Genomic DNA, 115343 nt, shown 5'->3' on the forward strand with positions numbered 1-115343 from the left:
GATCTCAAATTGAGGATTTTTAAATTGCTCTAGCACGTCAAAACCGCTCATGCCAGGCATGGCGATGTCTATAAAAACGAGTTGTGGTTGCAACTCGTTAATGATGTCAAATGCCTGTGCCGGTTTTTCTATAGTCGCTATGATGTCTAGTTCTGGACAGAAGCGTTCAATCTTACTTTTAAGAATTGCGATAGCCTTAGGCTCATCATCTATAAGAATGGTTTTTATGCTCATAAGTCCGTTAAATTTTGAATGCTTAGTTCCACGATTGTTCCTGTACCATCATTAAGTTCTGATCGGTCTTGAATAGAGTAGGAGATGTTCCAGTCACCGCTATCGTTTAAAATTTCTAATCGTTCTGCAATTACAGCACTGGAATGAGCCTTTGCAGTACCCATAGTTTGCTTATTGTGTTTTTTAGTCTTGTTAAGTCCTATACCATCATCTTTAATAATAATGATATATTGATTTGTTAACGTTGTAGTCTTAAAGTCCACTTCTATAATACCTGATGAGGTTTTATGAAAAATACCATGATTGACAGCGTTTTCTAGCATAGGCTGTATCATCATTGTAGGTATGCTTAAGTCTGTGATGTCTAGTGTTTTATCTATGTTAATATGGTATGATATTTTATCTTCAAACCTTAATTTTTCAATGTCTAGATATTTTTAATAAAAGCAATTTCTTCTTTAAGGGTAATAGTTTTGGTCCTAGAATAATCAAAAAAAAGGCGCATTAATTTTGAAAATTTTGTGAGGTAATCTTCACTTATTTCTACTTCATTGCGCTGTATATAATACTGGATAGCGTTTAAGCTATTATGCACAAAATGCGGATTCAACTGGCTGCGCAGTGCGTTAAGTTCGCTTTCATATTGTTTCTTTTGAGCCGCTAGTTGATCTTCTAGTTGTTGTTGAAGTAGTTGGTTTTTACGATTGTTGAATGTGATGAAAAGAAAAACCATTCCTATCACAATGACTAGTATTAAGATAAATAGAAATAGGTATGTTATCGCTAGATTATCCATTTAATTTTCTGAGTTTAATTCCATAAATCATGCTACCGTATAAAACTAAACTTGATATAGTAATTATTGAGTAAAAGATATTTTTATGAATCGTAATTAATTCTTGTATCAAGAAGAAAATGACAACTAAGTTTAATTGATAAATGATTACTGCTATTGATACCCAAAATGCTGGTATTCTTTTAAAATTTATGACTTCACTATTATTCAATAGTTGTTGTAAGTAGACAAATACGTTGATCAAAATAATTATTGAAATAATAAAATTGGAATAGTAAAAATTTCAAAAAGAAAATTTTGGTACAACATATTTATTAAAAACGATAATAAACCTATAGATATACTAGTAATTAATAATTTGTTGTTTTTGATGTTTTCATAAAACCAAATGAACAAAACTATATTAGTTAGAATTATAACTAAATTACTAAAAATCAATAAACTAGATTCTTCAACTCTTTTGAAGTAGTTTGCAAATATTTCAATTACAACCGTTATGGAAAGGAAAACTACTAACCATTTTTCAGGTGTATTTTTTAAAATATGCCAGTTGATAATTGCATAAATGAATGCAATTATCATACTGCCATATAAAAAGTATTGAGTGATTGATATAAAATCCACTTCTTATGGATTAGTTATTTGGTTTCCAGACGGTGGCATTCCTGCAGTACCATGATTAAGAACATTTCCTCCTGGAATATTAGGAATATCATTACTTCTACTGCCCGTAGTTGTTCCTGCTGGTACAAAAATGATTGTGCTTGTTAGAGTGCCGTTTTGGTCATTACTTGCAGCTAAGTATGCTCTAATTCCTAAGTTATCATAGTTTCCATTAAAACTTTCTACATGTTCAATAAAACATTTCATATCCTCAAGCTTAAAAAAGACTTCAGTAGAATGGTTGAAATTAACAATAGTGTTAGTAGTATCTCGATATACGATTGTAGGGTCACTAACAGTTGAATTTCTAATAGCTTCATATTGTCTTACCATACCTACAGCTACATCTCGATTAATTTGTCCGTTGTCTCCAGAACAATCAAGTGTTATATCGTCATCTGAAGATGATGTAGGCCAGTTGCAAGCAGTAACTAGTACAACAATACAAGCTATTAATACATAAGTAATTTGTTTAGTTTTCATAAGGTTGGGTTTTAAGTAAGTTTTAAAGGTATATGTTTTTTATTATCGTTAGAATCGCTTTTTTATAAGCGAATTATCATAATAGAACCAGCGCAGCAAGATTGCTCCATACTACGCTGTCCCCTTGAAATGTTACCTTAATTAGGACAAGAATAAAAAGTAATTAACTCGATACTATTGTTTGCTAAGGACACGGTTTCAGTAGTTACAGTTTGTGTCCATCCGGTTTGATTTATGATTCTTATGGTATAGTTTCCATCTGCAAGACCTGAAAAGAAGTAATTACCATTAATATCAGTAGTGCCTATTCTTATAACATTATTGTTACTATCCAGTACTTCAAAAGTCCAGTTGTCTCCTATAGCATCACTAGCATCATTAAACGCTCTATCACATGAATTTATTCCTTCTAGAATATTTAAAATACTGATGGTATTATTTTCACAACAATTTCCTTCATTATCACTATTATTATTAGATATGGCCATATCACCATTAGTAGTAACCATATTACCTAAAAACGAGAATCCTAAGATTACAGAACCTGTATTTAATAAGTAACCTCTTATACTATAAGTATCTGCAGGAAGTGCAAGAGCAGTAGCAGACCATGTTTGAATACCTGTGTTAGGTGACCAATCATATACAGGACTAGTGCTTAGGACGTTATTATTACTGTCTAACAATTCAAAAAATATTTCATCATCTCCTTCAAATGTAAAGCTGAAATCCACTGCAGTATCTTCCAATACACAAAACGCTCGTTCAAATACAAAAGGAACGGCTTGCCCAGCTGAATTCTGAGCATTATTACAGTTGAAACTACCATTAGGTCCTAGGTCAAAAGGTGCCAGAGTGGCTGCGCCAGGTTGATTCACCCATCCGGTGTCAGGTTGACCTGTGAGATTCATAGAAAAAACATCTCCATTAAAAGGAGCTACAGCAGGACTATTACAAGGATTTGCTGGATTATTTCCATTAATTAAAGGTGGTCTGTTCAATACTTTCCAAAACGGGTCTACAGCACCAAAAGCTGCCGGAATCATCATACCTGTATTGTCAATACCACTAGTAAGGTTTAATTCACTAGAAAGGTCACAAGCGGTAGGTATTAAATTAGAATCGCCTATACATTCACAAAACTCATTGATTGTGCCGTCTAGCATACCATTTCCGTTACTATCACATGCATCACCTATGTTAGCTTGTAAATTAGGACAATCAGGATCATCATCTCCGGTGTATCCACAAACTTCATTGCCATCGCAAGAGAAAACAAACATGGCTAGCATGCTCAATCCTATTAATTTAAAATTATTGATATAGTTTTTCATGATTTCTATTTTAAGCCTCAGCCTTATAACAGGCTGAGGAGTTGATTGTTAATTGTTATTCTGGACAGATGACTTTCATCTCTGTTCTACGATTGATTTGATGCTCTGCCTCACTACATTCTGTACCATCTGCACAACGATTCAATAATCTAGTTTCACCATAACCTATTCCTACTACTCGATCTGCATCAATTCCTTGAGAAGCGATGTAATCTCTAGCAGCACTCGCACGATTTTGAGAAAGAGTTTTGTTATAGGCATTAGAACCTCTAGAATCTGTGTGTGAAGAGATTTCAATACGTACACTAGGATTATCTTTCATGAATTGTACTAGTCTGTTTAATTCCGGTTTTGCATCAGCTCTTATGAAGTATTTATCTAGATCATATAAGATGTTTTTAAGAGCTATGGCTCTACCACAGTCAGCTTCTTCTAGACATACTTCCAGTTTTACAAATAGAGTAGTACTACGATCATAATTCTCTGTAGAAATAGTTTCTGTTTGAGAGAAATAATTTGCCTTTTTACCTCTTAGAGAGTAAGTGGCTTTTTGCTTAACATTAAAGATAAACTGACCTTTATCATCAGTCATCGTGTTCTTTTGTTCTGCTTGTGATAAATTGTTCAATATCACAGATACGCCATCAAGAGCCGTATTAGTGTTACATACTACGGCATTACCTTTTAAGATAAAGTTCAGGTCGCTGTAAACGATTTCTTTTTGTAAAGTTTCATTAGGTTTAAATTCACTTTTAACAGCAGCGGTACTTTCTAATTCTACATCATATAGTTTTCCTTCTATGGTGTAGTCATCCTTATTAATATCATTAAACACTACTACACCATAGGCGTTTGATCTTCCAGACTGTATCACATTACCTTCAGCATCTTTAAGGACGATATCAGTGTCTGGTAATAATTCTTTAGTGAACTTATCTCTTGCTGTAACGGCTAGATTGTACTTTTCGCAAACCTGACAATTTTCTTTATCGTGTTTGCTTAATTTAAAACTTACACCAGCAAAAATTCCAACTGAAGATATATCGCAATCACAAGGTTCCTCGCGCTGTCTGTAATCGCGTTGAGAAAGTATGTTCTGCCCTTGATCAGAATTAAAAGTATGGTATCCTGTAGAAATTCCACTTTCTGTTGATTCTGTAACATTAATATGTCTCATGTAATAAGCACCAGCGTGAATTCCCCATTTTTCATTGAAGAAATAGTTGAATCTTGTTTGTAGCTTAAAACTTAAGGCACTGCTCACATCATATCCCGCATGGAAGTTTACAGGTACACTTGTTCCACCGGCTGCCGCAACTTCGTGAGTTACGCGTCCACCTTTTATAGAAGCTAGACCTACACGAGTGTTCAATTCTGCACTAAAGTTGCGACTTGCATTACGATATTGAAAATCAGGTCCTATACCGTAAAATATTCTAGTGATTCCATCTTCAGTAATAGTAGATGAAGTAAATGCTGTACCGTCAAAATCCAGTAACCCATCAGTAGGATAAGTACTTTCTGGACTGTTTTTAATGTAGTCTACATCTAGACCTATACCTATCCAGTTCCAGTAGTAATCAAAGCTTATTCCAGCTTCCAGGCCACCGTTATAATCTATATAAGGTGTGTTGTTAAGGTATGCAGGGAAATCATAACCTATTCTAGGAGAGATTTGGAAATAGTTATCGGTGGTATGATCTATTTGCGCCCAGCCCGATAAACTAATTAAGAGCGTTAAAAACGCCATGGAGAGTTTTAAAAGTTTCATAATTAAAGATTTAGTTTATGTTATAAAGTGAAAGAGCTTGATTCTTCACAATTGGCTAATTCAAATCACAGCTCTGTCACCTTGAATAACAGGACAAATATGTGGTTAACAGTAGGTTTAATCAACGGTCATTTGATTATCGGTAGGTTTCAAACCATCATCGGTTGTTATCATATTCTGATGATTTTACAGTTGTGCTGTCAGCTTGTCATTTATTGATGAAATGGTATTGCATTTGACTAGTAGAAGGAGATTGATAATCACGCTTTCGCGAAAGCGTATACAATATAAACTTTAAGAATATTACATATTATGTCACAACAAGGAACCATTAACGTAGCGGTGGAGAATATTTTCCCGCTGATTAAGAAGTTTTTATACAGTGATCACGAGATTTTTCTACGTGAGCTGATCTCCAACGCTACAGATGCAACTCTTAAGTTACAGCACCTGGCGAGAATAGGTGAAGCAAAAGTGGAACTGGGAGATCAAAAAATAGAAGTAAAGATTAATAAAGATGCAAAAACGCTTCACATCATAGATCAAGGTCTAGGGATGAGTGAAGAAGAAGTGCAGAAATATATTAACGAGGTTGCTTTTTCTGGTGCAGAGGAATTTTTAGAAAAATATAAGGATACTGCCAAGGATAGTGGAATCATAGGACATTTTGGTCTAGGGTTTTATAGTGCCTTTATGGTAGCAGATAAGGTAGATATTATTACTAAGTCATTTAAGGATGAACCTGCGGTGCACTGGTCATGTGATGGTTCACCTAACTACACGATTGAACCAGCAGATAAGAAAGACTTTGGGACAGAAATTGTGTTGCACATTTCTGATGATGAATTAGAGTTTCTAGAAGAATCTCGTATAACAGAACTGTTAAATAAGTATAATAAATTTATGCCTGTCCCAATTAAATTTGGGATGAAGACAGAGACGTTGCCTAAGCCAGAAGATGCCAAAGATGAAGATCCAGCACCTACTCAAGAGGTAGATAACATTATTAATAATCCTAATCCGGCTTGGACTAAACAACCGGCAGATTTAGAAGATCAGGATTACAAGAATTTTTATAGAGAGTTGTATCCTATGCAATTTGAGGAACCTCTTTTTAATATACACCTTAATGTAGATTATCCTTTTAATCTTACCGGTATACTGTATTTCCCTAAAATGACTCAAGATTTGAATGTACAAAAGGATCGTATCCAGTTGTATCAAAATCAAGTGTATGTTACGGATAATGTAGAAGGTATTGTACCAGAGTTTTTAACGATGTTACGTGGTGTTATTGATTCTCCAGATATACCTTTAAATGTGTCTAGATCATATTTACAAGCTGATGGAGCAGTAAAGAAAATATCTAGTTACATTACCCGTAAAGTTGCAGATAAGCTTAAGTCTTTATTCAATGAAGATCGTGCCGCATTTGAAGAAAAGTGGAACGATATAAAAATTGTCATTGAGTATGGAATGTTGAGTGAGGAAAAGTTTTTTGAAAAAGCAGATAAGTTTGCTTTATATCCTACTGTAAATGGTTCTTATTATACATGGGATGAATTAATAGAGAAAATTAAACCTTCTCAAACAAATAAAGATGATAAAACAGTTGTGTTATATACTTCAAATAAAGAAGCTCAACACAGCTATGTGAATGCAGCTACTGATAAAGGGTATGAAGTACTATTGTTAGACTCACCTATCGTATCTCACTTAATGCAAAAACTTGAAACTTCTAAGGAGAACATATCTTTTGTAAGAGTAGATGCAGACCACATTGATAATTTAATTAAAAAGGATGAAGATCAAATTTCTAAATTATCAGATGAGGAAAAAGAATCATTGCAAAAAACAATAACTGACACAATTAGTGATGCGAGTTATACTGTACAAGTAGAAGCTATGAGTAGTGATGCCGCACCATTTATAATTACACAGCCAGAGTTTATGCGTCGTATGAAGGAAATGCAGGCAACAGGTGGTGGTGGAATGATGGGCTTTGGTAATATGCCAGATATGTACAATTTAGTTGTTAATGCAAATCATGACCTAGTCCAAGAGATTTTTAATTCAAAATCTGATGAAAAGAAAGCAAGTTTGATAAAACAATCGGTAGATCTAGCAAAACTTTCTCAAGGTCTTTTAAAAGGAGAAGCCTTAACAGATTTTGTTAAAAGAAGTTATGATTTGATTAAATAAGTATAATTATAAACACTGAATTAAAGCATTCAATATTTAAATATTGAATGCTTTTTTTATGCTTAAAAACTATCCATTTTATGATTTTATTAATAATCCAATTTAATTAGAAATTATCATATTTTGATCATTAATCACATCTTTTGCTGTCTTTTTTGTAGGAGAAATATGTATTAAAACACGTGATTGTTTATGTATTTTAGTTGAATATTAAACGAAATCGTTTTCGATTTTAAGTCATATGTAGTATTTACTTACAAATAGAACTATTAACATAAAATTAACATACTGCCTAAGTGATTGATTTTACTAAGAAAATTTAGTTTTTTTTTATGATTTCTTATTTTTTGAGATTTAACACTTGCACAAGTTTAAAAATCGCTGTTATATTTGGCATGTAATTAAGTGACCGCTCAAGTTTCTTAAGAACAAATTGGCAGATATCCCTATCTCCTGTCATAATTAACCCCTTAGAATAATGAACCTTGGTTCGCAAATGATTATAGCACGTAAGGCTATCATCGTCGCTCGCAAATGTGTTTATATTAATTCTAAATATTTAATTATGAAAAGAGTAATCATGAGTGCCGCGGCACTTGCAATAGGAGGATTTGTCTTTGCACAGACTCCGCAGACAATCACACCAATAGTACAGCAGTCATCTCCGACAGCTGCAGCCACAGTAGGTGGAAACTATTCAGACATCGACCAAAAAGGAATAGGTAGTGATGCAAAGGTTCAACAACAAGGAACAGCAAACGCTTCATTTATCGAGCAAACTGGTACTGATGTAGCAAATCGCAACTCAGTAGATGTGCTACAATGGGGTAATGTACAACCTAGTATAAGTGGACACCTTAACTATTCTGATATCAAGCAAGATGGTGCAGGTAATAATTTCATGGCAACACAACAAGGTGATGAAAATGAAATCTTAGGTTTACAAAATGGATTAGACAATGCTGCACTTGTACAACAAGGAGCAAATACTCCACAACAAGCTCAAAACAATTTAGCTAAAGTAGATCAAGATGGTAAAGATAACTATGCTGAAGTTCAACAACGTTATGATGATAATGAAGCAAGCATCCTTCAAAGAAATGATGCTGCAGCTGGTGTAGGTAACCGTTCTTATCAAGATCAAAGATCAAACCCAAATCAAACTGCAGGACAAGTTGCTATAGGTGAGCAATGGGGTGATAATAACGAGGCTGTACAAATTCAAGATAGTGGTTCTCCTGCATTAGGTGGTGGAAATCATGCTGAAATTCAGCAAGGTGATGCAACGAAAGACGCATCTGATGCATTTGCACAACAAGTTCAGTCTGGTGCAACTAACGAAGCTTATGCTACACAATTCTTATCTGGAGACACTTCTTTCCAAGAACAATTAGGTACAGACAACAAAGCGGTTGTAAATCAAAATACTGCTGGATCTTTAAATGGTGGTGATAACCTGGTTGAGCAATTCCAAGATGGTGATCGTAACGAAGCACGTTCTACTCAAAACGGTAACAACAACATGGTTAACCAAGAGCAGTATGGAATGGATAACTATTCTCGTGTAAGTCAAGGAAATGGACAAGCGGTCGGTAATATGGCTACTTCTATTCAAGATGGTGCTGACCACCATTCTGTGATTAACCAACGTGCAAATGGTAACATGTCGATGGTAGATCAAACGGGTAATGGACAAACAAGTTTAATCAACCAAAATGCGCCATTAGCAGGACAACCAGCATTAACTTCTGGTCAAAACAATGCAACAGTTATTCAAAGAAATGCAAATGTTGCTTTAACTCCTCAAGCTAGAAGAGCGGCAGCAACAAAAAGACACACATTTTAATATTATTTAATAAACCAGTAGGGACGGTTTAATGTGATTTTAAAGTAGGCTAAGGTATTTGAGAGCCTTAGCCGACTTTTAAAATAAGAGTTCTAATATCTCAAACCAATTTAAATCTAAATATCAATAATTATGAAAAGAGTAATTTTAAGTGCTGCGGCACTAGCAATCGGTGGATTTGCATTTGCGCAAACTCCTCAAACAATCACACCAATCGTGCAGCAAACGTCTCCGACAGCAGCAGCTACAGTAGGTGGTAACTATTCTAATATCGACCAAAAAGGAATAGGTAGTGATGCAAAAGTTCAACAACAAGGAACAGCAAACGCTTCATTTATCGAGCAAACAGGAACTGATGTAGCAAATCGCAACTCAGTAGATGTACTACAATGGGGTAATGTACAACCTAGTATAAGTGGACACCTTAACTATTCTGATATCAAGCAAGATGGTGCAGGTAATAATTTTATGGCAACACAACAAGGTGATGAAAATGAAATCTTAGGTTTACAAAATGGATTAGACAATGCTGCACTTGTACAACAAGGAGCAAATACTCCACAACAAGCTCAAAACAATTTAGCTAAAGTAGATCAAGATGGTAAAGATAACTATGCTGAAGTTCAACAACGTTATGATGATAACGAAGCTAGCATCCTTCAAAGAAATGATGCTGTAGCTGGTGTAGGTAACCGTTCTTATCAAGATCAAAGATCAAACCCAAATCAATCTGCAGGACAAGTTGCTATAGGTGAGCAATGGGGTGATAACAATGAGGCTGTACAAATTCAAGATAGTGGTTCTCCTGCATTAGGTGGTGGAAACCATGCTGAAATTCAGCAAGGTGATGCAACTACTGAAGCTACCGGTGCATTTGCACAACAAGTTCAGTCTGGAGCAACTAACGAAGCATATGCTACACAATATCTTTCTAGTGATGAGTCTTACCAAGAGCAATTAGGAACAGACAACAAAGCTGTAGTTGATCAAAACACTGGTGGAATTTCTTCTGGAGGAAACAACTTAGTTGAGCAATTCCAAGATGGAGATCGTAACGAGGCTCGATCTGATCAAAATGGTAACGGTAACACTGTTAACCAAGAGCAATATGGTCAAGATAACTTTTCTAGCGTGAAGCAACGTTATGGACAAGATGCTGGTAACATGGCTACATCTATCCAAGATGGTTCTTTAAACAACTCTGTAATCAACCAACAATCTCATGGAAACATGTCTATGGTAGATCAAACAGGTGATGGACAAACAAGTTTAATCAACCAAAATAACCCAACGACTGGTGCAGCTGCAGCAGCAGGTGGTTATAACAATGCTACAGTTATTCAGAGAAATGCTAACGTGGCATTAACTCCACAAACTAGAAGAATCGCTGCGTCTAAAAGACACACATTTTAATTATTAAACCAGTAGGGACGGTTTAATTTAAATAAGTACTTAAGGATGGTAGTAGTGTCACACCATTACCATCCTTTTATTAATATTTCTAAATATTTATTATGAAAAGCTCAATAATATGCGGTTTATCACTGCTCATTAGTGGTATCGCAATCGCTCAAACATCACAGACACGACAAACAATTGTTGCGCCTGTACAACAAATTTCGCCAACTGCTGGATCAACAGTAGGTGGTAATTATTCAAATATCGATCAAAAAGGAATCGGTAGTGACGCACTAGTTCAACAACAAGGAACTGCTAATGCCTCTTTTATAGAACAAACCGGTACGGATGCCGGTAATCGTAATTCAGTTGATGTCCTTCAATGGGGAAATGTGTCAGCCTTAAGCGGTGAAGAAAATTATTCTGAAATCAAACAAGATGGTGCAGGTAATAACTTCTCAGTATTCCAACAAGGAGACAAGAATGAAGTATTTGGTACTCAAACAGGTATTGATAACACTGCTATTGTTCAACAAGGTGCTAATCTAGCTCAACAAGCTCAAGATAATCTTGCTTTAGTCAATCAAAATGGTAAAGGCAACTTTGCTGAGGTACAACAAAGATTTGATAATAATGAATCTTCAATTACTCAAGATAATGATGCTGTAAATGGAGTAGGAAATAGGTCTTATCAAAGTCAAATCTCTGATGGAAATCAAACACCAGGTCATAAAGCAATAGGTACTCAATATGGAGATGATAATGAAATCGTTCAAAGTCAGGATAGTGATTATCAGCCTTTTGGAGGTGATAACTATGCTGAGGCTAATCAAGGAGATGCTGTATTAACTGCTGAAAGAGCCTTCTCGCAACAAACTCAAAATGGAGGTTATAATAATGTATTTTCTACGCAATATGGTTCAGACAACACTTCTTTTCAAGAACAAAACGGTTTATTAAATACTGCTGAAGTACATCAAAACACGTTATCTACAGGTGGAGATAATTATGCAGAACAGTACCAAATAGGAGGTTTTAACGAGGCTTATATTGAACAAGATGGACAGAATCATTCTGCAAATCAAGAACAATATGGGGTGTTTAATGAATCAGTTGTTATACAAAATGGTGGACAGCTTACAGGAAATCAAGCGCTTACTATTCAAAGTGGAATTAGCAACAATTCTTACGTAAATCAAATGGCTAATGGAAATATTGCAGATGTTGATCAGCTAGGAATGAATCATGTGTCTGTTATTAATCAAAATAGTCTAGGAACTTCGGCTGGTACAGGCGGTAGTAATTCAGCTACTGTTACTCAAAGAAATGCAAACGTTTCTTTAAATCGTCAAACTCAACGTGCTGCTGCTACCAAGTCTCACACATTTTAATATTGCTTAATTACTTGAACTGAGAAGCCCTTATGGGCTTTTCGGTTAATTAAAAACTATCATTATGAAAAATATACTTTTCTTACTCATTTTCTCTGCATTTACAACGTTTGGTCAGACTTATGTAGATGATAGTCAAGTAATCAATACAGCAAATTTACAAACTGTAAATGCACAGCTCAATTTAGCTTCTGACCAAAATTCATCTGCAACTACGACAACTCAATTTGTTAACCAAAATAGTGTGTTTATTGAACAAGTAGGTACAAGTAATAACGCTACCGTAAGCGTTTCATCAGATGATAGTCAGATTAATGTTTATCAAAATGGAACTCTTAATAGCACTGTTTTAAATCACACTGCAGATCGCATTAGGCAAAATATTGTACAAATAGGAAATGCTAATGTAGTATACGACTATAGTACTATTAGTGCTGCAAACCATTCATTAGACATTATTCAGAATGGAAATTTTAATACATCCATTACAGCAGGTTCCAATGCTATATCTGAAAATATGAGAATTAATCAGACAGGAAATGGTAGGTCTGTGTTTGTAATTAACTTTTAAGATATAATGAAGGTTCTCTTAAACATAATATTTTTCTTAACCTGTTGTTTTTTGCACGCTCAAGCGCAAGAGCAAAAATCATATTATAATCAAGAGATAAGTGGAGAGTTATTCTTAGAACAGAAAGGAGATTATGTTTCCATTCAAGGAGTGGCTTCAAATCTTACAGATGTTTCTGCCAGTATACGATATGAACTTACCGTGTTTAAAAAGGACAGTCTAAACAATACCTCTAAAAACAAGCAAGAAGGGCGCGGTGTTTTAAACGCAAAGACTAAAGCGATTCTATCCACTACAACCGTTAATATTAACAACCCATCAAAAATTACCATCATGTTGCTTATATATGATCTAAATAATAAGCTAGTAGGTAAAGCGGTACAAGTGTTAAAGGAGAATTCTCTTCAACTTGAAAAAAAAGAAATAGTTTCTAATGATGGCGTTGAAATAAGAGGAATTGTTATTGAAAAAACAAGGACTAAACCTGCTAGAGACTTCTATGATTATTTCTATGGAGAATATCACAAATACAAAATTAATGGTAATCGCATTGTTACCGTAGAGGAGGAATTTGGTCAAGGGAGAAATTCATTGATTAAAGTTACCGTAGGTAGAGAAGTTGTTTATCAATTTTTTGTAACACCTAAAAAGAAGTACATGAAACAGATGGCAGATAATGCCATACGCTCTGTTTTTCAAAAGTTTTTACAACTTAATAAAGAAGAAACTAATTAAATAAATATATCATGCTCACAAAATCTACAACATTGCTCTCGTTGTTATTTTTAGTTCTTGCTTACACGGCTTGCAACGCACAACAATTTACTTATAAACCTATTAATCCAGCTTTTGGAGGAGATACGTTTAACTATCAATGGTTGATACAAAGTGCTGAAGCACAAAACAAATTTACAGATCCAGCAGAATCTGCAATAGATGATACGTCGGAACTAGATGCCTTTACAGAAGGCTTAAATCGACAACTGCTTAGTGGATTTTCACGTCAAATTTTAAATCTACAATTAGGAGACGAAGAATTAAGACCAGGTGTTTTCACTATAGGTTCTTATGAAGTTGAAGTTTTAGAATCTTTGGAAGGTCTAGTGGTCAATCTTTTAGATACTAATACAGGAGATCAAACCCAAATTATTATACCTAATAATTAGGTTTAAAGAACTCTACTATGAAATCTTATAAAAACATCATGATTCTCATGATGCTTACCATGCTATTAACGGCTTGTGGAGCATATATGAATCAGCCTATGGGAACTCAACCAGCCCGTATAGGTGAAGCGACAGAAGTCTCTAAGAGATTAATCGCTCTACCAGAGCCTAGTGCACCAGCAGTTGTCGGTGTCTATGAATTTGAAGATCAAACTGGTCAATTCAAACAATCAGAAAATGGAAGCACCTTCAGTAACGCTGTTACCCAAGGTGGAACAACCATATTAGTAAAAGCGCTAGAGGACTCAAAATGGTTTACACCTATTGAAAGAGAGAATCTAGGGAACTTACTTCAAGAACGTAATATTATACTCAATACCAGAAAAGATTATGCAGCGCGCAGTAATACACAAGTTAAAGAATTAGATCCATTACTATATGCAGGCGTGCTTATAGAAGGAGGAATTGTTTCTTATGACACTAACGTGTTAACGGGTGGTGCCGGTGCGAGATATTTTGGCGCTGGTGGTTCTACAAAGTATAGACAAGATCGTGTGACCGTTTATTTAAGAGCCGTTTCTACAAAAACGGGTAAAATTATGAAAACCGTTTATGTGTCAAAAACAATCTATTCTCAAGCAGTAGATGCAAGTCTATTTAGATACGTTAGTTTTAAAAGATTATTAGAAGCTGAAACTGGATTTACTAGAAATGAACCTGGACAGCTAGCCGTTAAAGAGGCTATTGAAAAAGCAGTCGAGGCTCTTATAATTGAAGGTATTGATGCACAATTATGGTATCCTAAAGGAGGAAAACCCGTAGCTGATCAAATGATAGCAGCTTATAAAGAAGAAAAATCTGTTGCAGAAAATACTGATGTGTATCAACGCAATATGCTTGATAGACGCAGCAAGTGGCGAGTTGACGCCGGTGCAGGTGGTACATTAATTAATGGTGATTACCCTAATTCTTATTATGAATATGCTGCCACACTAGGTGTACAGTACAATTTTTCACCTTATGTAGGTATTCATGCGTCAGTGCATAAATTCAGATTGAAAAACACAGATCTATTTAATCGAGAATTTGCTGCGTCAGAACTTAATGTGCATTTAACCATGCTACCTTATGATAAATTCACTCCTTATATATATGGAGGTGCAGGTTTAAATCATGCTAACTTTTTTGAACAAAACGATGTAAAGGCGCAAGCAGGATTAGGTCTTGAATATACAATTTCACCATCCTTAGGTATAAAATTATATGCAGACTATAATGCTGTGTTATCAGATGATTTAGACTATGTCGTGGCAGGACAGCGAGATGATCATTACCTCAAATTTGGCCTTGGTGTGAATATCTATTTAGGTGGTAATGAAGCAAAGGATAATGATGAAAAACGTAAAATGAGAAAATACCGTCGTACACAACGACGTATAGAAAAAATGAAACTAAGAGTTCAGGCAGAGCAAGAAGTTGCTGGAGACACGCTTTCGCGAAAGCGTAATAACTCAAACTTCCCTAACCCATAATTAAAAGATAGAAAAAATGAAATTACTGCAATATATAGCTGGAATTACCATCCTACTTTTAGTGTCGGGATGTAGCGAGGATAAATTACAAATTAACGGTAAAGGAACTTTAAAAGGTCGGGTAGTAGCTGCCGAGACATTTTTACCACAAGAAAATGTGAAAATATCAACTAATCCCAATACAAACACTGTTTTTACTGATGCTGATGGATTATTTGAATTTGAACTAGATAATGGTCAGTATTCTGTGCAGGCAGAGAAAGATGGCTTTTTAACAGACTTTGAGAGTGCTACAGTTGAGGTGGATGAAACAGTTGAAATTGTTTTTGAGTTACAAGTTGAGACTGCAAATAATAGAGCGCCAGATACTCCTGTACTAGTATCACCAGCAGATAACGAGGTCGACGTATCGTCTAATGTAACACTAGAATGGCTAGCAACTGATCCTGAAGATGATGAATTAACCTTTACAGTAGAACTGAGAAACACTTCAGATAATACAGTCGAAATATTTGAGGATATCACAGAGCCTATGCTGGACGTTACTCTGGATTTTGGTACTACATATTTATGGCAAGTAAGAGCAGACGATGGCATTAACCAGACCATTAATAGTGCTTTATTTTCTTTTAGTACTTCAGATTTCCCGACCAATAGATTTCTATATGTACGTAAGGTGAACGGTAATAATGTTATTTACAGTAGTGATGAGAATGGAACAGAAGTAGCGCTTACCACTACAACTACTAATAGCTGGCGACCTAGAGTGAATCGACAAGCTAATAAAATTGCTTTTTTAAGAAGTGTAGGTGCACAGGTGCATGTGTTTACTATGAATTTAGATGGGTCACAGGTGCAGCAAGTAACATCTACTGTTGCCGTTGCAGGTTTTAACCTAGATGAGGTCGATATATCATGGGCGACTAATGGATCATTAATTTATTATCCATCGTTAGATAAATTATATGCCATACAACCTAGTGGTGCTGGTCTAACTCAATTTTATCAAACTACTAATGGTAATATCATTACCGATGTAGATGTTAATGAGCCTAGAATAGCGGTGAAAACTAATGATTTTGCAGGTTACAACGTTGAAATTTTGATACTAGATATGCAGGCTGCTGTAGTGCAAACCGTTTTAAGTGGTATGCCTGGTGCTGCTGGTAGTATAGATTTAAGTGCAGACAACTCTACCATATTATATTCTAGAGATGTTACTGGTTTTGAAAACATTGCTTATAGACAGCTAGACTCTAGGCTCTTTGTTTACAATTTAAATACGTTACAAGAAATAGAGGTTTCATATAATAAACCTGCAGGGACAAATGATCTTGATGCTCGATTCTCTCCTACAGAAGGCTTAGTGATATGTAAAAACCAAGATAATGATGGAAACTCTGCTCCTATAATACAAACTCTAGAATTAACTATAGCAGACACTAGAGAAGATTTATTTACGAATGCTATAATGCCAGATTGGGAATAGGCGCTCTTTATCCTTATGTAGTAAATGCGTTATCTACATAGTGGACTTGAGTCCCTGAGCAAGATTCAAATATGTCTAGGGTAACTAACTATGATACTTACGCAATTATCAATAGTTCTGTGCCTATTCCGTTTTGGTATTTATTTTAAAAGGTAATGCCCAGTAAGAATGTAGGGATTCTTAACTGGGCATTTATCATTTCTAAATATCTTGAAAAGAAATATATTCTTGTTTAAGATGAGACAAACATATACTTTAATCTGTTGTCTCACAACATTTTTAAGACATTTTGACGTTTAAAGGTCGTATTTAACAGATTTTTGGTAGTAAATGCCCTTTTAGTCGATGTTTTAGTCGATGGATTATCCAGCACTAAGATCTATAGATTCATAAGCACCTGCATCAGGTGCAGTACTTCTAGAATTACCTAAGATATCATTACTGGTTGCAGTAACAGGATTTGCAATTCCGTTGGCACCACTGGAATTATCTATTTGTAGACCGTTGTTATCCTCGTCTCTAAATACTGGGTCTACGTTTAAAACATTTTGATTAAACAAGTTAGTATTTGAAAAATCATAATTAGGGAATCCTACAAAATCATCAAATCGATCATTAAATTTTAATAAGGAATGGTCAAAACTAAAATTGAATTGAGACACACCATCATCAGCTAGAATAAATTCTATATCGCGATCTCCATAGATGATACAATTTGAGAATTGAGCGTTTACTAAATCTTCAGTTAAGTCCGTATTAGGAATTATGTTTGAAATAAATAGGGTGGGATCTTGTCTAAAGCTATTATTCCAATAATTTGCAATCGTACAGTTGTTAAAGGTATAATCTCCACCTAATCGCAGCACAACTGATGACTGACCCGAATTGTTAACTACCATATTATTAGCTTCAATATGACCAGTAGTTCCTATTAAACCAGAGTTTGAACTGTTATAAATTTGTGTGTTATTAATCTTAAGTGTAGCACCGTTTGAGGCAGCATTACTATTATCCATTATGATTCCTACGCTAGCGTTTTTTATAGTAGCGTTATTTATAATATTATCCTTGCTACCATCAGTAAGCCATATTGCACCCCATTGACCAGCTACATCTGCATATACAGGTTCTAAACGATCACCTTCAAAAATGACTTCGTTCTCTAACTCATCTGTTGTAGAAGGTAAGCCGTTAACTTGCAGACTACCTTCATTAGCGACAATAATACCACTTTCATTATGAAAATGTAGTCTTGCTCCAGCTTCAATCATTAATGTCTTATTGGGCGGTACACCAGCATATCCATAAATCACATAGGGCTTTGCTGCTGTTAATGTTAATTCAGTATCATCTAGAAAGAAACCGCTTATTCTTATTTCCTCACCGTCATCTGTGGTACCTAGTAAAAGAGTCTCTTCTATACCTTGTGCATCTCTTTCGGGAAATAGAAATATGGCATCTTGGACCAGCGTTACTAGTTCAACTACTTGCTGGTTAGGTCCATTATCAAATTCTATGGTGTCGGTATATAAAAATTCATCTCCTGAAGAGAAGTCATTAATATCAATTGTGGTCTCTACAAATACAAAAAGAGAATCTTTGGCAAGTAATTCTACATCTTCAAAGATGCGGCCTGGTACACCATCTACAGCGAGTCTATATTTTGAGTTTTCGCCTTGAGCGAGAGCAACACGAGGAATAACAATGTCATTACTACTGTTATTATAAACTTTAAATGTACGAGTACTCGATCCTATATTAGTAAATACAGTATCTAAGAAAACGGTGTCTTGAGAAAAGCCTAAATCTCCAGTACTGTTTGAAAAAGCAAAATCATCTCTACAAGAAGCAAAGATGATACACAGGATAAGAGACGGAATGATTATAAAGTATTTCTTCATGTAAGTGTTTCAAAAAGGTCTCTTAACTCTTGAGATATTTTTACCGGTTTCCCTTTTTTATTTATCGCACACCATACAGATTTAGTTTTAACTAACAACTGTTCTGTAGTGGCATTATATATTTCTATAAAACGCTCGTATTTTACGTTTGTTGCCTGACCTACTTGAGTTTTTATCAAGATAGTATCGCCTAAAAACGCTGCAGCTTTATATTCTAGGTTATGTTTAATCATTACCCAGTCAAATTGTTTTTTTAAAGCCTCTGTACCTACTGTTAACCAGTGTTCTATGGCAATTTCATTAGCCCATTGATTATACACCACATTATTAACATGGTTAAGATCATCAATTTCTGCATCTGTAACCTTTCTAGTTACTGTATATGTTGGTAAATCTGCGCTAATCACTATTTCTTAATTTTAATTTCAAACATCTTATCCCATCTCTTACCAGTTACAAAAATAGTACCGCTCTTAGGGTTGAAAGCAATTCCATTAAGTACGTTATCATCCTTATTTGCATTGGGAATTTGAGCAGTTAATGATTTTAAATCTACAATACCTTCTACGACACCAGTTTTTGGGTTGATAATTGTTATACCATTGGTTTGATACACATTTGCATATATTTTACCATCAATCCACTCTAGTTCATTAATTTTTGTAATACTATTTTTAGTAGATACGACTTGTACATAACTTAACTCTTCAAAAGTTATTGGGTCGATCTTCCATATTTTATCAGTACCATCACTCTTGTATAAATATTTACCATCATTACAAAGTCCCCAACCTTCTTTACTGCGACCATATTTAAACTCATCGATACGATTAAGAGATAGATCATAGACATATCCATATCCAGCTTGCCACGATAATTGATAAATTTTATCATTAAGAATCGTCATACCTTCTGCAAATATGTGGTCTGGTAATTCAAACTTCTTTAAAGCCTCTCCTGTATTTACATCTGTAATTCTTAGGTCACTTTCTTTAAACTGTCCGGTACTCTCATAAAGTGAGTCGCCATAAAACTCAAGCCCTTGCGTATACGATTCTGTTTTATGAGGATAAGTAGCAATTTCTTCTATTTGATAAACTTTTACATTATTAGGAGCTAATCTTGTGATGTGTGCAGACTTTGTTACCATCTTTCCATCTTTATATATGGACGCTTCAAATGTAAGTTTACCATAAGGTTGTGTACTCAGCTTTCGCGAAAGCGTAATACTATTTTCACCTTCAACTTTACCAGCATTTATATGCCAAATGATGCTATCATTTCCTATTTCTGAGGCATCGATAACTGATAAATTGATCGAATCTGAGTTGGTGTAAGAATTTTTAGGATTAGTTATCTCTAAACTATAATTGTCTTTAAAGGTATCGATATCATTCTTACAGGCTGTTAACGAGATGGTTGCTAGTAAGATTATAGCGGCATTTTTCCAGTTCATATATGGTTTTTAAGAGGTCGAAATATAACGATAAAATTGCTTGCTTAAAATCTTTGCAAAGTATAAACTAGGTATTATATTTGCACCTGGCAAGTCCTACACAACTAGCTCCTGTTGAACTCCTCCAGGGCGGGAACGCAGCAAAGGTAAGCGGTCGTAGCAGTGTGATGTAGGTAGCTTGCCTTTTTTTGTGTCCAATACTCAAATCTAATCATCTCAATAATAGGTTGTTATGAATAAAGTTGTTCTTGTAACCGGCGGTTCTAGCGGTATAGGAAAGTCTATTTCTATTTATCTTAAAAGTAAAGGTTATACTGTTTATGGAACGAGTAGAAATCCTAATCGGTATCCAGACAGTCCTATAAATCTAGTTGCTATGGATGTTAAAGATCCTATCTCTATTAAGGAGGCTGTTGTTGAGATTATTGATAAAGAAAGTAAAATAGATATCCTTATTAATAACGCTGGAGTAGGTATTACCGGTCCCGTAGAGGAAACGCCTATTGAAGAAATACATGGCGCGATGGATACAAATTTCTATGGTCCATTGCGTGTGCTGCAAGCTGTATTACCATATATGAGGAAACAACAGTCTGGTAGAGTTATTAATATTACCAGTATCGCTGGTTATATGGGATTACCTTATCGAGGAATTTACAGCGCTAGTAAAGGAGCTTTAGAAATCGTTACCGAGGCGTATCGTATGGAGTGTGCTCATTTAAATATACATTTTAGCAATGTAGCGCCGGGAGATTTTGCTACTAATATTGCAGCAGGTCGTTTTCATGCGCCAGTTATAGAAGGTAGTGATTATGCTATTGGATATTCTAAAACTTTAAAGCTTATTGATGAGCATGTCGATGATGGTAGTGACCCTATGGAAGTCGCCTATAAGATTTATGATATCCTACAAGAAAAAAATCCTGGAATACACTATAAGGTAGGTAGTTTTTTACAGAAATTTTCAATTGTTCTCAAAAAAATATTGCCTGAAAAGCGTTATGAAAAAATGCTCAAGAAACATTACAAGCTTTAAAAGTCTTTAGTCAACTCTTCTAGAGCGTCAAGTTGTATAATTTTGATGTTTTTTCCTTGTGTTGTAATGTAACCTTTCTTTTTAAAGTCAGATAATAGCCTAATGCATGATTCTGTTGCAGTGCCTATAGCTGCGGCGAGATCTTCTCTAGATAATACCAAGGTTAAATCACCTGTAGCTGGATCCTCACCAAATTGTTTTTTAAGATATAATAATGATTGAGCCAGACGTTGTTTTACAGTTTTCTCAGATAAATTTACAATCATATCGTCTGCAATCTTTAATTCTGTAGCCATGGTGATAAGTAATTCTTTTACAAAAAGAGGATTATTAGCGATTCGATTTTTAATAGCAGACTTAGGTATATAACACACTTCCATATCGTTAAGTGCCGTTGCGCTTAAATTTGCATTCTCATCACATACTATAGATCGTTGTCCTAGAATCTCTCCTTTGGAGGCGATTTTTACAATTTGATCACGGCCAGATGCTGTTATCTTAGATAGCTTTGTAGCCCCATTACGTAAACAATATATACCACTTAAACGTTGTCCTTCTTTAAAGATCATTTCACCTTTTGAAATAGATTGAAGTTCTTTAATGGTATTAATTTCAGCAAGATCTTCTGCGTTTAATACTCTTAGAGCATTGTATTGTCTTATGACACAGTTTTCACATTTTGTACTCATCGTATTATTAGATTGGGCTAATACAAAATTAAAGTATGTAGAAAATTAAAGTCTATTTCTTAATGTGATAATTGTCATGTTTTAAAACTGTTTTTAAAATGAAATTTGCACTAGGTATAATGAGCAAATAAATAAATTATGGATAATTGTTTCCATTGTGGAGATCCATGCATTGAACAAACTATCGCACATGATGAGAAGAAGTTTTGTTGTAATGGATGCAAACTGGTTTATGAAATACTAAGTGATAATGATTTAGGTAATTATTATAATATTGAGAATAATCCAGGTACATCTCCTTCTTTTTCAAAAGATAAATTCAACTTTCTTGAAAATGAAGAAATAGTTCAAAAATTACTGGAGTTCAATGAGCAAGATGTTCAAGTGGTTCAATTATCTATACCGTCAATACATTGTAGTTCTTGTATATGGGTATTAGAAAATTTACAACGTATTCATCATGGAGTTAAGTCTTCTCAAGTAGATTTTCCTAAAAAAACTGTAAGAGTTACCTTTAATTCAAATGAATTAGAACTTAAAGCACTAGCGATATTACTTGCTTCAATTGGTTATGAGCCTTATATATCATTAGATGATTATGAAGAAAAAGATAAAAAAGTTGATCGCTCTTTAATCTATAAATTAGGTGTAGCAGGATTTGCTTTTGGGAACGTGATGTTTTTATCATTCCCAGAGTATTTTGAGGTTCAAGAGTTTTGGTTAGATCAGTTTAAGGGGCTTTTCCGCTGGATGATGTTTGCTTTTTCTTTACCAGTAGTTTTCTATGCAGGTATAGATTATCTTAAATCTGCTTATAAAGGGATTAAGTCTGGTGTTTTAAATATCGATATTCCTATCGCTTTAGGGATTGTAGTGTTATTTGTACGTAGTACGATTGAGATCGTTTTTGATTTAGGTACTGGTTTTTTAGATAGTCTTACTGGTTTAGTATTCTTTCTATTATTAGGCCGTTTTTTCCAGCAACGTACCTATGCATACCTCTCTTTTGATAGAGATTTCAAATCTTATTTTCCTATTGCAGTAACTAGATTACTTAAAAAAGATGGTCTTGTAGATGAAGATCAAGTACCTATTTATAAAATCGAAAAAGGAGATAGACTACTGATAAGATCTGGTGAGATTTTACCAGTAGATGCTGTTTTATTAAGCGATAAAGCCTCGATGGATTATAGTTTTGTAACGGGTGAATCTGATCATATCACTAAATATTTAGGAGAGGTACTATACGCTGGTGGTAGGCAGCAATCAGGGCTAATAGAGGTAGAAGCTATAAAAAATGTAGAGCAAAGTTATTTAACCAGTCTGTGGAGTAATGATGTTTTTAAGAAAAAACGCCACTCTAGTTTTCAAACACTAGTCGATCGTATCTCAAAAAAATTTACAGTTACCATTATTACTATAGCGGTAATAGGAGCTTTCATATGGTTATTTATTAATCCACTCATTGCTATTAATGTGTTCACAGCGGTTTTAATTGTTGCTTGTCCTTGTGCTATTGCTTTATCTACTCCATTTACAATGGGTAATATGTTGCGCATTTATGGTCATATGGGATTGTATCTTAAAGAGTCTGTTATCATTGAGCGCATGTCACAAATTGATACCATAGTATTTGATAAAACAGGTACTATTACAACGAGCTCTAGCTCGCAAATAGAATATCAAGGTGATCCTTTAAATGAATTTGAAGAAAAAAATCTAGCAAGTACTTTGCGCGGTTCTAACCATCCATTGAGTAGAGCGCTGTACAACGAGCTTAAAAAAAATGATATCCTGCCTGCTTTAGATGATTTTAAAGAAGTGGCTGGAAAAGGACTGATATCTAGAATAGATAAAGAGGTAATTAAGGTAGGTTCGCCATCGTTTACTGCATCTCAAATAGCTCAAAACGAGCATGTAGAAACGGCAGTTCATATCAATTTTAATCAACAATACAAGGGGAAATATACTTTTAAGAATAAGTATAGAACTGGTGTAGATACCCTATTTAAACGATTGTCAAAACACTATAAATTACATGTTGTATCTGGTGATAATGCAGGAGAAAAAAAACATCTCAAGGAACTATTACCATCTGATGTGATACTTAAATTTAATCAACAACCAGAACAAAAGCTTAATTATATCAAAGATCTACAATCGCAGGGCGCTAGAGTAATGATGGTAGGTGATGGATTAAACGATGCTGGCGCACTTGCACAGTCAGATGTAGGTATTTCAATAGCCGAAAACGTAAACGTTTTCACACCAGCCTGTGATGCTATTATGGATGCAAGTATCATAGACCGTATGGATGATGTGATCACGCTTTCGCGAAAAGCGGTAAACATCATCAATTGGTGTTTTATCCTGTCATTATTCTATAATCTTATAGGTATTTCAATCGCTTTAAGCGGCAATTTAACACCTGTAATGGCAGCTGTTTTAATGCCGTTAAGTTCATTGAGTGTTGTTGTATTTACTACAGTTATGACTAATTATTTAGGTAGAAAAATATCTAATAAAACTTCTCAAAACTGATAATTGTCATGTTTTAAGGAAGGCGGTAGAAATATTTTTGTAACGATAATTCAAAGAGGTATGAGTATCATATATATGTTATTAGCAGTGAGTGTGGTCGTAGCACTACTATTTTTTGTTCTATTTATAGTGTCTGTAAAGGATGGACAATATGATGATACGTACACGCCTAGTGTGCGCATGCTATTTGATGACGAAGTCGTTAAAACTAAAGAAGAAAACAACCAAATTAATTCAAAATAATTATGCAATTAGAACAATTCCATTACGATAATAAAATCGTTAAGAATTTCCTTTATGCGACCATACTTTGGGGTGTCGTAGGGATGACAGTCGGTTTATTACTGGCGTTTATGTTTCTTTTTCCTAACTTGACAGATGGCATTTCATGGCTTAGTTTCGGTAGGTTGAGACCACTTCATACTAACGCGGTGATATTTGCCTTTGTTGGTAACGCTATTTTTGCAGGTGTATATTATTCTACCCAGCGTTTACTTAAAGCACGTATGTGGAGTGACTTTTTATCTAAGGTCAACTTTTGGGGATGGCAATTAATTATTGTAGCTGCTGCCATTACTTTACCATTAGGTATGACGTCTTCAAAAGAATATGCAGAGCTTGAATGGCCTATTGATATTGCGATTGCATTAATTTGGGTTGCTTTTGGTGTTAACCTTATCGGTACACTTATAAAAAGACGACAACGTCACTTATATGTTGCGATCTGGTTTTATATAGCCACTTTTGTCACTGTAGCAGTATTGCATATTTTCAATAGTATGGCCTTGCCAGTAAATATGTTTAAGAGTTATTCTGCATATGCTGGTGTGCAAGATGCGCTAGTACAATGGTGGTATGGTCATAATGCGGTAGCATTTTTCTTAACAACACCATTTTTAGGATTGATGTATTACTTTGTACCTAAAGCTGCAAATAGACCAGTTTATTCTTATAGATTATCTATTATTCACTTTTGGTCTTTGATATTTATCTATATCTGGGCAGGTCCTCACCATTTATTATATAGTGCCTTACCAGACTGGGCGCAAAATCTAGGTGTAGCGTTTTCTGTAATGTTAATTGCGCCATCATGGGGTGGAATGATTAATGGATTACTAACACTGCGAGGTGCATGGGATAAAGTGCGTACCAGTCCAGTATTAAAATTTATGGTTGTAGCTATTACAGGTTATGGGATGGCAACTTTTGAAGGACCTATGTTATCTCTTAAAAATGTAAATGCGATAGCTCACTTCTCTGACTGGATTATTGCCCACGTTCACGTCGGTGCATTAGCATGGAATGGATTTATGACTTTTGGTATTATTTATTATTTAGTGCCTATTCTTTTTAAAACAAAATTAGCATCTACTAAACTAGCAAACTTTCACTTTTGGATAGGTACTTTAGGTATCATTCTCTATGCATTACCTATGTATGTAGCTGGATTTGTACAAGCGTTTATGTGGAAACAATTTAATCCAGATGGTACACTTGCTTATGGTAATTTCTTAGAAACGGTAAATGAAATTATGCCTATGTATTGGATGCGTGCTATAGGAGGTACATTATATATTGCTGGTATGCTTGTATTAGTATACAATGTAATTATGACGGTTAGACAAGGTAGTAAAGTTACAGATGAACTAGTAGAGGCTGCACCATTAACTCGCGTTTCTAAAAAGAGAACAGCTAGTGAAGGATGGCACACCTGGTTAGAAAGAAAGCCTTTGAAAATGACATTGTACTCAACTATTGCCATATTAATAGGTGGGCTGGTACAAATTGTACCTTCATTAATGGTAGATGATTATATACCAGTTATCTCTAGTGTTAAGCCATATACCCCATTAGAATTAGAAGGTAGAGATATTTACATTAGGGAAGGTTGTGTGGGATGTCACTCGCAAATGATTAGACCTTTCCGTAGTGAGGTAGAACGATATGGAGAATATTCCAAAGCTGGAGAATATGTATACGATCATCCTTTCTTATTTGGCTCTAAAAGAACTGGACCAGATTTAATGAGAGTAGGTGGGAAGTATAACGATAACTGGCACTTAAATCACTTTTATGATCCGCAAACGACTAGTTCTGGTTCTATTATGCCATCATATAAATGGTTAATAGAAAACGAGCATGATCGCAGTCAGACTCAAGAAAAAATGGAGGTAATGGTAAGTCTAGGCGTGCCTTACTCACCAGCAGATATTGAGAACGCACCAGAGACAATGGCGGCTCAAGCTTTAAAGATTGAAATGAGCTTAATGAATGATCCAGACTTTGCAAAAATCTATAATGCAGATAAAAAATATGCCGAAGAAAATGGAGAAGAATTTGTTGAAATGAGAGATAGAGAAGTAGTTTCTATTATTGCTTATTTACAACGATTAGGAACAGACATTAAGGTGAAAAATGCTGAGGCTTTAAGTGTTAATCAAAACGACTAAACCATGCTCAAATTTATAAAAGGAAATCTAGAAGCGATAGAAGGTGTGTCTATCTATCCCATCATATCACTACTTATCTTTTTTACTTTTTTCACTTTACTTTTTCTATACGTGTTTACAGCAAAAAAGGATCATATCAACACTCTTAGTGAGATGCCATTAAACGAACCAACTAAAAACCAAGAAGATGAATAAATCAGCACTTTTTAGAATAATCATTTTTATGATTCTAGCTTTAGTTCTATTTGAACTAGTCGCAGGTAAAGAAGGTACTTGGGCTGTGCAAGAATATCCTTTAATATGGCTCATCTTAGGCGTATTGTTTCTATGTGCATACCTATTAGAAACTAGTGTCAAGACTCTAGAGAGAGTTCTTTATAATACATTAAGCGATGAGGCAAAAGAAAGATATGATGCCGCGACTATAGCCCGTAAAGAGCAAGAATTTGCCGGTATTAAAAAGACTTATGCAAAAATGCTGGGTAGTAAGCCTATTGAAGATGAAGGAGAGATTGAACTAGATCATAATTATGACGGTATACGTGAATTGGATAATAATTTACCGCCATGGTGGGTTTATTTATTCTATGCAACCATTCTTTTTGGAGTTGTATATCTAACTAAATATCACGTTTTTGATATCGCACCTGATCAGGCTGAAGAATATCTACAAGAAGTTGCTATTGCTGAAAAGGAAATAGAAGAATACAAGAAAACAGCAAAAAATCTTATAGATGTCAATACAGTGACTTTACTTACTGATGCGTCAGACCTTAAAGCTGGACAAGGTATTTTTCAAGACAATTGTATCGCATGTCATAAGGCAGATGGTGGTGGTGGTATAGGGCCTAATCTTACAGATCGATACTGGATTCTAGGTGGTGGAATTAAAAATGTATTTAATACAATAAGTGAAGGTGGACGTGATGGTAAAGGTATGGTGTCCTGGAAAGCAGATTTATCTCCTAGTGAAATGGCGCAAGTCGCTAGTTATGTTATGACTTTTCAAGGTACTACTCCTGCAGAACCTAAAGAACCAGAAGGAGAAATATGGGAAGATCCAGACGCTCCTAAAGAAATAGAGCAACCAGCAGCACCAGAAACTCAAGTGGATTCTACAGCGGTAACTTTTAATAATTAAGTTTAAAGCATAATAAAATGGAGACGCCAGAAAATGAGGTTTTTAGAGACAGTATAGGAACCATTAATGAAGATGGTAAACGCAACTGGTTATACCCTAAAAAGCCGTCAGGTAAATTTTATGACTACCGTAAATGGGTAAGTTATGGATTGCTGGCATTTTTACTAGCGGCTCCATTTATTAAAGTAAACGGTAACCAGTTCATTATGATAAATGTACTGGAAAGGCGTTTTAATATTTTCGGATTCCCATTCTGGCCACAAGATTTTCACCTTTTTGTTATCATGATGATAATAGGTGTTGTGTTTGTGATTTTTTTCACGGTAGCTTTTGGAAGAATATTTTGTGGATGGATGTGCCCGCAGACTATTTTTATGGAAATGGTTTTCCGTAGAATTGAATATTGGATAGAAGGTGATCGTGGAAAACAAATAAGACTAGATAAGCAAAAATGGGATGCAGAAAAAATACGCAAGAAAGGAACTAAGTGGCTCTTATTTGCCATCATATCATTCATTATCGCAAATGTTTTTCTAGCTTATCTTATAGGTAGTGATCAGCTCTTCAAATATATCAAGGACGGTCCACTAGCCCACATAAGCACTTTAATCTCGCTCATCATATTTACAGGAGTGTTTTACTTTGTTTTTGCATGGTTTAGAGAACAGGTTTGTATAATTGCCTGTCCTTATGGTAGGTTGCAAGGTGTATTATTAGATGATAAATCTATTATAGTTGCATATGATCACAAAAGAGGTGAGAAAGAGGAAGGTCGTGCCTTATTTAAAAAGAATGAAGATCGTGCAGCAACTGGTAAAGGTGACTGTATTGATTGTGGTCAGTGTGTCCAGGTTTGTCCTACTGGTATAGATATTAGAAATGGTACACAACTAGAATGTGTCAATTGTACAGCTTGTATAGATGCTTGTGATCACATGATGGAAAAAGTAGATCTTCCTAAAGGTTTGATCCGTTATGCAAGTGAAGATAATATCACTAAAGGCAATAAGTTTGAATGGACACCTAGATTAAAAGGTTACATCGCTGTACTAGCCATTTTATTAGGTATTTTCTCTGGTATGATGTTACTGCGCAATGATGTTGAAGCACGCGTTTTAAGGTTGCCAGGTTCCTTATATGAACATAAAGGAGAGCATATAATAAGTAATGTTTACACATATAAATTAGTAAACAAAACAATAGTACCTATAGAAGATATAAACTTTAAATTATTGTCCCATAAAGGCACTATTCATTTAGTAAAAAACCAAGGATTCAGTATCGCTAAAGAAGGCCTTGCAGAAGGAACCTTATTTATTGAACTCAATACCGGCGCTATTAAAAGTGATAAAGAACGTATAGAAATAGGGATATATAGCGGCGATGATTTGATTGAAACGACCACGACATCATTTCTAGGCCCTAGAAGTTATAAATAGAGAATAATTGAATTAAAATATGCTTTCGCGAAAGCGTATTAACAATAAACATTATCATCATGAAATTAAATTGGGGAACCAGCATAGCGATTGCGATTACATTATTTATAGGTTTTATAATGGTAATGGTGGTAACGATGCTTACAGATAAAGGTTTTGATCACGACATGGTCACTACCGACTATTACAAAAAAGAATTGCTATTTCAACAAGAAATTGATGCAGAACAGAATGCAAAAAACCTAGGTGAGATAAAAGGTTTGAAAACAACGACCGGATGGGCAATTGAATTTCCAGAAAGTGTCGCAGAGAAAGAATTTAAAGGAAAAGTGTCCTTATACAGACCGTCAGATAAGCAGCTAGATTTTGAACTGCCTATAGTTTTATCTGGTAACTATTTGCTCATACCTGACAATCGCTTAACCGACGGTCGATGGGACATTCTTATAACGGCTACTCTAGATGGTCAACCGTTTAAATATAAAAATTCAATCATCTATTAATATGTTGTGGTCTGGATTCTTATTAGGTCTATTGGGTAGTTTCCATTGTATGGGAATGTGCGGTCCTATAGCTTTTTTATTACCAGTGAACCACAAAAAGCCAACTCAAAAAGCCGTACAGGTCAGTGTTTATCATGCTGGTAGACTGTTTGCTTATGGTTTAATAGGTTTTTTATTAGGCTTATTAGGTAAAAGTTTTGACCTTTTTGGGTGGCAACAGCAATTGAGCATTGTAGTAGGGATAGCGATGATTGTAATGGTAATAACTACCTATTTCATAGGTATGAATTTTACAGTGACTAAACCGTTATATAGACTAGTAGGTAAATTAAAAAGTGCGATGGGTAAGGAGCTCAAAAAGAAAACCTATGACGCATTTTTTACTATGGGTTTTTTAAATGGTCTACTACCATGTGGATTAGTATATATGGCTGTTATAGGAGCCGTAGGATCTGGAAATGCACTGGAAGGTACGGTATATATGATGTTTTTTGGATTAGGTACTGTACCGTTAATGACGGCTGCAGTTTATTTAGGTAATGTGATATCGTTAAAAGTAAAAACTTTTATGAGAAAAGCAGTTCCTGTTTTTATAATCCTTATCGGTTTACTTTTTATCGTTAGAGGTCTAGGTTTAGGGATACCATATCTATCTCCTAAAAATATGAAAAATCAACAGTCTGCACAGCAGTCCTGTCATACAACTATAGTTTTAAATACAAATCAAAAATAAAAATTATGAATATGTTACCTCTAGTAGACTGGACCATGGGAGCAGTTTTAATAGGTGTGTTTGCACTAGTATGTGTCGCACTGGTCGCGATTGTTATGAATATGATGAAAACAGATAAAAAAAGGATGAAAGTACTAGGGCTGAATAAGTCTGTAGTGAGAATGTTTCAAGGCGAGCTGTAAGGCCCGTCATGATTTATTTTGGTTAATTGGTTGAAAGAGGTATTCTGTATAGAGTACCTCTTTCTTTGTAGTGAACTTAAATTTTTTAACAAAAAACTATCGACTTTAAAGCAAAAAAAAATCTCCTTGTTAAAGGAGATTTGTTCAAATCATTAAGATTATTTACCATATTAAATCGTCATTGAAAATAATTGCGTGTTAGGTTTTTTTCGTTTTAGCCTCAAATCAAAGGCCATACAAATATTGCGTACAAATGGTCTACCTTTTTCAGTAACACTTATACCATTAGATTCTAGAATAAGCAATCCGTCTTCTTCCATCTCTTTAAGACTAATCAATATATCTGGAATCTCTTCAAAATAGAGTTCTCCATTCTTTTCCCATTGAGTTTCAAAATGACACATTAAATTCAGGATGTGTTTTCTGATGATTAAATCTTCATTATTTAATAAATGTCCTCTGTAAACTGGAATTTGATCTTGATCCAGTAACTTTTTATATTCTGTAATACTTTTTACATTTTGAGAAAACCCGTACCAGCTATCACTGATAGAAGAAACTCCTAGGCCTATCATAGCTTGTGTACTACTAGAACTATATCCCATAAAATTGCGATGTAACTTTTTAGTTTCCATAGCTATATTCAACTCATCACTAACCAGTGCAAAGTGATCCATTCCTATCTCAATATAACCAGCGTCTTCTAACATTTTTTTTCCGATCTCATATTGAGCTCTTTTTTCATCTGGACTAGGTAGGTTATCTTGACTAAAACCACGTTGCCCGTTACCTTTTATCCATGGCACAAATGCATAACTATAAAAGGCTATACGATCTGGTTTAAGTGCTATCGTTTGTTTAATAGTATGTATAACATGTTCTTTTTTTTGAAAAGGAAGGCCGTAAATTAAATCATGTCCGACAGAGGTGTAACCTGTTTCTCTGGCGTTAAGTGTAGCATTTAGAACATTCTCAAATGGTTGTACTCTGTGAATAGCCTTTTGGACCTCTAGGTTATAATCTTGTACACCATAGCTCACGCGATTAAAACCTAATTCAAATAAAGTCTTTAGGTGTTCTTTTGTTGTGTTATTAGGATGCCCTTCAAAACTGAGAGTCGCATTTTTTGCTTTATGAGCATTTTTAAAAATTTCATCAATAAGAATTTGTAAATTTTCTGGAGAGAAAAATGTCGGAGTTCCTCCACCTAGGTGTAATTCACTGATGATAGGAGTTTCATCTAAAAGTGCTAAATAAAGAGACCACTCTTTAAGCACATTTGTGATATAAGGAAGCTCTACATTATGATTTACGGTTATTCTTTTATTGCATCCACAAAATGTACACATCGCTTCACAAAATGGTAAATGAATGTATAAGCTGATTCCTTCTTTTTGATTAGATTCTTTAAAACTTTTTATGACAGAACTTTCCCAGTTTGATTTAGTAAAAGAATTTTCTTCCCAGTAAGGTACAGTAGGATAACTAGTGTAACGTGGTCCAGCAACATTGTATTTTTGAACGAGTGAAGACATACCTGATTTTTCATAAAACACACTTCAATAATGAGACCTATGTGTTCTTAATTTAAAGACCAAAACTAGAGGTATGCTCATTTTTAAAAAATGATATTTATCAGTTCTTAAGTTCTTACAAAAGATTCTTATTGCGTTGTTATTTCTTGATATTGATTTAATATTTTTACAGTCATATTTAAATCATAACTATTGGAAGATTATTATCTATATTTCAAGGCTTTACATCTTATTTTTATTGTGACATGGTTTGCAGGCTTGTTTTACATTCCGCGATTATTTGTATATCAAATTGAGGCTCATCAAGAACAAGAACCGGTAAAATCTATATTGCTTAAACAATTACAATTGATGACACGCAGGTTATGGTATATCATTTCATGGCCTAGTGCAGTGCTTGCTACATCATTTGCCTTATGTTTAATATTTATTAATCCTGCAATTATTGAAGCACAATGGATGCAGGTTAAGTTGGGTTTTGTGGTGTTACTTTTTATATATCACATTAAAACCCATTATATTTTTAAAGAATTAGAGAATGATATTATAAAGTGGACCTCAAATGGCATGAGATTGTATAATGAAGGTGCAACACTTATCTTATTTGCTGTTATCTTTTTAGTTATACTTAAAAGCGCTATCAATTGGATTTATGGTGTCGTAGGAATCTTTTTACTAGCGGCTGTTTTAATGATTTTATTTAAAATTTATAAAAGATATCGAGATCAAAAAGCATAATGTGTTAATATCTGTTTTTTAGCATGTTACATAGATTAAATAATCAATTTCGGTATCTGGTGTTGTTAAACGTCAATTTAGTGTTCTTTAACGAAAACCGATTTTTTTTATCAAAAGTTAATATATCAACCTATCTTAACGAGATACTTTTGCGGTGTTAAAAAAATAACTCCCCAAATGAAAAACGTATTATTCGTTTTGTTAATTCTATTCTGTAGTCAATCTATCGGTCAGGTTGGAATCAATACAGATACACCTGCTCCAGACGCTGCTTTAGATATAGAAGGAACTGATAAAGGTGTATTGATACCACGATTAGATCTGTCAGATTTATCTACCATAGCACCTGTTACTGGTGGTTCTACAGAAAGTTTACTAGTCTATAATACAAACACGACTACTGGTAAAGGTTTCTATTTTTGGTCTGGAATCGAATGGGTTCCAGTAGGTAAAGGTTTGTACTGGGAAAAGGACGGTAATACAGGAACAACACCTGGCACATCAGCTGGTGAGAATTATTTAGGAACTAAAGACGCTCAAGATTTAGTTATAGCTACTAATAGTACAGAGGTGATGCGAGTAACTAGTACTGGACAGGTGTTAGCATCTAATGCAGGTTCTGCAGCAGCACCTACTTTCTCTTTTCATTCAGACAGTGATACAGGTATCTATTCTGAGGGAACAGATAAGTTAAACGTGAGCGCGGCAGGTAATAACATGGTAGAATTTGATGGAGGATCTAGTCCTCAAACTATTTTGAATCCTACAAATGCAAACGTTGATACACGCATTGCAACACAAGGAGAATCACATATGCTTTTTGTAGACGCTGATACAGACCGTATAGGTATTGCAAACAGCAATCCACAAGCAACGCTTCATGTCGGTGGTACTACTAGTACTATTAGAATAGATGCTCTTAATTCTACTAATAATGTTAATAATAAAGGATCTGTTTCTACACCAGTATTTGTAGATGCAAATGGTGAGTTAAGTATTCAAGGTTCAAACGTTATTACTCAATTAGTAGAAGATAATACAGCGTTTTTATCTACACCTGTAATTGTAGACAATACGTCTAGTGGTAGAACAATTACTGAGCTTTATGCTACAACGGTTACTTTAACTAGAGACGCACTTATTGAAGTGGTATATCAGGCAGGTGTAACGATAACAGATACATCAAATGCTTTTATATATGATGGAAGACCTAGAATCTATAGAATATTTGTAGAAATAGATGGTAGAAAGGTAGCCTATAAAGGAGATGCCTATACCAGTAGAAGTACGACAGGTACGACTATAGTAAATGGACCATTTTATCTTAATGGTAATGGTTATGTTCAATTACCTGGATCTACTACGGGAATTACTCATGAAATAAAAGTATTTGCAGAGGTTTATGGAAACACTGCCTCTACTAGGTGTTCTTATGGTGGTAATGGAGATGACACTTTTCAAGTTCTAGTAAGATATTAATATTATGAGCTTGAAAAATATATATACCATCTTATTGTTTTCAATGAGCTTTCTATGTGCTACAGCTCAAATAGGATTTGGTACCAGTGGTCCTCAACCAGAAACTTTGATGGATGTATACGCTATTGATAAAGGTTTGTTGCTACCACGTATCTCAATCAGTGATTTTGATAGTTTTAATTTGCCTGTAGGTTCTCAAACAGAATCTCTATTACTTTATAATACTAATGCTACTTTAGGTAAAGGTTTTACTTATTGGAATGGTAGCTCTTGGAATCATGTTAATAATAACTTTTTTTGGAGTACTTATGGCGACGATAACTTGTCTAGTTCTAATTTTTTAGGCACAGCAGATAATAATTCTTTCATTATAGGTACAGCAGGTTTGCCTCGCCTACACTTTACAACTGCACAACGTTTAGTGACTCACAATAACGGTTCTAAATCTAATCCATCATGGTCTATGATTAATGCCGGAATAGGTGCATATAGTTTAGGTAATGATTTAAGAATAAGTCTTGTAGGTAAAGATTACATTTCTGTAGCGCCTACAAATGGAGTAATTATCAATCCTTCACAAGAAAATATTGATTTATCTATAAATAGTACTACAACAACCGCTTTACAAATAGATGCTAGTGCAGATGGAATAGGGATAGCATCTACGACACCTATTGATGCTTCTTTACATCTCCAAGGAGCAACTAGCAATGTAAGATTCAATAATCTGTCATCTTCCCATATGAATAATAATGGAGTTGATAAATCCTTATTATATGTAGATCATAATGGTGAATTGACACTAGAATCTACGCCGCATGTTACTCAATTACCACAATTTGAATTTGAATCTGCATATCTATCTTCTACTGTAAACGTACGCAGTACAACGTTAGGAGCACAGACGGTTGTATTGCATAGTACATCAGAAGAGCTTTTTGAAGATGGGTTATTAGAAGTTGTATATCAGACATCCGTTTCGGTAAGAAACAACTCAGGTGGAGCCATAACAGATGGTAGACCTAGAAAATATGGGATAAGAGTGAAAGTCAACGGTCGTGTTATAGGTCAGACCTCAAAAATGTACACAGCAGACGGTACAGGAGGTGCTATAGCTTCAGGATTTATGTATTTGAATGGTAAAGGATATATACCACTTTCTGGTAGCCCTTCAGGTAGTTCATATGTTATTGACGTAGAGCTTTTTGTTGACGGTGGTGGCGGCAGTACTTGGTATAGTATTGGTTCTTCTTCAAATGACTTTTTTGAAGTTATTGTCCATTATTAGGACGCTTTCGCGAAAGCGTAATTAAAATCAATTTACTTTTTAAAAGGTTCAACAAGTTGTTTCCCAAAACTATCTGGATAGTGTTCATCGCCATGAAATCCTAACTCTAGATGAGCATCGTGATAAGGTACATGAGCAGTACCAAATAGGTAATCCCAAATACTTAAAGATAATCCATAATTAACACCGTATTTATGGTCAGCAGGTAAATCTCTTGCGTGATGCCAAAGGTGCATTTTAGGATTGTTGATAATGTATTTCAAAGGACCATAATCCCAATTCAAATTTGCATGGTTTAAATGTCCTATAAAGACGCTGAACATATGAACGATAAAAAATTGTTCAATACCAAAGCCTAACATGGCTAATGGTATGTATTGAAGACTTTTATAAATTATAGTTTCCATAAAATGAAAACGGAATTGCGCAGCAAATCCCATCTCCTTAATACTATGGTGTACCTTATGGAATTCCCATAACATAGGTACACGATGTAGTAAACGATGGATGTTCCATTGTATAAAATCTGCAATGATAAACATGATAAGCAACTGGCTCCACACTGGAAGGCTTCCCAATTCGATGGCAACTAGATTTTCAATTCCTATACTTTTAAGACCATCATTGAATGCCGCAACAGCAACATTTGATATAGAATTGTAACCTACTAGTGAGAACAAAAAGAAATTGAAAAACAAGTAAAATAAATCCAACCAAAAATCGCGACGTAATACTTTCTGATCCTTGCGCCACGGCTTTATAATTTCTAAGGTAAATACTAATAATGAAAGTCCCACTAGCCAATAAAAATAGTTGGTCCATGATGGCGTGGTGATTTCTTTAACGAGATAATTCCAGTAATCAGAAAAGGAATTAATAAATAGATCGATATAATCTTGCATATATGTAATGTCGCTTAATAAATCATAAAATTACTACTTGTTACACTTACTACAACGTTATCTCAATATTAGAAATCTATTCTAGTATAAAGTACTGTGTATCCTTTATTTTTGAGCAAGTAAAATAAAATTCATGAAAAACTCCATTCTCTTTCTATTTTTAATAATAGTACTTTATTCCTGTAAGACTGAGGTTGAAAGTCAAAGGTTATCATTAGAAAAGGAGCAGGCTCATTTTGACTGGAGTGCTGCAAACGTTTATTTTCTATTGACAGATCGATTTCATAATGGTGATGCATCAAACGATACCATCATCAACAGAAACAAGGAAACAGGTAAATTACGTGGATTTGAAGGTGGAGATTTTGCCGGTATCATTGAAAAAATAGACGATGATTACTTTACAGATTTAGGAGTTAATGCCATTTGGTTAACACCCATTTGGGAGCAAATTCATGAAGGTATAGATGAAGGAACAGGATACTCTTATGCTTTTCATGGATACTGGGCAAAAGACTGGACCGCAGTAGAACCTAGTTATGGTACACAGGCAGAATTTGAATCATTAGTTCAAAAGGCGCATGATAAAAATATAAGGATTTTACTAGATGTTGTTATAAATCATACAGGACCTGTGACAGAAATGGATCCAGTATGGCCAGCAGATTGGGTTCGTACAGGACCTGCTTGTACCTATCAGGATCAAGAAACCGCAGTGAGTTGTACTTTAACTAATAACCTACCAGATATAAGAACGGATAGTAAAGAAGAAGTAGAATTGCCAGCGCATTTGGTTCAAAAATGGAAACAAGAAGGCCGCCTTGAAGCAGAACTTAAAGAGCTGGATGATTTTTTTAATCGTACAGGATTACCACGCACACCGGTTAATTATATTATTAAATGGGTTACTGATTATGCTCGTGAAACAGGTGTCGATGGATTTAGAATTGATACGGTGAAGCATGTAGAAGAAGAGGTTTGGAAAGTCTTTAATGAACAAGCCATAATAGCTTATGAAGACTGGAAGAAAGCAAATCCCGAAAAGAAAATACATGACGATGCCTTCTTTATTCTAGGAGAGTTATACGGTTATGAGGCGAGTGGTGGTAGAAGATATTATTTTAATGATAATCCAGTAGACTATTTTGATTATGGCTATGACGCGATGATTAATTTTGGTTTCAAGAGACATGCTATAGCGCCATATAAAGAGCTATTTAAACGATATGATGGCTTTAGAGATAGCTTACTTCTAGAAGACCCTAATGATCCTGCTTATTTTATGAATTATATAAGCAGTCATGATGATGGTCAACCTTTTGATGCAGCTAGAGAGCGTACTTTTGAGAGTGTTACTAAGTTATTACTCACGCCTGGAATGGCACAAATCTATTATGGTGATGAGGTAGCAAGACCTCTTATCATAGAAGGTACTCAAGGTGACGCCACATTAAGATCCAATATGGACTGGGATAATATTGATGCAAATTTATTGAGCCACTGGCAAAAATTAGGTCAGTTCCGTCGCAATCATCCTGCGGTAGGAGCAGGTAGCCATCATTCCCTAGAACATGATGGAACGGGAACCATTTTTGCTAGATGGTATGATAAAAACGGTTTTCAAGATCAAATAATCGCTGGAGCAGGCTTAAAAGATGAAAATGTGACTATAGATATTACTCGTGTTTTTAAAGATGTTACTCAATTACGTAATGCTTATACGGGAACTATTTTAGATGTAGTAGATGGTACAGTCACCGTTCAAACTCAACGTGGTATCGTGCTGCTAGAATCTATATAGAAATGTTTAATTATTGATACCTTCTTGAATTAATGGCAATTTGTTAACGCATTGTCTCATTATTGATTCAGAATTTTGCAATAACAATAGATGTAGCTATTATGAACAAGCTTAAAATTTGGAAAAATCAATACACTAAGTTTAAATTAAAATTAAGTCCGCAGCAAAATCTCTTTTATGGCTTCTTTACCTATGTCATAGCTGGGTTTGTCTTACTGTCTCTTCCATGGTTGCAAAAAACTGACATCGCTTTTATAGATAACTTATTTACAGCTACTAGTGCAGTGTCTACTACAGGTCTAGTAACAGTAAGTATATATGATTCTTATAATTTTGTAGGTCAACTGGTGATCATGTCATTATTTCAATTAGGTGGTATAGGATATTTAACCTTTACAACTTTTATGTTATTATCCACAACCAGACGTATCACTCACTGGCATAAAAAGTTGTTGAATTGTGAGTTTACCTTACCTGTAACTATTAAAATTAAAGACTTTTTAAAATCTGTAATCCTTTTTACAGTTGTTATGGAAACGATAGGAGCTATTCTATTTTTTATAGCATTTTATAATAAAGGTATGCCTGTAGGCGAGGCAATTTGGAACTCTATTTTTCATAGTATTAGTGCATTTTGTACGGCAGGTTTTAGCCTTTTCAATAGTGGATTTACAGAATATGTAGATGATGGCTTTGTAAACTTTATTATCGCTTTTTTAGCAATAGCAGGCTCGTTAGGCTTTATAGTTGTGACGGATTTAGTGCTGTGGATTAAAGATCGTACCCATCAATTAAGTTTTACGTCACTCATCATATTTATAGGCTTTGCATTTTTGTTGAGTTTTGGATTTATATTTATGTACTTCTTTGAGCCTACTATAACGGCATTGGATGGAAGTGCCCGATTATATGCTGCATTTTTTCAAACTATGTCTGCAATGACCACCGTAGGATTTAATACGGTCGATTATGGATCCTATTCTATACCTATTATATTGGTAACCATTTTTTTAATGTATGTAGGTGCCTCGCCATCTGGAACTGCTGGAGGAATAAAAATAACAACACTATCTGCCGTATTTGCTATCATGAAAAGTAGGCTTAGAGGCTCAAAAGAAATTACTTTTCTAGGTCGTAAGATTCCTTTTGAAAGATTATATATCGCTACATCGTCTTTTATATTTTATACGAGCTTAATTTTCATTTTCACTCTAGCACTTACGTTTACTGATGACTTCGGTCTAGAAAAATCCCTATTTGAGGTCAGCTCTGCATTAGGTACAGTAGGATTAAGTATGGGAATAACGGGCGATTTATCTAGCATAGGTAAAATGTTAATCATTATAATTATGTTCATAGGTAGGCTAGGAGTATTGACCTTTGGCCTTGCGATTTGGTCTAAGTCTATACAAACTGAGGAATCTGTTTTTATAGAAGATGATATCGCTGTGTAGAGATTGATGTTTTGAGAGACGCTTTCGCGAAAGCGTAATTATTATAATCCATCAAGGATGCTTTATCTTTAGAATCTTAACTAAGATATAAAGATGAAGCATTTTTTTTATACACTACTATTAATCAGTTTAATAGCCTGTAAAGATGAAGGTGGAGAACAACAAGTAGTAATCATCGATAAGATTGCAACACCGCAACTTCTTCTAGATCAGGCTAACAATCTCGCGGAACTACCTTTACATTGTATTGAGACTGAGTATCCTAATAAAATGGGGCATGTTACCGCAGCACCAGAAGACCAAAAACGACCAACAGAACAGCATCCTGTTTTCTACGGCTGTTTTGACTGGCATAGTGCAGTACACGGCTACTGGAGTGCTGTAACTTTAATAAAGCAGTTTCCAGAACTTGAGGCTAGAGAAGAATTGCTAGCAAAAATAAAACGCAATCTTACCACAGAGAATATCGCGGTCGAAATAGCGTACTTAAATACGGAGAATAATAAAACATTTGAACGCACTTATGGATGGGCATGGTTGCTCAAACTACAACAAGAACTAGACACTTGGGAAAATCCTCAAGGACAAGAACTAGCTCAAATTCTTCAACCATTAAGTGATGTCGTTATAGAGCGATATACAGACTACTTACCTAAACTTAATTATGCTATAAGAGTAGGTGAGCATTCTAACACAGCATTTGGGATGGTATTTGCCTGGGATTATGCAACACATGCCGGTGAACTAGAATTGAAAGCAGCCATAGAGTCTAAGGCCAAAGAATTTTATATGAATGATACCGATTGTCCATTATCGTGGGAACCTAGCGGCTATGATTTCTTATCACCATGTCTTGAAGAAATAGATATTATGAGGCGCATTTTACCAGCCGCAGATTTCCATCAATGGGTTGCTGCGTTTATACCTCATATTCAAAATGGAAAATTAGATATAGAAATAGGTCGTGTTTCAGACCGTAGTGATGGTAAACTAGTACATATCGATGGACTTAACCTCAGTCGTGCATGGGTACTTTATGGATTGATAAGTCAGTATCCACAGCAATATGCTGCATTACAAGAAACTGCAGATGCACATTTGACCAATACGATACCTAATCTGGTAGCAGACGACTATGCCGGTGGACATTGGTTGGGTAGCTTTGCTATTTATGCTTTACAAAATGCATCGCATGTTCCAGAAGATCTTTAAAAATATAGGTCCTGGAACTTTAGTAGCTGCGGCTTTTATAGGTCCTGGAACAGTTACTGTTTGTACTCTTGCAGGCGCAAACTATGGTTATAGCCTGCTTTGGGCGATGCTGCTTTCTATTTTTGCGACGATTGTATTGCAAGAGATGGCTGCCCGATTAGGGTTGATTACTGGTAAAGGATTACCGGAAATATTGCACAGTACAATAAGCAATAAAATAATTAGAATGGCAATAGTTATTCTAGTACTAGCAGCCATTGCGGTTGGTAATGCGGCTTATGAAGCAGGTAATATTTCTGGTGGTGTGCTGGGTTTAAATATCATATTCGGTACACATTGGTATTTTCCATTATTACTAGGATTGATTGCTTTTTGTCTACTCATTTATGGAAATTATAAAGTATTAGAACGTGTATTAATCACGCTAGTAGTTATCATGGGAATTTCATTTATAGCAACCGCAATAGCGATAGGACCAGACTTTAGTTTGATTTTAAAAGGTCTATTTATTCCATCCATTAATGAAGGTAATCTCTTAACTATAGTAGGCTTAATAGGTACCACAGTGGTGCCTTATAATCTTTTTTTACATGCGTCATTAGTAAGTGAGAAGTGGAATGACACAATGGATTTAAATGCCGTTAGAAAAGACACTATTATAAGTGTCATTTTAGGAGGATTAGTCTCTATGTCGATCATTGTTGCAGCAACAGCGTTACAATCCACTAGAGTCTCTACAGGAGCAGATGTAGCAAAAGCTCTTGAACCGATCTTTGGCGTGGCGTCAACTTACGTATTTTCTATCGGTATTTTAGCCGCCGGAATTACCAGTGCGATTACTGCGCCTCTTGCTGCTGCATATGTCGTTAAAGGTTGTCTAGGATGGCATGGTAATATGAAAAGTTGGTCTTTTAGAGCGGTATGGATGATTATACTAGCGCTAGGAGTGCTATTTTCTAGTATAGGTTTAAAGCCACTAGACATTATCACATTTGCTCAAATTGCAAATGGATTGTTATTACCCATTATCGCTATTCTATTATTATGGCTGGTGAATCAAAAGTTTCTAGGTGCTTATCAAAATCGCAGTTGGCAAAACATTATGGCTCTTATCGTTATCGCAATAGCCATTATATTAGGTGCAAAAACACTTTTAAAGGTATTTGAAATTATCTGATATGGTTACGATTGATGTTAATATGGACCTAGGTGAAGGAATGAATGTTGAAGGACAGGTTATGCCATATATAAGTTCTTGTAATATTGCATGCGGTGGCCATTATGGAAATTATGATTCTATAAAAGAGACCTTGCTTTTAGCTCAAAAATATGGTGTCAAAACAGGTGCGCATCCTTCTTTTGAAGATCGAGAGAATTTTGGTCGAATTCATTTAGATTGGAATGAAGCACGCTTTCGCGAAAGCGTATCTAAACAAATCCAGCAATTCCATGATGTAGCATTAGAGCTAGGAATGACTATGCATCACATCAAAATGCACGGTGCTTTATATCATGCAACAGCACACTTACCTGAATATGTTGATTGGACAATTAAGTTGGTGAGAGACCAATATCCAGATGTTAAGTTATATGTACCATCTGACAGCTTAATAGAACAAGAATTAAAGAATCATAGATTGTCTTATTTACAAGAGGCATTTGCTGACCGACGTTATGATGGTGATGGGAAATTAGTTCCTCGCAGTAAACCTAATGCGGTAATTGAAGATGTATCAAAGCTTGTTAATCAACTATCAATGATGGTTCATGAACATAAGGTGATTTGTATAGATGAGCAGGAAATCCCCTTAAATGCACAAACCTATTGTGTGCATGGAGATAATCTATCGATAGTTCACAATTTTAATGAGGTAATTACTGCATTGAATTTAAATCGAATTAAAATTGGATAGCTTCATTGTATATCATCGATATAGTGAGAATAGTTTACTGGTTACTATTGATATAGACACCGATGTGCAAGAATACCGTTCATACATTACGAGATTAATTAATGATCAATATGGACATAGGGTTGTATTGAATCAAGGATTTAATTCTGTTCTCATTTTATGGCGTGAAGAGTCTGTAAATCAAACTTTGATAAATGAGGTAAAATTGTTATTAAAAGGCATAACTCCATCTCCAATGCGTGTTATCAATAAATGGAAATTACCGGTTTATTATGATTGTCTTTCCGCAGATATAAGAGCAGTATCAAAATATACAAATTTGGAAGTTGACGAAATAATACGTCTACATCAACAAATAGTTTATTCGGTTCATTTTATGGGATTTTTGCCAGGATTTCCCTATCTAAAAGGGTTGTCTAAAGAACTAACTATTCCTCGTAAGGCAATACCATCGCAAGCCGTAGAAATGGGATCTGTGGCTATTGCGGCAGGAATCTGTGGTATTTATCCACAAAACAGTCCTGGTGGCTGGTACGTACTAGGGAACTGTCCTGTACCACTTTTTAATAGAGAACGAGAACAACCTTTTTTATTATCTATCCATGATCAAGTTGAATTTTATGCAATAGATAAGTCAACTTTTAAATATCTAAAACAACATTCAAGTCATCTAGACATTAATCAATTTATACATGGCTAGACTAACTGTTCTTAATCCAGGTTTTCAATCAACTGTACAAGATACGGGCAGATTTGCATATAGAGAATATGGTGTGCCACATAGTGGCGCCATGGATCTAGTTAGCTCGCGTCTAGCAAATCGATTATTAAATAATAAGGATGATGATGCAGTAATCGAAATGACATTGTCCGGTGCCGAAATGATTTTTTCAGAGCCTACACAAATTGCAATCACTGGAGCACATTGTAAAATACAGGTACAACACAAGGTTTATAAAAGTCCTAGTGTGATAAGACTTAAAACAGGAGATGTAGTTAAAATAGGTCCTGCTATAGATGGTAATTTTATTTATTTAGGGATTAAGAACGGTTTTCAAACAGAATCATCTCTAGGTAGTCGATCTTACTATCCACATATTTTAGACAACGCATTACTTAAAAAAGGCGATCACCTTTCATACCATCGAGCAGAAAAAAGTATAGAACTAATTGATGAAATCCCATCAAATTTAAACGCTAGTTTAAAAGCATATGCAGGTCCAGAATTTCATTTGCTCAATAGAAAGCAGCAAGAACAGTTACTAGCGACCACTTTTACAGTATCAAATGAGTGGGATCGTATGGCTTATCAATTAAATGAAGTCATAGCTAACCATCTAGCAGCCATAAAAAGTAGTCCTGTATTACCAGGGACCATACAATTAACACCACAAGGTAGGTTAATTGTATTAATGAGAGATGCACAAACGACAGGTGGTTATCCTAGAGTATTACAACTTACTGAAAAAGCGGTGAGTGCGATTAGTCAAAAAAGAGTTGGAGTATCTGTAGATTTTATAATTAAGAATTAATAGATTTTTAAGTTAAACTATATCTAATGCTATTGGAATACTTAAGATTACTTCTTTAATTCGTAGTAACATGCTTAAAAGAAACAATGTCTCTGCAAAAATTTAAATGGCTTCATTTGCCGTCCATTTTATGGGAAAGTGCAAAAAAATGGAATGATGATGATGTGTGGCAATTAAGTGCTAGCGTTGCTTATTATACCATACTTGCCTTACCAGGATTGCTAGTCATTATGATTAACATCGTAGGAGCGGTATGGGATACTGAAATTGCCACAGGTAGATTAACCTCTAGCCTTACATCATTAATAGGGTATGATAGTGCCGAAAGTATCAATGGAATTTTACAAGCCGCAAGTCGCGATTCAGACAGTTGGTTTGCAAAAATTGTTGGGATATCGACATTAGTTTTTGCGGCTACCGGTGTCTTTTACCAGTTGCAGCTATCTCTAAATAAAATATGGAAGCTTAAAATTAACCCCAAAACACCGTGGTGGAAAATCATTACGGATCGCGTAAAGAGTTTTGGATTTATTCTCGTTCTAGGGTTTTTAATACTTATTAGTTTTATACTATCTGCAGTTATAGGGATTTTACAAGACTGGATACAAATTCACATTGCAGATTATTTAGGACAACTAGCTCTAGTGGTCAATTACATCGTTTCCTTGGCAATTATTTCATTTCTGTTTGGGTTGATGTTTAGATACTTACCAGATGCACGTCTTAAATGGGATATGGTCTGGCCAGGCGCTTTACTAACCGGTATTTTATTTGAAACAGGTAAATTTTTATTAGAAATTTATTTCACACAGTCCTCTCCAGCTAGTGCTTATGGTGCAGCAGGTCTTATCGTACTTTTGCTTTTATGGGTTTCTTACTCGTCCTTAATACTTTTTTATGGGGCCGAGTTTATTAAAGTATATGCATCACGTTATGGTCATGGAATATCTCCTAGTTCAAAATCCTTAAAATATAGAGAGGAACTAATCATTACCGATAAAGGAGAAGATGTTACTGAGATGGAAATTGAAGAATTGATCAACTCAGATGACAACCCTATTGTAGATCGTTAGTACGCTTTCGCGAAAGCGTTACTAAATAAATCAAACCAGCCAAAACTGCTCAATGTAACAGTACCTATTATATGGTGGATATACTTTTCATACCAGATACTTTAGGTAGCTGACTACATAACAGATGTGTTTAAACAACTGTTTTAATGTGAAAATACTTGTTGAAACTTCTAAAAAGTGAGTTAATTCTTAATATATTAAGAAAGTTACTGATGATAGATCTGTATATTGAAAATAAAAAATGAGTACAGAAAACCTTTACCAAAAAGAAGCCTTAGAGAAATATCTAGAATTATCTAGATCAATTGAGACCAGCATGATGCTTACTAATTTAGGGTCAAAGCCAGTGGACAGTATACCGATGACTCCTAAAAGGATAAATGATAACGGCTCCATACTATTCTTCAGTAAAAGCACGAGTGATCATAATAAAAACATTGAAAATGATCCAGATACTCAATTAATTTTTAGTAATGTGAAGTCTAAAGAGTTTTTAAGTGTTTATGGAACCACTACTATTAGTAAAGACCCAATATTAATTGAAGAGCTGTATGGAAACCTGGATAACAATTGGTTTAAAGGAAAAGATGACCCAACAATAACAGTGTTGACCTTCACACCACAGCAGGCGCAATATTGGGATACTAAGACGAATTCAATTGTAACCCTTGCAAAATTAGCGTACACAGCTATCACCGGTGATGAGACAGAAATAGGAACTAGTGGAAGTTTAAAATTATAATGACAACGGATATGAATATTTTTGAAGCCCTTAGAAAAGATCACGAGATACAAAGAGAACTTTGTGATCAACTAGTCCATACATCTGGAGACACCGCATTAAGAAAAAACATGTTTGAAAAATTAAAACACGAGTTGGCTATACATGCAGACGCTGAGGAAAGACATTTTTATGTACCATTGATTGAGTCTGATCTCACACAAGAAAAAGCTAGACATAGCATTGCTGAGCATCACGAGATGGATGAGTTAGTTGAAAAACTAGAAGAAACAGACATGGATAGCAGTGCCTGGCTTAAATACATGAAGGAGCTGGCGCATCAAGTAGAACATCATCTTGATGAAGAAGAGCAAGAAGTCTTTCAACTTGCTGGTAAAGCTTTAAAGGAAAAAGAGAAAACCAGCTTAGCAAAAGATTATCTCAAATTTATGGAACAAAATAGATAGCAACTATTCTAATTCTTAATAAAAAAAATCCGATCATTTGATCGGATTTTTTTATAAATAGCTTTCAAAGCGTGAAGATGATGGAGTGTTATTCACGTCGTCTTCATAATCCTCATGATCATCGATAGTCTTACGCTTGTAATCGCTGTAGCCGTTTGGTGAAAATGTGTGATTCATCTTTTTTTTTATAAAATTAAAAGATATCTATATTTCAAATTTTTAATAATTTCTTAATTGATATGGAATTAACATAAATAAGGAAATAGCTTAACATCTAATCATAATTCAACAGCATTCTCTTCATAAATCACATTTTGCTCGCCATATTTTTTAAGGTAAGCTCTTATAATTTGATTGGTATGAAAGTTTGCCACTTTGCGTTCTATGAAATCTTCACAGTCAGATAAAGAATTGATGGTCGCATAGCGATCAATATATCCATATCCTTGATATTCACCACCTTTTATAAGTATAAAACAAGATTCTTCATGAGTTCTACCAGGCTGTTTGATGATATAATTAGGATTTTGATTATGTAATGATTCTATCGCCTGTTGTGCACGCAAGTTGTATAAAGAAACAAGCTCTTCTTTCTTACATACACCTTTGCAGTTCTTTAATTTATAATGTGATGTACAATCTTCTTGAGTTTTAAAACTACAATATCGAGGACATAGATTATGATTTGCACATAATTGTTCTAGTTGTTCTACCGCATGAGCGCGATTATAATGCGTCACGACAGAATAATCATAGGACTTAACTAATCCTACCGCAAATTGAATAATCCCTAGCTGATTTTTATAATGAAGGATTTGATAGGCTGGTTTAGGCTTTTTTTGAACCACATTAAAACGTGGATAGTGCTTTTTAATTAAATCAGATTCCTGCAGCAATGCAACCAGTTCATTACCCGTCACAATATGGTCAATGTAAAAAATCTCTTGACACATCAAGTAAGACTTAGACGTCTTAGAATAGAAATGAGATAATACTCTTTTACGTATGTTGATGGCCTTACCTATATAAATGATTTTATGACCTTTATCTTTAAAAATATAAACACCAGCGGTTTCGGGTAGTTCGTCAAACTGTGATCTTTCTAAATGTGGTGGAAAGGTACCTTCTTTAAAAGTTCCTTTCACAAATTTGTCAAACACAGCACCATCCTTATCCATGGTAAGTAATTTTTGAAAAAGGATAACGGTCGCATCGGTATCACCTTCAGCACGATGTCTATTGATCAATGGAATGTCTATTGCATCACATAATTTACCGAGGCTATAAGAATTTATACCAGGTATTAATTCTCTAGATAATCTTACCGTGCATAATTTTTTACGTTTAAAATCGTGGTCTATTCTTTTAAACTCGTTGCGCAATACATTGTAGTCAAAGTTGACATTATGAGCTACAAAAATGCAATCTTTTGTAAAATTCAAGATGTCCTCAGCCACATCTGCAAATACTGGCGCACTGGCTACCATAGCATTATCAATACCAGTTAAAGTCGTAATGTAATCTGGGATTAAAACTTCTGGATCTATTAAAGAGCTGTATTTATCCAGAATGGTATCGCCGCGCATGCGTACTATGCAAATCTCGGTCATACGATTACCGCTCATACGGTTACCAGTAGTCTCTATGTCAACGACACAATATAAATTTTCAAGATGATTCAAATGCTGTTATTTGGAAATGTTCCAAAATTATGGAATAATTCCAGCTAATATAGCTTCAATTGAATTTTTAACATATAGCTAAAATCCAGCACGAACTACGAGAATCATCCTTGCTCAAGAATTTAATACTTAGTAATCGTTATTTGAGCGATATAGGTAGCATCTATAGGTAGTATGCTAAATAGCTCTCTACTTCCTGCGCCTTCAACTACTGCAGCCTTAAGACCTAGATGAACCTGATCGCCTAGATCATAGTAACGTATGTCTGTGGCATAAAAAGGAACACTTACTGGTGAATTTACAGAACCTCTAGGGATACCACCAAAAATTCTAAAACTATCCGTTTCAGTAGTACCAGAAAGTTTTAAATTATTAAGATAAAGATTGATGAAAAAAGTACTCGATCCAGAAATAGCTACTGTAGAATTAACCTCAAATCTATAAAAACCTGCCTTTTTAATTTCAAAATACTCGTCACCCAAAACTGTTGTTCCCGTTGGGTCTACTAATTCAATTAAAGATGTATTATTAATATTAATTTGTGGTAGTTCTAAATGGAATCTTCTTTCTTGTCCACTAGCACATGGAACACAATCGCTAAAAAAGACATTACCACCAGAACCAAATTTTGCATTAAACGCCAGTTGAGGTATTCCCACATTTTCTACGGCCTGATCAATAGTTACATTCACTATATCGCCGTTGGAATCTCTTGCTAGTAATCTGTTTTGAGCATCATAGTTGGTACCGTTAGGTGCGTCATCGATACGTATACCGCCTGCAACATGTAAATCATTTTGGGGACTAACGGTTCCTACACCTACCTGTGCTTGTACGGTAAAGGACAGAAACAAAATAATAATGTAATAAGACTTCATGAAGGTTGGGTTTAAGTAATAGAGTATTTCAATAATACTGTTCTTCACCTTAATACCATGCTCATTACTAGATTAATCGATTAACAGAAAACTTTTAGTGACATCACGCAATTACTGAAAGGATTCTTGAACAGAAGAAATTTCTATAACAAAAGAAACAATCCATAAGCTCAACTGTAAAAATGAGGCTTTTATAATGCTTTTGATTTTGTTTACTCTTAACTACTACAGCTCAACATACTACATCCTACTTTGGTACGAGCCCAGTCTGGTCGCAGATCATACCATTTATCAAATTCTGGTTGCTCGTCATATGGTCGTTGCAACATTCTATAGACCTCATTTAATAAGGTATAATCACCTTTATCAGCCTCGTCAATTACTAATTGTGCGATATAATTTCTAAACACATATTTTGGGTTAATAGCGTTCATTTGTTGTTGTTTCGCTTTCGCGAAAGCGATACCATCCATACCTAACGCGTCTTGCTCTAACTGCAGTCTTTTTAAATATGTTTCTAACCATTCTAGCCAGCTCCACTGATGTGGCTCGCTGATGTTTTCAAGATCATAGAAAGCCATTGAAATAGTTATGAAGGCTTTATCAGCATCCATATGTGGTTCAATCAAAGATAATTCCCTGAAAAACAAAGTCATGTCTGTCTCGTGCAGCTGTAGATGATGTTCTAAAGTAGCGACTAGCTTTTGATCATTTTCTTGAGTGGTTTGAAGTCCCAATTTGCTTTTCATCATCATCAAGTACTGGGACTGATAGTTTGATTTATATTCATTTAAAATAGCTTCTAGTGCCGGACCATCATTAATTAATTCATATAATGCATTTGCTAGTTGCAATAGGTTCCATAAACCTATCTCTGGTTGTGCACCATAGCGGTAACGTTTATTCTGGCTGTCTGTGGTGTTAGGTGTCCATCCATGTTCATAAGGCTCTAACCAGCCATAGGGTCCGTAATCTATAGTAAGTCCTAGAATAGACATATTATCTGTGTTCATCACTCCATGTACAAAGCCTACACGCTGCCAGTGAATAATCATTTCTAGCGTGCGATGAGTCACCTCTTGAAAGAATTGTAAATAGGCTTCTTTACCTGTCGCGGTAATATGACTATAAAATGTTTTTATGGTATAATCAGTAAGCTGCTTCAAATACTCTGGATTGCCTTGCGCTGCAGCCCATTCAAAATTTCCAAAGCGTATAAAACTAGGCGCTACACGACATACAATAGCACCTTTTTCATGTGCAGCATTACCATCATATAACATATCACGCAGTACCTGGTCGCCACTTAATGAAAGTGATAAGGACCGCGTGGTAGGAACACCTAGATAATGCATCGCCTCGCTACATAAATGCTCGCGTATACTGCTGCGCAGCACGGCAAGTCCATCACCACGTCGAGAATATGGAGTAGGACCAGCACCTTTTAACTGCCATGCCCATCGCTGGTCATGATGCAGCATCTCAAATAAATTGATAGCACGTCCATCACCTAACTGTCCAGCCCAATTGCCAAATTGATGTCCGGCATATGCCATTGCATAAGGTGCAACGTTATCTGGTAATTCTTGTCCAGTGACTAACTTTTTAAAGGAAAGTGACTGCACATCTTCATTTGTAAAACCCAGCTCTTGTGCTAGCTTAGATACATGAATGACTTGTGCGTTTTTAAAGACTAATGGTTGCGCTAGGGAATAAGCCGCACCAGTAACTTGTCTAGTGTAATTTTCTGTTATTGGGTCCTGTGGTAACGCGTCTGTAAAGCTGTTATTAATATGGATGTTGTGCATGATACAAAGGTAGCAGAATTGAAGGGAAACTAGATTTAATGATATGCCAAACCATATATAAAGGAATCTCAAAAATCCCCCATAATGGGAATGGTTTACTATTCTATAACAATGTAATTTTCATCATTAATCAATAATTATAAATTATGAAAAATGTAATCATCAGTATAGTATTCTGTTTATTCATAAATATAACGATGGCACAGTTCCCCAGTTTTAGAGCTAGTGAAAAGTCTTATTCACCTTTAACTGTTAACGACGCTGATTTAGTAAAATTTGGTGATAGTGTTTCTGCAAATAGAGTAGTGATTACTATATACAAAGAAGATCTAAACATATTCCTTAAAGAGAAAATAGACCCAAGTCTAGATTTTGATCTTTTGCAAAAAACAGACCTGAGTACTTTTCAAAAAAAAATGGCTGTAAATAGAAAAAGGTTAGATACAGCACAAATAGCTTTATATGATGTGATTAAGGAAAATATAGAGGATAAGGATGGTCTTATTTTAAACCTTAAATCTATAGATTATGATAATGCTACACTAGATGATTTTATCAATATGCATTTTATCGCAGAATCAGTACCTGCTTCTCAAGATCGCTTTCCACTTTTTAAAGTCAAGTATCATCAAGCGTTAAAACAGTTAGATGCGGTCAGAAAAAAGAAGCGCGCCTTACTAGATAATCAAGAATTTATCGAGGCAGAGAGATTAACGATAATAGAGAAGAAGTTTCAAATAAGTGCTGATACTTTAAAAACACTGTTTCACGATGCCCGAGATTCTACAAATATCAAGTACAATATTTTTAAAGAGAATCAGATAGATCCAGTGCAACATATATATGCTCGAGATCATGGTAAGTTGTATTTTGTCAATGAATCAGCCCTACAATTCAATACCGATGCAGCAGTTGTAAATACTGAATTTGCAGCGACATTTTTTGGACCGTTGCGAGTCAATTTTGGAACGGTTTTAAGTACTGGATCTAATGATGAGGTTGCGGTAATAGATCCTACCACTCCTATTGTGGAAGAGGTAAAAGTAAGCGAAGAAAGCAAACAACGTTTAATTACTGGTGGAGGAAACACTTATCTAGGATTAGAGCTTCCGTTCTTGTATTATAGTTCACATCGATTTACGTTTTTTGGTTATATGCGTGGTAGAATGTCTTTAGAACTCGATGATTTTTCAGATGATGTAGACACAAGTTCAGTTGTATTCAGTAGTACTGGCCATGTAGTACTGGCTATTAATAGTGATGATCGTGCCTTTAATTTTTATGTGCAAGCCAGTTATGGCTCATATACTGGAGCAAGCGCTTTTAGAGAACGATTAGGTGTTGAGGAAAAGGTTTTTGATTTTGGATTCATAACAGCAGGCGTGACAATTAAAGACTCTATGAGGATATCAGTAAATTTTAAACCCATCAGTTCACAAAACCAGTTAAGAGATGGAAAGTTCACGTTAGGAATTCAATTTTTACCTAATCTATTTAAAACTTAAAAGAATTTGTATTATTGAAGAACAATCATTAAAACATAGCACATGAAAATTTTAAAAGCTTTAAGTCTTACCGCAGTTTTATTTATGTTTTTAACCTCTTTTACAGCGCTAGTGGGCGATAGTCCTCATGTAGGTCGTTGGAAGGGTGAAGATAAAGGCGATATGGGATTTCTAGAATTGACCAGTGATGGATATGCTACCTTTGAATTCGAAGGACAAAAAATGGGCGGCCAATCCTATGTTAGTGATGGAGTAGAACTCGCAATGACTTATAAAATTGATAAAAAGCAATCACCAGCACATATCGATTTTATTATGATCGATAAAAGCACTGATGCTGAACGAGGACGCCTTAAAGGAATTATAGAGATGAAATCTCATGATCAAATGCATCTTGCCATAGGCTTCGGTGGAGGATCACGTCCTACAGATTTTACGGTAGACGCGCTACTTTTCAGTAGGGTGAAATAATGAAAAAGTATCGATCAATACTCTTATCAATGATTAATTTTGTCATCAAAAAATAATCCATTGCACTGTCCTTGTGATACCCAGCGACTCTATAAAAACTGTTGTGCAATCGCGCATCATCAAATTAATGATGTCGCTACAGCACAGCAATTGATGCGATCGCGTTATAGCGCTTTTGTTATAGGTGACATCGATTTTCTACAACGCAGTCATCACAGCTCTATGAGACCTAGTAAAAAAGAAGCTCGTGAGATCAAACAATGGACTCAATCTGTAGATTGGATTAAATTAGAAGTTTTACAAACTAATAAAGGACTGAAAAACGATTTAACAGGTACGGTAGAGTTCAAAGCTTATTTTATGGAAAATGGTCGGGTAGACGTCATTCACGAGCATTCTAGATTCTGTAAAGAGAATGGACATTGGGTTTATCTAGACGCGATGGTATAAGAGGCAAATGGATTGTGGAATTCCGCTTTCGCGAAAGCGAACTATAAAAAAGCCTACTGCTCTTTACTGTTTTGAGCAGCTTTAATAATCGCTTTTAACCTTAGGGCACGAGCCTCTTTCTCCTCTCGCAATTTATTCTTCTTGCGATTCATAAGCTTTGTGTGCTTACTCTTGTTTTTGGTGTTTTTTTCTTTTCCAGCTTTGGCCATGAGCATATCATCTACTGGCAAAGGTAGTGATATAGTAGATTTGAAGATAGCACTTACCTTTACAAATAAAAATAACGATGACCGTAAAAGATCTGGTAGGTACTTATAAAGTTAAAGGACATAATCAAGATCGAGCACATAGCAGCTATAGTGGTGTTCTTACCTTATCACTGGATCAACACGATAGAGTGGTTGCACGATGGCAAATAGGTAATGATCAAGTGCAACAAGGAATAGGCTTTTATAAAGATCATATTCTAGTCATTAACTTTAACTATACATCTGATACCGGTGCGATATTTAAAGGTGTGGTAGTGTATAAATGCTTAACTAAGGATATTCTAGATGGTTTCTGGTCAGAAGAATTAGGTGATCCAGACCATCTAGGTGCAGAACAGGCTTATCGAATTACAGAAAGAAGCGAGTTACTGAATTAAATCCATAAGATTGCTTTAGTTAGGTTGTTATAGCTAAGTTTTAGTGGTTTGGTAAGTAGTTAAGAATTTTCTTATATTTAATTTAGTTTAAAACTGTATGAAACTTAGTTTTGTGATTTTCAGAACACTTTCATTATATACGAATCTGGTTAACTGCAATGAATCAATATTTTTTTATAGGCTTACTAATTTTTATGATCATCATCATTATATGGATCTACCAGTCTATAGAAGTGATTAAAAAAAAGCGAGCTGCCGGTCACAAGAACTATAGAAATAAAAGTTATTATAAATACTTTCTCAAGTATGTAATGAAGGACATTCCAGATTAAAGCTTAAAGTTCTTAATATACCCTTTAACGGGTATGTTGATATTCAAATCATACTCATATATTTGATTACTAACCGTTTTATTATGAAAAAGACTTGGGGAATTATCATTGTCGTATTGTTAATCATTATTGTGACTGCAGGTCGATTGTATAAAAAATACGATCGTGACCAGCGATTGCAAGAAGAGAATGCGGTATCGCAAGAACAAGCGCAACAATTAATTCAAAATCAACGCCAGGCAGAAATCGATGCCCAACTCGCAGAACAAACCCGATTAAGAGACTCTGCTTACCAAGTTGAAAAAGCCGCAAGAGAACAACAAATGGCAGATCTTAAAGCTTTAAGAGAACAACTAGAAGCAGAAACAACAGCAGAATAACATCGATAAAAGGCAAAAAAGATAATTGGGTTAATGGCTTGTTTTTTAAGTGTTTATTGATTAATTTTATAAATATAAAATCGAAAACGTTTTCGATATTTACATCACTTTTGTAGATCAAATAATTGTATTATAATTGTCCCGAGATGTTTAGAATATCTCTATAAAATAGATTTGAAAGTTAAACACCAAATCATTTTTATTAATAATAATCTCTCCCCTAAAAATTTAATAATTATGAGTAAAATCAAATATTATGAAATTTTTAATTTTTGTGGCAATTCTGTCATGCACGCCTTTTTTAGCTTATGGTCAAGTAGGTATTAATACCCAATTACCGCAAGCCTTACTAGATATTGAAGTGTCTGATCCAGCTGCGCCAGATAGTACAGATGGTATATTAATACCACGTGTTAGTGCTTTTCCTGCGGTTGCTCCAGACGTGAGTCAAGATGGAATGTTAGTATATCTTACTACAACCACAGGTAATAGTACACCAGGTTTTTACTATTGGAATGGAACCATTACCCAATGGTGTAAGTTAATGACTGAGAATGCTATGATGATGTGCTCGATATCTGGTGTAGGTTAAGGTATTTCTGGTACGGTTTTCAATTTTGACAACTTGAGATTCTCCAGTATTCAAGGAGCAAGTTTTGTAGGTAATGAATTAATGTTGCCGCCTGGAGTTTATGAAATAGAATCAGACTTAAGGCTCAATCCTAATGTAGCTATAGAATGGAACATGCGTGTGGGCGGCACTATATATGCAGGCTCCATTCCAGGATCGTCAGTATCTGCTGTAGCTCTACTTCATACCAGTACTGCTCCACAACGAGCTATAGTCACTATTACTAGCAGTTCTGGTGGGATAGATTTTATCATTACTAATGGTGTAGGCGCAAATCTTGTGTCAGACTGTAGCTATCTAAAGATTACAAAGTTGCAGTAGTAGGCAGTCCTTAGATCATAGCAATCATTTGTGGACGTATTGTTAAGGCCAGCAATTATAGGATAATATACCGGTTACCTATATCATACAAAGATTTAGATGTCAAATATTGGTGATACTATTTACTCACAAACAAGCAAGTACAAATATTTTAATAAGCTTGCCATTTTTAAATAATTGATTTTCATTTAAATAAGTGGCTCTAGAGTATGGAGCTACTCATTTATTTTTTCCTTTTCTCTTTAATTCTCTTATCTTCACATTCCCCTAAAACACAAAATTTCCTACATCATTGGATCAGTGCGTTTTAGGGTTTTTTGATTTAAATTACGCTTTCGCGAAAGCGGAATTACAACACACAAACAGTATCCTAAATGTCAGAAGAAGAAAAACAACAAATACTCAAACAAACACTCTGGAATATTGCAAACGACCTGCGTGGTAATATGGATGTCGCTATTTTAAGTTTATAAAGTTGTTGTAGTAGCAGTTATTGGAACTTCATATATACAGGCAAATGATCAGATAGCATTCTCATATCATATAATTGATCGCAAGACTGCACAAAATCAATACTTCCACAATCGATTAATTTAGTTTTTATCGAGTCATAAATAATATTATCTACGGCATGATTCAGATATGTATGGTTGTCACATGATTGCTTTAAGGTTGTTTTATCACCGTTGAGACAAGCTTTAAAATTATTTTCTTTGAATGTATTAAATACACGATGACTAATTGGTAAATTAAAATCTCCAGCGAGAATAATATTCTCATCTTTATGGTTAAGCATATAATCACTTAGGCAATTTATTTCAATCTCAGGTTGCTCACTATACTTTCTAGAATGGTAGTTAAGAACAGTAAAGATCTTCCCGTTTGCTTCAAATCTCATTCTATAAGGTTCTCGATACACACAAGAATCTAATTCTGTTACTAAGACTCCTTTTTCAACAACTTTTAACTTACTCGTTTTCCATAAAAAGGCATATTTTTCTGTTTTATATTTAGGACTTTTAGTCGCATAGCTTATAGAGTAATCCCATTTACTTCCTTTTCTATTAAGCTCATCGGCCAGTCTTGCAACCGCTTGTGAACCACCATATCCTGCTACCACTTCTTGAATGGCGATGATGTCATAATCCCTCAAAATTTCGGCAATATTTTCGATTTCGTCAGCAGACTTTGTCTTACCGAAGTCTCTAATGTTCCACGTTACTAATGATGTTTCTTGTGCATGAGTTGACAATGGTATGCTTAGAGTTAAGATGACTATGAATAGTAAATGTTTTATGCTCATAAAAAGTGATATAATATGGGATGATTTTTTATCCATTTCGCTTTCGCGAAAGCCTTGAAACTTCCTTATTGATCTAATTATTATTCTAGAATATTAATTGTTTAACAAATGTATTTATAACCAATTGGTATAGACTTACGGGAAACCGTAAAGTTTTTTTAAAGAAGTGATATACGTTTGTTACTCTAACTGAAAAATATCTAACCTTATGATAACCAATGAACTCAAAGGACATTTTTTGCGTCTTTATCAAATCGCATTTGCAGATGATAGTTTTGATAAACTAGAACTTGAAATGCTTTATCAATTTGCAAATGATAGAGGTCTTACTAAAGAACAACTTGATGGAATATTACTCAATCCATCAACAGATATTTCCATACCAGACTCCATAGAAACACGTGTAGAATATTTGTATGATTTAGCTATAATGATTTGGGCAGATGATAAGGTTGATGAAGATGAATATATAGCTCTTAAAAAATACTGTAAGAAATTTGGATTTTTAGATGAAAATATTGAAGCCTTGGCAGACTATTTATTAGAGTCAGCAAATAATGGTGTTAGTAAGGAAGAGATCATTAATAGTATAAATTCTTAGTGTCATGAGTGCGATAAAAAATTTATTCAAAGTAAAGAATGAGATTAAAACTCCGGAAGAAAATGAGGTAGATACTAAAGAGGCTAGAGAGCAAGTAAGGATGACCTATTATCAATCAGGTTATGGAGCCTCTAAAAAAGCAGAAGGTAATCCACCAACTTTAGAAATTGCCCTTCATAATTTATATAACAGTTTTGAAGATTTATGTAGAAAGCAAATCAATGAACAACAAATATTAAAGCAACCATATAAACAAACTCAAGAGCAAGAGAGAACTCAATTACGGAAACTAGATACCGCTTTATCCATATATGAAGGACAAGTAAAATCTAAAACTGAAGATATCGATCGTCATAAGTCTGAAATTATCGAGGTTAAACAGAATCCCGATAAATTTGGTATTGATGTAGATAAAAGGCCTAAGGCGCAGTTCTATATCGGTTTAGCTCTATTAGTTCCTATCACAATTTACTTGTTTGTGTTTTACATATCTGCATCTTATTCTTCCTTTTTTAAAGATTTTGAAGACGGAAGTTTAACAGCTGCAATTTTTGATGCAGAGGCCTTTAGTAAAGCTCTAAATGATGGAGTTTTAGAAGCTATTTTCGTTGGTACGATACCATTTGTATTTATGGGTTTAGGATATTTAGTGCATATGTTTCAAAAGGAAAAAGGATGGAAAAGTGTGATGAAATTGATAGTGCTTTTTGTTTTAACTTTTTCTTTGATGTGATCTTAGCTTATTTAATTGAGAAAAAAATATTTGATTTCAATGCATTACCTGGACAATCATTTACCGCAAATGACGCTCTTCAAAGTGTCAATTTCTGGGGAATTATATTCGCTGGTTTTGTTGTTTATGTTATTTGGGGATTAGTCTTTGACTTTGTCATGAAAGAACATGAAAATGTAGATAAAATAAGAGGTTTTATCCGTTCCAAAAAAGAGGCTATTAGAAATGATTTAGATAAAAAAGAAGAATTATTAAAAAAGATAGATACTTTAAAAAATGATATCACCGCTGTTGAAGGTAAAATAGCAGAGCTACAATCTAAAATTGACGGTTTTATTTTTCCTGTTAAGGAGTACTTACATTATCACTACCAGTATGTAGAAGGCTGGTATCAAGCCATTAATTCTGAGTTGCCATGGCCTATAAAACAATTGGATGAAAGAAGAGCCGAGTGCGAATTAGTAGCAAAAGCACATTTGACTAGACTTAATTTATCTGAAGCAGATCATCAAAAAATAGTTTATTCTTAATCTTATAGCAACTATGAAATATTTTAGCCTTATTAACAAAAACCTTCTTTTCTTATTATTTATTTTATTAACTGGTTGTAAAAATGACTCAAATATTGAGGACTTAGACTCCTTAGAGACAAATATTGTTGAAACTGTAGAAAAAACAAATACAGGTAACCAAGACATAAATGTAAGTTTTCTCTTAGACCTATCAGATAGAATAAATCCTAAAAAATATCCTAATCCGACAATGGATTTTTATGAGCGTGATGCCGCATACATTCGATCTGTATCCACAGCTTTTTATTCACACTTAAGAGGAAAAAAAGTGCGATTAATGAATGATAAAATTCAAGTCTTTTTTGATCCTGAGCCTTTAAACCAAAGAATAAATAAAATATCGAGTAATCTAAAATTTTCTTTTACTAGAAAAACAACCACAATAGAGAAAATTAGAGATGTTCGAAAGGTTTATGATTCTATGCCAGTTGAAATATATAAACTAGCAATAGCAGATGATAAATATATAGGTTCTGATACATGGAAATTCTTTAAAACTAAAGTTAAAGATTATTGTATAGAAAAAGATCACCGTAACATATTAGTCGTGTTAACTGATGGCTATATCTATCATAAGGATACCAAGTTTAAAGAAGAAAATAAAAGCACTTATTTAACACCTCAAACGATTAGAGCAGCTGGTTTGAATTCCAGTAAATGGGAAGAGAAGTTCAATGACCATGGTTATGGTTTTATCCCTGCAATAGAAGGTCTCGATAATTTAGAAGTTTTAGTTTTAGGAATTAATCCTGATAATAAAAATCCGTATGAAGAAGATGTTATTAGGAAATACTGGAGTGAATGGTTTGATGCTATGGGAATAAAGAAATATGAGATTAAAACGGCAGGTCTTCCTGCTAACATGGATAAAGTTATCAAAGACTTTATACTTAAATAAAACGCAATGAAACACATATTTACGACTATTACATTCTTGTTTTTATCAAGCATGGTATTCTCACAATCCTGTGAAGAGCAAATTGAATATTTAGAAGATAACTACTACGGCTCTACCTACAGTAGCCCTACTAGTACAGCGATATCAAAAGTTACGTTTTATCAAGCTACGATAGATTACCGTACGGTTTATTTTGCGGTAGTGTGTTTTAAAAGCAAATACTCTTACGGCTGTAGTGAGTATTTATATCAAGTAGGGTCCAATACAAAGTACAACTACTCTATGAACTATCTGGATAGCGCCGGAAAAGCTTTCTGGAGTTATATAGAACCCTATGGAGATAATTCACCTTGTGCGCCAGATTTAGATTAATGCAGTATGGGTTTTTCTATTAAAATAAACTGCCTTTTTATAGATCATTTATTATATTCACAATCCCCTAAAACATAACTTTTCCTACATCATTGGATAAGTGTGGTTTAGGGTTTTTTTATTAAATAATTCGAATTGTATGAAAACTAAACTAACCTTATTTTTTTATTCTTACTTCATACATTTTGGTGTACAGCACAAGAAGAAATAGCTGTAGAAACACTAGATCACAATATTGAGTTTGTGGAGATGATTAGCACAGTAAGTCCTGTGGCTGTTAATCCATATCTTGCAGTTTTTGGTACGGCACTGCTTTCTAAAATGGGATTTCATAATGACTATATTCATAACCATCCTTTTTATGACAATTGGTTTATCGTTATTCTATTTGGTTTTCTATTCGCATTTACAGCTATTATTGGAACTTTTGTAAAAACAAATCAAGTAACAGGTGTCATAGGGAATGCCGAAGATTTTCTAGAAACCAAAGCCTCTGTTTTAATTAACCTTATAGTGGTGCTTTTGCCCACGTTTTTAAACCAAGATCCTGTAATGGAACAGACTGTGGTGCAGGCTGGTTTTATAACACTTAGTTTAAAGGTCGCTTTATTACTTGTCATCACGACATATTTTGTAATCGTCATTTCTACTGTGCGTTATTTTATAGACTTGCTGGTATTTCTCTCTCCATTTCCATTAGTAGATAGCATTCTTAATTTGGTAAAAATTGGTTTTACTTTTGGTTTAGTCTTACTTAGTGTTTTTTATCCTTTGGCTGGTTTTGTTGTCACCATTATTATCTTTTTAATCTCTTTACTCTTATATAGACGTGCACGTCGCACCATACAGCGATTTAAATATTTGGTCCTCTATCCAGTTTATAATATGCGGAGGAATAAAGAGCAGATTTTAACAAACGGCGAGCAGCTCTCTATTTTAGTTTATAATAAAACCAAATATCATAAAATGAAAGCAGGTCGCATTGTGAGATTAGAAAAAGAAGGCGAGCGTCTATTTATATCCAGGCGCAAGTATTTTTTCTTTCCACATACGGTAGAACTAGATCTTAGTGGTGCATTTATAAAAAAAGGAATTCTATTTTCTTCTATTACAAATGCAGACCAGTCTGTGAGTTTGTTACTCAATCGCAGCTATAAGAAACACTATGCAGAGATTGCTGCACAACTGAGTATAGATTATAATGAACCTGAAAATGTAGAAGCAGTAAATACCATATCCTTTTGGAAACGTCTCAAGACATTTTTTAATAAAAAAACTTTAAAAGAATTAAAAACTGCATAAGAAATCATACGTGATTTCTGTATAAAGAATAGTAGTTTTAGAATTCTATTAATCAATAAAAATAACGCTTTCGCGAAAGCGTAAACTAACATAATCCCCTAAATGGCAAAAAAGAAACAAGTAAAAGAAAAATCAATTGAGGAATCCCTATGGCAAAGCGCTAACAAATTGCGTGGTAGTGTAGAAAGTGCCGAATATAAACACGTCGTACTAGGACTGATATTCCTCAAATTTGCAAGTGATAAATTTGAAGTGCGCCGCGCCCAATTGATTGAAGAAGGAAAAGAAAAATACCTAGAAATGGCGGCTTTCTATAACGAGAAGAATGTCTTTTTTCTAGAACCTAGTTCAAGGTGGAGCTATATCATCGATAATGCAAAGCAAGACGATATTGCCATTAAGATCGATACGGCTTTGCACCAGATTGAAAAAGCAAACCCTAGTCTTAAAGGTGCGCTGCCCGATAATTATTTTTCCAGATTGCAACTCGATAAAAGTAAACTGGGCGCATTGCTGGACACTATTAATAAAATAGACACGCAAAAGGATGAAGCGACTGATATTGTAGGACGCGTCTATGAATATTTCTTAAGCAAGTTTGCACTGGCCGAGGGAAAAGGTAAAGGAGAATTCTACACACCTAAGAGTATTGTAAATCTTATTGCAGAGATGATAGAACCCTATGAAGGGATTATCTATGATCCTGCTTGTGGCTCTGGTGGTATGTTTGTGCAATCCATTAAATTTATAGAAAACCACAACGGTAATAAGAAGAACATCTCTATTTACGGTCAGGAATATACAAATACGACCTATAAACTTGCCAAAATGAACCTCGCCATACGTGGTATCGCTGGAAATCTAGGCGCTGTAGCGGCCGACACTTTTGCACGCGACCAGCATCCAGATCTTAAAGCCGACTATATCATGGCAAATCCACCCTTTAATCAAAAGGACTGGCGTGCCGAAAATGAACTTACCGATGATCCCAGATGGCAAGGCTATGAAACGCCACCTAAGTCTAATGCCAACTATGCGTGGATTCTCAACATGGTCGCAAAACTATCTGATCAAGGCGTTGCTGGTTTTATACTCGCAAACGGTGCGTTAAGCGGTGGCGGCGAGGAATATAAAATACGTAAGAAACTCATTGAGAATAACCTAGTAGAAGCTATTGTGATTTTGCCTAGAGCAATGTTTTATACCACAGATATTAGTGTGACGCTTTGGATCATTAATAAAAATAAAAAAGCACATACGCGTAAAATAGGTGATGTAGAAAGGCAATACCGCTTTCGCGAAAACGAAGTCTTATTCATGGACCTGAGACAACGAGGCATACCGTTTGAGAAAAAGTTTATCCAGTTTAGTGACGAGAATATTACTGAAATTACTGATACGTATCACAACTGGCAACAAGTCGATGGCAATTATAAAGATGTGCCAGAATTTTGCGCCAGTGTCACTAATAAAGAGATTGAGAAAAAAGACTTCTCCCTAGTACCAAGTAAATACATTGAATTTGTCAACCGTGATGAGCAAGTGGACTACCACGATAAAATGGCAGAGCTTCAAACCACCGTTAAGTCATTGATGCAAGAAAAAGCGCAAAACGATACCGCACTGGCAGCAGTCTTTAAAAAGATGGGTTATGAAATCTAATTATAGACTTTTGGGTGACTATATAAGAAAGGTCAATAATCGGAATAATCCTATCATTTCAGAAGATTTGAGAGGATTGAGTATGAATAAAGAATTCAGGAAATCCACTTCAAATATCGTAGGGACTGATTTGTCCAAGTATAAGCTTGTTCATAAAAATCAATTTGCATGTGATTTTATGTCAGTCATACGAGTGCATAAATTACCTGTTGTATTACATACTGAAGTAGAACCGGTTATTGTTTCTCCTGCATACATAACATTTGAGGTTATCGATCAGAAACAATTATTACCAGAATATTTAATGATGTGGTTCAGAAGATCAGAATTTGATAGGTACGCAGATTTTAGATGTGATAGTGCCATAAGAGGTGGATTTAAGTGGGATGAGCTTTGCGAGGTAGAATTACCAGTTCCATCTCTAGAAAAACAACAAGAAATTGTAGATGATTATAATACAGTACAAGACCGTATACGTATTAACGGAGAGCTTAATACCGCACTAGAAGAAACTGCGCAGGCGTTGTATAAACATTGGTTTGTGGACTTCGAGTTTCCTATTTCCCTTTGTCACACTGAGCCTGTCGAAGTGCGACTCGAAGACGATGTTAATGTCGAAAATATAGACCACTCAAAAGGCTACAAATCCAGCGGTGGCGCTATGGTTTATAATGAGGAATTGGATCAGGAGATTCCTGTGGGATGGGAAGTGGTAAGTTTTTTAGATGAACTAAATATAAACGGTGGTGGAACTCCTAAAACAACAAATCCTAATTTTTGGGACGGTGCAATACCGTTTTTCACACCTAAAGATGTTAGCAAATCTTTCTTTACCGTAAATGTAGAAAAATATTTGACTCAAGAAGGATTAGATAACTGTAGCAGCAAATTATATAAGAAAAATACCATTTTCATAACAGCGAGAGGAACAGTTGGAGCTATTTCAATGTCTGGAAGAGACATGGCCATGAATCAAAGCTGTTATGCTTTTATTGACAAGGATAATTTACAATTTTATGGTCATCAATTAGCAAAATTTGCAATTGATAATTTGAAAAGACAAGCCGTAGGTGCGGTTTTTAGTGCTTTGGTTACAAAAGATTTTGAAAGTACAATGATTTTAAAACCATCACTAACTGTAAAACTGAAGTTTAATGACTTATTGGAACCTATTTATTCAAATATTTTAAATGCGCAAATAGAGAATATTAAACATCGTGAATTAAGTGATTTACTCCTTTCAAAAATGGCAACGGTATTAGATCACAAAGAGTTGTGAATTAGATAAGAATGTGAAATGAATACGGAAATTAAGAATAAAGAGATTAGTAGAAAGCAGCAGTTTAAAAACTGGTTGAATAAAAAGCTTATTCTGTTTTCTACGAGATTTCTACTTGAAAAACAAGAACCAATTCTTAACAACGAAAAAGAAAGATCTTTTAATTCTTTATCTCCTGTTTCTGATGTCATACAGCATAAACAATATTGTGATGCTTTGAATTGGGCTTTGCAAAATCGTAAGAAAGAAGATATTAAAAATATAGCGTTAACAGGTACTTATGGATCTGGAAAGAGTAGTATTCTAAAAACGCTTCAGGAAACCAATGAAGATAATTCATTACACTTTTTGAATATCTCGTTAGCTAGTTTCAAGGATGAACCTTATTTGAATGAAGAAGGTGAACAGATAAAACTACTTGATAATGCTAAAATAGCTGCAAGAAAAGATCAATTAAGACTCATTGAACTCAGTATTCTTCAGCAAATATTTTATCATGAGGAACAAAAAAATATTCCAGATTCGAGATTTAAAAAAGTAAGATCTTTTACTAATCAAAATTTAAAAAAGGCTTCGTTTTTGGTTCTATTGTTTATAGGTTGTGTAGTTTACCTTTTATATCTTCCAAAAATTCAGGATAGTATTGGTATCGATTATTTAAAATCTTACCGTTGGGTAAATATTATTTTCAAGGTGCTTTCCTTGCTAACAATAATATTTCTTTCTTATTATTTGGTTAAAAGGCTTATTCAATTCTTTCAGAAATTTACTGTCAATAAACTAAATTTCAATAGTCTTGAAATTGAAGTTTCTGAAAAAGTAGATAAGTCTATTTTGAATCATCACATTGATGAGATTCTTTACTTCTTTGAAGCCAGTGATTACAATGTTGTTATCGTCGAAGATCTAGATCGCTTTAAGCAGACTGAGATATTTACTAAACTTAGAGAGGTTAACTTATTAATCAATAATTCTAAACCTATCAATAAACACGTAGTTTTTATTTACGCTGTTCGAGACGAGATGTTTCAAGGTTCAGAAAGGACTAAGTTTTTTGATTTTATAGTTCCAGTTATACCAGTTATTAATTATTCTAACTCTAAGGAGAAGCTTTTAAGTTCTCTCAAGGCTCATAATTATGAGGTGCATTTACCTTTGATTAATGAGATAGCATTCTTTATAGATGATATGCGCTTGCTATATAATATTGCGAATGAATTTGCTATTTACAAGCAAAAACTTCAGTCGAGCAAACATAATCAACAGAAACTTTTGGCATTAATTGTCTATAAGAATTTACATCCTTCAGACTTTGTGGATTTATTAAATCAAGAAGGAGTGCTTTATCAAATACTTCATATATCAAAGGCGGTTTTGTTAGTTCCAAAGACTGAAGCCTTAGAATTAAAGGTCTCTTCTCTAGAGAAAGAGATAGACAAGTTGAAACAAATTCGAATTACTGACGAAATTGAATTACGTAAAAAATACGTTTTAGAAATTTTAATTTCATCTCCCGATAATAAAAGTGCAAATTATATTAGAATGAACAATCAGAATTATAGGCCAAAAGTTCTGATTGAGGATTCTGAAATGTTTGAATTGTTAACTAAACAAAATTATCAGGGCTATGACAATAGAAATGGTCAATTCTCTTTCAATTTAAGATTCTCTGATCTTGAACAAAAAATACATCCTGGTTATACATATAGAGGCTATATGTCACAAATAAATAAAATAAATATAGGAAAGATTTCTAATTTGAAAAATGAAATTGACACTCTGAAAGAACAATTAAACAAAGTTCATAGATTGCCTATCAAAGATTTAATTGTAGATAAAAAAATAGACAAAGCTAATGCCAAACAATCAAATTTGATTTATTCTTTAGTTTCATTAGGTTTTATAGCTGAAGACTACTTAGATTATATCAGTTATTTCTATGAAGGTGATTTGTCACGAGCTGATTTTGCTTTTATCATGGATAATAGAAATAATAAACGAAATGATTTTGATTTTGTACTTGATAATGTCCAAAGTGTTTTCAATAAAATGTCTGTCATTCATTTTGAAAGAAGTAGTTGTTTAAATTTTCAATTGATAGATTACGTAGTAGGTAATTTGTTATTAGATGAGAAATCATATAAAATTTTAGCACAATTCAACAATGAGGAAGCCATCTACAGAAGTTTTGTTTTTGACTTTATAGATAGAAATATAAAGGTCACTCAATTCATATCTCGTGTGTTTAGTGATTCCAAAAAATTGTGGAAAAACATTTTGATTCACGAACCTATAGAAAGTGTTAGATTAATAAAATTGGTTGAAATTATGGTTTCTTCTTTATCCGTAGATTCGATTAATGAATTAGAAGATAATGATTCATTAATTGATTTCATTAATAAAAATCCACTTGTCCTTAATAAAATCGATAAAAATAGAAAAGATGATTTGTTTTTTATTCTTGATATAAAAGTTGAAAACCTATCTGAAGTACCATTCGAATCGGAACTTTTTGAAAACTTAGAGTCATTCCAGAATTATGAGATGAATATTGAAAACATTCGATCTGTATTAAAAAATCATGATGTATATGATGAAAAATTATTTTTAAACTCAAATTACACCGCAATTATTGAATCTGGAATTGATAGTTTAATTGATTACGTCGAAGTTGAAATTAGTGATTATGTACGAAAAGTTTTTTGCCAAATAAAAGAAAACAATCAAGAGTCTACTGATTCACTAATGAAACTTTTGAATAATGTTTCACTTGACGTAAATTGGAAAGAAAACGTCCTTGTTAAATCAGATAATAAAATTGTCCGAGCTCAAGACTTCGATTTTTATAATGAAATGAGAAATTTTCTTATGACAAATACCGGTCTCGAACCTAATTGGAATAATGTTATATATGATTACAGTTTTAACGAAAATACTATTACCGAAAAGCTTTTGGTCTTTTTAAATAATAAAAAAAACGCCATTGCTTTAAGTCAAAATTCTAATGGTTTAAATGGCAAAGAAAATTTAAACTTTAGAGAGACATTTATTTTAAATGATCATATCGATAATTTATTATATGAAATGTATTTAAATGTGTTTCCTCAAGCTTGGGATGGTTTGAATATTCAAGGACTTTCAATACCTAAAATTGAATTGTTGATTAAAAATAAAAGGTATGATTTTTCAGAACCCAATTATATAAGAATTGAGAATTATTATCCCAAATTATTACCTCTTTATTTAGGTGTTTACTTGAAAGAATTTAACAAGTATCTAATTGAAAAAAAGATCGATGAATCTATAATGGCTGACATTTTGAAGAGTTTAAGTTTAACAGCTGAGGAGAAAATATCACTAATTGAGATCTACGATAAAAATCATTCCATATCAAGCGTTAAATTACTAGAACAAGTATTAAGCGTCTTCTTAAGAGAAAATTCATTGAATTTACGTAATGAAACAAAATTTGAAATACTAGATCTAGAAAATTTGAAAAGAGAACATCGAATCAAATTGATTACTTCTATAAATAAAAATTTGTTAGATTCTGAGTATTTAAGAAAAGAACTTATAAAAATGGGTGGTGATTATGAGAAGTTAACAGAATATGGTCCAATGCCAAGTTTTACAAATACGTTATCTAATCAGTTGTTTTTTGATTTGCTTTTAGAAAACGATATGGTATCTAAGGTTATACCAAAAGGAAATAAAATTAAAGTAACCACATTTAAGTAAACGATACAAATAATGGCAAAATACTCCGTACATCAACAACCTGTAGATACCTTACTAAGCTGGATCAAGTCTGGTGAGATTGCTATACCAGAGATTCAACGTCCCTTTGTCTGGAAACCTAAAAAGGTACGTGATCTTATAGATTCTTTATACCAAGGTTATCCAGTAGGTTATATCATCACCTGGCGCAATCCAGATGTGAAATTGAAAAACGGCGAGCTTTCTGCTGGTAAAAAAGTATTAATTGATGGACAGCAGCGCATTACCGCATTAACCGCGGCGATAGTAGGGCAACGTGTCTTAAATAAAAACTATAAGGAAATATCTATACGCATTGCTTTTAATCCGTTGTCAGAGCGTTTTGAGGTATTGAATAAGGCTTATGAAAAAAGTCCTGAATGGATTAATAATATCAATCCCATCGTTAATGATGAGATTTCTATCACAAAGGCGATTAGAAAATACTTAGAGTTAAATCCTGAGGCAAATGAAGATCTCGTAGAAGATCGTATAGAGAATTTAAAACGTATTAAAAATAAACAAGTTGGTATTATAGAATTAGACAGCACGCTAGACATTGATACCGTTACAGAAATTTTTATACGCATCAATCAAAAAGGTGTGGTACTAAGCAATGCAGACTTTGTAATGTCTAAAATAGCATCAGATGGACATTATGGCGGTAATAAGTTGCGTAAGCTAGTAGATTATTTCTGTCGTTTGATAGTAGATAAAGACTTTCATAAACACATACTTGATAACGACAAAGATTTTGTAAGTACAGATTACTACAAAGCCTTATCATGGATGGCACAAGGTCATGATGATTTGTATGTGCCTAATTATATGGACGTATTGCGTGTGGCATTTACCAATAGATTCAGTCGTGGTAAGTTCAGTGATTTGGTAGCGCTACTTTCAGGAAGGAATTTTGAACTACGTACCTATGAAAGCGAAATCGCAGAGCACAGCTATAAAAAACTAAGCGATGGTCTATTAGATGTAGTTAATAAAAACTATTACCAGCGCTTTTTAATGATAGTGAAGTCGGCTGGATTTATAAGTAACAAACTCATTGCCTCTAAAAATGCCTTGAACTTTTCTTATGCCTTGTATTTAAAACTGCGTAATGAAGGAATGGGAGAAAATGAAACTCAGTTTTATGTAAAGAAATGGTTAGTGATGTCCTTACTCATAGGAAGATATTCTGGCTCTTCAGAATCTACCATAGATGAAGATATCAAGCAAATAAACGAGAAAGGAATTCAAGAATACCTCACTCAAATGGAACGTACACATTTAGGAGATGGTTTCTGGGATTTTGGAATCATCTCAGATTTAGAGAGTACCAGTGTCAATAATAACGCTTATAACGTGTATCTCGCAGCACAGTGTAATGCACAAAGTGTTGCTTTTCTTTCTAAAAGTATGAAGATTAGTAGTTTGATAGAACAACGTGGAGACTTACATCACATTTTCCCTAAGAAATATTTATCTGATAATGGATTCATATTACGTCAGTACAATCAAGTAGCTAACTATGTCTACACAGAACAAGCCACTAATATCAAAGTAGGTAAGATGCCACCTAATGTGTATCTGGATCTTGTCAAAAAAGAAATTGATAACCAGGAGATTAAGATCTCAACTATAGATAGCTATGAAATCCTTAAAGAAAATCTGGTAGCAAATGATATTCCGCAAGAATTGATGAATTATACACATGAGAATTTCAAAGATTTCCTTGTAGAACGTAGGAGGATGATGGCTTTTAAGATACGTAGGTATTATGAGAGTTTATAGTCAAAAAATATAAAGCATTGAAAAATCTCCAAGAACTCCAAAATTTCCTCGATCAACACGAGATCCCAAAATCTAAAAAGCGTCCCAAGACTTTTTTAGGAATAGCAAAGCAGCCGCATTATGAAAATGTGTTGAGTAATATGTATGCTTTTTTCTTTAGAGTAAAAGAAATACATGGGTATCGAGATCTATTCATAAAAAGTCTTCTAGAACTTATCAAAGAATCTCTAATTGGAGACGAGAAAGAGTCAGTACAAAATATTGAAAACTTCAAGGTTACTACAGAGTATCTTACAGCAGGTGGTGGACGCATCGATATGTTATTACAAAGCGATTATCACGCGATTATTATTGAAAATAAGGTGCATCATCATATCAAAGAAAATGACCTTGATGATTACTGGGATAGTGTTATTATAGATGGATCTAGTAAATGTAAAATAGGCGTTGTGCTTTCCTTGTTGCCAGTTCCAACTAGTGAGTATAACCATAATAAAATGGCAAGTCATTATATTAATATTACTCATTTACAACTGGTGACGCGCATACAGAGATATATCGGGATTTATACGCTTGATGCGCAACCTAAATATCATATCTTCCTAATTGACTTTATTCAAAATATCATTAACATGAGTACACCTATGGCGACATTTAAAGAAGTAGATTTTTATTTTAAAAATCAAGAGCATATCAACGACCTTATCTCTTTTAAATATAGAATGCGACAACACATCATTGCCGAGGTTGAAAAAGCAAACACCATGTTGGGTGACTTTGAATTTTATGCGCCACGAGCAAATTCTACAAACGATAAGAGAGCGCGATATTTTGTTTCTCCTAGAAATAAAGATTTAATGTTTGTAGTAGTGTTTGCAAACTTGCTAGATGAAAAAAAAGATAAATCTATGCACATTGCCGTAGAACTTGTTGGTAGTGCTTTAAAAGATAGAGAGCAGTATAGAAACATTGCATTTTCTAAAGAAGAGAATGAGTTAGCTTATTGCGACAATTTTAGAACTACCAACTATAGTTGGGCACATTTTGCCGTAAAACATTACCATCCTACTAAAGAGCAACTTACCAACCTAGCGCAGTACATTTCGGAACGTATAAAAGAAGATCATTTATTATCTATATTTCATAAGCTAGATAATTATTTAACTTCTAAAAAGTAGTTGATAGTTAAGCTTTCGCGAAAGCGAAACTAAAATAAGAGTATGCAAAAATTTACAGAAGCACAGCTAGAAGATACATTTACAGAGTTACTTGTTCAGGAAGGTTATCCTCATTACTATGGTGATAGCCTGAATAGATCTCAAGAGGATGTGTTGATAGAAGATGATTTAAAAACTATCTAGCGCGTAAATATGCAGACAAAGGAATAACAGAAGCAGAAATTAAAGTCATTATACAAGACTTAAAGAAATTACCAGCATCTGATCTTTATGAAACAAATAAAAAAATCATGCAGCGATTGCGTGATGGTTTTATACTAGAACGTGAAGATTATAAACACAAAGATTTTCATGCTTATCTAATAGATTATTCTGGTCTCGAAGAACAGGTAAACAGTGCAAGCGTAGATCATGTTGTTGCAGAGCCAGAACCTGATACAAGCTATACCAACAAAGACAAAAACATCTATCGTTTTGTTACTCAAATGAAAATAGTAGAGAACCATCCAGAAGGTCGCATACCTGATGGGATTCTTTATGTGAATGGATTACCGCTTGTGGTTTTTGAATTTAAGACAGCGATAAAAGAAGATTGCACCACTCATGATGCTTATAAACAAATCACGACGAGATATGGTCGCGATATTCCTTCTCTTTTTAAATACAACGCTTTTTGTGTGATAAGTGATGGAGTAAATAATAAAGCAGGTTCTTTTTATGCTTCTTATGATTTTTATTATTCCTGGCGTCGTGTATCTGGTCTCGCTGCAGATGTGGATGGAATAGATAGCATGTTTACTCTAGTACAAGGAATGTTGCATAAGAATAGACTGCGCGATATAGTGCGCAATTTTATCTACATGCCAGACAGTAGTAAGAATGATATGAAGATAGTATGTCGCTATCCACAATATTATGCTGCAAGAGCTTTGTATAATCAGGTTAAAGTAGCACAACGACCAGATGGTAATGGCAAAGGAGGAACTTACTTTGGTGCCACAGGATGCGGTAAGAGTTTTACCATGCTGTATCTAGCCAGATTATTAATGAAGAGTGTTTACTTTAATAATCCTACAATCATTCTTATCACAGATCGCACAGATCTAGATGACCAATTATCAGAAAGTTTTACGAATGCAAAAGTATTTTTAGGAGACGAGAATATCATAAGTGTAACAAGCCGTAAAGATTTAAGAAAGCGACTACAAGGCATAGAAAGTGGTGGTGTTTATTTAACGACCATTCATAAGTTTACAGAAGATACAAAAGTGCTTACTGATAGAAATAATGTGATTTGTATCAGTGATGAGGCACATAGAAGCCAGACCAATCTAGATCAAAAAGTAAAAGTCACAGAAAAAGGTGTGAAGAAAAGCTTTGGCTTTGCGTATTATTTACATCAGTCCTTACCACAAGCAACTTATGTAGGTTTTACAGGAACACCTATTGATGCAACACTAGATGTTTTTGGTAAAGTAGTAGATATTTATACCATGACAGAATCTGTACGAGATGAAATCACGGTACGATTAGTATATGAAGGTAGAGCTGCATTAGTAAATCTCAAGAATAGCAAGCTTAAAGAAATAGAGCAATATTATAATGAGGTAGAAGAAGCTGGAGCAAACAGCTATCAAGTGGAGCGCAGTAAGGAGCAAAGTGCTAGCATGAATGCTATTCTAGGCGATCCAGACCGTTTAAAGGCTATTGCTGAGGATTTTGTAAAGCATTATGAAACTAGAGTGAATGAAGGTGCTACGGTAAAAGGTAAAGCGATGTTTGTGAGTAGTAGTCGTGAAATAGCGTACGAACTTTATAAACAGTTGATTTTACTACGCCCAGAATGGGCAGAAGTAAAAGTTGCTGAAGAAGGAGTAGAACTTTCTGAAAAAGAAATGAAGGTAATCAAACCTATGCAACGTGTGAAGCTAATCATGACCAGAAATAAGGACGACGATAAGAAGCTTTATAATATGCTAGGCACAAAGGACTATCGTAAAGAACTGGACAGGCAATTTAAAAATGGTAAGTCTAATTTTAAAATAGCCATTGTTGTAGATATGTGGTTAACAGGTTTTGATGTGCCATTTTTAGATACTATTTATATAGACAAGCCATTACAAGAACACAATTTAATACAGACCATTTCTCGAGTTAACAGAAAATTTGCTGGCAAGAAAAAGGGATTAATCGTCGATTATATAGGTATTAAAAAGCGCATGAATATCGCCTTAAAAAAATATGGTGAAGGCGAAGAGGAGAATATGGAAGAGGTAGAGAAGTCAGTAGGAGTGATGCGTGATATGCTGGACTTACTAAATCGCATGTTTCATAAATTTGATAGTACGCCATATTTTACGGGAATCGCAATGCAGCAGTTGCTCAATCTAAAGAAGGCGTCTGAATTTGTTATGCAGGCAGAACAACAAGAAAAGCGCTTTATGGACATGGTAAAACGTTTAAAAGCGTCTTATGACATCTGTTCTGGAAGTGAAAAAATCAAACAGGTAGAAAGAGATCAAGTGCATTATTATCTAGCTATAAGAAGTATAGTTTTTAAAATTACTAAAGGAGATGCTCCTGATACCGCACAAATGAATGCAAAGGTGCGTGACATGATTAAAGAAGCGTTAGAAAGCGATGGAGTTACCGAGATTTTTAAAATAGGAGAAGAAGATACCGTAGAATATGATCTTTTTGATGAAGATTATATGGCCAAGATTGATAAAATAAAACTGCCTAATACCAAGATCAAATTATTACAGCAGCTTCTTAAAAAGGCCATAGGTGAGTTGAAGAAAAATAACAAAGTAGCTGGTGTAGATTTCAGTAAAAAGATGGAAGCTCTAGTGAAAAGATACAATGAGCGTGAAGCTGACAAATGGGAAGCAGAAACCTATAAAGAGTTTAGTCAAGAGGTAACCGATTTGATTTGGAAAGTAAAAGAAGAATTTGATTCTGGCGATGACCTGGGAATCAGTTTTCAAGAAAAAGCTTTCTATGATATTCTTAAATCGCTTTGCTCAAAGTACGATTTCAGTTATCCAGAAGATCAACTTATTCAACTAGCTAAAAAAGTAAAAAATCTTGTAGATAAAGAAACCAACTTTCCGGACTGGAAAAATAATACAGCCATACAAGCTTCACTTTTTGCAGGAATTATAATCCTCTTAGATGAGAACGGATATCCGCCAATAGAACGTAATGAAGTTTACAAAGAGATCTTAGAACAAGCAGAGAATTTTAAAAGGAATAGGGAATAAGATAAAGTTATAATAGCGCCTATTGATAAGAAACATGCGCTATTATATAATTTTAGAGTATAATTTAAGTTATTAAAGTCGAGACAAAATCTCGTTCTTTTTGCTGTCAAACTCGTCTTGACTTATAAGAGAATTATCAAATAATGTTTTCAGTTTTTGAAGGCTAGCCATAGGATCATCAACTATTGCTGTTGATGTTTGAGGTTTTGTCTGATCATTAGTGTTTACAGTAATGCTGCCACCAGCGTTAGCACGTGCATTTTCTAATTCACGCTGTCTTCTATATTCAGACATTTCTTCTTCACGCTCTTGTGCAAATCTGTAAAGCATTCTTGCCTGACTCTTTGGTAAATAGTTTAAACTGACCACTTGATTTCTTACTGTTTTCATAAAAAAAGTAGCTCCCATAATACCTTCTTTCATGTGACAATCACATACATCTTTCCATTGAAAGTCTTGAAAATCCATTGAGAATCCAAAGGTTTTAGGATGACAAAATATAATACGTTTGTTAGTTAATGAGATACAATCGGGAGACAAGTTTAATGCAGGTTTTTTTTGAACTGCTATATATTCTATTACTTCATTTGTAGTGAGCAAATCACTAACTTTTTCTAGAATTTTTTGTACTGCTGCTGGATCTTGCTGTTCGTTAAGATATTTCTTTAAATGTTCCATTTTTGCTTTGATTTATAATCAAATCTATTAAGTCTTTATAGAAAATGTTTACGGTAAACCTCATTCATACAAAAAGCGCATACCTATCAAGTATGCGCTCTTATCCCCTAAAAATGAGCAATTCACCCATTTGATGGTAAAAGTAAATAGGTAAGTTGCTTTTAGTTTACGGTTTCCCGTAAAGGCTAAAAAAAATTAAATAAGTCCCAAATCTTTTACGATACTGATAAGATGTGTGGCATTATTTGCTCTAAATTGTAAGAGAAGTTTTGCTTGTTTTTTTTCAATAGAGCTCAGGCTGCTAGGTGTGATGCCTTGATCTTTAAATTGTTTACTAATGGCTTCTTTAGATTGTCCTGAGGCTAGTAATGATAATAACTCTATATCATAATCATTGATCTCTAGATTGTTTCTAGGATTTAAAGCTTGTTCTACAGGCGCAGAGAGAAACATTTGATCTTGATCAACCGCTTGTATAGCACTTGATAAATCTTTTAAGCCATCTCTACCTTTACAAACAAAGGCATTGACTCGCAAGCTATTGATTAAATACCTTACTTTTTGCAATCGATCTTCTACTGAATATACGATCATCTTTAAATCTGGATACTCATTGCGCAATTGTGCCGCAAGTTCTTCTCCTGAGGTATATTTTTGCTGGCGATGATCTGTTTTAAAGTTTAAATCTGTGATGAATAAATCATAAGGTTCTTTATTAAGAATCGCGCTTTTAATTTCTAGATAAGCGTCATCGCAATATTGCACTTGTTTCACCTTTGCAATACCTAATTGATCTAATATAGCAAGCACACCTTGATTAATGCTGCTATAATCGTCTGAAATTAATACCTTTTTAAACATCTTTTAAATCATAATTACGGCTTTGAAGCCTTTTCCTAATTCTGATTCAAATGTAATTGATCCGTTTATGGAATGGATACGGTTTTCCGTATTTTGAAGGCCGTTTCCTTTTATTATGGCCGTTCCTTTACCGTTATCTTTATAGTTTATAATTAATGATTTTCCAGATTTTTCAAAACTTAAAATAACAATGCTGGCATGGCTATGTTTTTTCATATTCGTTAATAGCTCTTGTAACACTCTATAAATCGTTGTTTTTTGGACATCTTTTAATTGTTCCCAGTTGATTGAAGGAAGCCCTTTTGTTATAACGTTAACCTGATCATCTTTATAACTTAAAAATAGATCCTGTAAAAGATCTACATATGGCGTTGTAAGGTTGATAGTGCTATTTTGTCTAGAGATGTCTCTGGTTCTATTGTATATATTTTCTAGATCGTCTAAGAGTTCCTTGTTATCATGTGCACTAGTTTGTAATTGGGTCATGACATGGTAAACATCATTTGCAACTTCGTCATGTATTTTTCTAGAAATACGAGTTTCTGTATTATAAATTTCTTGTAGTTTTTCTTTTCGGTGTTTGTATTTTAAAACGAAATATATAGATAGAGATGCTAATGCAATAAAAAGGATGAGATAAAGAAGTCGTTCATTAAATAGTTGACTTTTCTGCAAGTCTTTTTCTTTTTTATCATACTGGTACACATAGTAATTAAAATTATTACGTTGCTCTTCTTCAATTTTAGTTAGGCTGTCGTTGATTTTTAAATATTCACTAGCATATTTAGGTTCGCCAGTGACTATCTTTAATTTAAGGGCACTTTGTAACAGTTCTGCGATATTGTTTTTGCGAGCTAGTTGTATAAAATCATCACTATATTTTTTTGTAGAAATGGTATCCTTAAGTTGAAAAAAATGCTTTGCTAGATGTTCATAGCTAGAGCCTAATTCATAAGTGTACGGATTAGAAAGTCTTAACTCTAGCGCTTTTAGTAAGCCTTGTCTTGCGCCTGGTAAATCTAGTTTTGATTTTATAAAGCTTAGATTACTCAAGGTTCTTGCAATTTCTCTGGTGTGATTTGCTTCTACTGCTTTTGTATAAGCTTGATCATAATATTTATATGCTATGTCAAGTTCTTCAAGATGCTCATATACATAACCTATATTATTTAAGAGAACAGCCTGATTTTTCAATGTTGTCGCGCTGGTTAATGCTTCTTGATAAAGCTTTAGTGCTTGTGTATAGTCCTCTCTTTCTCTATAAATAATACCTAATTCGTTAATAACTCTTAAATAGCTTATGTCAGTCCATTCTGTTTTGGGTTGAATGCGTTCTAAAATTTTTAAACTTTCTAGATTTAATAATTCATTTTCTGAAGAATAGCCTAGCTTCTTTTGAATTTCAGCTAGATATTGCGTGGCATAGAGCTCATTTGCGAGTTTTTTAGGGCTCGTCGCATTCTTTGCTTTTTCTTTTGTAAAAAAGGTATAGGCTTTAGCAAGATCCTCTGGTTTAGTAGGGTTGTCTACAATACCAGAATAGTATGTTAAACTGTCTGTAACCTGTGCGTTAGATAAGTATGCGGTTAGTATGGTAATACAAAAAAAGAGGAATGAAGTTATGGTCGATTTCATTCCTCTAATGTAATAAGTAAATAGAAAATAGAGTATTAATCTCCGGTAATATCTTCTGGCGGCGGTGGCGGTGGTGGCGGTAATTCTATAGTGCCTTCATTACCACAACAAGCTTTAATATCTTTAGCTTCATCTATAATACTCTCTGGTGTACATGATATAAATGTAGAAATGAGGATTCCCGTAAACACTATTAATGTTATTTTTTTCATATTTGAATGGTTTAATATTGGACAATAGTGTTGCTGTCCGAGATTGTCTCAGAAAATTTTAGTTAGCAACACTGGCTATAACTTGAAGAGCTTTCTCTTCTATGGGAAGTATGGAGGTGCAAGAGTAAATGAGATAATTACTTCCCAAATAGTTGTCTCAATTCACAATGCTACTCCATGGTAGAATTAATTTTCGCAAGCCCTATTGCGAGTAAGGCGGTAATGAATTCTGATACAAATAAAGGAGTACTGATCAAGTAAGATTGGTAATATTGTGGAATTGATTAGGAAACTTTCTGGAATTGAATTTCCGATTTTTTTCCGTTTTTAAATAATTGATTATCAGTATTATGAATAAAGAATTAATATTACGCGCTTTTGTTAAGGCTAGTCAAGAATTGTATAATAATGGTGTAACTAATCCATCACTGACTCAAATGTCCACCAAATTATCTCATTATTTAGAAGAGAATTGGAATGTTGTATTAGGAGAAAGAAGTTTAAGAATATACCGAGGAGATGCGCAGAAATTAGATGGCAAGGATGAGGATATAAGTATTAAACAAATTGAAGTTATAAATGGTCTATGTCAATATTTAGGTTACGAGAATTACAATGATTTTCAGAAAGCAATTGATTCAACAAATAATGATTTAAATGTGACTGAATTTAATAGAAATGTAATACAGTCATTACCATTTAAATATATTCTTCCGGGAATAGGGATGGTGTTAATTGTATTATTGATTTATAATTATTCTAATAAACAACGCTGGATGGTATGGCAGACTGATCATTATGTTGAAGTAGATTTTGATGCCACTAAGTATAATGTTAAACAGCTCAAATTATATCGTGAAGAAAAAATTAAATCTTTCAAAAAAGTAGAAGTTAATTGTTATACCGACTTTTTTAATGAAGATAATAGTGTACGTATATGGTATGGGAAGAATTCTAAAAAGCAATTAGAATATTTTACGAATCTAGGATTACACCCAGAAACAGGAATAACATTAAAACCAATTACTAGTTACATGATTAATAAATATGTTTGTTTTGATTAAATGAAAGAACAACACTCTTTATAAGAAAAAGTGTTGTTCTTATTGATGCGTGATTTTTAATTAATAATTATTCAGTTAAAATCACAACTGTTTCTATAATTTTATTTTCTTCATCTATATTTATTGTGGTGATGTTACCGTTTTCTAAATGATTGATAAAAGCAGTTTTCTCTGTTTTTTCCAGTGTTACCTTAACATATTTAGTATCTACTCGTTTTAGTGAGCCTGTAATTGCATCAACTCCCCAACCTATTAAACTAAATCCGTTAATTATACTTACTAGATTAAATTTACTATCCATGATAACGACACGTTCGCGATAATTATCAAGTCTAAAATCAATTCGGTCATCTGCTCTTACTTTGATTTGAACTGGTGTCGTTCCTTTTTCAAATCCATTTACAAAAACCTTTGCTCCTGATGGATCTGATTCAAAGAGAACATTTCTTTTTGATCCCGTAATAATACTTGCGCAACTTGTGGTCATTAAGAAAATTGCTGTCATTGCTACGATTGTAATTTTTTTAGTCATTTAATAAAGTGTTTAGTTATTACCTACTCCTGGTTAAAGTCGTTTTTCAGTATATTCCGACTGAGCGACAAACATAATTTTACAATGAAATATTTTCTTACGGTTTCCCGTAAACCAGATTAATTATTCTATGAAAATAATTAGAGCGCAAGCGGTTAAATTTATAATCGGTTGTATCTAATAGAGAGCATCATCAATTCTATAATCTTGGTGCTTACATTCTTATAATGTGTTATATCAGGCTTTACAGTTACCTCTACATTTTATGACTTTGAAGTGTTTTATTCTAACTTTTCAATACTAATATTGCATTTAAGAATTGAACGGCGAGGCGTCTATGAGCAAACTGGAAATCCCTATAACTGAGATTGAGAATTTTATTTACTGTCTAGAGGTAGTGCCGGATGCAAATTCTACTGAAACGACTGAGGTGCTTACCATACTAGAAGATATGGCGCTACAACAACAAATCACCAGTATTTATAAGGCCTGTGATACCATTGAAGATCTAGAAGATAGTATCAATCATTTACTGTATGATGACCATCACTTTCAAGATTATGAAATGATTTACTTGGTCTTACCTGGCGAGGCTAACAATATATTAATCAATGGTTACTACTACAGCATCGAGGAAATCGCAGAGCTTTTTGAAGGAAAAATGGATGGTAAAGTCATACATTTTGCAAACAAAAAATTACTAGACCTCACTGATGATGAATCGCAATATTTTCTAGATGTCACTGGTGCTAGAGCCATTTCTGGTTATGGAGTTTCATCCGCTCACATGACCAGTGCGTTTACGCTAGATCGTCTGTTTTTCAGTTTGTTCTATGAGAATGATGACTTAAAAGAAGTTGTGGAGCGTTTGTTTTACAAGCAGTATAAACTTTGTCAGTTGCTAGACTTTAGGTTGTATTATTAGTTTGTTGTGGAGACGCTTTCGCGAAAGCGTATCAATCCATCTAATTCAAAAACAACGTATAATTGATATCCACAATGTCAATAATTTCCATGGATTGAGGCGTGTCTAAATGAAGTAAAGAGCGCAGCAGTTGCAGCTCGTGTTTATTAAAAATCATCACGAGATTATCTTGAGCAGATGGAACTGGTATTTTTCTTTCCTTAACGACACGTTCATATCTCAATTCCCAGTATTCCGTTTCTAACTGGTCGATATATTTCTTAAACCTTTTTAATTGTTGAGGACTGAAATCCAATTGTAGGTTGTTAAAAATCAATCGATAAACCTTACAATCTGTGCAATAGGAGAGTTGACCTTGTTTATTTTTGGCAATGGTTTTTACGTTATGGCACATTGTTTAAAGATTTAGTAACAGTCGATATGGATCTGTCCTCGGGATTCATAATAGGTGAGAGCTGTGTGATTTTCTTGAATTGAAATTTTTTCTAGAACCTCAATGACATCGTCTTTCATAGCCATAGAACCACAAATCATGATGTGACAGCCGTTATGTAAACGGGCTGCGATTAGTTTGCGTTGATCCCAGATCTCGTGTTGTACATATTTTTGTTGTGGTGCACGCGAGTAGGTGAGATGCACGCTAGAAGATGGATCACCTGCTGTAAATGGAAGGTATGGTTGATATAGTTTAACACTTTCTTTAAACCGTCCACCCCAGAAAAACTGGAATTGCTGACCGTTGTCTATCAAATTAGGAATCATTCCTAGAAAAGGAGCTATACCAGTACCATTAGAGATAAAAATTATAGACTCTGGATTTAAGGGTAAATGAAAATGTGCATTTTCTTCTATATAGGCATGTACGGTGTCGTCTATTTGCAGATCACTCAAGTATGAGGAACAAATACCGTGCTCATGTTTTTTGATACTGAGTACTATATCATCTTCTATTCTTGCGATAGAATACGCTCTGGGCTTATCGGTTTTAGGAGCTTTTATATGTATAATATCTCCTGATTGACAAGTTTGATTATGATCAAGTCTTAATTTTAATAGAAAGGTTTGATCTAGATTGAGAGCGGTACGTTCTATCACTTTAAATTCTGCAAATGTGATGTCTTTCTTTTTAGACTGATAAGATTTATGATGAACTCCTATAGCGGCAGACCATTTTTCTAGCCAGGTATTAAGCTGTTTTTCTGATTGCTCATTTATCTTTTCTAAAGGAATAAGAGGTGTAAAACTTTGATGATCTTGCAGACTCGCGTCTACCTTTATGGCAAATTTGCAATAATGTTTATAATCCATGGAACCAAAACCTAAAACAGCAAATTGAATAGGATGAGGTTGATGTATGGTAGGTAATAGAGATAGAAAGTGTCTAGCATTAGTAGGTGCGTCACCATCACCATAAGTAGCGGTTAACACTAGTAAATGGGTTGCTTTTTTATAGCTGGTATATTCATTCAAACTGCTTACAAAGACGCTTTTACCTTGCTGTATTAACTCTTGTGTGATGTGGCGCGCAAAAGCATATGTTTGACCACTTTCTGAACCTACTAGAATGATAATGTCACTCACATCTTTATCACTTACTATGGTAATCTTATCAGAAAAGCGACGTCGTTTTATAAACAGCATTAATCCAGAAAATATAAAGAACAATATACTGGCACTGGCAACCAGTAAAATTAACGACCATAGTATGCTGCCTGATCCCGTATGTAGGTTAAAGCTCCACCGAGAAAGTAACAAACTAAATGGTTGTTCTATCTCACTAATAATCTCGCCGCTATACTGATGGACTAATAGATCACGTGTTTTTAAATTAAATTCATAATAATCCAGCTCATCTTCAGAAAAGGGAAAGGTAATTTGCCTGACCTCATTTAATTTCAATTCTTTGAAGAAGGCTAACTCGCTCAATCCTTGATAATGTACAGGCAGGACTGGTTCTTTATTCCAGTCCAGTTCTGCTTGATGAACTGGTATTAAATCAAATTTTTCTAATGATAAGTAAACACCTGTACTGGCAATAATGATTAGAGGAATCAAAAGCCATCGACCTAAAATAACATGATAACGCTGGTTGAAGTCTCGTTCTTTAACCTTGCTATATAATTTTAATAAACCGCCCTGACGCTGTATTAATACTAATAAACCTGTTACAGCGATAAGACATAGTAATAACGAGATGATACCAACAAAAATGCGACCTAGGCTTTTTAAAAATAGAGAACGATGCAAATTTGTGGTCCATATAAATACTGGATGTCGTTCTTTTACCTTACCTAATCGCTGTCCATTAGTAGGGTTCACATAGATTTCCTCACTTATACCATCTACCGTAATGACTGATGCTATTACTTCATCATTAGAAGTAACTTGTAATGAGAGTACTTCATCATATTCTTTTTGTAGTGCTATAATAGCCTTCGCAGTAGATACAGTTTCTAAATCGACAACTTTATACGATTGAGATCGATCTGCGATGGGCTCGCAAGCTAGTATGACACCAGTAACTGATGCGATAATTAAAAACAAAGCAGATGTACCTGCAAGAAGCAAGTGACTATATCTCCAAAAAGAAATGGTCATAGGAACTCTAATTTACTGAGGCAACAATCTAACGTAGCGTATGAAACCGCTTCCTTCTTTTTTACCTTTAAGATTCTCGCTGGTTAACTCAAATTGTAGATCTTTTACATAGTATTCTTGATCTTCTACCGCGGTTTCAAACCTGATAAAATAGCCTTGATCAATTTTATCTTTAGGAATTTGAATAAGATTTATGACACGCTCGCCACCGCTTATTGTGGCGCCAGAAATAGCGTCTATATCTGGACGTCGTTTCCCATAGAACTTCCACCATTGTGCAATCTCGCTATACCATTCACTGTCCTTACCTTGTACATATAGAGTCTCTACATATTCTTCTTCAGGATTTAATAAGGAAATGACAATATAAGCACCTTCTCCAGTATAATTTTTGAGCTGGATCATACACTTATAACTAGTTTTTTCTATGGGATTGATAAAACTAAAAAGCAAAAATGAGCCTAATATAAAGACTGGTAATATTTGAAAAATACGTTTCATTATTTTAGATAGTTTAAAGCGGTGTTGTTTAATAATTCGTTCTCTTTGGCTAGATCATAAGCAGATTCTTCAAAATCTGTTTTTATATGAATATCAGCGCCTTTTGAAATTAAGTATTTAATGATGGATTCATTTTTTGCGGTCATCGCTGCGAGATGCAAAGCAGTCAATCCATCATCATTTTTTAAGTTAAGATCTATGTCAAATTCCTCTAGTTGCTTTAATAAATTTAAGCTGCCTTGAGCTACTGCGATATGATATAAAGTATGACCATCTTCTTGAATTGTATTCATAGAGACACCTAGATGAGTTAATAATTCAAGTTTTGCGTTAAAATGATCTGTATTTCTATCGCTGTAGGACTTCAATAAATAATAAGCAAGACTATTACCCTTATGATCTGTAGGACTTAAATCAGCATGTTGATCAATTAAAAATTGAACAACAGATGGTTCATTTCTATAAACAGCCATCATTAAAGCTGTTTTCCCTTCTTTATTTTTAAGATTTACTTGATCGACATGTGTATAAAGATGTTTTACAACCTCTAAATTATTATAGCTCGTTGCATTCATAAAAGGCGTGTTGCCATCAATGTCAGCTAGATTTACATCAACATTACGTTCTATAAAATAATTGATGATATCTATATCTTTAGAATTAGAGGCAATAGCATGTAAGGGATTACGGCCTTGATCACCTGTAATATTCACAGGAATCTCGTGTGATTCTAAAAAGGTATACAGATCTAAAGCATTTTGATGTCCTCTTGAACCACGACTAGCCATAAGCATGGCATTTCCTCCATTTTTATTGATCGCTTTATGGTTGACACCTTTTTGTATCAGTAATTTTAAGAAAGAGATATTTCCTTTTTTAACGGCATAATGAAAGATGTTATTTCCGTCTTCATCGACACTATGTAAGTCAAGTCCTAGATTTAAAAAATCATTAAGCTCCTTTTCATTTTGTAAGCTCGCGGCAACTAATAATAACAAACTAGCGCCATGTTCACTTTGCTCTTTTAAAAGGTCTACATCATAATCTTTAAATAACTTATAGAGCTCGATATTTGTTACTCCAGCATTTGCGGCAAAGGCTAGCGGCGTTAAACCATGACTATCTTTTTTTGTAACTGAAGATCCTTTCTCTAATAATTCTTGAACTATAGCAACATTGTTTGCATATGATGCCCAGTGTAGATAATTGCGACCATCGTGTGTTTTTTTATTAGGTGAATTCCCTTCCATATTCAGCAGGTATTCAATGATGTCATTTTGTGCACCTCTGATTATTGCATACACAGTAGCGTCAAAAGCATTCTTGTTCAACGCAACAGGACTGTTACCTTCTTTAATCAATTGCTTTACCTCTTCAAGACTTGGGTTGGTATTCCAGAAGTCGCTAGAGTGAAATATATTCTCTTGTGCGATAGATGATATTCCTATTAAAAATAGGAGTGTAGTGATCCATATATTTTTCATGGGATTATTTTTTTACAAAGGATTCAATGATTGTATAGATTTGGTCTGCTTGGTCCACATTCTCGTCAAATAAGAACTTATATAAAGTCTTATTATCTACTTTGTTTTCTAATGTTAAGTCACGGTCACGATTATAAACTTGATTCCATTTTGCGCGCACTAATTCCCATTTATCACTATGTTCTTTCCACCAGTTAGCTGCGGCAGCACAACGACTGTCATCCACCTTTACATAAGTATTGTATCCTTTTTCTTTGGCAAGTAGAACATCTTCTTTTCCTTCTTCTTTAATAACCTTGCTATTGTCTTGCTCATGCAACCATCCATAATTTGTAATTTCATGACGATTATCTCTCAACAGCATGTTATAGTCACTACGTGTTGTATATTCTCTACGGGCTAGTGGAGCAGGCGTTGTGTTTTCCCAATAGCTTTTTCCATCTACATGAACCCAGGTTGCGCTGCCTTCATACCGTGGACTATCATCAACCTGATACACTTTTTGAGTCCATTGACCTTGAACTTGATCTTCCGATTTTTCTTCATAGTTCCACTTATTATCAAAGTCATAGGTATATAATTCTTGATTTTGATATAACCAGTCCTGTCTCCAGTGCTTTATAATCATAGGTTTTGATGGATCACCAACCTGTAATAAATGCTGAATTTGAATTTTATCCTCATCATCAGTTACTAATTGCGCCCATTCTAGCGCTTTATCCACTTTAGTAGCAGACGGTTTATAAAGTGAATCACTAGAATAATTAAATGTTTCGGTAAAATTAAAAGTTACTTCATAGCAGCCACACATGCTTTTAATGGCGTCTATATCCTGTTGCTTTTTGTCTTGTGCGGTGGCCATTATGACCATAAATAGAGCTAGTAAAGAGACATAAGTTGTTCTCATCGTGGTTTTGTTTTAATAGTTAAAAATTCTGCGGCAAAATTAATTGTTTTTATTGAATCTAAATAAGAATAATCTATATATTTGCGCTTTATTAAGAACGATTCTAAGTAGTGATATGTATAAGTGTTTGATTTCCTTTTGTTTATGTGTTTTAGCTTTCGCGAAAGCGGACTCACAACAAAAAATAGTGGATACTACTAAGACTGAAAAACTAGAAGAAATTGTGCTAACTGCCACGCGCACAGAACGTCAATTATCTTCATTACCATTACCAGTCACATTGATTTCTAAAAAGAAAATAACGCAATCTGGTACAGTACGTCTTAATGAAATTCTTAATGAGCAAACTGGTATTATTACCGTGGCAGACGAAAGCGGCTTTGAAGGTGTTCAAATTCAAGGTATTTCATCAGATTATATCTTAATATTAATTGATGGAGTGCCCTTAGTAGGTCGCAGTGCAGGAAATTTTGATTTGAGTAGACTTACCGTAGGTAATATCAAACAAATTGAAGTCGTAAAAGGACCATCAAGTAGTTTATATGGTAGTGAAGCGCTAGGTGGTGTTATCAATATTATTACTGAAAAGCCTAGAAGTCATCAACTTAAAGGTGATGTTTCTTATAGAATAGGAAGTTTTGCCCAGCAAGATATCAATCTTAATCTCAATAAGAAATTTAATAAATGGCGTGTCGGGTTGTTTGCAAATCGTTTCTCGAGTAACGGTTATGATTTAACACCAGACACAGATGGACAGACTGTAAATCCCTTTACAAATTATACACTCAATTCTCGTGTGTTTTATGACTTCAGTGATGATCTGTCCCTTTTCACATCTGCTAGATATTATGATCAATCTCAGGAAGCTGACTTTTCATTAGATAATGTTTTATATGAAGGAGATAGCAAGGAAAAAGAGTGGAATGCACATGCGAGACTGGATCATCAATGGAATGAACGTCTGTCTGCGTCTTATGAGTTTTACTACACAAACTATAAAGCAAATGAATTACTTCAAAGCATTATAGATGATGAAATACTTAGTAATAGTGATTTTGACCAGACCTTATTGCGTCCAGAAATAAGAACTAATTATGAGCTTTCTACAAATAGTACACTTAGCGCTGGTATGGGCTATCAAGTTGAAGCATTAGATAGAACATTTTTTGATCAACGAGTTCAATTTGATTCTCAATATATCTATGCGCAATATGATGTCAATCTCAATGATAAGTGGAATGTAATAGCTGGTGCACGATATGACAATCACTCTGAATATAGGGACCAGTTCAGTCCTAAACTTGCTGCTCTATATCAACTAAATGACTTTATAGCTTTAAAGGGATCTGTAGGGTATGGTTTTAAAGCGCCAGATTTTAGACAATTATATTTTGATTTTACAAACTCATCGGTAGGGTATACCGTATTAGGATACAATGTCGCAGTTGATAAATTGAATGAATTACAAGAACAAGATCAAATTTTAGATGTTGTGGTACCACTTAGTGAATTGAATGATCCTCTCGAGGCAGAAAGCAGTATAGGGTATAACCTAGGGGCAACTTACAAGAAAGGTAAATGGAATGCAGAGTTAAACCTATTCCGTAATGATTTTAAAAATTTAATTGATACTAGAATTATAGCACGTAAAACTAATGGTCAAAATGTATTTAGTTATGTCAATTATGACGAAATCTACACCGCAGGATTTGAACTGAATACAGGCTATAAATGGAATAAAAACATTCGATTAAGTGCCGGATATCAGCTGCTTTATGCATTTGATAAAGCAAAAGAAAAAGCTGTTAAAGATGGTCGTGTATTTATACGTGATGCACAAACTAATCAGTCCGTAGCTATTGAGAGATCTGAATATTTTGGACTGGTGAATCGCTCACGTCACAATGCTAATTTTAAAATCTTTTATGATTTAAAAAAGTATCGATCAAATATCAATCTAAGACTGTTATATAGAAGTAAGTATGGTCAATTTGATACTAACGGTAATGGACTTATCGATAGCTATGATAGTAGTTTTATTGATGGATACCTTACTGCAAATGTAGCTGCTACAAAAACTTTTTATAACAAGTTTGATTTACAAATAGGTGCAAATAACCTTTTGAACTATACAGATAACAACATTCCTACATTACCAGGGATTCAAGGTTACCTTAAAATTAATTATCAATTCTAACAATAATCAATAACCATAATTACATCCAAAATGAAAAAAATGAAAACATTACAAACACTAGCCATTGCTTTACTATTTATAGGTTTTACCTCTTGTGATAACGATGACGATATGAACTCTACCGTTGCTTTAGAAATTGATACTATATCTAATTTATATGCACCACAAACTGGTGGGCAAGGTCAGCCTATAGGTGGAGAATTTACAAAATTTGACTTTGCCACAGGTTTAGAAACTACTAGTGATACAGATTGGGATATTGCTTTTAGAGGAACAACTATTGCCATTAATGGTGGTACAGAAACAGGAACTGCAGATGAACCTGCTCGCACTGGTGATGCAGCAGCTACCATTGTTACAGGAACTTTTAATAGTATACAATCGGTAGATGGATTTACATTTAATCAAGATAGCTCTACGTCATTTGCCATTCCAACTGGTAGTGATAATGGCTGGTATAATTATAATTTCATGACTAATATAGTATCGCCTATTCCAGGACAGGTTATAGTAATAAGAACTAGAGATGGTAGATATGCTAAGATTGAAATCCTTAGCTATTATGAAAATCAAGATACCACTGCAGAAGGTCGTTACTACACCTTTAACTATGTCTATAATCCTAATCAAGGAGAGACTAGCTTTTAAGTGACATCAACTCATCTACCTAAATAGATAAAAGACTTTTAATATATACTTAATAGTCTTTTATCTATTCTTACAAATAAAAATCTTAAACCTCAATAGAATAGGATTGAGGTCATAATAAATAATGCAATTATGGCTTGTATAAGTAGTTTTAAAATTATTAAAGAACGATTTACAGTTTATCTAGAAGAAAATGGACATCGCAAGACGCCAGAACGTTATGCAATTCTAGAAGAAATATATAATGCCACAGAGCATCTGGATGTCGATATGCTTTTTTTAAGAATGAAGAATAAAAATTATAGAGTCAGTAGGGCGACATTATATAATACGTTGGACATTTTGTTAGAATCTAAACTGGTTCGTAAACATCAGTTTGATAACAATACAGCTTTCTATGAAAAATCTTTCTTTGATGGTAAACACGACCATATTATAATGACGGACACAGGAGAAGTTCTAGAATTCTCTGATCCTATGGTGCATGAGATTAAGAAAACTATAGAAGAGGTATTTAACGTTTCTATTGAAGAACATTCCCTTTACTTTTATGCTACAAAAAATGCCGAGAAAGAAAAGGAATAAGTCATTTTAATAGCCTGTAAAAGATCTTTTTTGATCGTTTACTTCCCAATACAAAAAGTAAAGTAATGCTGTATATCAGTTAGTTATGTCTATTGGGCAACAAATAGGCAACAATAAACTATAAATAAGAGATAATAAGAGCAAGTAAATGTAGGGAGATTAGAACGAATTGATAAGCGAATATAAACCTTTTTTCTTTGTTTTAGCCCTCAAATTAAGTGCTTGGTACTTTGGTAACTCTGAACAGAAAACCTTGTTGTATGGCTTTGCATAACCTCTTCTGACCATTATTTCATTAAGCGTTTTGCCATTTGGCAAAATGATATAAGCTAATGTTCTTCCAAAAGCATCAGTAAGATTTGATTGTTCTTGGACTATGGTAACGCTTGTTTGTGGTTTGGCTTTTTTAAGTAGAAATTTCATAGACTTAAAACCCAACTCAATTAAATAAGTGCCTGAGATATTCACTTCTCTTTCATCTTGCTTTAATTTTCTACAAACTTTTATCTCTGGAGCATCAATACCTAATAGCCTTATTTCTTCTTCATCATTTGTGAAAATATTTTTAACGATTAGTCCGTCTCCGTCCAACACTTTAACCACTTCATAGTGTGGTCTTACCCTTGTTTGTTTATTAGCACTTGTTTGCATTTGTTTACGTTTTTTAATCAATTGATAGTCAATATGTTAGACTTATCTTTGTAATAGTAAGAATTATTATTAACATTTAAAAATTTAGAAAAATGGCAAGACAGAAAGGTCCCCTAAAATATGTCGGTACTCTTGGAGATATTAGACATTTTAAAATTAAAGGAAATGAAGGTTATTTTGCAGGTTTGACTGGTGGTCCAACTGCTGAACAAATTGCAACTGACCCAGCATTTCAAAGAACTCGTGAAAATATGAACGAATTTGGAGGTTGTGCAATGGTTGGTAAATCCGTAAGAGTCGGATTAGCAAGCCTAATGAAAAATATGGCAGACAGTCAAGTGACTGGAAGATTAACTGCTATAATGAAAAAAATCAATTTAGAAGATGGTTCTGAAGCCAGAGGTAGACGAGCTGTGTTGGTTTCTGCAGTACCAAACTATTTGAAAGGATTTGATTTTAATAGATTCACTTCTTTCAATGGTGCTTTTAATGCTCCGTTCACAATTACTCCTGCTGGTTCTCGTGATAGTTCAACTTTGGATGTTCCTGCATTCAATCCGTTGAATTACTTAAACATTCCAGCCGGTGCAACTCACTTTAGAATTATCAATGCTATTTCAGTATTGTCTGATTATGAGTTCAACACTACTACAAAGGTTTATGAGCCTAAAGAGGCAAGTTTGAATGAATTGAAAGATGTTCAGTATTCTGCTTATTTACCTGTGGATTCGGTTACTGCTTTGGTTTCATTGGTTGCAACATTACCAGGTTCTCCAACTATGACAACTGATGTAAGTGTTTTAAACTCTATCGGTATTGAGTTCTATCAAGAAGTAGGTTCAAACTACTATGTATTTGCACAAGGTAACGCCTTAAAGATTTCCGAAATATTCTAAGATGCCATTTTAGAGATTTATGGAATTAGAAGAAAGCCTGCTCATTTGAGTAGGCTTTTCTTTTTGGCACTCTGTAAGGTTTGCATTTTTTTATTAAGACGGTGCAATCATATTGGGCTATAATATGACTTATACAGTACTCAAATATGAGTAGCCCTAAGAATATCGCTTTTTAGAAATATAGCGATAGAAAACCGCCCTACGTGCATCATCAATGAGTTTTAGATTAAGTTTATAAACCTTTTCTTGCTCTTCTAAAAGCTGTAAGGCTTTGACCGACTTTTTAAAAATTGGAATATCATTATTTGCCTGTTCAAATCCATTTAAAATGCCTTGTTTAAGGTCGTTTTTTGTGATGAATGGAATAACTGAACCTTTTAAATAGTAATGAAAGGATTTTGCACGCCATAGCCCAAAGGATAACCAATATAACTGCTCTTTGGCTTCCTCTGTGGGTGCTATCAAAATGAAGCAATTCGGACAAGGTTGTTTTAGTGGCTTTCCGCTGTTCATCCCTTTGTTCAAAATGTAGAAATGTGGCTTTTCAGTTTCGGCTGATGGTCTGTAAGTTTTTAGAGTGAATTTTGTCATTTTCCGAGAATTTTAGTTGGCTTCCGAAATCCCCTTCACAAAATTTTTTGACAAAGAAAAAAACGAAAAAAAAAGAAAGCCATACAACTGGTGGTGGAAAGTGAGCTGACAAGGTTTTTAAGGAAAATACTACCCCTTGTGGGTGGAGATTTTTTTAAAACCCGTAGGGCTTGACCTTTTCAGACCAATTGTAACCACCTACATTTGCTGCCTTTTTTATTCTTTTGGCATAACATTATTTACTACTTCTCTTATTTGTAAAATGCTTGTTGTGTTGTTCAATTCCTTTGGGGAAATATGACCAGAAAAAAAATAAACTATACCTATTCTAAAAGCGTGGGCTGGTGTGTGGCAAGTGTAGCGATTGAAAGAAACGGAACTAAATGCGGTGGGATGGAATGAAGTAATACTGTATGCATTGCAAGGTTGCAGACTTTGCAAACTTTACAATTTACTGCAAAGTTGTTGTGCGGTGGGCTTGCATACGGATTGCGTAATGGAATAATGTGTGGCTTAGTGAAGTGTAGAGAATGAGCTACTCTTGCTTGCCTTATTAGGTGTTAGTGGGTATATGCAATGAAAGAATGTAGGCACGAAATGAGAGAATGAAATGTACCTACTATAAACCGACATTAACTCATAGTTTATTTTTTTTCTGACCGCTGAAAAGGGTGGTGGGGAATTGTTGGTTTTTCGGTTGGTGAAGTAGGTTTAAAGCGTTGGCAATGAGCGGATACTTAACATAATGTTATTATAGGACATAGGCTTTAGCCCGTAATGCAATGAAGCCCTTGTGGTATGTACTATAATGCCACATTATGTTAATGTAGCTTTGGGTTGTTATTTTCTGGCACAAGTTGCACAGAGCGGTACTTTGGAGTGCATACGCCTTTTTGCTTTTGTGTGTTGGCATAGCTCTTTACTACCGCAGGAACGAGGATAGTAATGTGCTATAATTAGCGTTGGCTTGCAAAAAGTGTGACAGAAAATAACAACTGTAGCGTGGGAAGAGCGGAAGCCTATAAAAAGACAGAGGAGTTATGAGGCACGAATAACGTTGGATTTTTATAGGCTGGGGAAAGAAACCTACGGAACCAACCGTTATTAAAGACGTGCCTGTGGCACACCTTATTATTTAACTATTATAAAAACCATAGATTATTTTTACCGAAGTCTGGTAGTTTATCTCCTTCAAAATGAGGGAATATTTGGGCTACCATTTCAGGGTATTTTATGGTTACTGGTAAGTTTTGTTGTTTTACGGATTTCCAATACATTCTGCTGAATTGATATACTTGGTCTATCAACTCTTTTACAATTGCTATATCCTCAAAATAGTCTTGTTCTGTACAATATAGACTTAGCTTTACAGGGAATGGATGGTCTTTTGCAAAACCGTTACTACTGTATTTGGCATTGTTAAATAACAAATATTTTAGATGTGCAATCTCTATAATTGTACCACTTAAAGGCATTAACGCATCATCATTGGTATCGAATGCTACATAGTCGCTTGATTCTGTTTTATTGATAGTTACTATAACTATTGGAATATCTAATTTTAATCTTCCTAAAGTTTTTTGAATTGGGTCTATTTCGTCTTTGCTTATTGGCTTATAGTAGTGAATGATTAGTCTTTCTGCTTTATTATCATTATCTACCACAAATTTTAAAATCTGTTTTCCTATTGCTCCAGCTATTAAGTCAAATTCATTATCTCTAAAACAATCAAATCCTTTAAATTCTCCTTTGTTATTAAAACAGAATGCACTACCTACAAAACGAGTATTGGTTTCCATTGATTTAAAAGCACCTACACCCACAATTAACTCTTGTTTCAGTTCTCTATCTAAACGCCAAGGAATACCGTCTATTTTAGCTAATAATGCAGGTGTGATATTCTCTAAGAATGCACCAAAATAGGCATTATTGATACTCTCTTTGTAAATTACTTGTGAGGTTATTTCGTGCTTTAAAAGCTCTTCTTTTACTTGATAATATAAGTGTTTGTTATCTTCATCCTCTTTATGTATTGGGCTTACATAAACCGCAACATATCTTGTATTTGGTTGTTTCTCTAAATTGATTAGATGATTTTTGATTTCTTTTATTGCAGTATCAGGACTTTCAAATGCTAAACTGGTATCGTTATCCATATAAAATGGTTGACGAATATGTTTTTTTAGCGGTGGGAAGAACGATTTATATCCTTTTTCAAAATAGTTATATAATTTAACTACATAGTCTGCTCTATCAGGTTTATGGTAGATAAAAAAGAACCTTACATTATCGTGTGGACTTGATTTGTAAGGACCAGGATTTTTCATTCCTGCTTTTGGGTCTATACCTACACCATCATAAAACCTTAAATTGTTTGAGTGATAATGTGTTTGCAACACTTCATCTTCTGGAATATCGAAAAAGCCATTTTCATCTAATGGTAGTATGGCTCTAAATTCATCTGTATTTAGATAATTGTTATAAAAAGAGGTTATGTGATTAAAGTAAGGTTTGTATCTATTTCCTTTTCTTGGTACTGTATGCGGTATTTCTAAATGGTTTTTAAGCGGTATATTGAGTAATGGATATACTTGGTCTAAATGTTGTTTTGCATCTTCTGAAAGGTATTTAAAACGTTGTATTTCTTTGTTGTAAATTACTGTTTTGAAATATTCCGTAGGAATATTGATTTCATCAATACTTGTAGTTGCAACTTTAGAAGTACTATCATACGACAAAAGCAATGCAGGACTTTTTGTTAAACCTGAAAACTCAATTTTTAGGGTGTATTTGTTATAACTGTTGTATTTGGTTGTTGATGCTTTAGCATCTAATAACCATACTTCTATATCGCCTACATAATTGAATTGTATTGCATCTGCAATATCAATGAAATACTGATACACCAAACGAGTATAAAGGTGCTTTGCAAACTTGATGCTGCTGTATAAATCTACTTTGGTCTTGAGTATGCAATCTTCTGTATCTTCAAAATTGGAGTAGTAATATTTATGTTTTACAACTTCTTCTTTTTGATTATCCCATAACTCATTGGGAAGTTCGGTTCTATGTATAGGGAAATAACCTTCTTTTTTCTCGGTATAAAATCCAAACTCCTTTTGAATAGAAGGGTGTTTGAATGGGATGATATTTATAGTAAGGTTATTCATTTACATATTATTTTACAATTAAAGGTTTTAATGTGAAATCTCTTTGGATTAAACCAGACGATAACAAACCAATATTATCAGGTGAAAATATATTATTGATTAAGTTTTCAATAGAGTAAATATCTCCAAAAAACACTTTCTTAATACCAAGTGATAAAATAGCATTGGCACTTATAAAGAAAATATTATTGTCTAAGCAATTTTTATAAAAAAGTGATGACTGATTCCCTACATTAGAAGTGCATTCTGGATGTGTTGGTGGCAATAAGTCTGATTCATTGCCTCCAATTAGTAAGAATTTATAGTGTTTTATGTTATCATCTTTTTTTTCTAATGTTGATAAAATCTCCTCTTCATAAGCAATCATTTGGGATAAGTATCTATTCTCATTCATCATCTTAGAAAAGCTAACTTTTGCTTCTGCAACTAATAATAAACCTTTATTTAGTAGGCAAATATCTAAACGCCCACCTCTGTCTCTTGATTTTATTTTCATACCTATTTCAAGACCCAATTGAGGGTTAGAAGATTTTGATAAGAATTTTAAGCTATTAGCACCCCAAACAGATATGTTTTTAGTCTCATCTACAGAAGTAAAGTCAGAAAAAGATTTGTATTTCACTTTGAATTGAGCTAATCTTATTTTTGGTAGTCTTATAAAAGAACCATTAAATAGTTTATCTAAAGTTTCTTGTTTAAGGCGATTTTCATAATCACTCTTAAAGTCAGAACACAAAGCTGAAAGGTTAAATTTATTATCGATCTCAATATTGTTGCCTGGACATCCAAAAACACAATACATACAATTGATACAATTCTCATTTTTTATATCAATAGCTTTATTTTTAAATTCAATACACTCTATTGAATGTGCAATCATTAATTCTTGGTTAGAACCTTTGTTATTATCCAAAAGATCTTTCAAGTAATTATATTTTACAACACCTAAACTTATACAAGGTGGTAATGATGTTTCGTAAGTATGTGGACAGTATTTATTTTCACTCATATGTTGAATTTATTCATAACGTTAATTAAATCATCTGGAGCACCTAAATTAACTTCTGACATATCTACCCCTACAAGAGGATTTAATTCGTTATTTATACCTATCGAAAAAGGAGTACCTACCATAAAAGCAATATTTAGTTCAGAGTACATCACATCATCAAAAGATTCTTGATTTACAATAAATAGATCCGGATAATTATTTAAAAATCAATTAATGTGTCAAAATCAAGTGTTGTTTTTTCTAAATAGGCTTTATTTAAGGCGTAGATAATTGCATATCTACGGTTTTTTATTTTTGGTTCTACTTTTAACGTAAGTTCTCTAATTTTTGCCTGATTATTTTCACGAAGTGCTCCAGTATTTTTCGTCAAATTATTATAATCTAATGGCTTTGTAACAATATGATTTCCATTAAATAGATAGTCGGGAAAGTTCGTTATTTTATACTTTCTTAAATTCCGTTTTTTTGCAAGAGTATAATTTCTTGTTACTTCTTGATATAAAGTGTCAGCATCATAACTATCATTATCCAAATTTTCTGGAATAAAAAACCACAAGAAATACCCCAAGCTAACAAACAAGATTTTGTTCTTGTATTGCTATCGCTCTCAGAACCACCTGAAATAATAATAGAGTTACCTTCATATAATATTTTTTCATTAGAATTTGGATAACCTAACGTTATTTCATTTGTGTCAAAACTGGTTTTACCTAACAATTTTATTTGTGCAAGAAAACCAATGAACATTCCATAACCAGATACTGCTTTTCTAATGATTTGAAGCATATCTACAGAATTATACTCAGTTTTTGCAAAAAGTAATCCTTGATGTGTGATTTCAATATTTCTTTTTCTCCGATATAAAAAACCTAAGGAATCTAACGCATTTACAGTATTACTAATTTCTTTGGATTTAGTAGTATCATCATTTACGCCATTTGTTAAAGAACAACCTGAAGTATTAAGAGGATTGTCCTTGTATGGACAATACTTAATATTTAGTAAGCTATTTGAATTTAGTAAATTACAATGATTTAATATATTATCTTCCTCAGGGTTGTACTTAATATCTTTCATATTGAACTGTTCACCAATATTATATTTACTACTAATGAATTTGCATAAATTATGAAGACACTCTATTCTGCCAGGAGGATTTCTATTTATTAAATATGCCATATTTTTCTATAAATTGATTATAACTTAAAAAAGCTATCGAATTTTGCATAGACTTAGAATAAGACTCGATAATATCAGTATTAAATTCATCTGTTAAAAGAACAAAGCCTTTTACAGAAATGTTATGTTTCTGTGATATATCGGATATTATGTTGTCTAACTCTATCGCATCTTTATCAAATTTTTTCTGTTTTGAAATTTTAACTATATAAATTATGTTGTCATACTTAAATACAACCTCAAGTCTTTTATCTCTTTTACCAAAAAGGTACTTACATTCAATTCCAACAAAATCATAATTACTTTCAGATAATACACCTGCTATTGTTATAATTAAGTCATTTTGTTTTTTTGAAGCGTTACCTAAATCTATATACTCCCTGATGTTGCCTGAATCTATTTTTTTGGATACGTCAATTAGGTTAGATCCAACATTTAATTTTATGATACGCATTCTTCAACTGCTGTTAATTTTTTAGTGATTAATGGCTCATATTCTTTATTTAATTCATAACCTATTGCCTTACGCCCTAATTCTAAAGCAACTTTAGCAGTTGTACCTGTCCCCAAAAAAGGATCAAGAACAGTATCTCCATAAAAGCTGTGTAATTTTATTAATCTTTTCGGCATCTCATCAGGAAAGGGAGCTGGGTGTTTCTCTCTTTTTGCACTTGCAGGTTGCATTTCCCATATTGAATTTATTGCCCAATCTTGCCATTCCTTTGTTGTTAATTTAGATTTTTCTTTTATCTCTTTAGCTACTTTAGGTCGCTTACCTTGTTTAGAAAAAACTGTAATCCATTCATAAGGATAAGTGGAAAAAAGATTAGGAGGATAAGGATATGAACCAAAAGAACTAAAACGAGCAATTTTTCTTTTGTCCCATATATAAAGACCAAACTGATACATTTCCTTTGAGCTATCCATAAATCTTTCAATATCACCTAACACCAACCTTGTTTCTCTACGTTTGAAACGAGCAGCTTTCCCTGTTAATAAAAAAGGCATAATATTGATGCAAATTTTACCATCTGGAGCTAATACTCTAATACATTCTTTCCATACTTTATTTAGTTCACTTAAATAGTATTCATATGAAGAACTACCTAAACCAATTTGATCTTCATTTTCATAATCTTTTAAAGTCCAATAAGGTGGAGATGTTACAATTAAGTTAACCGATGATGACGGGATCTCAGACATATCTGTTGAGTTTTTAAAAAATATTTTTGCATCATTGATTTCTATTGAGTCATTTACTTTGTCCATATAATTATTTGTTCTTTTCTATTTGTTTTATTTAATTTATCAAATACTTGTGAGCTTGTACCTGTATATTCTCTTTCTATTATCTCTGCACTTTCAAATGGACTGATATTATTAAAAAATTCTGCTCCATTAATTACTTTTCCTTTTACTTTTTTATCTCCTACAACAAAAATGACTTGTGCACCATCTTTACAAACGGTATATAGTTCATTAAGAACGTTAGTCATATCTTCTTCATAAGATTTAAACGATTGAATTAAATCAGATTTTATTTCTAACCTATCTATATCTAATATTGAATAAATAATTTTAGCATAATATGCTGTGTAATCTAAGCAATCAAAATATGGGGGGCTTGTAAATACATAATCAATAGAGTTGGGCTTAATTTTTGAACTTAACTTACGAGAATCGCACTTTATAATTTTAGAATTTGAACTTGATTCTAAAGGAAAATAATGCTTTTTAACTTTATGTAATAGTTTTTCAAAAAAATCAATATCACGTTTTGGTTCAATATTTTTACCAACAGTACTGGAGGTCCATTTATAGTGATTGCAACCTCTTGCGGTTAAAGCTATAGCACCAAAAAAACAAGCTTTTAAATAAGAAGACATTTCGTCAAAAAAGGTAGCAATTGAACATATTTGGTTATGTGAATTCTTATGAAAATAATATGCAGATTCTTTTAATTCAAAATCTAATTTTACATTACTACTCTTATCAATAAAATATTGACATTCTTCAATAACCGTTTCTAAAGTTGAAGGCACACTTATTTTCCCCTCAGCTATATATGAAGCAATAGGATTTAGATCTACACCTATTGTATTTATGTTTCTTTTTAAACCTTCATATACAATTGTCCCAGAACCACAAAATGGATCTAATAAATTTGAATACTCAGGTATTTGATCTAATACTTGATTAGCATCAATAGGGGAAATTTTCCCTCTATAAGGGTATACACCGTGTATTGAGTTAGGATTATTTACCGATTTTAATTCTTTTATCTTAAACTGTATCATAACCTAATCTTTTTTCATAGTTAGTAATTTCATTTCCTTCTCAGCAATTTTTAAGGCTTGCAATGCCTGTTCTTCATTTTCTACTAACTGAAACACTTGGTCTGCTAACCAAAGTGAAAACAGTTCGTTATAATCAAGTTTGAAAAGTTTTGCTAAATGAACTATATGCTCACGTTTAGCAGTTTTTTCTCCTCTTTCTATTTTACTAAGCATTGCGGTATCAATGTCTAACTCTGCGGATAAGTGCCTGAGCAGCATTTCTTGTTCTTCTCTTTTAGATCTTATTAAGTCTCCAAACTTATTCATCCTTTGCTTATTTGTGTTAATTGCATTTGTCAAATATAGACAAATAAAAATAAACAAGAACAAAAACTACAAGAATAATTACAAAAAGTGCAAAGATTGCAAACTATAAAGAAGATATAATCTTCTGATAGTGTCCGTAACTGGGTTGTGTGAGGTGTGAACCTAATAAAGATTTGAGTAAATTATCAATAGAACGATCTTTAAGTTGGTATTTCTTGCCTATGATGATGGCTTCTTCACGTTTAAAATTTTGCGGTAAGGCTTCAAAGAATTGTTTTTTATTGTTAGCACCTTTAAAAACGCCTGTTTCTTCTTTCTTTGGTAGGTTGTTGTACATTAATAAACTGTGTTGTAGATAGACATTTGCAATCAATAATGCCATTTCAAAATCTTCATCTGTACACGTAACATTTTCGGTACAATCTCCATTATCAAACTTGCGAAGCGTGGATAATATCATACAAATACGATATAGAATTAAGCCTAACCGTTTTACTACGCTACCAGCTTCTTCTGCTGTAAAGGTGGTTACTTCTGTCAACCATTGTTGCCCTGTATAATTAACTGTTTGCCATTGTTCTTTAGATAAGTGTATTTGAGTTGGATTTGCTTCTAAGAAGTGAATCATTTCTAATACATTCTGCGATAAGGCTTCAAAATGGTCGTTTAAATTTAAGGTGTTGCCGAAAGGCGATACATCTTTCCAAAGTTGCTCTACTTTAAACGTATAGAATAAAAAACGACTGAATAAACCATCTTCTGCTGATGCAATGATATTGGCTACTTGACCAGGAGTCCCTGATAACGCCACAGAAATTTTAGGCTCTTTTATAATAACATATTCATTGTCTGTTTTTCTTGAAACAGAAATCGTTTCAGAATGAAACGCCTTTCTGAGCATATCGGAATATCCGCCCCAATCTTGCTTAAAAACTGCACCCATACTATCTGCTTCTGTTTCGCAAATAATTCCTTTGCCCTCATTTTGTTGTATGTGTTGTAAGATAGCTGCATAAGAGGTGTTGGCAGGAATGAATACGACTTTAAAAGGTGGTTTTACAGGCTCTTCTGGAGTTTCTGTGTCGTCTTTCTTTCGGTTTCGTTGTTCTACCTTGTATTGAGCTAATTCGGCTTCATAAATGGACTTATCTTGATTGCTTTGTTCCAATACACTTTCTTGATAAGGGTCTGCCAATATTTTAGCAAATTTTAAAGCACCTTTTCCACTTGCTGCTGGAGCTATGATAAACGAAAACAGATTAGGGAATACGGTCTGTTGAGCATACACGCCTGAAACATTTGGTAAACAACCACTAAGAATAGATAATGCACCAGTAAAAAAAACATCACGTTCTCTTGGGTCTGTAAATGCCATTGTACCTTTTCTTAAAACCTCTGGTAGGTTGTCAAATAACTGCTCGTCAAAAGTGGGTGTGTTTTTTAGATAATCTTCATTGTTTACTATCTCATTTGACTGTGCTATTTGCTTCTGACTTGGATAGCTCGCAAATTGCATAGCATTGTTATCATACGCAGATTTTACAGATGCTTTTATTTCATCTTGATTAAGGTCGTAAGTATTTAAAATATGATGCAAAGTATCATCATACACGATTCCTCTCCTGTTGCAATTACAAGCCAATTGATATATGAAATTGTTTCGGTTGCCTTCTGCATAGCTTTCTTTGTTTTCGGTGAATGAGATGCACTCGGTAAAGATTTCTGAACTATTACTGTTTTCATTATTGCTAAGATTTTGGGTTACTACTGTTTTGGGTGTTGTTGGTGTGATAGGTTTTAAAACCGTTTCGGTTTTAACCTTGAACTTTTCGTTTTGAATGTTCTTATATCCGTTTGAGTCGTAAGACACAAAACACAACCTTGTAATGTCTTTACATTTTGGGTCTGCTTCAATACCAACTTCTTTTTCATAAAACGCTTGCACTTGTGCATAAGCGGTTTTATGCTGCTCTTTAGTAGTATCAACTTCAATAAAAACTTTTAGGCCATTACCGCTTGGGCTTGTGAAACAAGCAAAAGTGAAAGGAATGGATTGTATTTTCTGTTTTGCTTCTTGAAGCTCCTCTGGTTCTAACTTATCAAAATCTAAGTGTACAAATCCGCTGTACTTTTTAAAGTATTCCATTTTACGCCCACCTTCAAAAGTTGCTGACGGTGTAAAGGCAACTAATTCTTTTTTGAATTGGTCTGCTCGTTCTGGTTTACCCATTCCAATAGCCATACGGATAGCTTCAATAGGTTCTTTGTATTTGCCCTCAATAACGTCTTTTACTATTAGTAGTAATGCTTTATTTTCTATGGGTTGATTGAAATTTTTATATATAGTAGATGATGCCATTTTAGAAGTATTTATGTGATTATTTTCCATTGATAGGTGCTTTAAAATTTTGGTCTAACAATTGGAGTATGTCTGATAAGCGGTAATAGATTTTGTACCCAATTTGGCAATAGCCTATGAGTCCACTATCTCGCCAATATTGGGCGGTACGCTTACTAACATTCATTATCTGTAGAAACTCTTGGGTGTCGAAAAACACTTGGTCAGGATTGCTTCTTTGCTTGTCTTTAAGCATAAGTGTTAGTTCTGATAGTCTATCGTCTATCTGTTCTAACTTTTCGTCTAAAGGATGATAAAAGCCCATATCTAACTGCGTTTGTTTTGAATTAGATAATTGGCTGCTGCTTTTTCGATTTCGTCCGTAGAAGATTGACGGTTACGCTGTAACCATTCGTCTAACTCGGTACGATTGAAATAGAGTTTTTTACCCTGTGGGCAGAAATGCGGAACGGATTTCTGACTGGTAAGTTTGTACAGATGCGAAGCACTTATGTCTAAATAGCTACAAGCATCATTGAAGTTTAGTACTTCTTTCTTTAAGAGGTTTTGTTCCTCAATCTTTTGCTCAAGTCTGTTGAGCTTTTCTAAAATTAAATTTTCGTTACTCATTTTGTTACGATTTTTAAAAGTTTTACAATAAATTCTATTGCAAACTTCTATCGTAACAGTCCGGTAATCAGTAAGACGGTAACGTCTTACTACTATATCTTACTCATCTTACTGTTTTTATTTACAGTTGTCTGAGAATGTCATCAATAGTGCCTTGTTCTTTAGGGTAATTGTTCTTGTTTTTATACAAATTATTACGTTTTAAATCAGTTCCCTTTTTGGAATAAAAGAGGTTTGATTGCTCAATAGTGGTAGGATTAAAATTGCTAAAGTGTTGCTCCATTTTTGAAACTATATAACTGAATTGGGTTGTTTCACAATTCAAGTGAATTTGAGGAGCACCTATCTTTAAATCTTTACTTGTTAAAACACTTACTAATTGCCCTACTGTGGTTTTATCTTCATTCAATAACTCTACGTGTATATTTAAAGCTGAAAGGGTTGATTTTAGCTTTGTTTCATCTCCATTAAAACCGAATGAGAAACGAGTGTCTTTTTCAAACTTATAATCATCAATACCTAAAAGAATATTGTTTGCTGTTTCAAATTCAGGCGTTGTTTTGTCAATCTCTATATCTGGAATGGGTTGTTGAAGTAGTTCTCCGTAAAGCTCATTTTTGTTTGACGGTAATTCCGAAAGGAATTGAGGATATAACTTTTCGGTTTCTTTTAAAAAACGAATTACGTTAGTAATGAGTTGCGGAATAACATAAGCTGTTAAGTCGGTTTGCTTAAAACTATCTTGGTCTGTTCCTATTCTTAATAATAAGTCTTTGCAGGATTTCACTACATTTTGAACTATCTCTTTTTTCTGAATTTCTCCAATGTCCTTATTTACACATTTAAAAACTCTGTCCGATAGTCTTGTAGCTTCATTCAAAAGCAAGTAATGATAAAACCTTTGTGTTGCTGTGGTTGGTTCTGCTAATTGAGTTTCTACTAATGGATGCAGAATATCGTGGCTAATATCTGTATCTGGTTGCAAAAGATATATTTCCAAACCATCTTCTTTGAATAGATTGGGCTTGTTCTTATGCATTTCCTTTAATGCATTGTAATACTCGTTTATAGTCTGTATAGGCTTCATAAATTTTGGAGACAAATTTTGTCTATAAAACTTTTCATTGACTGCATCACTTGCCCAAGGTTTTAGGTCGCCATAGATGATGCTTTTAAAAATAGTTAGTTCCATATTATAAATCGAGTTGAATTTTATTAGCTGCTTCTTTCTTCTTGTTATCTATTACTTTGGCATATATCTGAGTGGTTTTTAATTCTCTATGACCTAATAGTTTTGATACGGTGTAAATATCTGTACCCATAGTAAGCTGTAGGGTCGCATAGGTGTGTCTTGCACAATGGAACGTGATGTTTTTAGTAATACCTGCACGAAGTACCCATTGAGCTAATTTAACATTGTGCCAAGCACTATATTTTAAGCCTTTGAAAACACGCTCTGTTTGTTCCTTTTGTTCTCCTAACATATTACGAGCTTGCTCGGAAATTGGTAGGGTTTCAGCTCCTTTAGTCTTTTGCTGTCTGAAACGAATATAGTAGCCCATTTCATCAGAATGTTGCACCTCTGACCAAACCAACTTATTTATATCTGACCATCTTAAACCAGTAAGACAAGCGAATAAAAACGCAGTTTTTAGCTGCTTGCTTTCGCACTCTGCGTTTACTAATGCTTGTACTTCTTCTAAGGTTAAAAACTCTCTTTGTGGTTCTCCTTGTTTGAATCCCTGGACTTGCTCCGCAGGATTGTATTTTAAAATCCCATCTCTAACTGCTTGTTTTAATGCTGCCTTTAATTTGTTGAAGTAGGAGTATTTAGAATTTTGAGATAATTCGTTTTCACTTTTGGTTTTAGCTTCATTGTCTAAATAATCTTTAAAGCCTTGTACCCATTCACGATTAACTCTATCAAATGAAATATCTCTTGGACTGTATTTTCTTAAATGCTTCCCAACACTATCCCAATTGCCATAATTACCTAAACTGGCTTTTCTCTTTTCTGTGAGTGCATCAAAGTATAATAAGAAACTGCCTTTTAGTTTCTCCTTGTCTTGAAAATCATAAATGTTATTCTGAATTTCTAAGTGTCTTTTGGCTCTAATACTTTCAGCTAATTGTAGTATCGTTTTATTTTGGTCTTTCTCTGCCTTAGTAAGTGAACCTTTTTCTGGGTCAGGTTTTAGATACAATTTTAAGTATTCGTATTCTCGCTTACCATTAGCATAGTAATCTAAATACAAACTGATTTTGTTTCCTTTCTTGCGTTTTCTTAATGTTACTTTCATAAGGCTATATTTTAAAGAGATTATCGATTTCTGTCCGTTTTATAATAGTACGTCTGCCTAATTTTGCAATGCTCAATTGGTTGCGTTTTATCATCCGCTGAATAGTCCATCTGCTTGCACCTAATAAATCGGCAGCTTCAGTAATACTTAGAAATTCTTTATCTCTTAGGTTGATATGATTCCCTGCTTGTGTAGGTAAGGTTTGCAGAGTTTGCAAGTTTTCAGAAGATGTAGGCTTGCTATTATTTATTTGCTCGGATAGAGTGGATTGTACTTTTTCTTCTCGCTTACGCTGTTTATAGGCTCTACTTGCACACGTATGACCGCAATACTTAGTGGTGGTCTTTTGTGCAACAAAAGCCATTCCACAGAATTGACAGAATTTCGGTATTTTAATTGTACTGCTCATTTGGTGCTACTTGTAGCTCAATGTTGCTTGGTGGTGCTATATGGTGCATCATTTCGCTTTGATTTGTTGCTTTATGATTTGGGCAACAGATAAGCTATTAGGGCAACAATTGAACAACAAATATAAGAAATAAAGAGCAATTGGGCAACAAAAAAGAGATGCTAAAAACCAATAAGGTCAATAAAAACAAGTAGTTAGAAAACAAAAGAAAGATAATTACTTTCCGATACAGAACTGACTAAAAATATTACCCAATAACTCATCATTAGTAATCTCTCCAGTGATGATTCCCAGCGACTCTGCCGTGGCGCGTATGTCAATAGCTAGAAATTCACTAGAAATGTCATTTTCTATTCCTTCTTGAACCTCTAATAAAGAGCTATAGGCTTGTTGTAAAGCATCATAGTGTCTAGCATTGCTCACGATAGTATCATCTTGTGATAGAGCACCACTTTTAAAACTACTAACCAGTGCTGTTTTTAATTCGTCCACACCAGCACGAGATTTGGCACTTAAAGAAATTAGAATCGTCTCTGGCGATTTTGAGTTGATTTGTTTAGTAATCTCAGCATGTTCTAGACCAGTGATTTGATCTATTTTATTGATAATCACAACCAGTGGTTTATCTGGGAATTTCTCTCTTAAAATCTGTATGCGCATTAAGCAATGCATGATTCTAGGTGCCGTATTAAGTTGAGTGGCGTCTAGTAGATATAACACTAGTTTAGACTGTTCTGCTTTGGCATAAGAACGTTGTATTCCCATGCCTTCAATAGTGTCTGTCGTTTCTCGCAATCCAGCAGTATCTATTAATCTAAATCGTACACCATCGATATTGATTTCATCTTCTATTGAGTCACGAGTGGTACCAGCAATGTCACTTACGATAGCCTTTTCTTCATTAAGTAATGCATTAAGTAGAGTAGACTTACCTACATTAGGTTCACCTACTATCGCAACAGGAATACCTGTTTTAAGAACGTTACCTAGTGCAAAGGAGTCGATTAACTTACGTAAGGTTTGCTGACTTTCTGATAATAATCTTTTCAAGTCTTCACGATCTGCAAAGGCGACATCTTCCTCACTAAAGTCTAATTCTAGTTCTATTAAACTGGCAAAGTTGAGCAGTTGACCTCGCAAATCTTTAAGCTCACTCGAGAAACCACCGCGCATTTGTTGTAGCGCTATTTGATGTGCTGTCTCACTTTCACTAGAGATAAGATCTGCAACAGCTTCTGCTTGGTTGAGGTCCATTTTTGCATTTAAAAACGCTTGTAAAGTGAACTCACCAGCATTTGCCATACGGGCACCATTTTTAAGGCATACCGCAATAATTTCTTGTTGTATATAAATAGAACCATGGCACGATATCTCAACAACGTGCTCACCTGTGTAGGATCGTGGTGCGTTAAATTTAGTAAGCAGCACCTCATCTACCATGCGATTACCGTCATAGATATGACCTAAAGTAACCGTGTTTGCTCCTAGATTATTATAAAGCTCTGATGTTGATTTGGAGTCCGCTTTCGCGAAAGCGGGAACAAAAATCTTACTTGCTATTTCATGTGACAGTGAGCCAGATAATCTAACAACGGCTATCGCTCCTGATCCTGCTGGAGTTGCCAGCGCTACAATGGTATCATTTTTATACATATTACAAAGGTAAAGAGAAGCCAGCATTTCTATCTTAATCCTATGACAATTCTATTTTATAATTCTTTAAATAGTCTAAGCAATGGAAGTTGTAGTGCCTAAAAAAGATCCTAAATTTGTAACATGTATTCACGTGAAGAGGCAAAACTAGTTAGACAGCAATTCTGGACCATGTTTGGTAAACGATATGATCGTAAGTGGTTGTTATACAATACTAAAATTAAAGATGTGGTTCTTAAGTTCTCTTTTGAGGATCGACGTGCACTGGTTTCTATAGATATAGAACATGATGAGGCTTTTTATCGCGAGTATTATTTTGAAAAACTGGTCACTCTACGGTCGATTTTAAAAGAAGAAGTATCACCCGATATAATTTTAGATGCAGACTATGTTCTAGAATCAGGTAAGCAAATTTCTCGTGTTTATGTAATGTTAGAAGATGTTAAAATTCAGAAGAAAACTCAATGGCCAAAGGTTTATGAGTTTTTCTATACCTACATGGATAAATTGGAACTGTTTTTCTGGGAATATAAAGATTTTATAGAGAGTTAATCTACTCGTAAATAAAGCTAGCAATCTCATTTATCGATTTACGTTCTGGAAGTTCTTGCTCCTCATAAGGATAAGTCCCTAGATAGAAAAAGCCTAAAAATTGTTCATTATCTGCAACTTGAATTCCTTCTAGATTTTTAATGTTTATAAATGATTTAGGAGAACTCCAGTAGGCGCCATATTTCATATCATGACTAGTCAGCCACATATTTTGCACGCTCATAGAAACTGCTGCTAACTCTTCCCATTCTGGTACACTTTCATTGACGTCGCGATGCATAAAGATTAGAATGATAGCACTAGCTTTAGTCGGATTTTCTTGTAGTTTTTTAAGTTTAAACTTTTTATAGCCTTCAGTCTGGGCATAAGATGTCGCCATAAAGTTTCCTAACCTTTCTAATGCTTTACCGGTCAGTACTTGAAAACGCCATGGCTCAGTCTTACGATGATTTGGTGCCCATCTCGCGCTATCAATTATTTTAAGAATATCTTCTCTTGGTATTATTTCTCCGGTATACTGCGCAGGAAATACACTACGACGTGTTTTAAGAATATGATCTAGCATTTTTTTTAATAAAGATAATATGAATATGATAGAGAATAAACAAGATAGGAAAAGCTTTAATGCCGATTTAACAAAATTGTGTTAGCTTTATATCGAATTATGAATTTTTAACCCCAATTAATTTTAGAGTATTATGGCAGAAAACACAATCCCATTAGAACAAGCCCAACAATGGCGTAGCAATTGGAAAGCATCTGGTATTGAATGGATGCAAGCACAAACAAATGAATTACAAGGATTCTTAGTTCCTGGAAGTGACCTTTCTCAAGTAACTGGAGAAAATGGAGTAGATTGTAGAATTTACTTAGGTCTTACTGAGCCAGGAACCGGCGGCGTGGCAAAAGTTATGTTAGTGGCTGTAGGGAGCGACGGTAAAGACTTGATAGATGCAGAGAATGGATATTATATCTACGATAATTCGAGCAGTATTCCACCTAATGGAGATTCATCAAGTCCTTTAAATTAGATTTAAACATTGTCTTTTTCAGATTTCATTGCTGATTTTTACTATTTACTGTTGATACTGACGACCATTGTGTTTTTAGTATCAACTGTTTATGGTGCCAGAAAGTTTTTGCCTATTACTATTTGTTTAATCATAGGTTGTCTTTGCGAATTTTTTACTTTTTTAATACGTGAGGATTACTTATTAATAATGGGAGAACAAAATAACGCGATAGTTGGTCATGTTTATAAATGGACTTCTTTCTTAAGTTTTGGGTTCTTTTTATATAGTGTTCAAAAAAGAAAAACTACTAAAATATTTTTTGTCTATTTGTTTTCAATTTGTTCTGTAATCGGTATTCTATCACAATCTAGATTGAATAATTATTTTTTACAAAATGATCCATGGTTAGCTTTCTCTTTGATGTCAGCTATCATCATAGCTTCTATGGTTTACTATACAAAATTATTAAAGGACACTGAAGGTTATCCTTATATAACCACAGGGATATTTTTAGTGTCGGGTAGTTTTCTAATATCTAGTGCTGTGAATGGTACTTATGTAGGTGTTGATCTAGATGTCTGGTATTTTAGAGAGTCTATTAATAGAATAGTTTTAATAATTATGTACGTGATGTTTTTATTAGGAGCATATTTATTTTTTAAAAAAGAAGATAGTTTTAAACTGCAACGCATACAACGGTAACCTCTCTAGAGCAAATGGAAACAATTTTTGATAATCTTACCGTAGTATATTTTAGCTTGCTGATTTTCAATTTTGTTTGTTATTCAATAGCTGTTATACTAGGTAAAAATGATTTTAAACCCATTTTACTATACCTAATGTCTGGGGTTTTTACTGAGGTGATGAGTAAATTAGTTATCAGAGATTACTTCTTAGTTTTAGGTGAGAAAACTAATGCGCCTTTTTATTTTTTATTCTCTATTCTACAATTTTTATTTCTATCCTATTTTTATAAAAAGGTCATTACTTGTCCTGTTTTTAAAAGATATTTTAAATATTTAATAATGGTGGTTTTAATTATTGGGTTAGTTCCTTATGTCTTTAATCCATCATGGTTGCTGCATTTTTCTGTATGGTTGCCCTTAATAACCATGCCGTTGTTACTTTTTTATAGTGCATATTACTTTATAGAACTATTAAAAAATAAAAATGGATACCCATTTATTAACATAGGTCTATTTTTAATATTAGGAAATACCTTGATATTTTTAATGACGATTCAGTTTTATGAAGGTGTTTCTTCTTATGTAAGAATTCTATTAAGAATTCTTCATATCTTTCCTTTAATTGTGTTACACTTATTATTCATCTACGAATGCCTGTTATACTTCAAATCTCAAATACCTCGATCAACTATATAGCTATAGGATTGATGATTTTCATTATTCTATTTTCTATAGGGATGGTTATTTTTTTCCTGCTTTCGCGTAAGCGTATCACAGAAGCAGATCTGGAAGTAAGAGATACCCAAATTAAAGCTCAAAAGGATGTCATGTCTGCTACCATAGTTACACAAGAAAAAGAAAGACAGCGTATCGCGAGAGATTTGCACGATGAGATAAGTGCAAAACTAAATGTGATTGCTATGAATACTAACATGTTAAAAGAAGAATCTCTATCTAGTACAGAACGTGAAATGTTAATCACCCGTATCGAGACTGCTACAGGTAAAACACTTGAAAACGCACGTGAAATAGCTCACAATCTATTACCGCCAGTACTTGAAAAATTTGGTTTATGTGCAGCTATTTCAGAGGTCGTAAAGAGTATCAATGGCCATCAAATAGATATCTATTTTAGTTGTGACTGGAATGAAGAGCAATTAAGTCCTGATTCTCAATTACACGTATATCGTATCATACAAGAATTACTCAACAATACAATAAAGTATGCTCATTCAGATAAAGTGTCGATAATACTTAATGAAGAAGATGAGTATCGATTATTTACTTATAGTGATAATGGAATAGGCTTTCAAGATAATACTCAAATAGGTCTAGGAACTAGTAATATAAGTAGTAGAGTCGACCTGTTAAATGGAACGCATGACCTGCAAACTAGTCATGGAAATGGTGTTGTATATACTTTTAAATTCCCTAAATCTTAAACCAATATGATTAACATTGCCCTGGCAGATGATGAGAGTTTATTTCTAGATACTTTAAGTTTTATGTTGCAAAGAATTCCAGATTTCAATGTGGTATTTACAGCAACTAATGGACAGGATCTTGTAAATCAATTGTCTACTCAATCACCATTACCAGATGTAGTGGTTACAGATCTTAAAATGCCCGAATTAAATGGCGTTGAGGCTACCAAAAAAATTAAAGAACTCTTTCCAGAACTAAGTGTTATTGCATTAAGTAGTTATAATACTGATGTTTTTATATCTAATATGCTAGGTGTAGGAGCGGCATCATATCTAGTAAAAAATACCACGCCTGCACAAGTAGAACTTACCATAAGAGAAGTTGCTGCTAAAGGATTTTATTATGATAAAAATGTGTTACGCATATTACAAGACAACTCTCAAGATGGAAATTATAGACGCAGCACACTAGACCATAATCTACTTTCTCCTAGAGAAATAGATGTCTTACAATTGATTTGCGAGCAATTCACAACTACTGAAATTGCTGAAAAACTTTGTGTATCTAAACGTACCGTAGATGGACATCGCAATAACTTATTAATTAAAACTCAAATGCGCAACGTGGCAGGACTGGTAGCATATGCCATACAAAATGCTATTATAACAGTAGAAATTTGATTTTTTATTAAAAACAGGTATTTATACCTATTGTAGGCATCTCTTATAGGGTTTAAATTTGAACAAGTAAAATAAGTAAAGTTAAAGACTCTGTTTGATTTTGTAGGGGAAACCAAGGAGATATCTTAACTTGAAAAGCTAAGATTGTTTTTGACGCATCAAAAATGAATTTTTAGAGAACAGTAGATGAGGCGCAAGCCTCATTTATTGTTTAAAGCCATCAATGGATAGATTATTAGTTTGATAACTGTTATAAAAAACGTATATTTAAAAAGGTAGTTTTAACTATTGTTATTTTCTTGTTTTTGTAGGGGAAACCGAGAAACTATACTTATTTATGTTAGAACGACCTATTAAACCTTCCAGAATCATATTCTAAGGCAATGAAAGTGAGGCTTAGGCCTCATTTTCTATTTACATCTAATTCTTCACAATATAAAAACAGGTATTTATACCTATTTCACGAGCAAAGAAGTCTCCATAAATTTGAAGTGTAATTAAGCATGAGTTCTTCTTTATTCAGTTTTGTAGGGGAAAAGGGATGTAAGTTGAACTTAAATTACACACTCTGTATACAGAGTATTTAAAGGGGAAAGGAAATGGGGCTAGCGCCTCATTTCTACTTTCCTTTTTAAAAAGGAATCGTATTTGAATTGAGTATTTAAATAAGTTTTGCTAATTGTTTTGATGGACATGGATCGTCTAGTTTTCGGGGGAAAAAGTATCAATCCATCAATTAAAGGTGACCATATGACCTAGATTAGTAACACATTAACTGGAAGAATGGGACCTTGGTCCCATTCTTTATATAACTACATATGAGATACTAACACTTTTATTAAATTTCCTACTTTTAAACCATAAACCTATAATATGCTCACAAAAGTCTATGGAAGTGCCGTTTTTGGTGTAGAAGCTACTACTATAACTGTAGAAGTTAATAGTGTAAAAGGAATAGGATATCATCTAGTAGGGTTACCAGATAAAGCAATTAGCGAGAGCTCCTATCGTATCGCGGCAGCATTATCTAACGTAGGTTATAAATTACCTGGGAAAAAGATTACGATCAATATGGCACCAGCAGACTTGCGTAAAGAAGGTAGTGCCTATGATTTAACACTAGCAATAGGTATACTTATATCTTCTGGACAAATTAAGGCAGATGAGGTGGATCAATATCTAATCATGGGAGAACTATCACTAGATGGTAGTTTGCAACCTATTAAAGGAGCGTTACCCATAGCGATAAAAGCTAGAGAAGAGAAATATAAAGGCTTCATTCTACCAGCGCAAAATGCACGTGAGGCCGCTATTGTAGACGGTCTTGAAGTCTATGGTGTTGATAATATATCACAAGTTATAGATTTTTTTAATGAAGGCAAGCCACTAGAACCTACCATAGTTGATACTAGAGATGAGTTCTTTCAAGCTTTAGAGCATCCAGAATTTGACTTTGCCGATGTAAAAGGACAAGAATCCATTAAGCGTTGTATGGAAATAGCAGCAGCTGGTGGACATAATATTATTCTTATAGGGCCACCTGGTGCAGGAAAAACCATGCTGGCAAAAAGATTACCATCAATACTACCGCCTATGACATTACACGAGGCGCTAGAGACCACTAAAATTCATAGCGTGGCTGGTCGTACACAAGAAAAAGTAGGATTGATGGCGCAACGACCATTCCGCAGTCCACATCATACCATATCAGATGTAGCATTAGTTGGTGGAGGAGCATATCCACAACCAGGTGAAATTTCATTATCTCACAATGGAGTTCTCTTTTTAGATGAGTTGCCAGAGTTTAAACGTACTGTGCTAGAAGTGATGCGACAACCACTCGAGGATCGTGAAGTCACTATTTCTAGAGCAAAATTTACAGTAACTTATCCATCCAGTTTCATGCTGGTCGCGAGTATGAACCCTAGTCCAGGTGGTTATTTTAATGATCCAGACGCACCTGTACAAAGTAGTCCAGCAGAAATGCAACGATACCTCAGTAAAATATCCGGACCATTATTAGATCGTATTGACATACATATAGAAGTTACACCTGTGCCGTTTGAAAAATTAACCGAAGAAAGACAAGCAGAAAAGTCTGCTGAGATCAGAAAACGTGTTACTGCTGCCAGAGATGTTCAGACGGTTCGCTTTCGCGAAAGCGAGAAAACACATTATAATGCTCAAATGAGCGTCAAGGATATTAGAAAATATTGTGTCCTAGATGAAGGTAGTAAGGAATTACTTAAAAATGCGATGGAAAGATTAAATCTGAGTGCTAGAGCTTATGACCGGATTTTAAAAGTATCAAGAACCATTGCAGATTTAGAAGGTGCCCCAGACATTACAGGCACACATATTGCAGAAGCTATACAATACCGCAGCCTGGATAGAGATGGCTGGCTGGGTTAAATTATTTATGATAAATGAGTGAAATTTTAAAACTAGAAACGCTTAAAGATAACTTTGGCGATGATGCAGAAACATTTGTACAAATTTTAGATGTTTTCTTGCAAGAAGTACCAGTAGATTATCAATTACTTAAAAAGCAAATCACAACAAAAGATTATAAGAATGCTGGTGAAATAGCACATAAGATAAAATCTAGTTATCGATTACTAGATATGGAAATGGAAACATTACTACTGCAGGAAATTGAAAATAGAGCCAAAACACAAAAGAACACAGATGAGATAGTAACCTTATTTGATCAATTTAATGTGAATTATGATACAGGTATAGACCTAGTACAGCGCACGCGTGACCTATTTGCTTCAAAAAGTTAAGGCCTTACTATAAGATTATTGATAATCAGTTGATTAATAATTAGTAGATAGAGCTTTTAATTTGTATTTTTGCAAAATATTTAAAAGAAGTTATTTGAAAAATTTTGAAGTCTTAGGACTCTCACAGCCGTTATTAGACGGCCTCGCTGACATGGGTTTTGAAAACCCAACAGAGATTCAGCAACAGTCTATTCCCATTTTATTGAAGCACGACGGAGACTTTATAGGTCTTGCTCAAACTGGTACGGGAAAAACTGCTGCTTTCGGTTTACCCTTATTGGATCTTATAGATGTTAATTCTCGTGAAGTACAAGCCCTTGTTCTGGCACCTACTCGCGAACTTGCTCAACAAATTTGTGGGCAAATGGAACAAATGTCTAAACACTTAGGTAAAGTGAATGTTGTTCCCGTTTTTGGTGGAGCAAATATTATGAATCAAATTAGAGACATACGTCGTGGTGCACAGATTATTGTGGCTACGCCTGGTCGATTAATGGATTTAATGAAACGTCGTGAAGTAAAATTAGATGCTTTAAAGTACATGATACTTGATGAGGCTGATGAGATGCTTAACATGGGTTTCAAAGAAGATATCGATTTTATCCTCTCAAAGAGTGATACTGGTAGAAATATCTGGTTATTTTCTGCTACAATGGCACGCGAGATAAAGCGTATTGTAGATACTTACATGGTACAGCCTGAAGAAGTACGTATCAACAGAGAAAATATCGTAAATACAAACATCGAGCATCAATCGATACAATTAAAAGCATCTGATAAGATTGAGGCGTTAAGACGTTTCTTAGATTATGATCAGGATATGTTTGGTGTCGTTTTTTGTCGTACAAAACGGGATACTCAAAATGTAGCAGATCAGTTGAACAACAATGGTTATGCAACTGAGGCTTTACATGGTGACATGTCACAAGCACAACGAGATGCTGCGATGAAACGTTTCCGTAATAAAAATCTTAAGCTACTTATAGCAACAGATGTTGCTGCACGTGGTATTGATGTAGATGATATTACTCACGTGATACACTTTGCCTTACCAGATGATCCAGAGTTTTAC

114 protein-coding genes and 1 other RNA gene (2 of these 115 cut by a window edge) are annotated in these 115343 nt (G+C 34.1%); 69 read left to right on the forward strand and 46 right to left on the reverse strand.

Annotated features, from left to right (window positions below; genetic code table 11):
• The 6 genes from BST92_RS10490 to BST92_RS10515 all read right to left on the reverse strand — a co-directional run.
• Positions 1 to 234, reverse strand: partial view of a LytR/AlgR family response regulator transcription factor gene (locus BST92_RS10490; RefSeq protein WP_105071406.1) — the 5' end (the start) only. The gene continues 510 nt to the left of window position 1, outside the view; the window shows 234 of its 744 coding nt (coding positions 1-234); its start codon is at positions 232 to 234; its stop codon lies off the left edge, out of view.
• Positions 231 to 572, reverse strand: coding sequence for a LytS family sensor histidine kinase (locus BST92_RS15150; protein ID WP_211292478.1), 342 nt, complete (start codon positions 570 to 572; stop codon positions 231 to 233). Before BST92_RS15150 ends, BST92_RS10490 begins: the two co-directional genes overlap by 4 nt.
• 89 nt (positions 573 to 661) lie before the next feature.
• Entirely contained in the window at positions 662 to 1030 is a 369-nt protein-coding gene (locus tag BST92_RS15155; RefSeq protein ID WP_211292479.1) for a histidine kinase, read from the reverse strand.
• Positions 1031 to 1657: 627 nt separating this feature from the next.
• Positions 1658 to 2176 carry a hypothetical protein gene (locus BST92_RS10505; protein ID WP_105071408.1) on the reverse strand — a complete coding sequence of 173 codons (519 nt, stop codon included), beginning with the start codon at positions 2174 to 2176 and terminating at the stop codon, positions 1658 to 1660.
• A 137-nt stretch (positions 2177 to 2313) separates the two neighbouring features.
• On the reverse strand, positions 2314 to 3510 hold the full coding sequence (locus tag BST92_RS10510) for an MSCRAMM family protein (protein ID WP_146105144.1): 1197 nt from the start codon (positions 3508 to 3510) through the stop codon (positions 2314 to 2316).
• A gap of 55 nt (positions 3511 to 3565) precedes the next feature.
• Entirely contained in the window at positions 3566 to 5281 is a 1716-nt protein-coding gene (locus BST92_RS10515; RefSeq protein WP_105071410.1) for an OmpA family protein, read from the reverse strand.
• Positions 5282 to 5593: 312 nt separating this feature from the next.
• Here BST92_RS10515 and htpG point away from each other — a divergent pair, with 312 nt between their 5' ends.
• The 9 genes from htpG (at position 5594) to BST92_RS10560 (ending at position 16876) form a co-directional block, all read left to right on the forward strand.
• On the forward strand, positions 5594 to 7483 hold the full coding sequence (gene htpG, locus BST92_RS10520; RefSeq protein ID WP_105071411.1) for a molecular chaperone HtpG: 1890 nt from the start codon (positions 5594 to 5596) through the stop codon (positions 7481 to 7483).
• Between the two features lie 565 nt (positions 7484 to 8048).
• Positions 8049 to 9329 carry a hypothetical protein gene (locus BST92_RS10525; RefSeq protein ID WP_170061740.1) on the forward strand — a complete coding sequence of 427 codons (1281 nt, stop codon included), beginning with the start codon at positions 8049 to 8051 and terminating at the stop codon, positions 9327 to 9329.
• Positions 9330 to 9461: 132 nt separating this feature from the next.
• A complete protein-coding gene (locus BST92_RS10530) occupies positions 9462 to 10742 on the forward strand; it encodes a hypothetical protein (RefSeq protein WP_105071413.1) in 1281 nt (426 codons plus the stop codon).
• Between the two features lie 101 nt (positions 10743 to 10843).
• The gene (locus BST92_RS10535; protein ID WP_105071414.1) at positions 10844 to 12118 is read left to right on the forward strand and encodes a hypothetical protein; all 1275 of its coding nucleotides are present in this window, start codon (positions 10844 to 10846) and stop codon (positions 12116 to 12118) included.
• 64 nt (positions 12119 to 12182) lie between these two features.
• Positions 12183 to 12689 carry a hypothetical protein gene (locus BST92_RS10540; RefSeq protein ID WP_105071415.1) on the forward strand — a complete coding sequence of 169 codons (507 nt, stop codon included), beginning with the start codon at positions 12183 to 12185 and terminating at the stop codon, positions 12687 to 12689.
• Between the two features lie 51 nt (positions 12690 to 12740).
• A complete protein-coding gene (locus tag BST92_RS10545) occupies positions 12741 to 13424 on the forward strand; it encodes a CsgE family curli-type amyloid fiber assembly protein (protein ID WP_170061741.1) in 684 nt (227 codons plus the stop codon).
• 11 nt (positions 13425 to 13435) lie between these two features.
• Positions 13436 to 13855: a curli production assembly/transport component CsgF gene (locus BST92_RS10550; protein ID WP_211292480.1), complete on the forward strand. Its 420-nt coding sequence runs from the start codon at positions 13436 to 13438 to the stop codon at positions 13853 to 13855.
• A 17-nt stretch (positions 13856 to 13872) separates the two neighbouring features.
• Positions 13873 to 15387, forward strand: coding sequence for a CsgG/HfaB family protein (locus BST92_RS10555; protein ID WP_105071418.1), 1515 nt, complete (start codon positions 13873 to 13875; stop codon positions 15385 to 15387).
• A 16-nt stretch (positions 15388 to 15403) separates the two neighbouring features.
• Positions 15404 to 16876: a carboxypeptidase-like regulatory domain-containing protein gene (locus tag BST92_RS10560; RefSeq protein ID WP_105071419.1), complete on the forward strand. Its 1473-nt coding sequence runs from the start codon at positions 15404 to 15406 to the stop codon at positions 16874 to 16876.
• Between the two features lie 362 nt (positions 16877 to 17238).
• Here the strand turns inward: BST92_RS10560 and BST92_RS10565 are convergent, their stop codons facing one another.
• From BST92_RS10565 to BST92_RS10575, 3 genes are read right to left on the reverse strand one after another with little or no spacing between them, the layout of a single operon-like run.
• On the reverse strand, positions 17239 to 18777 hold the full coding sequence (locus tag BST92_RS10565) for a hypothetical protein (protein ID WP_105071420.1): 1539 nt from the start codon (positions 18775 to 18777) through the stop codon (positions 17239 to 17241).
• Complete coding sequence (locus BST92_RS10570; RefSeq protein WP_105071421.1) at positions 18774 to 19184, reverse strand: acyl-CoA thioesterase; 411 nt, start codon at positions 19182 to 19184, stop codon at positions 18774 to 18776. Before BST92_RS10570 ends, BST92_RS10565 begins: the two co-directional genes overlap by 4 nt.
• Positions 19184 to 20233 carry a glutaminyl-peptide cyclotransferase gene (locus tag BST92_RS10575; protein WP_105071422.1) on the reverse strand — a complete coding sequence of 350 codons (1050 nt, stop codon included), beginning with the start codon at positions 20231 to 20233 and terminating at the stop codon, positions 19184 to 19186. Before BST92_RS10575 ends, BST92_RS10570 begins: the two co-directional genes overlap by 1 nt.
• 87 nt (positions 20234 to 20320) lie before the next feature.
• On the opposite strand from BST92_RS10575, the gene ffs reads away from it, so the two are divergent.
• Positions 20321 to 20420, forward strand: an RNA gene (ffs, locus tag BST92_RS10580) — signal recognition particle sRNA small type.
• 45 nt (positions 20421 to 20465) lie between these two features.
• Positions 20466 to 21269 (forward strand): SDR family oxidoreductase, encoded by an 804-nt coding sequence (locus BST92_RS10585; RefSeq protein WP_042287955.1) that lies wholly within the window; start codon positions 20466 to 20468, stop codon positions 21267 to 21269.
• Here BST92_RS10585 and BST92_RS10590 read toward each other — a convergent pair.
• On the reverse strand, positions 21266 to 21958 hold the full coding sequence (locus BST92_RS10590) for a Crp/Fnr family transcriptional regulator (protein ID WP_105071423.1): 693 nt from the start codon (positions 21956 to 21958) through the stop codon (positions 21266 to 21268). The genes BST92_RS10585 and BST92_RS10590 overlap by 4 nt on opposite strands.
• A 138-nt stretch (positions 21959 to 22096) precedes the next feature.
• On the opposite strand from BST92_RS10590, the gene BST92_RS10595 reads away from it, so the two are divergent.
• From BST92_RS10595 to BST92_RS15035, 9 genes are read left to right on the forward strand one after another with little or no spacing between them, the layout of a single operon-like run.
• Positions 22097 to 24499 carry a heavy metal translocating P-type ATPase gene (locus BST92_RS10595; RefSeq protein ID WP_105071424.1) on the forward strand — a complete coding sequence of 801 codons (2403 nt, stop codon included), beginning with the start codon at positions 22097 to 22099 and terminating at the stop codon, positions 24497 to 24499.
• Between the two features lie 60 nt (positions 24500 to 24559).
• A complete protein-coding gene (gene ccoS / locus BST92_RS10600) occupies positions 24560 to 24742 on the forward strand; it encodes a cbb3-type cytochrome oxidase assembly protein CcoS (protein WP_036581079.1) in 183 nt (60 codons plus the stop codon).
• 2 nt (positions 24743 to 24744) lie between these two features.
• Positions 24745 to 26949 carry a cytochrome-c oxidase, cbb3-type subunit I gene (gene ccoN / locus BST92_RS10605; protein ID WP_105071425.1) on the forward strand — a complete coding sequence of 735 codons (2205 nt, stop codon included), beginning with the start codon at positions 24745 to 24747 and terminating at the stop codon, positions 26947 to 26949.
• 3 nt (positions 26950 to 26952) lie between these two features.
• Entirely contained in the window at positions 26953 to 27144 is a 192-nt protein-coding gene (locus tag BST92_RS10610; RefSeq protein WP_105071426.1) for a CcoQ/FixQ family Cbb3-type cytochrome c oxidase assembly chaperone, read from the forward strand.
• The gene (locus tag BST92_RS10615) at positions 27137 to 28090 is read left to right on the forward strand and encodes a cbb3-type cytochrome c oxidase N-terminal domain-containing protein (RefSeq protein WP_105071427.1); all 954 of its coding nucleotides are present in this window, start codon (positions 27137 to 27139) and stop codon (positions 28088 to 28090) included. The genes BST92_RS10610 and BST92_RS10615 overlap by 8 nt, the downstream gene beginning before the upstream one ends.
• 17 nt (positions 28091 to 28107) lie before the next feature.
• Positions 28108 to 29529 (forward strand): cytochrome c oxidase accessory protein CcoG, encoded by a 1422-nt coding sequence (gene ccoG, locus BST92_RS10620; RefSeq protein WP_105071428.1) that lies wholly within the window; start codon positions 28108 to 28110, stop codon positions 29527 to 29529.
• Positions 29530 to 29588: 59 nt separating this feature from the next.
• Positions 29589 to 30032, forward strand: a complete 444-nt coding sequence (locus BST92_RS10625; RefSeq protein ID WP_105071429.1) for a FixH family protein — start codon at positions 29589 to 29591, stop codon at positions 30030 to 30032.
• Complete coding sequence (locus BST92_RS10630; RefSeq protein ID WP_342747866.1) at positions 29992 to 30765, forward strand: sulfite exporter TauE/SafE family protein; 774 nt, start codon at positions 29992 to 29994, stop codon at positions 30763 to 30765. The genes BST92_RS10625 and BST92_RS10630 overlap by 41 nt, the downstream gene beginning before the upstream one ends.
• Before the next feature lie 5 nt (positions 30766 to 30770).
• A complete protein-coding gene (locus BST92_RS15035) occupies positions 30771 to 30947 on the forward strand; it encodes a hypothetical protein (protein ID WP_170061742.1) in 177 nt (58 codons plus the stop codon).
• A 170-nt stretch (positions 30948 to 31117) separates the two neighbouring features.
• Here the strand turns inward: BST92_RS15035 and hemN are convergent, their stop codons facing one another.
• The gene (gene hemN, locus BST92_RS10635) at positions 31118 to 32482 is read right to left on the reverse strand and encodes an oxygen-independent coproporphyrinogen III oxidase (RefSeq protein ID WP_105072251.1); all 1365 of its coding nucleotides are present in this window, start codon (positions 32480 to 32482) and stop codon (positions 31118 to 31120) included.
• 192 nt (positions 32483 to 32674) lie between these two features.
• On the opposite strand from hemN, the gene BST92_RS10640 reads away from it, so the two are divergent.
• From BST92_RS10640 to BST92_RS10650, 3 genes are all read left to right on the forward strand, one after another.
• Complete coding sequence (locus BST92_RS10640; protein ID WP_105071431.1) at positions 32675 to 33220, forward strand: CopD family protein; 546 nt, start codon at positions 32675 to 32677, stop codon at positions 33218 to 33220.
• 177 nt (positions 33221 to 33397) lie between these two features.
• Positions 33398 to 34699: a hypothetical protein gene (locus BST92_RS10645; RefSeq protein WP_105071432.1), complete on the forward strand. Its 1302-nt coding sequence runs from the start codon at positions 33398 to 33400 to the stop codon at positions 34697 to 34699.
• Positions 34700 to 34709: 10 nt separating this feature from the next.
• Positions 34710 to 35987: a hypothetical protein gene (locus tag BST92_RS10650; RefSeq protein ID WP_146105145.1), complete on the forward strand. Its 1278-nt coding sequence runs from the start codon at positions 34710 to 34712 to the stop codon at positions 35985 to 35987.
• A gap of 32 nt (positions 35988 to 36019) precedes the next feature.
• Here BST92_RS10650 and BST92_RS10655 read toward each other — a convergent pair whose 3' ends face one another.
• On the reverse strand, positions 36020 to 36889 hold the full coding sequence (locus BST92_RS10655) for a sterol desaturase family protein (protein WP_105071434.1): 870 nt from the start codon (positions 36887 to 36889) through the stop codon (positions 36020 to 36022).
• Positions 36890 to 37022: 133 nt separating this feature from the next.
• Between BST92_RS10655 and BST92_RS10660 the strand changes: the two genes are divergently transcribed.
• The 10 genes from BST92_RS10660 (at position 37023) to BST92_RS10705 (ending at position 47062) form a co-directional block, all read left to right on the forward strand.
• Positions 37023 to 38690 carry an alpha-amylase family glycosyl hydrolase gene (locus BST92_RS10660; protein ID WP_105071435.1) on the forward strand — a complete coding sequence of 556 codons (1668 nt, stop codon included), beginning with the start codon at positions 37023 to 37025 and terminating at the stop codon, positions 38688 to 38690.
• A 101-nt stretch (positions 38691 to 38791) separates the two neighbouring features.
• A complete protein-coding gene (locus BST92_RS10665; RefSeq protein ID WP_105071436.1) occupies positions 38792 to 40144 on the forward strand; it encodes a TrkH family potassium uptake protein in 1353 nt (450 codons plus the stop codon).
• Positions 40145 to 40237: 93 nt separating this feature from the next.
• Positions 40238 to 41356 carry a DUF2891 domain-containing protein gene (locus tag BST92_RS10670; RefSeq protein WP_105071437.1) on the forward strand — a complete coding sequence of 373 codons (1119 nt, stop codon included), beginning with the start codon at positions 40238 to 40240 and terminating at the stop codon, positions 41354 to 41356.
• On the forward strand, positions 41337 to 42533 hold the full coding sequence (locus tag BST92_RS10675; protein ID WP_105071438.1) for an Nramp family divalent metal transporter: 1197 nt from the start codon (positions 41337 to 41339) through the stop codon (positions 42531 to 42533). Before BST92_RS10670 ends, BST92_RS10675 begins: the two co-directional genes overlap by 20 nt.
• A gap of 1 nt (position 42534) precedes the next feature.
• Positions 42535 to 43269: a LamB/YcsF family protein gene (locus BST92_RS10680; RefSeq protein ID WP_105071439.1), complete on the forward strand. Its 735-nt coding sequence runs from the start codon at positions 42535 to 42537 to the stop codon at positions 43267 to 43269.
• On the forward strand, positions 43262 to 43969 hold the full coding sequence (locus BST92_RS10685; RefSeq protein ID WP_170061743.1) for a 5-oxoprolinase subunit B family protein: 708 nt from the start codon (positions 43262 to 43264) through the stop codon (positions 43967 to 43969). The genes BST92_RS10680 and BST92_RS10685 overlap by 8 nt, the downstream gene beginning before the upstream one ends.
• Positions 43962 to 44801: a 5-oxoprolinase subunit C family protein gene (locus BST92_RS10690; RefSeq protein WP_105071441.1), complete on the forward strand. Its 840-nt coding sequence runs from the start codon at positions 43962 to 43964 to the stop codon at positions 44799 to 44801. The genes BST92_RS10685 and BST92_RS10690 overlap by 8 nt, the downstream gene beginning before the upstream one ends.
• A gap of 86 nt (positions 44802 to 44887) precedes the next feature.
• A complete protein-coding gene (locus BST92_RS10695) occupies positions 44888 to 45874 on the forward strand; it encodes a YihY/virulence factor BrkB family protein (RefSeq protein ID WP_105071442.1) in 987 nt (328 codons plus the stop codon).
• A 241-nt stretch (positions 45875 to 46115) separates the two neighbouring features.
• Entirely contained in the window at positions 46116 to 46616 is a 501-nt protein-coding gene (locus tag BST92_RS10700; RefSeq protein ID WP_105071443.1) for a pyridoxamine 5'-phosphate oxidase family protein, read from the forward strand.
• Between the two features lie 11 nt (positions 46617 to 46627).
• On the forward strand, positions 46628 to 47062 hold the full coding sequence (locus BST92_RS10705; protein WP_105072252.1) for a hemerythrin domain-containing protein: 435 nt from the start codon (positions 46628 to 46630) through the stop codon (positions 47060 to 47062).
• A 51-nt stretch (positions 47063 to 47113) separates the two neighbouring features.
• Here the strand turns inward: BST92_RS10705 and BST92_RS15360 are convergent, their stop codons facing one another.
• The 4 genes from BST92_RS15360 to BST92_RS10720 all read right to left on the reverse strand — a co-directional run bounded on the left by BST92_RS15360 (position 47114) and on the right by BST92_RS10720 (position 51430).
• Complete coding sequence (locus tag BST92_RS15360; RefSeq protein ID WP_281257004.1) at positions 47114 to 47239, reverse strand: hypothetical protein; 126 nt, start codon at positions 47237 to 47239, stop codon at positions 47114 to 47116.
• A 101-nt stretch (positions 47240 to 47340) separates the two neighbouring features.
• Positions 47341 to 48744 carry an exonuclease domain-containing protein gene (locus tag BST92_RS10710; protein ID WP_105071444.1) on the reverse strand — a complete coding sequence of 468 codons (1404 nt, stop codon included), beginning with the start codon at positions 48742 to 48744 and terminating at the stop codon, positions 47341 to 47343.
• 122 nt (positions 48745 to 48866) lie between these two features.
• Positions 48867 to 49622: a hypothetical protein gene (locus BST92_RS10715; protein WP_105071445.1), complete on the reverse strand. Its 756-nt coding sequence runs from the start codon at positions 49620 to 49622 to the stop codon at positions 48867 to 48869.
• Between the two features lie 218 nt (positions 49623 to 49840).
• The gene (locus BST92_RS10720; protein WP_105071446.1) at positions 49841 to 51430 is read right to left on the reverse strand and encodes a protein adenylyltransferase SelO; all 1590 of its coding nucleotides are present in this window, start codon (positions 51428 to 51430) and stop codon (positions 49841 to 49843) included.
• Between the two features lie 197 nt (positions 51431 to 51627).
• On the opposite strand from BST92_RS10720, the gene BST92_RS10725 reads away from it, so the two are divergent.
• The 3 genes from BST92_RS10725 to BST92_RS10735 are packed head-to-tail and all read left to right on the forward strand — an operon-like array spanning position 51628 to position 53856.
• Positions 51628 to 52935, forward strand: coding sequence for a hypothetical protein (locus BST92_RS10725; RefSeq protein WP_146105146.1), 1308 nt, complete (start codon positions 51628 to 51630; stop codon positions 52933 to 52935).
• Positions 52936 to 52977: 42 nt separating this feature from the next.
• A complete protein-coding gene (locus BST92_RS10730) occupies positions 52978 to 53406 on the forward strand; it encodes a hypothetical protein (RefSeq protein WP_105071448.1) in 429 nt (142 codons plus the stop codon).
• A 39-nt stretch (positions 53407 to 53445) separates the two neighbouring features.
• Positions 53446 to 53856 (forward strand): YchJ family protein, encoded by a 411-nt coding sequence (locus BST92_RS10735; RefSeq protein ID WP_245910903.1) that lies wholly within the window; start codon positions 53446 to 53448, stop codon positions 53854 to 53856.
• A 53-nt stretch (positions 53857 to 53909) separates the two neighbouring features.
• Here BST92_RS10735 and BST92_RS15040 read toward each other — a convergent pair whose 3' ends face one another.
• Entirely contained in the window at positions 53910 to 54086 is a 177-nt protein-coding gene (locus BST92_RS15040; RefSeq protein WP_170061680.1) for a hypothetical protein, read from the reverse strand.
• 56 nt (positions 54087 to 54142) lie between these two features.
• Here BST92_RS15040 and BST92_RS10740 point away from each other — a divergent pair, with 56 nt between their 5' ends.
• The 5 genes from BST92_RS10740 (at position 54143) to BST92_RS10755 (ending at position 56166) form a co-directional block, all read left to right on the forward strand.
• Positions 54143 to 54502 carry a hypothetical protein gene (locus BST92_RS10740; protein ID WP_105071450.1) on the forward strand — a complete coding sequence of 120 codons (360 nt, stop codon included), beginning with the start codon at positions 54143 to 54145 and terminating at the stop codon, positions 54500 to 54502.
• Between the two features lie 194 nt (positions 54503 to 54696).
• Positions 54697 to 54834 (forward strand): hypothetical protein, encoded by a 138-nt coding sequence (locus tag BST92_RS15045; protein ID WP_170061744.1) that lies wholly within the window; start codon positions 54697 to 54699, stop codon positions 54832 to 54834.
• An 83-nt stretch (positions 54835 to 54917) separates the two neighbouring features.
• Positions 54918 to 55214, forward strand: a complete 297-nt coding sequence (locus BST92_RS10745; RefSeq protein WP_105071451.1) for an HlyD family secretion protein — start codon at positions 54918 to 54920, stop codon at positions 55212 to 55214.
• 256 nt (positions 55215 to 55470) lie between these two features.
• On the forward strand, positions 55471 to 55806 hold the full coding sequence (locus tag BST92_RS10750) for a hypothetical protein (protein ID WP_105071452.1): 336 nt from the start codon (positions 55471 to 55473) through the stop codon (positions 55804 to 55806).
• A gap of 33 nt (positions 55807 to 55839) precedes the next feature.
• Positions 55840 to 56166 (forward strand): hypothetical protein, encoded by a 327-nt coding sequence (locus BST92_RS10755; protein WP_105071453.1) that lies wholly within the window; start codon positions 55840 to 55842, stop codon positions 56164 to 56166.
• Between the two features lie 490 nt (positions 56167 to 56656).
• On the opposite strand, the gene BST92_RS10760 is transcribed toward BST92_RS10755, so the two are convergent.
• Complete coding sequence (locus tag BST92_RS10760) at positions 56657 to 57469, reverse strand: endonuclease/exonuclease/phosphatase family protein (protein WP_105072253.1); 813 nt, start codon at positions 57467 to 57469, stop codon at positions 56657 to 56659.
• Between the two features lie 208 nt (positions 57470 to 57677).
• Here BST92_RS10760 and BST92_RS10765 point away from each other — a divergent pair, with 208 nt between their 5' ends.
• From BST92_RS10765 to BST92_RS10815, 13 genes are all read left to right on the forward strand, one after another.
• Positions 57678 to 58070, forward strand: coding sequence for a hypothetical protein (locus BST92_RS10765; protein ID WP_105071454.1), 393 nt, complete (start codon positions 57678 to 57680; stop codon positions 58068 to 58070).
• Between the two features lie 4 nt (positions 58071 to 58074).
• The gene (locus BST92_RS15220) at positions 58075 to 58803 is read left to right on the forward strand and encodes a hypothetical protein (protein WP_245910905.1); all 729 of its coding nucleotides are present in this window, start codon (positions 58075 to 58077) and stop codon (positions 58801 to 58803) included.
• Positions 58746 to 59333, forward strand: a complete 588-nt coding sequence (locus BST92_RS15225; protein ID WP_245910906.1) for a hypothetical protein — start codon at positions 58746 to 58748, stop codon at positions 59331 to 59333. The genes BST92_RS15220 and BST92_RS15225 overlap by 58 nt, the downstream gene beginning before the upstream one ends.
• A gap of 13 nt (positions 59334 to 59346) precedes the next feature.
• A complete protein-coding gene (locus tag BST92_RS10775; RefSeq protein WP_105071455.1) occupies positions 59347 to 60273 on the forward strand; it encodes a hypothetical protein in 927 nt (308 codons plus the stop codon).
• 6 nt (positions 60274 to 60279) lie between these two features.
• Positions 60280 to 60645 carry a hypothetical protein gene (locus BST92_RS10780; protein WP_105071456.1) on the forward strand — a complete coding sequence of 122 codons (366 nt, stop codon included), beginning with the start codon at positions 60280 to 60282 and terminating at the stop codon, positions 60643 to 60645.
• A 243-nt stretch (positions 60646 to 60888) separates the two neighbouring features.
• The gene (locus BST92_RS10785; protein ID WP_170061745.1) at positions 60889 to 61947 is read left to right on the forward strand and encodes a hypothetical protein; all 1059 of its coding nucleotides are present in this window, start codon (positions 60889 to 60891) and stop codon (positions 61945 to 61947) included.
• Positions 61948 to 62049: 102 nt separating this feature from the next.
• On the forward strand, positions 62050 to 63609 hold the full coding sequence (locus tag BST92_RS10790) for a type I restriction-modification system subunit M (RefSeq protein ID WP_105071458.1): 1560 nt from the start codon (positions 62050 to 62052) through the stop codon (positions 63607 to 63609).
• Complete coding sequence (locus BST92_RS10795) at positions 63599 to 64888, forward strand: restriction endonuclease subunit S (RefSeq protein ID WP_105071459.1); 1290 nt, start codon at positions 63599 to 63601, stop codon at positions 64886 to 64888. The genes BST92_RS10790 and BST92_RS10795 overlap by 11 nt, the downstream gene beginning before the upstream one ends.
• An 18-nt stretch (positions 64889 to 64906) precedes the next feature.
• On the forward strand, positions 64907 to 68626 hold the full coding sequence (locus tag BST92_RS10800; RefSeq protein ID WP_105071460.1) for a YobI family P-loop NTPase: 3720 nt from the start codon (positions 64907 to 64909) through the stop codon (positions 68624 to 68626).
• 12 nt (positions 68627 to 68638) lie between these two features.
• Positions 68639 to 70429, forward strand: coding sequence for a GmrSD restriction endonuclease domain-containing protein (locus BST92_RS10805; protein WP_105071461.1), 1791 nt, complete (start codon positions 68639 to 68641; stop codon positions 70427 to 70429).
• A gap of 17 nt (positions 70430 to 70446) precedes the next feature.
• Positions 70447 to 71607, forward strand: a complete 1161-nt coding sequence (locus BST92_RS10810) for a PD-(D/E)XK nuclease family protein (RefSeq protein WP_105071462.1) — start codon at positions 70447 to 70449, stop codon at positions 71605 to 71607.
• 42 nt (positions 71608 to 71649) lie between these two features.
• Positions 71650 to 71790 (forward strand): hypothetical protein, encoded by a 141-nt coding sequence (locus tag BST92_RS15500; protein ID WP_245910907.1) that lies wholly within the window; start codon positions 71650 to 71652, stop codon positions 71788 to 71790.
• Between the two features lie 50 nt (positions 71791 to 71840).
• Positions 71841 to 74870: a type I restriction endonuclease subunit R gene (locus tag BST92_RS10815; protein ID WP_245910989.1), complete on the forward strand. Its 3030-nt coding sequence runs from the start codon at positions 71841 to 71843 to the stop codon at positions 74868 to 74870.
• Positions 74871 to 74942: 72 nt separating this feature from the next.
• Here BST92_RS10815 and BST92_RS10820 read toward each other — a convergent pair whose 3' ends face one another.
• The 4 genes from BST92_RS10820 to BST92_RS15050 all read right to left on the reverse strand — a co-directional run bounded on the left by BST92_RS10820 (position 74943) and on the right by BST92_RS15050 (position 78256).
• A complete protein-coding gene (locus tag BST92_RS10820; protein ID WP_105071463.1) occupies positions 74943 to 75548 on the reverse strand; it encodes a PH domain-containing protein in 606 nt (201 codons plus the stop codon).
• A 195-nt stretch (positions 75549 to 75743) separates the two neighbouring features.
• Positions 75744 to 76409, reverse strand: coding sequence for a response regulator (locus tag BST92_RS10825; RefSeq protein ID WP_105071464.1), 666 nt, complete (start codon positions 76407 to 76409; stop codon positions 75744 to 75746).
• A gap of 3 nt (positions 76410 to 76412) precedes the next feature.
• On the reverse strand, positions 76413 to 78044 hold the full coding sequence (locus tag BST92_RS10830; protein ID WP_105071465.1) for a tetratricopeptide repeat-containing sensor histidine kinase: 1632 nt from the start codon (positions 78042 to 78044) through the stop codon (positions 76413 to 76415).
• A gap of 35 nt (positions 78045 to 78079) precedes the next feature.
• The gene (locus BST92_RS15050; RefSeq protein WP_170061681.1) at positions 78080 to 78256 is read right to left on the reverse strand and encodes a hypothetical protein; all 177 of its coding nucleotides are present in this window, start codon (positions 78254 to 78256) and stop codon (positions 78080 to 78082) included.
• Between the two features lie 350 nt (positions 78257 to 78606).
• Between BST92_RS15050 and BST92_RS10835 the strand changes: the two genes are divergently transcribed.
• Positions 78607 to 79320 carry a hypothetical protein gene (locus tag BST92_RS10835; protein ID WP_105071466.1) on the forward strand — a complete coding sequence of 238 codons (714 nt, stop codon included), beginning with the start codon at positions 78607 to 78609 and terminating at the stop codon, positions 79318 to 79320.
• A 67-nt stretch (positions 79321 to 79387) separates the two neighbouring features.
• On the opposite strand, the gene BST92_RS10840 is transcribed toward BST92_RS10835, so the two are convergent.
• A complete protein-coding gene (locus BST92_RS10840) occupies positions 79388 to 79852 on the reverse strand; it encodes a PEGA domain-containing protein (protein ID WP_105071467.1) in 465 nt (154 codons plus the stop codon).
• Between the two features lie 337 nt (positions 79853 to 80189).
• Here BST92_RS10840 and BST92_RS10845 point away from each other — a divergent pair, with 337 nt between their 5' ends.
• Positions 80190 to 80777: a DUF6642 family protein gene (locus BST92_RS10845; protein ID WP_105071468.1), complete on the forward strand. Its 588-nt coding sequence runs from the start codon at positions 80190 to 80192 to the stop codon at positions 80775 to 80777.
• A gap of 40 nt (positions 80778 to 80817) precedes the next feature.
• Here BST92_RS10845 and BST92_RS10850 read toward each other — a convergent pair whose 3' ends face one another.
• From BST92_RS10850 to BST92_RS10870, 5 genes are read right to left on the reverse strand one after another with little or no spacing between them, the layout of a single operon-like run.
• Entirely contained in the window at positions 80818 to 81171 is a 354-nt protein-coding gene (locus BST92_RS10850) for a DUF6686 family protein (protein WP_105071469.1), read from the reverse strand.
• 11 nt (positions 81172 to 81182) lie between these two features.
• Complete coding sequence (locus BST92_RS10855; protein WP_105071470.1) at positions 81183 to 83375, reverse strand: PepSY domain-containing protein; 2193 nt, start codon at positions 83373 to 83375, stop codon at positions 81183 to 81185.
• A gap of 12 nt (positions 83376 to 83387) precedes the next feature.
• Entirely contained in the window at positions 83388 to 83876 is a 489-nt protein-coding gene (locus tag BST92_RS10860) for a DUF2271 domain-containing protein (protein WP_105071471.1), read from the reverse strand.
• Positions 83876 to 85360: an ankyrin repeat domain-containing protein gene (locus BST92_RS10865; RefSeq protein WP_105071472.1), complete on the reverse strand. Its 1485-nt coding sequence runs from the start codon at positions 85358 to 85360 to the stop codon at positions 83876 to 83878. The genes BST92_RS10860 and BST92_RS10865 overlap by 1 nt, the downstream gene beginning before the upstream one ends.
• Before the next feature lie 4 nt (positions 85361 to 85364).
• Complete coding sequence (locus tag BST92_RS10870) at positions 85365 to 86267, reverse strand: DUF6607 family protein (protein WP_105071473.1); 903 nt, start codon at positions 86265 to 86267, stop codon at positions 85365 to 85367.
• Positions 86268 to 86382: 115 nt separating this feature from the next.
• Here BST92_RS10870 and BST92_RS10875 point away from each other — a divergent pair, with 115 nt between their 5' ends.
• From BST92_RS10875 to BST92_RS10885, 3 genes are all read left to right on the forward strand, one after another.
• Positions 86383 to 88464, forward strand: a complete 2082-nt coding sequence (locus BST92_RS10875) for a TonB-dependent receptor plug domain-containing protein (RefSeq protein WP_211292481.1) — start codon at positions 86383 to 86385, stop codon at positions 88462 to 88464.
• Between the two features lie 39 nt (positions 88465 to 88503).
• Positions 88504 to 89112: an HmuY family protein gene (locus BST92_RS10880; RefSeq protein WP_342747868.1), complete on the forward strand. Its 609-nt coding sequence runs from the start codon at positions 88504 to 88506 to the stop codon at positions 89110 to 89112.
• Between the two features lie 132 nt (positions 89113 to 89244).
• Complete coding sequence (locus tag BST92_RS10885; protein WP_042291982.1) at positions 89245 to 89697, forward strand: Fur family transcriptional regulator; 453 nt, start codon at positions 89245 to 89247, stop codon at positions 89695 to 89697.
• Between the two features lie 159 nt (positions 89698 to 89856).
• Here the strand turns inward: BST92_RS10885 and BST92_RS10890 are convergent, their stop codons facing one another.
• The gene (locus BST92_RS10890) at positions 89857 to 90348 is read right to left on the reverse strand and encodes a thermonuclease family protein (protein WP_146105147.1); all 492 of its coding nucleotides are present in this window, start codon (positions 90346 to 90348) and stop codon (positions 89857 to 89859) included.
• 92 nt (positions 90349 to 90440) lie between these two features.
• Between BST92_RS10890 and BST92_RS10895 the strand changes: the two genes are divergently transcribed.
• The gene (locus BST92_RS10895) at positions 90441 to 91244 is read left to right on the forward strand and encodes a hypothetical protein (protein WP_105071476.1); all 804 of its coding nucleotides are present in this window, start codon (positions 90441 to 90443) and stop codon (positions 91242 to 91244) included.
• 156 nt (positions 91245 to 91400) lie between these two features.
• Here BST92_RS10895 and BST92_RS10900 read toward each other — a convergent pair whose 3' ends face one another.
• The 16 genes from BST92_RS10900 to mnmE all read right to left on the reverse strand — a co-directional run bounded on the left by BST92_RS10900 (position 91401) and on the right by mnmE (position 107129).
• Entirely contained in the window at positions 91401 to 91835 is a 435-nt protein-coding gene (locus BST92_RS10900; RefSeq protein ID WP_105071477.1) for a DUF6943 family protein, read from the reverse strand.
• A 1142-nt stretch (positions 91836 to 92977) separates the two neighbouring features.
• Complete coding sequence (locus BST92_RS10905; protein ID WP_105071478.1) at positions 92978 to 95005, reverse strand: Piwi domain-containing protein; 2028 nt, start codon at positions 95003 to 95005, stop codon at positions 92978 to 92980.
• A gap of 7 nt (positions 95006 to 95012) precedes the next feature.
• Positions 95013 to 96014: a hypothetical protein gene (locus BST92_RS10910; protein ID WP_105071479.1), complete on the reverse strand. Its 1002-nt coding sequence runs from the start codon at positions 96012 to 96014 to the stop codon at positions 95013 to 95015.
• 202 nt (positions 96015 to 96216) lie between these two features.
• Entirely contained in the window at positions 96217 to 96549 is a 333-nt protein-coding gene (locus BST92_RS10915; RefSeq protein WP_105071480.1) for a hypothetical protein, read from the reverse strand.
• The gene (locus BST92_RS10920) at positions 96504 to 97196 is read right to left on the reverse strand and encodes a hypothetical protein (RefSeq protein WP_105071481.1); all 693 of its coding nucleotides are present in this window, start codon (positions 97194 to 97196) and stop codon (positions 96504 to 96506) included. Before BST92_RS10920 ends, BST92_RS10915 begins: the two co-directional genes overlap by 46 nt.
• On the reverse strand, positions 97177 to 97650 hold the full coding sequence (locus tag BST92_RS10925) for a hypothetical protein (RefSeq protein WP_105071482.1): 474 nt from the start codon (positions 97648 to 97650) through the stop codon (positions 97177 to 97179). Before BST92_RS10925 ends, BST92_RS10920 begins: the two co-directional genes overlap by 20 nt.
• Positions 97638 to 98465 (reverse strand): DNA-methyltransferase, encoded by an 828-nt coding sequence (locus BST92_RS10930; protein ID WP_105071483.1) that lies wholly within the window; start codon positions 98463 to 98465, stop codon positions 97638 to 97640. The genes BST92_RS10925 and BST92_RS10930 overlap by 13 nt, the downstream gene beginning before the upstream one ends.
• Positions 98453 to 99493, reverse strand: a complete 1041-nt coding sequence (locus BST92_RS10935; protein ID WP_105071484.1) for a DNA adenine methylase — start codon at positions 99491 to 99493, stop codon at positions 98453 to 98455. The genes BST92_RS10930 and BST92_RS10935 overlap by 13 nt, the downstream gene beginning before the upstream one ends.
• Positions 99494 to 99496: 3 nt before the next feature.
• Complete coding sequence (locus BST92_RS10940) at positions 99497 to 99799, reverse strand: helix-turn-helix domain-containing protein (RefSeq protein WP_105071485.1); 303 nt, start codon at positions 99797 to 99799, stop codon at positions 99497 to 99499.
• Positions 99800 to 99902: 103 nt separating this feature from the next.
• Positions 99903 to 102188 (reverse strand): DUF3987 domain-containing protein, encoded by a 2286-nt coding sequence (locus tag BST92_RS10945; RefSeq protein ID WP_105071486.1) that lies wholly within the window; start codon positions 102186 to 102188, stop codon positions 99903 to 99905.
• A complete protein-coding gene (locus tag BST92_RS15235; protein WP_040280860.1) occupies positions 102178 to 102462 on the reverse strand; it encodes a helix-turn-helix domain-containing protein in 285 nt (94 codons plus the stop codon). Before BST92_RS15235 ends, BST92_RS10945 begins: the two co-directional genes overlap by 11 nt.
• A gap of 2 nt (positions 102463 to 102464) precedes the next feature.
• Complete coding sequence (locus BST92_RS10955; RefSeq protein ID WP_042292012.1) at positions 102465 to 102767, reverse strand: helix-turn-helix domain-containing protein; 303 nt, start codon at positions 102765 to 102767, stop codon at positions 102465 to 102467.
• 121 nt (positions 102768 to 102888) lie between these two features.
• Positions 102889 to 103959, reverse strand: coding sequence for a DUF6617 family protein (locus tag BST92_RS10960; RefSeq protein WP_105071487.1), 1071 nt, complete (start codon positions 103957 to 103959; stop codon positions 102889 to 102891).
• Position 103960: 1 nt separating this feature from the next.
• On the reverse strand, positions 103961 to 105067 hold the full coding sequence (locus tag BST92_RS10965; RefSeq protein WP_105071488.1) for a site-specific integrase: 1107 nt from the start codon (positions 105065 to 105067) through the stop codon (positions 103961 to 103963).
• Between the two features lie 4 nt (positions 105068 to 105071).
• Complete coding sequence (locus tag BST92_RS10970) at positions 105072 to 105476, reverse strand: helix-turn-helix domain-containing protein (protein WP_105071489.1); 405 nt, start codon at positions 105474 to 105476, stop codon at positions 105072 to 105074.
• A 216-nt stretch (positions 105477 to 105692) separates the two neighbouring features.
• Positions 105693 to 107129, reverse strand: coding sequence for a tRNA uridine-5-carboxymethylaminomethyl(34) synthesis GTPase MnmE (mnmE, locus tag BST92_RS10975; protein ID WP_105071490.1), 1437 nt, complete (start codon positions 107127 to 107129; stop codon positions 105693 to 105695).
• A 123-nt stretch (positions 107130 to 107252) separates the two neighbouring features.
• On the opposite strand from mnmE, the gene BST92_RS10980 reads away from it, so the two are divergent.
• Positions 107253 to 107681, forward strand: coding sequence for a DUF4268 domain-containing protein (locus tag BST92_RS10980; RefSeq protein ID WP_105071491.1), 429 nt, complete (start codon positions 107253 to 107255; stop codon positions 107679 to 107681).
• Between the two features lies 1 nt (position 107682).
• Here the strand turns inward: BST92_RS10980 and BST92_RS10985 are convergent, their stop codons facing one another.
• A complete protein-coding gene (locus BST92_RS10985) occupies positions 107683 to 108246 on the reverse strand; it encodes a nitroreductase family protein (protein WP_105071492.1) in 564 nt (187 codons plus the stop codon).
• A 133-nt stretch (positions 108247 to 108379) separates the two neighbouring features.
• On the opposite strand from BST92_RS10985, the gene BST92_RS10990 reads away from it, so the two are divergent.
• From BST92_RS10990 to BST92_RS11025, 8 genes are all read left to right on the forward strand, one after another.
• Complete coding sequence (locus BST92_RS10990) at positions 108380 to 108712, forward strand: hypothetical protein (RefSeq protein ID WP_105071493.1); 333 nt, start codon at positions 108380 to 108382, stop codon at positions 108710 to 108712.
• Between the two features lie 189 nt (positions 108713 to 108901).
• A complete protein-coding gene (locus BST92_RS10995; RefSeq protein ID WP_105071494.1) occupies positions 108902 to 109396 on the forward strand; it encodes a hypothetical protein in 495 nt (164 codons plus the stop codon).
• Between the two features lie 14 nt (positions 109397 to 109410).
• The gene (locus BST92_RS11000; protein WP_146105149.1) at positions 109411 to 110076 is read left to right on the forward strand and encodes a hypothetical protein; all 666 of its coding nucleotides are present in this window, start codon (positions 109411 to 109413) and stop codon (positions 110074 to 110076) included.
• A complete protein-coding gene (locus BST92_RS11005) occupies positions 110031 to 110822 on the forward strand; it encodes a sensor histidine kinase (protein WP_245910909.1) in 792 nt (263 codons plus the stop codon). Before BST92_RS11000 ends, BST92_RS11005 begins: the two co-directional genes overlap by 46 nt.
• A 6-nt stretch (positions 110823 to 110828) precedes the next feature.
• Positions 110829 to 111485: a response regulator gene (locus tag BST92_RS11010; protein WP_105071497.1), complete on the forward strand. Its 657-nt coding sequence runs from the start codon at positions 110829 to 110831 to the stop codon at positions 111483 to 111485.
• An 873-nt stretch (positions 111486 to 112358) separates the two neighbouring features.
• Positions 112359 to 113897: a YifB family Mg chelatase-like AAA ATPase gene (locus tag BST92_RS11015; protein ID WP_105071498.1), complete on the forward strand. Its 1539-nt coding sequence runs from the start codon at positions 112359 to 112361 to the stop codon at positions 113895 to 113897.
• 14 nt (positions 113898 to 113911) lie between these two features.
• On the forward strand, positions 113912 to 114271 hold the full coding sequence (locus BST92_RS11020; RefSeq protein ID WP_105071499.1) for an Hpt domain-containing protein: 360 nt from the start codon (positions 113912 to 113914) through the stop codon (positions 114269 to 114271).
• A gap of 94 nt (positions 114272 to 114365) precedes the next feature.
• On the forward strand, positions 114366 to 115343 hold the 5' portion of the coding sequence (locus BST92_RS11025; RefSeq protein ID WP_170061746.1) for a DEAD/DEAH box helicase. 894 nt of this gene lie beyond the right edge of the window; the window shows 978 of its 1872 coding nt (coding positions 1-978); it begins with the start codon at positions 114366 to 114368; its stop codon lies off the right edge, out of view.

The organism is Nonlabens arenilitoris (assembly GCF_002954765.1).
Classification (GTDB): domain Bacteria; phylum Bacteroidota; class Bacteroidia; order Flavobacteriales; family Flavobacteriaceae; genus Nonlabens; species Nonlabens arenilitoris.

Coding starts and splice junctions, on each gene's coding strand:
- mnmE (WP_105071490.1), bottom strand. CDS start 107,129: ATGTATAAAAATGATACCATTGTAGCGCTGGCAACTCCAGCAGGATCA.
- BST92_RS10825 (WP_105071464.1), bottom strand. CDS start 76,409: ATGTTTAAAAAGGTATTAATTTCAGACGATTATAGCAGCATTAATCAA.
- BST92_RS10795 (WP_105071459.1), top strand. CDS start 63,599: ATGAAATCTAATTATAGACTTTTGGGTGACTATATAAGAAAGGTCAAT.
- BST92_RS10730 (WP_105071448.1), top strand. CDS start 52,978: ATGAAAATTTTAAAAGCTTTAAGTCTTACCGCAGTTTTATTTATGTTT.
- BST92_RS10890 (WP_146105147.1), bottom strand. CDS start 90,348: ATGCAAACAAGTGCTAATAAACAAACAAGGGTAAGACCACACTATGAA.
- BST92_RS10900 (WP_105071477.1), bottom strand. CDS start 91,835: ATGACAAAATTCACTCTAAAAACTTACAGACCATCAGCCGAAACTGAA.
- BST92_RS10720 (WP_105071446.1), bottom strand. CDS start 51,430: ATGCACAACATCCATATTAATAACAGCTTTACAGACGCGTTACCACAG.
- BST92_RS10905 (WP_105071478.1), bottom strand. CDS start 95,005: ATGAATAACCTTACTATAAATATCATCCCATTCAAACACCCTTCTATT.
- ccoS (WP_036581079.1), top strand. CDS start 24,560: ATGAGTATCATATATATGTTATTAGCAGTGAGTGTGGTCGTAGCACTA.
- BST92_RS10535 (WP_105071414.1), top strand. CDS start 10,844: ATGAAAAGCTCAATAATATGCGGTTTATCACTGCTCATTAGTGGTATC.
- BST92_RS10830 (WP_105071465.1), bottom strand. CDS start 78,044: ATGAAATCGACCATAACTTCATTCCTCTTTTTTTGTATTACCATACTA.
- BST92_RS10655 (WP_105071434.1), bottom strand. CDS start 36,889: ATGCAAGATTATATCGATCTATTTATTAATTCCTTTTCTGATTACTGG.
- BST92_RS10740 (WP_105071450.1), top strand. CDS start 54,143: ATGACCGTAAAAGATCTGGTAGGTACTTATAAAGTTAAAGGACATAAT.
- BST92_RS10835 (WP_105071466.1), top strand. CDS start 78,607: ATGAATAAAGAATTAATATTACGCGCTTTTGTTAAGGCTAGTCAAGAA.
- BST92_RS10585 (WP_042287955.1), top strand. CDS start 20,466: ATGAATAAAGTTGTTCTTGTAACCGGCGGTTCTAGCGGTATAGGAAAG.
- BST92_RS15500 (WP_245910907.1), top strand. CDS start 71,650: ATGCAAAAATTTACAGAAGCACAGCTAGAAGATACATTTACAGAGTTA.
- BST92_RS10675 (WP_105071438.1), top strand. CDS start 41,337: ATGTTCCAGAAGATCTTTAAAAATATAGGTCCTGGAACTTTAGTAGCT.
- BST92_RS10705 (WP_105072252.1), top strand. CDS start 46,628: ATGAATATTTTTGAAGCCCTTAGAAAAGATCACGAGATACAAAGAGAA.
- BST92_RS10925 (WP_105071482.1), bottom strand. CDS start 97,650: ATGCGTATCATAAAATTAAATGTTGGATCTAACCTAATTGACGTATCC.
- BST92_RS15220 (WP_245910905.1), top strand. CDS start 58,075: ATGAGTGCGATAAAAAATTTATTCAAAGTAAAGAATGAGATTAAAACT.
- BST92_RS15050 (WP_170061681.1), bottom strand. CDS start 78,256: ATGAAAAAAATAACATTAATAGTGTTTACGGGAATCCTCATTTCTACA.
- BST92_RS10965 (WP_105071488.1), bottom strand. CDS start 105,067: ATGAAAGTAACATTAAGAAAACGCAAGAAAGGAAACAAAATCAGTTTG.
- BST92_RS10995 (WP_105071494.1), top strand. CDS start 108,902: ATGGGAGAACAAAATAACGCGATAGTTGGTCATGTTTATAAATGGACT.
- BST92_RS15155 (WP_211292479.1), bottom strand. CDS start 1,030: ATGGATAATCTAGCGATAACATACCTATTTCTATTTATCTTAATACTA.
- BST92_RS11005 (WP_245910909.1), top strand. CDS start 110,031: ATGCCTGTTATACTTCAAATCTCAAATACCTCGATCAACTATATAGCT.
- BST92_RS15360 (WP_281257004.1), bottom strand. CDS start 47,239: ATGAATCACACATTTTCACCAAACGGCTACAGCGATTACAAGCGTAAG.
- BST92_RS10615 (WP_105071427.1), top strand. CDS start 27,137: ATGAATAAATCAGCACTTTTTAGAATAATCATTTTTATGATTCTAGCT.
- BST92_RS11000 (WP_146105149.1), top strand. CDS start 109,411: ATGGAAACAATTTTTGATAATCTTACCGTAGTATATTTTAGCTTGCTG.
- BST92_RS10930 (WP_105071483.1), bottom strand. CDS start 98,465: ATGGACAAAGTAAATGACTCAATAGAAATCAATGATGCAAAAATATTT.
- htpG (WP_105071411.1), top strand. CDS start 5,594: ATGTCACAACAAGGAACCATTAACGTAGCGGTGGAGAATATTTTCCCG.
- BST92_RS10780 (WP_105071456.1), top strand. CDS start 60,280: ATGAAACACATATTTACGACTATTACATTCTTGTTTTTATCAAGCATG.
- BST92_RS10920 (WP_105071481.1), bottom strand. CDS start 97,196: ATGGCATATTTAATAAATAGAAATCCTCCTGGCAGAATAGAGTGTCTT.
- BST92_RS10725 (WP_146105146.1), top strand. CDS start 51,628: ATGGCACAGTTCCCCAGTTTTAGAGCTAGTGAAAAGTCTTATTCACCT.
- BST92_RS10700 (WP_105071443.1), top strand. CDS start 46,116: ATGAGTACAGAAAACCTTTACCAAAAAGAAGCCTTAGAGAAATATCTA.
- BST92_RS10610 (WP_105071426.1), top strand. CDS start 26,953: ATGCTCAAATTTATAAAAGGAAATCTAGAAGCGATAGAAGGTGTGTCT.
- BST92_RS10765 (WP_105071454.1), top strand. CDS start 57,678: ATGATAACCAATGAACTCAAAGGACATTTTTTGCGTCTTTATCAAATC.
- BST92_RS10625 (WP_105071429.1), top strand. CDS start 29,589: ATGAAATTAAATTGGGGAACCAGCATAGCGATTGCGATTACATTATTT.
- BST92_RS10855 (WP_105071470.1), bottom strand. CDS start 83,375: ATGACCATTTCTTTTTGGAGATATAGTCACTTGCTTCTTGCAGGTACA.
- BST92_RS10540 (WP_105071415.1), top strand. CDS start 12,183: ATGAAAAATATACTTTTCTTACTCATTTTCTCTGCATTTACAACGTTT.
- BST92_RS10555 (WP_105071418.1), top strand. CDS start 13,873: ATGAAATCTTATAAAAACATCATGATTCTCATGATGCTTACCATGCTA.
- BST92_RS10945 (WP_105071486.1), bottom strand. CDS start 102,188: ATGGAAAATAATCACATAAATACTTCTAAAATGGCATCATCTACTATA.
- BST92_RS11020 (WP_105071499.1), top strand. CDS start 113,912: ATGAGTGAAATTTTAAAACTAGAAACGCTTAAAGATAACTTTGGCGAT.
- BST92_RS10645 (WP_105071432.1), top strand. CDS start 33,398: ATGAAAAACGTATTATTCGTTTTGTTAATTCTATTCTGTAGTCAATCT.
- BST92_RS10665 (WP_105071436.1), top strand. CDS start 38,792: ATGAACAAGCTTAAAATTTGGAAAAATCAATACACTAAGTTTAAATTA.
- BST92_RS10935 (WP_105071484.1), bottom strand. CDS start 99,493: ATGATACAGTTTAAGATAAAAGAATTAAAATCGGTAAATAATCCTAAC.
- BST92_RS10875 (WP_211292481.1), top strand. CDS start 86,383: ATGTATAAGTGTTTGATTTCCTTTTGTTTATGTGTTTTAGCTTTCGCG.
- BST92_RS10690 (WP_105071441.1), top strand. CDS start 43,962: ATGGCTAGACTAACTGTTCTTAATCCAGGTTTTCAATCAACTGTACAA.
- BST92_RS10745 (WP_105071451.1), top strand. CDS start 54,918: ATGAAAAAGACTTGGGGAATTATCATTGTCGTATTGTTAATCATTATT.
- BST92_RS10510 (WP_146105144.1), bottom strand. CDS start 3,510: ATGAAAAACTATATCAATAATTTTAAATTAATAGGATTGAGCATGCTA.
- BST92_RS15225 (WP_245910906.1), top strand. CDS start 58,746: ATGGAAAAGTGTGATGAAATTGATAGTGCTTTTTGTTTTAACTTTTTC.
- BST92_RS10990 (WP_105071493.1), top strand. CDS start 108,380: ATGGCAGAAAACACAATCCCATTAGAACAAGCCCAACAATGGCGTAGC.
- BST92_RS10980 (WP_105071491.1), top strand. CDS start 107,253: ATGTATTCACGTGAAGAGGCAAAACTAGTTAGACAGCAATTCTGGACC.
- BST92_RS10850 (WP_105071469.1), bottom strand. CDS start 81,171: ATGTGCCATAACGTAAAAACCATTGCCAAAAATAAACAAGGTCAACTC.
- hemN (WP_105072251.1), bottom strand. CDS start 32,482: ATGTCTTCACTCGTTCAAAAATACAATGTTGCTGGACCACGTTACACT.
- BST92_RS10860 (WP_105071471.1), bottom strand. CDS start 83,876: ATGAAACGTATTTTTCAAATATTACCAGTCTTTATATTAGGCTCATTT.
- BST92_RS11010 (WP_105071497.1), top strand. CDS start 110,829: ATGATTAACATTGCCCTGGCAGATGATGAGAGTTTATTTCTAGATACT.
- BST92_RS10715 (WP_105071445.1), bottom strand. CDS start 49,622: ATGAAGTCTTATTACATTATTATTTTGTTTCTGTCCTTTACCGTACAA.
- BST92_RS15045 (WP_170061744.1), top strand. CDS start 54,697: ATGATCATCATCATTATATGGATCTACCAGTCTATAGAAGTGATTAAA.
- BST92_RS10750 (WP_105071452.1), top strand. CDS start 55,471: ATGAAATTTTTAATTTTTGTGGCAATTCTGTCATGCACGCCTTTTTTA.
- BST92_RS10910 (WP_105071479.1), bottom strand. CDS start 96,014: ATGAGTGAAAATAAATACTGTCCACATACTTACGAAACATCATTACCA.
- BST92_RS10575 (WP_105071422.1), bottom strand. CDS start 20,233: ATGAACTGGAAAAATGCCGCTATAATCTTACTAGCAACCATCTCGTTA.
- BST92_RS10790 (WP_105071458.1), top strand. CDS start 62,050: ATGGCAAAAAAGAAACAAGTAAAAGAAAAATCAATTGAGGAATCCCTA.
- ccoG (WP_105071428.1), top strand. CDS start 28,108: ATGGAGACGCCAGAAAATGAGGTTTTTAGAGACAGTATAGGAACCATT.
- BST92_RS10565 (WP_105071420.1), bottom strand. CDS start 18,777: ATGAAGAAATACTTTATAATCATTCCGTCTCTTATCCTGTGTATCATC.
- BST92_RS10985 (WP_105071492.1), bottom strand. CDS start 108,246: ATGCTAGATCATATTCTTAAAACACGTCGTAGTGTATTTCCTGCGCAG.
- BST92_RS10895 (WP_105071476.1), top strand. CDS start 90,441: ATGGCAAGACAGAAAGGTCCCCTAAAATATGTCGGTACTCTTGGAGAT.
- BST92_RS10550 (WP_211292480.1), top strand. CDS start 13,436: ATGCTCACAAAATCTACAACATTGCTCTCGTTGTTATTTTTAGTTCTT.
- BST92_RS10805 (WP_105071461.1), top strand. CDS start 68,639: ATGGCAAAATACTCCGTACATCAACAACCTGTAGATACCTTACTAAGC.
- BST92_RS10530 (WP_105071413.1), top strand. CDS start 9,462: ATGAAAAGAGTAATTTTAAGTGCTGCGGCACTAGCAATCGGTGGATTT.
- BST92_RS10595 (WP_105071424.1), top strand. CDS start 22,097: ATGGATAATTGTTTCCATTGTGGAGATCCATGCATTGAACAAACTATC.
- BST92_RS15150 (WP_211292478.1), bottom strand. CDS start 572: ATGATGATACAGCCTATGCTAGAAAACGCTGTCAATCATGGTATTTTT.
- BST92_RS10880 (WP_342747868.1), top strand. CDS start 88,504: ATGAAAACATTACAAACACTAGCCATTGCTTTACTATTTATAGGTTTT.
- BST92_RS10760 (WP_105072253.1), bottom strand. CDS start 57,469: ATGAGCATAAAACATTTACTATTCATAGTCATCTTAACTCTAAGCATA.
- BST92_RS10885 (WP_042291982.1), top strand. CDS start 89,245: ATGGCTTGTATAAGTAGTTTTAAAATTATTAAAGAACGATTTACAGTT.
- BST92_RS10695 (WP_105071442.1), top strand. CDS start 44,888: ATGTCTCTGCAAAAATTTAAATGGCTTCATTTGCCGTCCATTTTATGG.
- BST92_RS10515 (WP_105071410.1), bottom strand. CDS start 5,281: ATGAAACTTTTAAAACTCTCCATGGCGTTTTTAACGCTCTTAATTAGT.
- BST92_RS10775 (WP_105071455.1), top strand. CDS start 59,347: ATGAAATATTTTAGCCTTATTAACAAAAACCTTCTTTTCTTATTATTT.
- BST92_RS10940 (WP_105071485.1), bottom strand. CDS start 99,799: ATGAATAAGTTTGGAGACTTAATAAGATCTAAAAGAGAAGAACAAGAA.
- BST92_RS15235 (WP_040280860.1), bottom strand. CDS start 102,462: ATGGGCTTTTATCATCCTTTAGACGAAAAGTTAGAACAGATAGACGAT.
- ccoN (WP_105071425.1), top strand. CDS start 24,745: ATGCAATTAGAACAATTCCATTACGATAATAAAATCGTTAAGAATTTC.
- BST92_RS10560 (WP_105071419.1), top strand. CDS start 15,404: ATGAAATTACTGCAATATATAGCTGGAATTACCATCCTACTTTTAGTG.
- BST92_RS10870 (WP_105071473.1), bottom strand. CDS start 86,267: ATGAGAACAACTTATGTCTCTTTACTAGCTCTATTTATGGTCATAATG.
- BST92_RS10865 (WP_105071472.1), bottom strand. CDS start 85,360: ATGAAAAATATATGGATCACTACACTCCTATTTTTAATAGGAATATCA.
- BST92_RS10960 (WP_105071487.1), bottom strand. CDS start 103,959: ATGGAACTAACTATTTTTAAAAGCATCATCTATGGCGACCTAAAACCT.
- BST92_RS10590 (WP_105071423.1), bottom strand. CDS start 21,958: ATGAGTACAAAATGTGAAAACTGTGTCATAAGACAATACAATGCTCTA.
- BST92_RS10970 (WP_105071489.1), bottom strand. CDS start 105,476: ATGAGCAGTACAATTAAAATACCGAAATTCTGTCAATTCTGTGGAATG.
- BST92_RS10845 (WP_105071468.1), top strand. CDS start 80,190: ATGAGCAAACTGGAAATCCCTATAACTGAGATTGAGAATTTTATTTAC.
- BST92_RS11015 (WP_105071498.1), top strand. CDS start 112,359: ATGCTCACAAAAGTCTATGGAAGTGCCGTTTTTGGTGTAGAAGCTACT.
- BST92_RS10820 (WP_105071463.1), bottom strand. CDS start 75,548: ATGGAACATTTAAAGAAATATCTTAACGAACAGCAAGATCCAGCAGCA.
- BST92_RS10660 (WP_105071435.1), top strand. CDS start 37,023: ATGAAAAACTCCATTCTCTTTCTATTTTTAATAATAGTACTTTATTCC.
- BST92_RS10840 (WP_105071467.1), bottom strand. CDS start 79,852: ATGACTAAAAAAATTACAATCGTAGCAATGACAGCAATTTTCTTAATG.
- BST92_RS10670 (WP_105071437.1), top strand. CDS start 40,238: ATGAAGCATTTTTTTTATACACTACTATTAATCAGTTTAATAGCCTGT.
- BST92_RS10505 (WP_105071408.1), bottom strand. CDS start 2,176: ATGAAAACTAAACAAATTACTTATGTATTAATAGCTTGTATTGTTGTA.
- BST92_RS10680 (WP_105071439.1), top strand. CDS start 42,535: ATGGTTACGATTGATGTTAATATGGACCTAGGTGAAGGAATGAATGTT.
- BST92_RS10800 (WP_105071460.1), top strand. CDS start 64,907: ATGAATACGGAAATTAAGAATAAAGAGATTAGTAGAAAGCAGCAGTTT.
- BST92_RS10630 (WP_342747866.1), top strand. CDS start 29,992: ATGGTCAACCGTTTAAATATAAAAATTCAATCATCTATTAATATGTTG.
- BST92_RS10525 (WP_170061740.1), top strand. CDS start 8,049: ATGAAAAGAGTAATCATGAGTGCCGCGGCACTTGCAATAGGAGGATTT.
- BST92_RS10955 (WP_042292012.1), bottom strand. CDS start 102,767: ATGAGTAACGAAAATTTAATTTTAGAAAAGCTCAACAGACTTGAGCAA.
- BST92_RS15035 (WP_170061742.1), top strand. CDS start 30,771: ATGAATATGTTACCTCTAGTAGACTGGACCATGGGAGCAGTTTTAATA.